Here is a 114,523-nt window from a genome sequence, read left to right on the forward strand (position 1 = left end):
CAAAGGATCGGCCCCTTCACTTTCTTGACACGTTTTTGCACAGCAAGATATTCGAGGATGCGCTCTTTCACCTCTTCTAGGCCATAGTGCTCTTTCTCGAGAATCTCTTCGGCTTTCTTCAGGTCATGTCGTACGCGGCTAGCTTTTTTCCAAGGAAGGCTCAACATCCAATCAATGTAGCTACGCAATACCGATGCTTCTGCCGACATGGGCGACATCATTTTCAGCTTGGCCAGCTCGGCACGGGTTTTCTTTTCCGCCTCTGCAGACATTCCTGAATCTGCAATCTTGTTTTCCAGCTCCTCAATTTCATTGGGCTCTTCGGTAATTTCGCCCAATTCTTTTTGAATCGCCTTCATCTGCTCATTGAGGTAGTACTCGCGCTGGCTCTTTTCCATCTGCTTCTTAACACGGCCGCGAATACGCTTCTCCACCTGTATCAGGTCGATCTCGGAATCCATCAAGCCGAGCAAATGCTCCAGCCGCTCTTTGACATTGGAGGTTTCCAGCAGCTCTTGTTTCTGAGCCAGCTCGAGGGACATGTGCGCGGAGATGGTATCCGCCAAGCGCCCCGGCTCATCAATGCCAGACAGCGAGGTAATAACCTCATTGGGGACCTTCTTACTGATGGAGACATACTGCTCGAACTGAGACATAACCGAGCGCACCAAGGCTTCAGCCTCTCCCTCGGACAGCTCAGTAGTTTCTATAGGCTCGACAGTAGCCTCAAAGTGATTATCGTGCTCGGCAACATCGAGGATATTGACCCTCTCCCCCCCTTCCACAAGCACTTTCACAGTGCCATCTGGAAGCTTGAGAAGCTGCAGAACACTGGCAATAGTACCAACGCGATAGATGTCCTCGGCGCCAGGGTCATCTTCCGATGCTCTCCTCTGGGCTACGAGTAGCACTTGCTTATCCCTGCGCATGGCCTCTTCCAGAGCCTCAATGGATTTTTCCCTGCCGACGAACAGCGGAATCACCATGTGGGGGTAAACAACAACATCGCGCAATGGCAATAACGGATATTCAAGCTTGGTGTCGGATGACTGATCCATAGAACTCCTCTCGGCCCTATCACTGGGTATTTGGCGCGGCATCATGCTGCTGTTGAAATTGACAGCTTAATTTGGGCCACCGCCCGTCAGTTGCTAGAGATGGGGGGGGAGAGCCCGGAATACAAGTCTAATCTCGCGACCAATTTGTGCCGAATTCAACTGAATACTGGCTGGCCGCTGGTAGTTAAGCATGTCAAACAGGTAGAAAAGATAGATTTGAATAACAATTGGCTATAAAAAAAGCCCCACAAGTGGGGCTTTTTAATATGGGGAGTTATTCCTCTGGCGCCGCCTTTTGCGGCTGGCTTTCACTTTCGTAAACCAACAGCGGTGCCGACTCCCCCTTGATCACCGCCTCATCGATAACGACCTTAGCGACATCATCAGAAGATGGAATATCATACATAGTTTCCAGTAACACCGACTCCATGATAGAGCGAAGTCCCCGGGCACCAGTTTTGCGCTCCATAGCCTTAGTAGCCACAGCATCCAAGGCGTCTGGACGGAAGTCCAGCTCTACATCTTCCATTTCGAAGAGTTTTGCATACTGCTTGGTCAGAGCATTGCGCGGCTCAGTGAGAATTTGCACCAGAGCCTCGCGATCGAGCTCCTCCAGGGTCGCGGTAACCGGCAGGCGCCCAACAAACTCTGGTATAAGACCATAGCGAACCAGGTCTTCTGGTTCGAGGTCACGCAGAATTTCACCAAAGTTACTGGTTCCATCCTTAGACTTCACTTCAGCGCTAAACCCAATCCCCCCCTTCTCTGAGCGATCGCGAATCACCTTGTCTAGGCCCGCAAAGGCACCGCCACAGATGAACAGGATGTTAGAGGTATCCACTTGCAGGAATTCCTGCTGCGGGTGCTTACGACCGCCCTGAGGGGGAACGGAAGCCACAGTACCTTCAATCAGTTTTAGCAGTGCCTGCTGCACACCCTCACCAGAGACGTCCCGGGTGATGGATGGGTTATCGGATTTACGTGAAATCTTGTCAATTTCATCGATGTAGACAATTCCCTGCTGGGCCTTCTCAACATCGTAATCACACTTTTGCAGCAGCTTTTGGATGATATTTTCTACATCCTCACCGACATAGCCAGCCTCAGTAAGAGTGGTGGCATCGGCGATGGTAAACGGCACGTTCAGCAGCCGCGCAAGGGTTTCAGCCAGCAGGGTTTTACCGCTACCAGTTGGCCCCACCAGAAGAATGTTGGACTTGCTCAGCTCAACATCATCTTTGCCTTTAACGCCAGTTTTACTACGCAGGCGCTTATAGTGGTTGTAAACCGCAACCGCCAGGACACGCTTGGCCCTCTCCTGGCCAATCACGTACTGGTCCAAAATCTCGGTGATTTCACGCGGCGTGGGTAGGCGCCCCTCCGGGCCCTCCGCAGTCTCCTGGACCTCTTCTCGAATGATATCGGTGCAGAGCTCGACACACTCATCGCAGATAAAGACTGACGGCCCAGCAATCAGCTTCCGCACCTCCTGCTGGCTTTTGCCACAGAAGGAGCAGTACAGCAATTTGCCGCTATCTTCTCCGCTGCTTTTGTCGGTCATCAAAATACTCCGTGGTCACTGGCCTACCAGGGCCTTTAATTCAGCTATTACAGCAAGATGCTGTCTCTTGGCGTTTTTTTCAAGCCCCCTCTGCCTGAGAAATGACTTTGAAAGAACTCAGGTTCTCTCTTCACGCCTTTAGCAAAATATTTTTGCTGATAGTGTTACTTTTCAAGAGCCTGACGGCGAGAAAGTACATCATCCACTAGACCATACTCCTTCGCCTCATCGGCACTCAGGAAGTGGTCACGCTCAGTATCTCTCTCAATATCACTGACCGGACGGCCAGAATGGTGGGCCATCAACTCATTCAGGCGATGACGAATTTTGAGGATTTCCTGAGCGTGAATATGAATATCGCTAGCCTGTCCTTGAGCGCCACCACTGGGCTGATGGATCATCACCCGTGAATTGGGGGTGGCAAACCGCTTACCTGGCGCTCCTGCCGTCAGCAGGAAGGCTCCCATGCTGCAAGCCTGACCAATACACATGGTGCTCACATCCGGCTTGATAAACTGCATGGTGTCATAAATGGACATACCTGCAGTTACAGATCCACCGGGAGAGTTGATATACAGATGAATGTCTTTATCAGGATTTTCTGCTTCGAGAAACAGCAACTGGGCAACCACCAGATTAGCCATGTGGTCTTCCACGGGGCCAACCAAGAAAATAACCCTTTCCTTCAATAGACGTGAGTAGATATCAAAGGAACGCTCACCCCTGGCAGTTTGTTCTACCACCATGGGCACCAAACCAGTCGCTAAGGGGTCAATTGAGGCTTGGGGATAATCGATTCGTGCCATAGGTACCATTGCTTCCTTTTGTGGCGTGTTCGGCAGGCCAGCATGCAAGCGCTAGGCGCCCGTGCTGAAAATTAGGTTTTCAGAGCTTAACCGGTCAGGCAGGATAAAGCCAGCCGGTAAAAAGGAAGGAGATGCAACGACGCCCGACTGAAGCGGGCGCCAATGCATTCGGAGATAAAGGGATAATTAACCCTGCTTCTGCGGCTTGATCACGTCGTCATAAGTACTTTTAACTTCTTCGACTTTTGCAGACTTCAGTACAAAATCCACAACTTGATCTTCCAGAACTACCGATTCAACTCCAGAGAGCAGCTCGCGGTTGTTGTAGTAGTATTCAACCACTTCTTCCGGTTGCTGGTAGGTAGAAGCCAGCTCCTCAACCTTAGCTTTTACCAGGTCAGCATCTACAGACAGTTCGTTTTTCTTAACGATCTCACCAACAACAAGACCTAAAACTACACGACGCTTGGCCTGTTCTTCGAACATAGTGTCCGGCAACATACGCTCAGCATCTTCAGCTTTGATCTGGCCACCAAACTGCTGAACCATTTGTCCACGCAGAGTGCTAACCTCACCTGCGACCAAGGCAGAAGGCAATTCTACCGGGTGCTGTTCAAACAACTGGTCCATCACCTGGGTTTTAACCTTGTTCAGCGCTGCGTTTTTCAGCTCACGCTCCATGTTACCGCGAACTTCTTCGCGGAACTTCTCTTCTCCACCCTCCTGAACACCATATGCCGCGAAGAATTCTTCATTCAGCTCAGGCAGCTCAGGCTTTTCAGAAGAGGTAACTTTAATATTGAAGGTTACCGCAGCACCACGCAGCTCTTCAGCTTGGTAGTCTTCAGGGAAGGTCAGGTCCAGATCTTTCTCTTCACCGGGCTTCATGCCGAGGATACCTTCCTCAAAACCGGGGATCATCTGGCCGGAGCCCAGTACCAACTGGTGACCTTCGGCCTTACCACCTTCAAACTCTTCGCCATCTTTACGACCCAAGAAGTTGATCACAACACGATCACCTTTTTGTGCCTTGCGCTTGGTTTCCTTCCAGGAAGACTGCTGTTTGCGCAGCACATCAACCATATTGTTAACATCCGCATCAGTTACTTCTGCAACTGGACGCTCTACGCTAACCTCAGCCAGGTCGGCCAATTCTACTTCTGGATAAACTTCAAAAGTGGCAACGTATTCCAGATTCTCGCCAGCTGCAGTTTGCTTTGCCTCAATGCTTGGCTGACCGGCAGGCTTAACCTCTTCCTGCTGAACCGCATCGTAGAAAGAACGGCTCATAACCTCGCCGAGCACTTCCTGGCGAACGCCGGCACCAAAGCGCTGACGCACAACTTTCATCGGCACCTTGCCTTTGCGGAAACCGTTTATACGAACAGTCTTAGCCGCCTGCTGAAGGCGCTTGTCCACTTCTTTATCGACGACTTCCGCCGGCAAGTTGACCGTTAAGCGACGCTCCAGACCGGAAGTAGTTTCGATGGAAACCTGCATGTTTATCCTCGTGAGACTATCTCTTTAATCGCGCCGCAGCGCCAACGAATACCGGGTCACCGAGACTTAGTCAGCAACCTCATGGGGAAACATCAAAACAATATTTTGAGCTTCCGCCAAACACACAAGAAGCCCGCACCCACCCCTCCAGGGTAAGTCACACGGACTTCAAGGTTTTTGATTTGGTGGGGACGGGGAGACTCGAACTCCCACACCTTTCGGCACCAGAACCTAAATCTGGCGTGTCTACCAATTTCACCACGTCCCCGAAACTCTCTTACCGCTAACCCATTGATATATATAGGGTTTCGATCTTTTTTAAGACCTCATCGCGACAAGGGGTGCAGATTGTGCCACAGCATTTTAAAGGCATCAACACTTTACTGAAAAAAATAAAAAAGGCGCCAGAAAGGCGCCTTTTGTGGGGTGCGGGAGATTAAACTCGCTCAACAATCGTGGTGATTCCCTGCCCCAAGCCGATACACATGGTGGATACACCAAGGTTTCCACCCTCGTTTTGCATAACACTCAACAAGGTACCGGTAATGCGAACGCCTGAGCAACCGAAGGGGTGGCCAAGAGCGATAGCGCCACCGTACAGGTTGACCTTCTCATCCATCTGCTCGAGCAGATCCAGGTCCTTCAGCACCGGCAGCGCCTGCGCTGCAAATGCCTCATTCAGCTCAAACTTATCGATATCGCCGACAGTTAGACCCGCCCTCTTGAGCGCCTTCTTGGTGGAAGGCACCGGGCCATAACCCATAATGGACGGATCAACACCGGCCAGCGCCATTTCCTTCACGCGAGCAATAGGGGTCATACCCAAAGCCTGAGCACGCTCAGCGGACATTACCAGCATCACAGAAGCACCGTCGGTGATCTGAGAGGAAGTGCCAGCTGTTACCTGGCCGTGCTTCGGGTCGAATGCCGGCTTCAGTTGAGCCAGACCTTCCACGGTGGTGTCAGGACGGATGGTTTGGTCCGTCTCAACCAGGAAAGGTACGCCGTCATCGTCATGGCCTTCAATAGCGATAATTTCGCGATTGAATTTGCCAGCCTTGGTAGCCTCAGCGGCACGATGGTGAGAGCGTGCGCCGAACTCATCCATCTGCTGACGCTGGATACCGTGCATCATCGCCAGGTATTCAGCCGTCATACCCATGGAGCCGGCAGCTTTAGCCATATAGCGACCCAGCATTGGGTTGGGGCTAACATGCTCCATCATGTTCAGATGACCCATGTGCTCAACACCACCCACAACGTACACATCGCCAACGCCAGCCTGGATGTTGGCAGCTGCAGTATGCAGGGAGGACATAGAGGAGCCGCACAGGCGGTTGACGGTTTGCGCCGGGATAGTGTGTGGCAGACCTGCGCGCAGCAGGATAAAGCGAGCTACGTTAAAGCCCTGCTCATCGCGCTGCATAACACAGCCCCAGATCAGGTCATCGATCTCGGCAGGATCGAGCTTGTCATTGCGCTGCATGAACTTTTTCAGCAGTTCAGCGGACATATCATCGGCGCGAACATGGCGATATACACCATTCTTCGAGCGACCCATGGCCGTACGCGCGTAGTCGACGATTACGGCATCTCTAGGATTTAAACTCATCGCTATTCTCCTTACTTGTCGCCGTAGTAGGTTTTGCCACTTGCGGCCATTTCACGCATGCGATCGGTCGGCTTGTACAGCTCACCCAGATCGGCGTACTTATCGGCAATCTTCACGAACTCATCCAGACCAATACTGTCCAGCCACGCGAAGATTCCACCGCGGAATGGAGGGAAGCCAATGCCGTAGATCAGCGCCATATCGGCTTCAGCCGGGGAATCAACGATACCCTCTTCCAAGCAGCGAGCCAGCTCGGTGGCCATAGGCACCATCATGCGCTCGATAATTTCGTCTTTTTCAAACTCGCGACGCTCAGCCACGTGCGGCTTAAGCAGCGCGTAGGACTCTTCGGTAGCCACTTTCTTCGGGCGACCTTTTTTGTCTTGCTCGTAGTTGTAGAAGCCTTTGTTGTTCTTCTGGCCGTAACGACCCGCTTCATACATAACGTCGGAAGCAGCGGTAAAGGTTTTACCCATGCGATCGGGGAAGCCTTCAGCCATTACGCTTTCCGCGTGAACACCGGTATCGATTCCGACAACATCCATCAGGTAAGCGGGCCCCATCGGCCAACCCCAGCGCTCCATCACCTTGTCAACGGCCTGGAAGTCAGCGCCATCGCGCACCAGCATGGAGAAACCGGCAAAGTAAGGGAAGAGAACGCGGTTAACCAGGAATCCCGGACAGTCGCGTACAACAATAGCTTTCTTGCCCATCTTGTTTGCGTAGGCAACAACGCGAGCTACAGCTGTGTCGGAAGTTTTCTCTCCGCGAATCACCTCAACCAGCGGCATTTTGTGCACTGGGTTGAAAAAGTGCATGCCGAGGAAGTTTTCCGGGCGGGAGAGCGGCTCAGCCAGCTGGTTAATAGAAATAGTGGAGGTGTTAGAAGCGATTACAGTGTCTTCGCTTACTTTGGTTTCCACTTCTTTCAATACTGCGTGCTTCACCTTGGGATTTTCAACCACGGCTTCCACAACAACATCGATATCGTTGAAGCCGTCGTAGCTCAAGGTAGGCTCGATACGGTTGAGCACTTCACCCATTTTAACGGGGGTCAGGCGCTTGCGATCAACCAGCTTGGACAGCAGCTTGTTCGCCTCATTCAGACCAAGGTCGATACCCTTCTGGTCGATATCCTTCATCTTGATCGGAGTGCCCTTGTAGGCAGACTGGTAAGCGATACCGCCACCCATAATGCCAGCACCCAATACTGCCGCACGCTCAATCGGCTTATCGGCTTTCTTCTCCCAACCTTTGGCAACCTTGCTGATTGCCTGGTCAGCCAGGAACAGCCCTACCAAAGATTTCGCAGTGCCAGTCTGCGCGCAGAAAATAAACTTCTCTTGCTCGATTTTCAGCGCTTCATCGCGAGTCAGCTTGTAGCCCTGCTCGATTGACTCAACCGCAGCTACAGGAGAAGGGTAGTTTTTGCCCGCCTGCTGACCCACAAATGCCTTGGTGGTAAAGAAGGCCATCAGCGCTTCGGTGTCATTCAAGGGAATCGGAGATTTCTTGAGTTCGCGAATGGCTTTGTAGTCCAGCTCGCCATTGATAGCGCGCTCAAGCAGCTTGACCGCTGCATCTTTGAGTTTGTCAGTGGGGATCACCGCATCAACAGCGTGAGCCTCCAGAGCGGCAGTCGGCTTCTGTTCTTTACCTGCTGCAATCCACTCAGCAGCGACATCAACACCCACTACACGCGGCAGACGAACGGTGCCGCCCCAGCCCGGGATCAAGCCCAGTTTAACTTCCGGAAGGCCAACTTTGGCCTCTTCGCCCATCAGGCGGAAGTCACAGCCAAGACACACTTCAAAACCACCACCGAGCGCGTAGCCATTAATTGCCACCGCAGTCGGTACCGGCAGATCTTCCAGACGGTTGATATTTTCGTTGTTCTGATTCATCAGATCAGCAACGCCCTCTGCGCCTGCAGAAAAAGCACCGCCAAACTCAGTGATATCAGCACCGACAATAAAGACGCTCTTGCCACTGGTCAGCAGCACACCTTTGATGCCATCTGCTGCTTCAATTGCATCCAGAGCCTGAGAGAATTCGGAAACCGTTTGGCGGTTGAACTTGTTGACGGATTCGCCTTGCAGGTCGAATTTAAGCTCGGCGATGCCGTTATCCAGCATCTGAACCGTGAGCGCTTTGCCACTAAATAACATTGATTGACCTCTTTTATTCTGGGCCGCAATCCTGGACCCGGGGTCGGAATTTTTTTGCAACCAAGGGCCGCCCCGCAGGGTGCGGTGACACTTTGGCCCAATATGGTCAGCCGTAGTATAGCCAGATTCAAACGATTGTTTGAATACTATTTCTTACAAAAGAACTGGCACCAAGAGCGCCAAAGTACAGAAAACAACCAGCCATATCTCACAGGCTGGTTACACAGGCGGAGTCAGTCTATCGCGGATCAATCCACCTTTTCAGCACGGTGGCGTAAATCACCCTTTATAGAAAGGCTCGTTTGGACAGGAAGCGCAGGGAATATTCGATGAGGAAGTGGCAGCCACGGCACTGAAAACCACACAGTCAATACTTCCGGGGTTGCGGAAGCGATGTGGGCGCCGTGCATTTAAGTAATAACCATCCCCCTCCTCTAGCAGGGCAAACTCTGATCCTGCTGTAACCTCCAGCTCTCCGGCAATAACAATCCCCCCCACCTCCCCAGTGAGTAGCAATTGGTCTGAACCGGTATCCTGCCCAGCGGGAAACACTTTACGGAGGATTGTCATGGCGCGACCCTGGCGGGAGCCGCCGAGCAAATGACAGAAAACCCGACCATTACCAATATCGGGCATTTCATTGGCTCGAAAAAAAATTTGTTCTGGCTCGGCAAGTTCCAGGGAGAAAAACTCAGCCAGAGACATGGGCACACTATTCAATATCTTCTCAAGCGATCCCACAGATGGGCTGACCCGACCCTGCTCAATAAAAGACACAGTGGCATTGGTAACGCCCGCTTGCCGCGCAAGTTGTCGCTGGGAAATCCCATAAATTTTTCGCACCAGCTTCAGCCGGGCACCAAGATCCCCGGCATCACTAACTTCACTACAAACATCCATGTCTGACATTGAATCTCTCACTCCGCCAACTGCCAAAGGAGGTTTCCCCCTTAATTGGCAGGAAAAATTTTAAGCATCATACATTACCGATGCACGGGCCTTCTAAACCATATCGGTAAAGGGGTTATCAACATCGAGCTCTACAGGAGGAAACCCTGGAAATGAGACCTTATCGACAGAAAGACCTATTTGAGCATCATCTACCAGTCCCTCTCCAAAACGGTAGATAGTTTGTAAATCTCCTCTGCTGGCTTTCTCATCGTACGCTACAGCATGCTCCACGACAGACTCATTTTTTCTATGATGAGTAAGCATCTTTTTTGACCCGTAGCGTTTTTCCAGCATTGAGCGGGTCAAGTGAGGAGAGAGTACAGCCGCAGTCGCATTATTCCCCCCAAAACCTTTAGAATTCAGGAAAGCGAGATCCAGTGAAGCGGGATCCCTCTCCACATGCTCACAAGAGATCTGCAGGTTATTCTGGTGAACATCATCTGCCACTCTGTCAATCGTGACGATACCCGGTAAAATTCCCCTATCAAAAACTCCCAGGGTCGAAATTAACTGGTCACCACTCGCCACCGCTATCGTGTGCCCAAGATAAGCTTTAACAGCACAAACCGGCCATTCCTGCACACCAAAAACGGAAGCCAAACGATCGAGAATCGCAGACTCTGTTACGCGATTTTGCGGTGTGCTAGATCCATGGGCCTGAACAAAACTGCGCTTCTTCAGACTTTCATCCCCGACAATAGCTTTCGACTCCGCCATCGCCCTGGCCATCGTTAGATAATTACCTGGCCCCGGTGCGGAAATCGACTTTTTGAAGCCATCAGCATTGATATACACCCCTGTAACCGCACCGTGGACACTCGCCCCAAGTTCAACAGCCAAAGCGTCATCCATTAAGATGGCCCACTGGGTACCCTCCCCCAAAGTAAAACCGCAATTCTCCCCAAACGGGCGACTAGTGCGGCGGAAGTCCACTTCGCCCGAAGAAATCTTTCGCAGATTTTCAGTGGTAGCAAGCGCGCCCATGGTTGAGTAACCATCAACAATCTCGGGAACTAATGGCGCTTCAGTAGCACCAACAACGGCCACCCTGGCCCGACCACTGCGAATATCCTCTACCCCTGCGCGCAAATTGTATAAATAGCTCGCACAAGCTCCGGTAACCGCACCAGTAGATCCAACATTACCCAGCACATAGGCGTTCACAAAGTCTGCCGGCATACTATTCAGCCCAAGCGCCAACTGCTTGGAGCTAACCCTGGAACCGCGCAAGCGGGACTGCATCAAGCCTCCGTTTCCATAGGGGTCGAGTTGACTCATGGCTGAGGAGGCGTAAACAGAAATATTACCGGGACCAGCTGCAGCAACAACATCCTGCCAATCCACCCCCATAGAGAGAACAGCATCAGATGCACCCAACACTGCCAACTGCAATCCCCTCGGGTGGAATCGGGAATTGTAAAGCTCACCAGGCTCAAAGCCTGTGGGCAGCTGTCCTGCCGCCCCCACTGGGATCTCGCGAAAGCTATCCAGCATGACTGACAAACTTGATGTAGCCACACGAACCCTACCACTACCAATAGTCTCCACTTGCCATCCTTCTGGCAGTGGATGGGGCAATTGGCGCGTAGAAATCTCAAAAGAAATACCAGCGGGATTTGAAAGATTCGCCGCCTGGTGAAAATGACACCTGTGATAATCGTAGATTCGCGCTTCCAATTCTCGCACCAAGGTGCCCTTGAGAACCTTTTCCTCCAGCGCTGACTCGAGGGGGCCTTTGGCCTCGACGCCTGTACGCAACCCCATCAATGCGGCGAGATCAGAAAGCGTATCAGTCCGCTCCCTCTGTCCGAGTTTGTCGAGCACCATGCGGGCATAGCCCCGGTGAAAGGAGCTGCGTCCTGCAGGGTTAAAACCACCGAACGCGGTAATTACGGGAAGGCGCTGCATCCTGACCTCCAGCCAAGCTAAACACTACAAATTTGATATTTGGGAGTGTAGGGGCTGGCGATTCCGTCCAGTTATGGGCATACTGGCCAGCAAAATTGAGTGTTTTGGCCAATGGCGCAACCCCGCCTGAGTATGTAATGCGAACGGTTACCTTTCTTCTGATTGATCAAATGCTGGCCACCGGCACAGTTCTGCCCTTAGAAATGCTGCGCGGTGCCGAAAGCCGCGCCCGAGTGGAAAGGCTGGCAGAGCCCTTGCGCCTAGTAACAGCCAGCATAGATGGACAAGCGGTAAAAACCCGCTGCGGCTTTACCTTTCAACCTGACGTGTCTTTGGAAGAGGCACCAGACAGCGACTTGATCTACATTCCTGCGCTTTGGCGCAATCCCCGCCCAGCCCTGAAGCGCAGTGGAAAGCTTTTAAGATGGCTAAGGAGCCAGGCCGAAGGTGGGGCTGCGATCAACGCCGTGGGTACTGGAGTTTGCTTTCTAGCCGAGGCAGGCCTCCTTGATGGCAAACCCGCCACTACACACTGGCACTATTTCGACCAGTTCAGCGCGGACTACCCAAAAGTTAAATTGAAGCGCCAGTATTTTATCACTCAGGCTGACAAACTTTTTTGTGCCGCCAGCGTAAATGCCTTGGCAGATGTCACGGTTCATATGATTCGCCAGCTCTATGGAGCCGCTGTAGCCAGTCATGTGGAGCGTAACTTCTCCCATGAAATTCGCCGACCATTTGAGGAAATTGCTTACTCAGAAGGTTCGGTGCATCTACATCCAGACGAGGATATTGTACAGGCGCAGGCATGGCTAAAAGAGCACTGTAATACCGAGGTGCGCCTCAGTGAGGTGGCACAAATGTTCGACATGAGTGTGCGCTCCTTCAACCGCCGCTTTAAATTAGCTACAGGACAGACACCGCTGCAATATTTGCAAAATGTTCGCGTAGATATGGCTCGGGAACTGCTGCAATCCAGTAATCTATCCGTGAATGAAATTGCCGAAAAAGTTGGCTACCAGGATATGGGGCACTTCACTGCACTGTTCAAAAAATTCCTTGCTACTACACCAAGCGAATATCGGGCCACCGTCAGAGCCAAGCTATTCCGGGTCAATACCTGATTTCTTCAGGAAGATAACATCACTATCTGCAAAGTGTAGTTCCGCGCCTAATTTTCGCGACAGCCATTGAAAGGCTTCAACACAAAAGAAGGAAATATGTGTTGGGTCGCGAATATAATGCCAGCTGGCAAAGCGCTCTCGAGAAATAACCAGTTTGGTCATCAGTGCCAGCACACCGCCAACTCGTAATCGTTTCCACAAAGCCGACAACTCATCGCCAGGCGCGCTCAAGTGCTCCACCACTTCTGTCGCCACTATGAAGTCGTAGCTTTTTTCCTGCACCCGACGCTCAGGGAAGTAATAACGGTCGTACAACTCAACTTTATGGCCCTGCTCCTCTAAAATTCGCGCCAATAATGGCGCTGGTCCACAGCCAAAATCCAGCCCCACACTAGTAACAGAAAGCTCTTTCAATAAGGGCTTGGCACAACGGCTTAGGAAACGGCGATACCCTTCATCCTCCATAGAATTTTCATGCAGATTGTAATAGACATGCTCTTCAACTGGAGTCAAATGATATTCTGCGGGCACAAATACCAATTCGCAGTTATTACATTGGTAATAACTGCGAAATTTATCTCGATAATAGAGTTGTGCCGCGCGATGGCGGCACAGGGGGCAAGAAAGTGTCAACTTATGCAGCTACCGTGTCAGGCTTTTTTTTCGCCGTGACGTTTTCAGCCTGCTCATGATTCAGTAAAGCGCCTTCACTGATCTGGATTTTTCGAGGCTTCATCGCTTCAGGTATTTCTCTAACCAGCTCTATATGAAGCAGGCCGTTGGCGAGCTTCGCATCAGTCACTTTGACGTGATCTGCTAGCTGGAAGCGTCGCTCAAAATTTCTCGCAGCAATTCCTCGATGGAGAAAGTTTCTTTGCGCAATATCTTCTGGTTTTTTGCCGCTCACACTTAAGCGATTTTGCTCAACCTGAATATCGAGTTCAGATTGCTCAAACCCAGCCACAGCCATAGTAATTCTATAGCTATCTTCACCAGTAAGTTCTATATCATAGGGAGGGTATGAGGGTTGTTTTTGCTCACTGGAGCTCATTGCATCCAGCAGGCTGGCCATACGATCAAAACCAATTGCAGATCGATACAGAGGGGAAAAATCAAAATTACGCATAGTTATATCCTCAATTCAGAGCAATATCCAATTTTGCTCGCCAATAAGCACGAGCATTGCTAACGGGGCACTTTCACACTCAAAGCTACCAGCCGTACTCAATAGGTATGGGCCACAAGTTTTATTTCAAGGCCCCAAAGGGAAAAAATGCAAAGAGAAGAAAATTTGTCAGATCAATCCACTAGCAGATTATTTATTGGCATTAAACCTGATGTGGCATCACAAGCGTTCCTAGACGAGATAACCACTCAGTGCCAAAAGCAGCTAAAAGGCACATCTACTAGCCATATACGCTGGACAACCCCCAATAACTGGCACCTGACCTTAGCTTTTCTTGGAAGCACTCCGAAAGAAAAAATCCCCCAGCTTAAGCAGGGGCTTATTGAGCTTGCACACTGCAAAAGAAGTTTTCAAAGTAGGATTTGTTCTTTAACTCCTTTCCCAAAACAGCACTCCAAAATTCTTGCTGTAGAATTAGCCCTAAATCCTAATTTAACTGAACTCCATGAGGAGTGCCGGCAATTTATTGGCGAGCTTGGAATGGAACCAGAAACCCAGGAATATCGACCCCATATCACCTTAGCGCGCAGTCGCAATAAAGAGGGTTTTCGGCACATTGCACCGCGCTACCTAAACTCATCCGTATTAGTCGAAAATGTCATTCTTTATGAGAGCGTTCCCCAGGCAGGGAAAAGTCACTACCACTCCTTACTCAAAGCTCCCTTACTAAATGACTAAAGCACAGAATAAAAAAAGCCCGCACTGAGCGGGCTTTTTGCATCCTCCTGAGAGGCTGGAGCTTCCTATTTGAGAGCGTCTAAGGCATATTCTGGATACATCACCAAACGGGGACGTGAAAGGCGCCGAGCATCAAAAATAAAAACATAGCGTTCGCCATCATCTTCTGCGGGTATAGTGCGACGGAACTTCCAAGTATTGATTTTGTACGTCTGCCTACCCGCCTCAACTGTTGCCACCAAACGATATTGGTTTTTCCCCAGGAACTCAAAAGGTTGGCGATCCCCACTTGACGGCTTCAGAAGCAAACTGCGGAAAGTCTGTTTGTTTTCCCCATCTTTGTCGGATAGTAATTCACTCAGACGCTTCTGTTCCCGCTCGACATAGGCAAGCAACTCGGGATCAATATCTCTCTTAACAGTCGGAACCGGCTCAGGTTGCACCTGTCGTTTCTGGGGTTTCTCAATTGCCGCTGTCTTCAGCTTAGGAGGCTTTTGCTTTGCTGCTTCAGCTTTAGCACTTCTTGCCAAAGCGGCACGCCTCTCAGAAGCCTCTGCCTTGGCCAGCATAGAATCCACCACCTGGCTAATCTTATCCTGCTGGGCAGAAACCTTGGCCTTGGTCTCGGCAATGCCTTTTTTCTCTTCGTCGAGCCTAGCCAAAAGCTCTTGGTGGTTCACCTTGATAAACTCTAAGCGTCGGCTGCGGCTATCCACCCCTCGCTCGGCCATTGCAAAGCCGTGCTTGGCTTTGGTCAGGCGACGCTCAGAATCTGAGGTGCCATTGGATTCATGGAGCCTACGCGCCTCCTCGAGCTCGACACGGCTCGCCTCATACTCTTTGCGAAGCTCGTTGAGAGATTCCTGCGCACGCTCGAGCTTATACTCATAAGAGAGCAGTTCATTCTCAATATCTTCCAGCTCAACCTGCCTGTTTTCCAGGGACTGCTCCAGGCGCGCCAGTCGGTTTTTTTCCACAGTGAGGTTTGACTGCGCCTGCGCTGTCATTCCGCTAAAAACTACTAAGCCCGCCAAGAAGAGCGAGCAATACCGCTTTACCGCCATTGTCCAGAACCTGTTTCTCGATTTTTCGACACTCGTAAGATAAAAGCGCAGAGGTTAAATTTTGTTCAAAACTTCATCTACTCTGTCGCAGCATTGTCAATTTTACGCAGGCCTGAGCTCGCGAGCAATGACCTCTCGTCCACCCTTTGCCCCCATTTGATAAATAATCCCCTTAAACCTAAGTGCTAAAGTCGTCTTAATGACGCTTCGCCGAATTTTATGTGACATTTTCAAGCGATAGCGCTTGATTTTTTTTTTAGCGGAAGCATTATGGGTAACAGGGAGATGATCGCTGAACACAGCGGAAACCCGACCCGGACGTAAAACACCCAGAGCTGTTCAGACAGCAATTATTCGTTGCGCTACCGGCGACTCGGCGATTCAACTGCGGACTCGACCCCTCCCATTAGGGCGCCCTACCTTCTTTGAATAGCAAACCGCACAAGCGGCCTGCATGGTTTCCTATAACCGGAGGTATTTATCCATGAAATCAGCGCCTAACGATAACATTGTGTTCCGCGATATCGACAAATCTGCTGCCCTGTCAAATACGGTATCTAAAAAGTTACACAAACTGGAACGTTATTGTGGCGACATCATACATAGTCGTGTAGTTCTGGAAGCTCCCCACCAACACAAAAGCAAAGGCAAGCAATACAAAGCCTCCCTTGAACTTGCCATTAGTGGCAATCCCGTAACCATCAGTAATGAAAATGAGTCTATCCACCGAGCGGTGAATGACACATTTGCCTCCGCAGAACGCTGCCTAAAAGAGCGTAGCGAGCGCAAAAAAGCGCAGCGTCATCAGGCGCTTTATGAAGTCGAAGAAGAATCCTAGAAGAGAGCAAAAACGGCGCACCAGCGCCGTTTTTGCATTAAACCCCGCTTTAAAAGCGGGGGGATTTTAAGATTTTTCTTTAGCAGCCCTCAATTTTAGAGCTAAATACTCAAGAGGCGCCTCGAGCATAGTCACCACAAATTATATCCACTACCAGATAAACACCTTACTGCACTGGTGTACGCATAGTGACGAACTCTTCTGCTGCCGTTGGGTGAATTCCGATGGTTTCATCAAAAACTTTTTTGGTCGCCCCCGCTTTCAAAGCAACAGCCAAGCCCTGGATAATCTCACCAGCATCATCACCAACCATATGAACACCAATCACCTTATCAGTATCGGCATCGACCACTAACTTCATAAGGGTGCGCTCGGTATTCCCACTTACTGTATGACGCATTGGTCTGAATTCTGACTTGTAAATGGTAACTCTAACTCCGGAGTCCCTGGCCTCTTCTTCTGACAACCCTACAGTTCCAATATTGGGCTGACAAAATACTGCGGTGGGAATGTTGTTATAATCAATCTCCGCAGTTGTTCCAGTGCGCCAGTGCTTTACTAGAGCCATCGCCTCCGCAAGGGCCACAGGCGTCAACTGTGGCTCACCGGTAACATCCCCAAGGGCATAGATAGAATGGACATTCGTGCGGAAATTGTCATCCACTGAGATTGTGCCATCGCGATGCAACACGACCCCTTGCTCCTGCAAACCGAGTCCTTCAGTATTGGCAACTCTGCCTGTTGCATAGAGGACCATGTCCACATTTAAACTGGAGCCGTCCTCGACATGTACTAAAAAACTACCATCTTGCAACTTTTCAATGGCACTCACTTGATGGTTAAACTTCAAATCAATATTCTTTTTTACCATCTCATCACGGACAAAATGGCGAATATCGCGATCAAAGCCACGTAGGAATAAATCACGCCGGTAAGAGAGGTGTGTCTCAGCACCTAAACCAGCAAATATCCCAGCAAACTCAACGGCAATATACCCCCCACCAACAACCAGTACTCTATTGGGGAAGGCTTCCATGGAAAACACCTCGTTGGAGGTCAGGATGAATTCTTTCCCAGGAATATCTGGGACAAAAGGCCAACCTCCTGTTGCTACCAGAATTCTCTGTGCCGTGTATTCGCGACCATTCACCATCACCTTATTGGCGCCAGTAACTTTGGCACGGCCGTCAATGACCGTCACATCTGAGTTTGCTAATAGGTTTCGATAAATATCGTTGAGGCGGGACACTTCACGTGCATTATTTTCACGCAATGTTGGCCAGTGAAATTCAGCCGGCAAACTGTTCCAACCATAGGCTCTAGCATCGGTGAAGTCCTCTTTAAATCCACTGGCATAGACGAATAATTTTTTGGGAACGCACCCGACGTTTACGCAGGTCCCCCCCATGTAGCGATCTTCAGCCACTGCCACCTTCATTCCCTGGGCGGCAGCCATACGCGAAGCTCGTACACCACCAGAGCCCGCCCCAATCACAAATAGATCAAATTCATATTCAGCCAAAGCAAACCTCTGTCTTTAATTTATTACCTAACTTACAACGCAGGAGATACTTCCCCACAACACACCTTTCGCGCCAGAGCTGTCACTCCGCACTTAATAACCGTTGACACCTATTTGTCGCTTCTATATTCATGTGACAACTATCACAAAAAATACTTCGCTAAACAAAGTGTTAGAACAACTGAGCAGGTTTGGCGGATAGAATAACAGTCACTAGAAAGAGTAACCCATGGGCAAGACAATGAACTCTCCTTCTTTAGCCATCCTTCGAACCTTGGGGCTTTTGTCTTTGCTGATTTCAAGCTCCCTTAGCAATGCCAATACCCATCCTAGTTATCTCACAAAAGAATACTGCAGCAGTGTGGTAGAGCAGTTTGTCGGGGCAGGCATGCGCAGCCTAGACAAATATGTAAACGAGCACTTCAACCCAGAATATAAAGGCGGTATCCGCAATACAATTCGATTTCTAGAGCAGCGGCTTGAGTGGCTAAATGAATGTAACGCCTACTTGGTGGATACCAATAACGCTTACGTTTTCCATAGCCAGGACGATACTCAAAATATTTTTTCGGCGATAAACGAGTTAACTCGAGAACTGCAACATGTCCGCTCAGGCGTTGAATATCGGGACGATGCTGGAAATAACAACCCCGCCCCCTTTATCAAACGACGCTTTGCCACCCTGGCAGAATTGGTGGATCGCCACCACACACGCCTGCTGATGAAAAAGCAGTTCCAGTAGGGCCGTCACTACATCCTGAAAACATTCGGCCCGCAGTATCTTGCGGGCCTTGTCGCAGCGACGAAATCAGCTTTTTCTGGTGAACTTCGTCGCGGGCTTAGCGGGGGAGCTGCCAGCCCGACTGCCAAGCCCGACCATAGAAAAAACATCCGGCATCCGCTCTTTCAACCCGATTCCAATGCGTTTAACCAATGCGCCCAGGCGCGGGCGCTGTTTTTCAGTAAAAGGGATGGGTCTGCAGCTCTGCATCGCAGAAAGTCCAATACGCGCCACAAAAAAACTTGCGCCCACACCTTGCCCCAAACGAGTAGAAACTGTACTAACAACACTGTCGCCGACCAAATCTGGCCATATCTCGCTGATCGCATATTCACTGGCACCGCTATAAGCCACCAGCGCAAGTACTTTCTTGAAAAGGCGCCAACGCACTACAAGCGAAGGTTGAATGCCATAAATTTGTGCAACATCATCAATCATTCGTAACGATTGGCGCAGGGCAACAAGGATGTCAATACTGGCAAAAGGACTGAGACCTACCAATGCCCCAGTTGCTGTCGCGTGACGAACTACGCGGCGTTGTGCCTCCTGGTCGAGTGCATCGAGAAAAGTCACTTCCAAGTGCTGCAGTAACTCACTACTGTCATAATAATCCGGCGCCTCATCCAGTACCCGGTTGAGCAGTACACCCTGAGGTTTTCCTGAAAAATGCAGCTGCAACTGTCGACGGAGAGATTCCGCTTCTTCATGGCTGCGACACTCTCGCATGTCGGCCGCCATTGCCTGTGTTTTTTGCAGCTTGCGCAGTGGCCGACCAGCACGGAAAAATTCCCACAGGGAACTGACTATTGCCGCTGCAAGGCTCGCTATCACCACTCCTGCGAGAATACCAAGGCTCCAGTGCTTATCTGCCGCCCAGGTATACATCTGGCGTAATTCCCAAGCGAGTACAGCCACTATTAATGCTACGCTTGAAAGCAGTGCCGGCTTTAACCATTTCAGGCGAAAAACAGGCAGGCGCAACTCAGAAAAGGCAATCCTATCGGGTAGTGATTCTCCCGTGGTAATAGATCTCGGAATGTCTTCCCCTTCCTCTTGCAGGGTTTCTACACGCGTAGTATCCCGGTGAGGGGCTTCACTTTCTGGTTCCTGCAGGGACTCTATCCGCGTTACCCGGCGAGGAGCCTGTTTATTCTCATCACCCATCAAACTTTATCTCCAAGCAACAAATTCAAAAGCGCATCGACGCGGATATGAGGAATGGAACCTGAGTCCATACCTTGCGGGGGGCGCAACTGGGGTGGAGCAGCCCCGGTATAATGACCCCAGCCACTCTTTTCACTGGGCAGGCGCGAGAATATCTCGGCATTCTCAAAACCCAGATAGCGACCATCCAGGTCATATCCAACCAGCATACGCCGCCCATTACGCTGATCCTCGTGGGAACAACGCACAGCAGCGATGGCTTCACTAAAGATCGGCAAGCCACGGTGGCGCGCTCCGGTAAAAGTTTGCTGCAGTTGCTGGCCCAGCAGCTGACGCAAGGCATCGTGATCAGCCGCAAGCACCTGATCAACCTTAGTCGCGGCAAAGAGCAAGCGATTCACCTTAGGGCGCCATAACTTACTCAAGAACCCAGACTCTCCATAGCGGAAAGTATCGGCAATATGGGTAAAAGCCAGGCGCATATCCTCCAAGGCCTGCTCACCCGCAAACAAGGTGCCGATCATATCCACCAGAACCAGCTGCCGATCGAGGTGTTTAAAATGGCTCTCGAGAAAAGGGGCCACCTTCCCCTCCACATAAGCCTCATAAAGGCGACGCAGAACCTGATAATTACTAGCATCAGGCAACTGTTTCAATTGATCGGCACTAAAGCCTCTGAGATCCAGCAGAGGTAATAGCTGATAATCCTCGTCATCCAACAATGCTCGTCCCGGCTGCAGATAGCTGAGTTTTCGCTTTTCGCGGCAGTCCAATAGAAATTGACGATATTCCCGCCACAATGCCTGCAGCTCTGACTCCTTTGCCTCAGCCTCGGGGGAGAGCGCAGCCAAGCGTGTCAGCAGCCCCGGGGCCAACCCCGCGCGCGTATCGCTCGCAATAATATGGGCTTGATGGCGACACCAGTCGCGAAAATCCATTCTCAGCATCGGCAAGTCCATCAACCATTCACCTGGGTAGTCCCGCAGCTCCAGGATCAAGGTTTTATGATCGCCCCCCCCAAAACGACGATGCCGTCGCAAGTGAATGTGCAATTCCATTGCCGATACATCTCGGGTACTTTGTGGCCATCTCGGTGGATGCGACATCAAAGCACTCAAGCAGCCTTCATAGTCAAAGACTGGCAGGCCAGAATCGAGAGCGGGCTTTAACTCCGCCCCCAAAAGGTCTCCATTTAACGCTGGGGCAAAGCCTGGTAGTTGTGCTTTCTGGGGGTGACTCAACTGGTAGATAAGGCTGGTAAGCAGAGTCGATTTACCAGCCCCACTCAAACCTGTCACTCCAACACAGACACGGCGGTCCATGAGGCGCTCTGCCAACCAATGAGATTTTTCCTGCGCACCCCGTCCCCAGTGATGCAACTTTTCCTTGAGACGCTTACTGCGTTTGTCTACTTGATCTGAAGGGTACTCCAGGCTCACTTTCCCGGACCCTGTCGCCTGCGATTCCATGGGGAGTTCACTTCCAAAATTGAAAACTGGGCCGAAGAAGGTTTGGCCCTAATGAGGAGGGCACTGCGCTGTGGCAGTGCCTACTATGCAGATCAATAGAGCAGTTAGTCTACCAGTGCAACATCACCAGACCCCATAACGGAAAAAGAATCACTTTGCGGGCGTTTTAGAACGATATCCCCTGATCCCATGACCGCGCCACTGGCATTATCTGCGCGCAGGCTGCGGCCGACAAAGTCACCAGACCCCATGATACGAATATTGACATCTGCTACACGGCCACCAACTCGCATATCACCGGAGCCCCTGATTTCCGCTGAGAGCTTCTCTCCTGTGATGCCTCCGAGGAAAATATCGCCGGAACCGCTGATCGCAATCTCGCTGTTGACCGATAGTGCCTTATCGAGAATCAGGTCCCCTGAGCCTGTCACGTAAGCACTGAGATTTTCTGCCGCAGCCTTGGCAACACGCACAGTACCAGAACCCGTGACTCCGAGGTCAATGGTTTCACTTTCTAAGGTTTCTGCCACGGCCTGCCCGGAACCAGCTACCTCTAATGCCTCAACCTTTGGCATGGTGACCGTGAAGTGCACCTTCTGGTCCCTATCACGGGTAATGGTAATCACACCAAACCAGTGTTGAGTGTTGTCATCCACATACAGCTCCAGAGTGTTGCCCTTCACCTCCGCTTTGACATGGGGCATAACTTCAGCCGGACCACTGGCATTCACGGCAAAATGATCCCCCTGAATCACTTCAACGTGAGAACTGCCTCGTAGAGATACCCGGGTAAAGCCATTGACATCGAAGCTTTTAGTTTCTTTTTTATCTCCCTCAGCCTGGGCGCTGCTGAGGACAAAAAAGGCCAAAAGAGCAAACAGCGGGGCTAAAAAAGCTTTTTTCATGGTTGCCATTGCAAAATTCTCGTAATTATCACTGTTACGTATTACTTGACTACCCGAGTATACGAATTGGATGCAGTGCCTCCAGAAAATTTATGAAGGCACAAAGTGGGTGACCAAATAGTCTATAAATTGCGTTCAGAAATTAACCTCTGACACACTCTGCCTCCGAACAGCCCTGCTGAACGAGTGCGCTACGAATTTTCTCAGCCTCAATAGCCAACTGCTCAGATGTTGCACTCTTTTGCAGGGAAAAATCAAAATCTGTCAATTCATCGACAGGAATCAGGTGTATATGGGTGTGCGGTACCTCCAGCCCTGCAATCATCACACCTACACGCTTGGGTGAATACACTGCCTTTAGTCCCTTGGCGACTTTTTGTGCAACCAACATTAAGTGTGCCGCAAGCTCGGCTGGAACATCATCCCAGTGGTTAATTTCTTCAACCGGGATTACCAGGCAATGCCCCGGCTTAATGGGGGAAATGGTCATGATTGCAATCGCTTTTTCATCCCTCCAGATAAAGTGGCCCGGTAAGTCCCCATTCAAAATTTGAGTAAAAATGCTTGCCATAATTTAATCCAATCAGTTGCAAATTTTTTATTTAGTTCAAGCGTGCAGTCTAACATCTACGCTAAAAAACTCAGAATAAAGGGATAAAAAACACTATCTTAAAAGCAATTTTTTATTTGGCGTAGATAAAGGCAAACTGGACTACTACCTGTCGAACAAAATGACAATTTTCTTAAAGCACGTTGGCAGTCCGAGAGAATATGACTTACGCTGCTGAGCAATTAATGTTGTACCGTTAATGAGCCAGTGCATCCTGTGCATTTTTTCTATCACAATATTTTGGGCTCTGCGGAATTTTATATTTCAGTACCAACTGCTCACCGGGGGGAGAGATATGAACAGCCTGTTAGAACAGGTCGGTGGTGCTAAATTTGTCTGTCATACAGTCAATGAATTTTACGAAACCATAGGCCGCCACCTTTCCAGTTACGAAACCTGTGATCATCGCAAACAACAAAGCCGCCAAGCACAATTCCTAAACCACGCCTTTTCTGAACAGCCCGAGCCTGATCGCAGTAGTCGCGCCAGTTTCCTGGCTCGCGGCCTGAATCCAGCTCTGTTTGACGCCCTGCTCGAATATCTGGAAGCGCGCTTGGAAGAGCTGGGGTTTCCATGGCAGCTTAGTACAAGTCTTATACAAACAGCGAGTAGTCTTTACGGTGGCTGCGAGCAAGACCTTTCCATCGCTTGTTAATCCCCCACTTGCGCCGCACAAGTTGCGGCGTATGTAACCTCTCAATACAATTGCATCCTCACAGCCTTTACCTCCCGTTTTCCAGCGCAGCGGTAAGCGCTAATTCACTCACTCTTCAATAAGAGACTATCCATGAAGATTGCCAACCACACAGTTGTGGAAATCAACTACACCCTGAAAGATGCTGACGGAACGGTCATCGACTCCTCCGCAAATGGGGAGCCGCTTAAGTACTTACAGGGCGTGGGCAATATTATTCCTGGCCTTGAGCGGGAAATGCTGGAAAAAGCACCAGGGGACAAGTTCACTGCGGTGATCTCTCCTGAGGAAGGTTACGGCGTGCAAAACCCAGAGCTGATCCAAACTATGCCCCGCAGCGCCTTTTCCGGTGTAGAAGAGCTCGAAGTTGGCATGGCTTTCCACGCCCAGAGCACCGATGGCCACCCCATTGAAGTCGAAATTATCGATATTGATGGCGATGAAGTTACTATTAACGGCAACCACCCTCTGGCCGGAGTGGAGCTGCACTTTGAGATCGAAGTTATCTCAGTGCGCGACGCAACCGCGGAAGAAATCGATCACGGTCACGTTCACTAAAGATATTGGCGGCCTCCGGGCCGCTATTTTCCCCCATGCCCCCCTCTCTTCCTGAAAAAATCGTCCTCTTCGACAGCCAGTGTAACCTTTGTAACGGCTGGAGCCATCTGCTCATAAAGTACGACCCTCATTGTCGCTTCACGCTCTGCCGAGTACAGTCCCAGGCTGGCCAGCACTACTTGAGGAAGCTTGGGCTACCCCTGAAAACCTATGAGAGCGTGATTCTATTAGAGCGACAGGGAGATTGCTTCCAGCAATACCATAAGAGTGAGGCGGCCCTTCGTATCTCAGCCAACCTTGATGGCTACTGGCGTTATCTTGTGGTTTTGCGCTACATTCCGCGCTCAGTGCGGGATTGGCTCTACGATTTGGTAGCGCGCAATCGCTACCGCTGGTTTGGCCGGCGCAGTAGTTGTTTACTGCCCTCTGCGGTAGACAAGCACCGCTTTCTGGAAGAAGTATCGGAAAAGAGCCCCAATGAGTCTGTCTGAACAATACCTACAACGCTTTGGCGGTATCGGCCGCCTGTATGGTAACCATGCCCTGGAGATATTGAATCGGGCCCATATATTAGTTATCGGCATCGGCGGTGTGGGTACCTGGATCGCTGAGGCACTTGCCCGAAGTGGTGTAGGCGCCCTGACACTAATTGATCTCGACGATATATGTATCACCAACACCAATCGCCAGTGCCACGCCCTCTCCTCAACGGTTGGACACATGAAGATCGAGGTCATGGCCGACCGACTCAGGCAGATCAACCCGGAGATTCAGGTCACCGCTATCGATGACTTTATCGCCACAGACAATCTGGCCGAGCTGATCAACCCCGATAGAGATTGTCTGGATATTGTTATTGACGCCATCGATAATGCGCGAGTTAAAGCTTCGCTGGTTGCCTACTGCAAAGCGCGAAAATTGCGTCTGATCACCGTTGGCTCCGCCGGTGGTAAGCGCTCCCCACAGGCCATTGAGTGTGCGGATCTCGGTCGCACCATCAACGACCCTATGCTGGCCAAGGTGCGTCAGCATCTCTATCGTTTTCACAATTTCCAAAAGAGCAGCAAACGGCAGTTCGGTGTGGACGCCATTTTCTCCCGCGAGTCGATGGTTTACCCAAAACCCGATGGTGACGTTTGCCAGCAGAAAAGCGCCATGCAGAATGGGGTTAAATTAGATTGCAGTGGTGGCTTTGGTGCAGCCACCATGGTTACCGGCACTTTTGGCTTTGTGGCAGCTTCCCGAGCTATAGAAAGGCTTCTACAGGCAAAAAGCACAAGCTAAGCCGACCTCAACTGAGTCCTGAGCAGATCCCTGTAGCGACGACTTACAGGGATTTGTTGGCCACCTTGTAAGCAAATACGCGCATCCCCACTTTCAAGGGGAACTATCTCGGCAATGGAATCCAAACGCACAATATAAGAGCGATGCACTCGCACAAAGTCATCTGGGTCTAAACGTTCCAGTAACTTTGCCATGGTATCGCGAAGGGGATAAATTCTGTCTCCCAAGTGTAAGTTTACATAATTCCCTGCGGCTTCCACCCACTCGATATCTCTTACATTCACCAGAAATTCTTTACCCAGCTTCTTTATTAAAAGGCGCTCCGGGCGCTCAATAGAGTCTTTAGGTCGCCCTTCATCCGGGGGTTCTAGTGACTCACCTTGCATGCGGCGTAGGAGAAAACGATATAAATAAACAGCCCCCAGTAGAAAGCCATAAGTACGAAAATCTTTCAGGTACTCATAGAAAAATTCAATTCCCCAGTGTCCAAAATTGTAGGAGCCACCTTCGAGGTAGTAGATCGCCGTACGCAGTGCCACCATAGCAACAACATGTAAAAGCGACCAAGGCAGGGTCAGCAGTAGATGTATAAATAAATGTCGAGCAAGTGTTTCCTTACTTAGGGGAAAGCGACGATCCCAGATCAGAATCAATGGGAACAACAGCCCCACAACCAGAATACTGGTGCCCTCCCAAACCAAAAACTCCCAAGGCTTAAATCTGGACTCCGCTCCGAGATGCTCCAGGTACACTACTGTAAATTGCACCAGCCATAGTACGAATAAGAACAGAATGCAGAGCCCTATTTCAAATTGCCGCCTGCGCGCCAGGTACATTTGTACCGTCATTTATTCCAATCCCCATGCATTTTTGCCGGTAGCATAGCCACAATTCATCCCTGAAAACCACCACTCACACCTGTAACGGTGCATCTCACGTCCTTTGCATGGCAGACAGGGCTTTTTCCCAAGGAACATAGCGAAACTCGTTTCCAATCCAAATGAAGGACGCCATGCAAAAAAACATTCATCGCCGCCATGACATTGATGCCCTGCGCGTGCTCGCTTTTGCCCTACTCATTCTGTATCACCTGGGGATGGCCTATGTGGCCGAATGGGGCTGGCATGTAAAGAGCACTTACCAGAGTGAACCTTTGCAGATCCTGATGCTGGCAGTTAACCAGTGGCGAATGCCATTGCTGTTCCTGATCTCTGGGGCCGCAACATACTTTCTGCTGGCTAAGCTTGGGAGCGCTCGGTTTCTGCTGAGGCGATTGCGACAGCTACTTATCCCACTTCTCTTCGGCATACTGGTTATAGTGCCACCACAAGCTTACTATGAGGCGCTCTCCAACGGCGTCATAGAGCCAGGTTACCTAAGCTTCCTCTGGCAATACTTTACGTTTCAACCCTGGCCGGCCGAGAGCTTTGCAGGAAGCCATGTTGGCTTCACCTGGAATCACCTCTGGTATTTACCCTACCTGCTCTGCTACACGCTAGCCATTATTCCAGTATCTTATTTTCTGTATACCTACAGGCCAGGGCTAGGAAACTGGCTATCTCGCTTTAGAGCCTGGCAGCTTCTATTCATGCCGCTGCTACCCCTCACTTTATACGGCCTCTATCTCTTCCCGCTTTTTGGTGGAATTAACTACGCCGTTGTTGGTGATTGGTATACCCATGCACAATTTTTCACTTTCTTTCTATTCGGCTACCTGCTTGTCAGCAATGAGGCTCCATGGAAACTGCTAGTGCGCCTGCGCTTCTTCCTGCTGATTGCGGCTCCGCTTTGTTTTTGCCTATTCCTGCTGTTCGATCGGGTATTGGAAGAGGATATAATTCCTGGGCAGTCTTTAATTCAACTGATAGTGATTTATGCCAATCGTTGGTTCTGGCTACTTACAGTATTAGCTTGGGGACACTACTGCCTCAACCGACCGTTTACATGGTTGCCCTATGCCACAGAGGCAGTTTACCCTTGGTACATACTGCACCAGACAATTACCGTTGCGGCGCTCTTTAAGTTGAAAGAGTTTTCCATGGGGCCGGTTATCGAGCCCCTACTGGTCTTTTTAATAACGGTGATAGGGTGTCTCGCTATTCATGAATTTATCATTCGGCGGGTGTCCTTGCTGCGATTACTGTTCGGCCTGAAAGCTAAAACGCCCGGTAGAGTCCCAAGCCTCAGCCCTGCCAACCAAGGTGTATAACCCTATCAAGACCGCTCTGCGCCGCTCTCTATCTGATGTAATGCGCGGCGCATCAAAGCATAGAACCCATTACTGCGAGACTGACTCAAGTGCTTACTCAGCCCCAATTCATTAAATAGTTGGGGCAGGTCCAATGCTTGGACCTCGTCCGAAGTGCAACCATCTATCTGAGAAAGCAACAGTGCCCCGAGCCCCTTCACAACCCGGCTATCGCTGTCGAGTCCAAAGAAGTGACGCCCATCTATTTCCCTGTGTACTAACCAGGCCTCAGATTCACAGCCACGAACGAGATTCTCCGGATTGCGGATCTCGGGCTTACGGGTAACCACTTTACTCCACTGCAATAGCTCACGATAACGCCCCTGCCAATTTTGATGAGAGGCCAGACGCTCAAGTTGCAACAGGGAAAAATCATCTCTTGCCCAGCTTTTGGAGTGAACCTCTACCCCAGATGTGACCAGCTGTTGGACCTCGCAATAGTCCTCTAACGCCTGCAGAAATGCCCTGATATCATCGTCGGTGTTATAAGCCGCTATAGAGGCGCGCACCGTAACCTGATTGCCACTGGTTCGCCCCAGTATTTGCGCACAGTGATGCCCCACCCGCACGGCAATATCCCGCTCATCCAGCCAGTGCATTAAATCCGTAGCACTGCCTTCGACCGGCACAAATGAAATTATTCCGAGGTTGTGACTAGCTTGACTGATCAAACGAAAGTTTGGGGATGCATTGAGTTCCCGGTGCAGCCAGTGTGTCAGTCTTTGTTCATGTTCGGCCATAGCGGTACGATCCTGTCGGGAGAGGAAATCCAGTGACGCCCCCAGCCCGGCTATTGCAGCCAGTGGTGATGTGCCCGCCTCAAATTTATGAGGTAATTCGGCGTAGTGGCTCTGCTGGAATTCCACTTCCGCGATCATCTCACCCCCACCGTGCCAAGGGGGCATTGACTCCAAAAGGGTTTCGCGCCCGTAGAGAAAACCGATCCCACTGGGGCCGTAAAACTTATGTGCGGAACAAACAAAGAAATCACAACCAATTTTTTGCACATCAATTTCTTCATGAGCGGCCAACTGAGCGCCATCCACGATCCACATAAGTTGCCAAGATCGTAACAATTTTCGAATTAATGAGAGATCTGGACGCAAACCTATTGAGTTGGAACCACCGGTCAGAGAAACCACTCGTGTACGATCGTTCAACACCTCTCCCAGTCGATCAAACTGGGGAATTCCTGCAGAGTGGGGCACATAGCGCAGAATCAGATTATGGCGCTTGGCCATCATCTGCCAAGGTACGATATTCGCGTGATGTTCAGCGGTGGAAATAACTATCTCATCGCCAGGCTGTAATTCACTACAAAGACAATGGGCGAGCAGATTCAGGGCCTCAGTTGCACCGCGACAAAAAATGATTTCTTTGGTACTAGCGGCATTCACAAACTGCTTGGTTTCATAGCGCACCTGCTCGACTATTTCAGTAGACCTGCGCGCTAATCGATGACTAGATCTATGAGTGTTGGCACTACTGTGAATATAGTAATCCCGCATCGCATTAATAACGGATAGCGGTTTTTGCGTGGTAGCTGCATTATCCAGGTAGACTAAACCTGCATTTTCCCCCTGGGCAAAAAGTGGAAACTGCTTCTTGAATTGCTCTGCAGAAAAACTCATAGGGTAAATAATATCTCAGTATTCTTTCGTGTTGCGCTGGCAATTTCTTGTAAAGAAATACCGCGAAGCGCCGATAACTCGGCGGCTATTAATGGCAGATTTTCTGGGCTATTTCGCTGTCCCTGCCGCCCTGCCAGTGGCATATCGGGTGCATCGGATTCCAGTATCAGACTCTCTAACGGCATACGTGTAACGGTCTTGCGGGTTTTGGCCGCGCGACTGTAAGTGATAGTGCCACCAACGCCCAAATAAAAGCCCATTTTCCAGTAGTCCATAGCCATCTGCTCACTACCACTAAATGCATGTACCACTCCTCCCCTTGGTAGAGGGTATTGCTTCAATAGCTTAAGTACTTCGTTGTGCGCCCGATGCACATGTAAAATCAGTGGTAGCTGTAAGTCACTGGCAACTTCCAGCTGTGTTTTAAATACAGCAATTTGTTTTTCCAACGGAGTTGCTATAGCGGCATCCAGGCCACACTCTCCGACAGCAATACAGCGATACTGCTGCAGATGCTCGGCTAGTGCACTGTTCAGTTGCACCTCATTGATGCACTCTTCATCTTCCTGGCAGTTTTTTGACACCCACCAAGGATGGACTCCAGCAGCCGCATGCCAATGGGGCTGACCGTCAACCAATAGCGCAAGCCTTTGCCACTGGGATTTACAAACACCGGGGATAATCAGTTGACTGATCCCCTTGGCGACACAGCGCTGCCAGACCTGAGCCCGATCGGTCTCGAAAATTTGAAAATCAAAATGACAATGGCTGTCGATCAATTTCACTTGTGCTTCTCTGGTTTTGCCTGCATCTTAGCATGATGCCCACAATGGACCCTGAGGCCCCCTTGATAGAAACGCTGTTGCCCATTGCCCTTTTTGTCTTTTCCACCAGTATCACCCCTGGCCCCAACAACTTAATGATCATGTCCTCTGGATTAAATCACGGCGCCGGCCGCTCCTTACCACACCTGCTGGGTATCTGGCTTGGGTTTCCCGCAATGGTCATTGCTGTAGGGTTGGGCCTCGGCTCGGTCTTCAGCCAATTTCCAGTACTTCACGAGATTATCCGCTGGGTAGGCATTGGCTATCTGCTATATCTGGCCTGGCTGATCGCTTCAACACGCGAGATAGACTCCGCCAGCGATCGCCACCCCTTTTCATTTTTTCAGGCCATCGCCTTTCAGTGGGTCAACCCCAAAGGCTGGATTATGGCCATAGGTGCCCTAGCAGCATTCACAAGCCCAAATGGCGAAGTGTGGAAAGACATATTGCAGATCGCCCTAGCCTTTATAGCCATAGGCGGTCCCTGTGTCGCTGTTTGGCTGTTCTTTGGTATAGGGCTAAAGCGCTTTCTGACCAAACCCAACCACCTGAGACTGTTTAATATCACCATGGGCCTTTTACTGGCAGCCAGCGTGGTTCCTTTGGCGCTAGAAGGTCTGTATTGAACCAGCGCTCATTGAGACGCAGGAAAAAGGGACTACAAGTGCCAACTTGTAGTCCCCATAAATGAAGGAAAGAAAGCGAAAAAACTTAGCGCGATACGGTCTGGGTGGCAGTTGCAGCCCGCAAGGCTGCGGAGTCCTCTAGCCAAACGATATCACTGGCATCGATCTGGCTTTCAGTGACATCAGATAAGGTTTTCCCCAAGCTCTGTAGGGTCTTCTCTTCCGAGGTGAAAGTTTCTATCGGCATCTCAAGCCAGGCCTGCCCCTCTTCGTCGATTACCTGACGCACTTCACCTCCATCCAGGCTACTGACGTGACGGTCGATTACAGAGCTACTCCCCGGCGGTAAATAAATGGTGCCATTGGTGATATCTACCGCAAAAGCCACAATACCGGGGATGATGCCAAACAACAGTGCGGCCCCATCTAGTATCAATACAGCCGGGTCAACCCGTCCACCACTTTGCCCTTTGCGCTCTGGATACAGGAAGTAACCACAAGCACTCATATTGATCACCACGGTCAGCAAACCGCTGAATACAATGCCACGCTTTAGATTTCTATTCATGGCCTACCTCTATTATTAACTTTGATAATATTGTCCAGGCGGGTACTTCCCCTGTAATGGGCTCCGCCAAGCTTTCGAGTTTCTCCCCTACAGCTCTCAATCAACTCATTATCGACGGGGTGAAAGATAAGCAAATTTACGCCTATCTGCACCAACGTACAACAATTGCCCAATCGAACTGCCTAAACTTTAACCAGCACTTGTTGCGGGATGTTAAGGAGATGTAGTCGATTTCTGACAGTGTGGATTGACGCACTTGTGATCAGGCCGGGCAGTGAGCAGTCGCCAGGGGTCCGACACCGGAAATTTCAGGGAGCAGTAGTCGTAGCGGGTGCCGCCATGGAATGGCTAAAGCACGGTATCGAATTCGGTACCGTGCTTTTTTAATTTCAGAAAGCGCAAAATTGCACCCTCAAGTGGCGAAATCCCCCACTCTCCCCCTGAAAAAATCCCTCCAGAGCTGTATCCTGCGCCCAACAACAAGAGTGGAGCTCACTACATGTACATAACCAGTGCCTTTGACAGCGGCAATATCGAAGTGATCAACGCTGAAAGCAGCCCTATTCAGCTGGCTATACGCCAGGATAATAACTCCGATTTCTACCAGTGGTTTCACTTTCGACTAGAAGGTGAGGTGGGCGCAAGCTATCCACTGAGTATTGTCAATGCAGGTAAATCCGCCTACCCGGAAGGCTGGGAAAACTATCGGGTGTGCGCTTCCTATGACCGTCAGAATTGGTTCCGCATCGGCGCCAATTACGATGGCAAGACTCTCGACTTTACCGTAACCCTGGATGAGCCCAGTATTTACCTGGCTTACTTCGCACCTTACTCCTGGGAGCGCCACCTGGATCTGCTGGCCTGGGCTCAGAGCAATGAGCGGGTAAAAATCCAAACCCTTGGCAAAACCCTCGACCAACGCGATATGACCATGCTCACTATCGGAGATGCCGAAACCGCCAAGCATCGGGTATGGATGATTGCACGCCAACACCCCGGAGAAACCATGGCTGAGTGGTTTGTAGAGGGCTTCCTTGAGGCGCTGTTGGATGATGCCAACCCTCAAGCCCAGAAACTGCTGGCAGATACCGTTTTCTACGTAGTCCCCAATATGAACCCCGACGGCAGCGTTCGCGGCCACCTGCGCACCAATGCCGCTGGTGCCAACCTCAATCGCGAGTGGCTCAATCCCACCATGGATCGCAGCCCGGAAGTATTCCTCGTTCGGGAAAAGATGTTGGAAATCGGCGGGGATATCTTCTTAGATATTCATGGAGACGAAGCACTTCCCTATAACTTCGTTGCTGCCTGTGAAGGTATTCCCGGCTATGACGAGCGCCACGCAAAACTGGAAGAAACCTTTAAACAGGCCTACGAGGCTATCAGCCCCGACTTTCAAACCGAGCACGGTTATGAGCTGGACAAACCTGGCGAAGCCAACCTTACCATTGGCACCGCCTGGGCCGGTCATCAGTTCCGCACTCTGGCATTGACCCTGGAAATGCCATTTAAGGATAACGACAACCTGCCTGATCCTGTAGAGGGGTGGTCCCCAGCCCGCAGCCAGCAATTAGCCCGCGATATTTTGTTCCCAATACGCGAGACCCTAAAAATCCTGAAGTAATTTCAAATCAGCTTGAGCCCCGGCCCAATAAGCCGGGGCATTCTCCGAAATAAAGCTGAGCCTATCAGCAATTCACTTTACAGGTCGCTCAACAAACCAGGCCAGCCCCATCTGGCTGCGCCGTTGACGTGAGATCTGCCCGCTGTGTAAATCCTCCCAAATTAAATCAAGCTCACCTGTAGTACTAACTTTAGCCCCCAAAGAACCTTACTATTTGCATATTGGTTAATACTGGAATCCAGGAAATGCTTTGGAAGAAAAGTTTGCGGTAATTGCGCAATGACTTCTCCCTCAGGTGAAATTTGCACTGAGATAGGTACCAATTCCGCTACTTTGTTTGCAGCAATTTCTTTTTCTAATTTTTCCTTTGTCAAATCTAGCCTACCAAGCCGTATCGCCCACCCTCCTTCCACAGCATCCACTAACTGGGACTTTTCACCTTCGATAGTGCTGCCGGCGCGATCATGTTGAAACACCATTTGCCAGGTTTTACGAGGAGGCTCGGTAAAGCACCAGATTGAATGGACGCGATCTTCATCTATTCTTTTGGAGTGTTCAAAACGTCCGTGTAGAATCCCTCGACTATCCAGTAGACCATGCCATCTCCCAAAATCTGTGGAAAGTTCTATTTTTCCATCCTCAAGCCTGGGAATTTGTCGGTGTACAGACTGGACCTTGGTCGCCACCTCTCCCGATACCACACTGGTAAATTGTGCATCTGACCAATGCGTGAGATCTGATTGTTTATCTCCATCGAAATCCAAATCCCAGCCCACCCGCATTGGTTCCCCACTGAGGGCAACATTCACTAGTCTCTGCTTGGAACCAGCAATCACAACTCCATCAAAATCTACTTCCAGAATGGGATCGGCACAATACGCTGACTGATACGCATTAACAGCAACAGAAAAACCAAAGAATAAACTTATCAACAAACACTTTATTTTTATCATTTTTAGCACCAGCAATTATTCCACATTAAATTGGAGAGCAATATACTCTTCCCTCTTGCAACGCATAAATTTTATACCTCATTTACAAGAACACAAAAAAGCATAAAAGCTGAAATCACTTAAAATCAAGTCAAACCGATGTACACTTTGCAGAACACCCCCAAAAGCAACTAATCATATGCAAGCACTGCTATCTTGGAGGACGACCAAAGAGCAATATAAAATTTAAAAAAATATAGATTTTATTGATTCAGAATAGCCCAATATTGGCACCCCATAAATCCACTTAAAATTGGATAAAATAGTATCGCAACTTCAAATCCTGAGTTCCCCCCCTTCCTAAAACAAAAGGAGAAAAATGTTCAGATCAAACATCTATGGCTTATGGCAATAGCCAAAAAGAAAGAAAGACCCACCAACCCATCACACAGCTTCCGAGGCAAGTGGGCTTAAGGGGTTTATCATGCCAACAACTTTGCCCTATGGCATCAATAGCGACCCTTAACTGGAGTATTTTTGTATTAAAAAACCGCGCAAAAATGGAATGCCTGGTCACTACAGAACATTATCAATGGGATATTGGAACTTTCTATCCAAGCAATCCCAACAAAACCAAACCAATATCCCAAAAGCTGCTAAATAACACCACTTTCTCTAGACAGAAAAATCCGCCCATAGTAAAAAAAGAAAACAATAAAAAGGTACCAATAGGGTTCCGCAAAATAATTGAACATAAAAGATTAAAAAATCTCTCTCTTTATCTTAAAACCCCAAACGAACGAAAAGGCTATCCGTCCAGAAAGCCCCCGGAGAATAATAATGAAACTCAATATCATGCAATCAATCCAGATTACAGCCGTTTTGTCGCTGCTTATCTGTTCACCACTATGGGCAGACACAGTTTCCGACTTTCAAAATAGCTGGACAGGCAGAGCCCTGGACCTGCAACGTAAAATCGATAACCACACCCCAATGAGTGAGAATAATATTCTCGGTACCCACAACACTTACAACTCAGAGGTCTATCGAGCCTGTAATTTCTCCGTTGGTTGCCGCTATCTAGACCCCCAGCAGGAATACTCCATTAAGGATCAACTGCGAATGGGAGCAAGATTTATTGAACTGGACGTCCACTGGACGGCAAAAATGGAGAACCTCTTCTCCTACCCCAAACGCTTGCTGCTTTGCCATGGGCTGTGCAGCCTGAACGACAAGTATGCTACCGAGGGCTTTAATGAGGTGAAAGCCTGGCTTGAGGACAGCGCCAACCAGGATGAGGTTATTATCCTATACATCGAAGACCACTCCGACGGACGCCACCAGGATCTTTACGACCAGATTACCAGCCGCTTTGGCAATAGAATCTACTACAGCGGCGGCTGCCAGAGTATTCCAAGCACCTTGACCAAGAATCAGGTACTGGCTGCCGGAAAACAGGTTGTCGTATGGAAAGATGGCGGATGCTCGGGTAATAACAGCATGAAGAATATGGCATTTACCGGCCTCGGTGAGATTGGTCGCGTCTGGGAAGACAGCACCACTATCGGCACCATTGGAGAAATCTTCAATGGCGGTATTGAGAGGATCACCGCTAACGATGTACGTAATGGCTTTGCCCAGGGGCATAACATTATCAACCTGGACAATATGAAGACTAGTGACGGCCGTATCGCCGCCGCAATCTGGTCCTGGGATCAGAACGAACCCAATAACCTCAACAATGAAGACTGTGCAATGCAGTGGGGCAACGGGCGTTGGAATGATGCCAACTGCAGCAATCAATACAGCTTCGCCTGCAAGAATGTAACCGACGGTAGCTGGGTCGCCACTGCCTCTACCGGACCCTGGGCTTACGGTAGCGCCAACTGCCAAGCCCTTGGCAGCCAGTACGTCTTTGAGGTACCCACCAACAGCAAAGACAACCAAGCCCTAAAAGCAGCGAAGGAAGCCACGGGCTACGACAAGGTCTGGATTAACTATCAAGACCAATCCACTGAAGGCCAGTGGCTGCGCAGCGAGTAATCCCAGCCCAACTCTTCACTTACAAACATCCTTTAGAGCTCGCGTTAGTATGCGCGGGCTCTCCCTTTTCTCTTCCAGCGGTACCAGCCTGCTTGACTAGCCGACTACCGAAGAATTGTCGTTAGTTTGCTCTATATCGTGCATAATCCGTGTCTGAGCAAGACTCACAGGACATAATTATGCGAATCCCTACTCTTTGGCGTCGCCTCGGTTTGACCATTGCCGTCGGCAGCGCACTAACCGCTTGTGGCAAAAGCACCACTGAAGCGGCCAAGCCGGAGGCTGATCACAACGCAGCCCATGCCGAACACCACCATGCTGACAGTGCCAAGTTATCTCTCAGTGAAGCCGAACAGGCTCAGGTCGATGCCATAGCTGCAGACCTGCACAAACACATTGCGATCCTTGCTTCCGACAAGTTTGAAGGGCGCGCTCCCGCTACCAAGGGTGAAGAGCTCACCGTGAATTACCTGGCGGAGCAATTCAAGGCGCTGGGCCTGGAGCCTGGGGCTATGGATGCGGCCGGCAAACCCAGCTGGTTCCAGCAAGTCCCTATCGTGGAAATGGAAATTGAAACCACCCCCCTGACATTCAAGGGCGATGGCTTCGAGCAAAACCTGCAACCAATAGACGATATGGTGGCCTTCACCCAAAGACAGACCGCAGGCTCTTCCCTGGAGAACAGCGAGTTGGTATTTGTGGGCTACGGCATTGTCGCTCCAGAAAATAACTGGAACGATTACGCCGGATTGGATATGAAAGGCAAGACTGCGGTTATTTTGGTGAATGACCCCGGTTACGCGACCCAGGACAAGGCCTTGTTCAATGGCAATGCCATGACGTATTACGGCCGCTGGAGCTACAAGTTCGAGGAAGCCGCCCGCCAAGGAGCTGACGGTGCGATTATCATTCATGAGACCGGTGCTGCGGGCTATCCATGGGAAGTGGTCAGTGGCTCCTGGTCCGGTGCGCAAGTCAGCCTCGAAGCCGAAAATAAGAATGCAGACCGGGTTGCTATTGAAGCTTGGATGACCAATCAAGCCGCCAATACGCTATTCCGCTCCGCCGGCCTCGATCTGCAAAAGGAAATGGACGCAGCCAAAACTCAGGGCTTCAAACCCAAGGCTCTGGGGATAACCGCCAGCGTAAAACTGAAAAACAGCCTGCAGAAGTCTAATTCTCGCAACGTGGTTGCCAAGCTTTCGGGCAACAAGCACCCCGACGAGGTGATTGTCTACACCGCGCACTGGGACCACCTGGGCGTTAACAAAAATGCAGATGGTAAAGACCAGATCTTTAACGGGGCCGTCGATAATGCCACCGGTACCGCTGGCTTAATCGCTATGGCCGCTGAGGCGGTGAAGCTGGATCGCCCAGAGCGCTCGCTGCTGTTCGTTGCCGTAACGGCTGAAGAGTCAGGCCTGCTTGGCTCCAAGTACTACGCCGAAAAACCTGTCGCTCCTTTGGAGAAAACCGTTGCTGGCATTAACTTTGATGCCATGAACGTATTGGGCCCAGCCCGCGACATTACTGTAATCGGTTATGGCAGCAGTGAGCTGGAGCAAATGCTGGAGGTATCCGCCAAAGGACAAGGCCGCTATTTAGCCCCGGAAGAGCACCCGGAGCGCGGCTACTTCTATCGTTCAGATCATTTCAGCCTGGCGAAGAAAGGCGTGCCCATGCTGTATTTCGACTCCGGCAGCGACAACTTTGAGCATGGCCGCGAGTGGGCCCAGGCAAAGGGTGCTGAGTATGTTAGCCAGCATTACCACAAGCCTGGCGATGAATACGACCCCTCTTGGAACCTGAAGGGCTCGGCAATGGACCTGCAGCTTGGCCTAAAACTAGGTCTGAAACTGGCCAACAGCCGCGATTGGCCCAACTGGTATGAGGGCAACGAGTTCCGCGCAATTCGCGATGCGAGTGCCGAAGCCCGTAAGTAACCCTCTCTCCAGCCACTCTGCGGCAGTGATAGCATCAGTACTACTGCCGTAGAGTCCATATCCTTCTCATCGACCTTGCCACCACTGTAAACTCCTTGGAAATTGATTCATCCAGTTTTGCAGCACCTGCCGTCACTTTAATCGCGAGGCATGGCAATCGGACAAAAGCTAAACTCCCCCTACACAAGATAAAAATATCCAAGCAAATCCTAGATAATTGTCACGCGTTATAGAGAGCCCCTTCCATTAGACCTGTGTACATCGGGGTGAGGACAGCCCACTAATAAATGGTCACTTTAACATCAATGGGTTATCCCAAAAAAAGATAAGGAAATTAACAATAAAAAAAGTTGGCCACGAAAGTATTAACAACGGAAAGATCCGAGCACTTTTTCAAGGTGCACTTAAGTGTTCTAGTCGCAACTGAAGATATATTGAAACAGTTGAGACCAGCAGAGAATGGCAGATTTAAACAGGCTTATTAGGGGGCGGGATTTAGGAAACGGCTATCGTTGGCGACACATCCTTGTGTCGCAGTTATCCGCCAATTAATTGCCGGATAAAATTATAACTAAGCGCCGATAGCATCCTTTTTCTTCAGTTCTTCATCGCGCAGTTCACGACGCAGGATTTTACCGACATTAGTCTTTGGCAAATCTTCACGGAACTCGACCTTTCTCGGCACCTTGTATGCCGTCATATTCTCTCGACAAAAAGCGATAACTTCTTTCTCAGTCAAAGACGGGTCAGCCTTAATAACAAAAAGCTTCACCTGTTCACCACTTTTCTCATCGGGAATACCAATTGCAGCGGCTTCGGTCACTTTTGGATGGGCACTGACGATATCTTCAATTTCGTTGGGATATACGTTGAAGCCAGACACAATAATCATGTCCTTCTTGCGATCCACAATCTTGATGTATCCATCATCCTGGATCACCGCCATATCACCGGTGTTCAACCAACCTTCACTATCGAGGGTATCGGCAGTGGCTTCTGGGCGCTGCCAGTATCCCTTCATTACCTGGGGACCACGCACACAGAGCTCACCGGGAGAATTATTCGGCAGATCGTTGCCATTTTCATCCACGACTTTAACTTCAGTTCCCGGAACCGGGATACCCACAGTACCCAGCTGTACACCCTCGGTGGGGTTAAAAGAAACAACCGGAGAAGTCTCGGTCATACCGTAGCCTTCCATAACCACACAGCCGGTCATATCTTCCCAGCGCTTGGCAGTGTCTCTGGTCAGAGCCATACCACCAGAAGCCGTGGAGTGCAGTTTGCTGAAATCCAATTCGGCAAAATCTTTATTCAGCATCAAGCCGTTAAACAGGGTGTTCAGGCCAACAAAGCCGGTAAAGCGCTGCCCTTTCAGGGTTTTCACAAAGCCGGGAATATCGCGCGGGTTTGGAATCAGCAGAGAGTGGTTGCCGGTGGAGAACAGGCACATGCAATGGATGGTGAAAGCGTAAATATGGTAGAGCGGCAGCGGCGCAATATAGAACTCCTCCCCCTCTTTCATACCACTACCAAACGCTTCAAGAACCTGCTGCATATTGGCAACCAGGTTGCGGTTGGTCAGCATCGCACCCTTGGCAACACCGGTGGTGCCACCGGTGTATTGCAACACGGCGATATCTTCTGGTGCGCGCTCAACATCCTCACTGCCCTTCTGTGCACCGAGAGCCAGTACCTCACGGAAATTTACCTGCTGGGCAAAAGAGAATTCCGGCACCATTTTTTTGATGTGCTTGGCAACGCCGTTGATCAGAACCCGCTTTAAAGGGCTGTGCAGGTCTGCGATCTCAGTAACGATCACTTTCTCAACACTAGTTTCAGCAACAACAGCCGAAGCGGTATCAGCAATATTCGCCAGTACAACCAATGCTTTGGCACCGGAGTCATTCAACTGGTGCTTTAATTCACGCTGGGTATACAGCGGATTGGTATTGACGACCACAAGTCCAGCTCGCAAAGCACCAAATACAACTACAGGGTACTGCAGTACATTGGGCAGCTGGATAGCGATGCGATCACCGGGCTTCAAATTGGTGTGATTTTGCAAATAAGATGCGAACTTCGCGCTCAAGGTGTCGATATCACCGACAGTCAGAGTTCGCCCCAGGCAGGTGAAAGCCGGTCGGTCACCAAATTTGGCGCAAGCGCCTTTAAATACATCGAGAATGCCGCGATCAATGTCCAACTCTCTTCTCCCATTCCTGATTGTTGTTATCGCTTGCTCACATCTCTCGCCCTTATAGACGAAACCTGCCATTTTTCGGAGCCAGCGAGAATTTATTTATTGTTTGTAGTATGTTGCGAGACAATAAAAAAGAGGCTTATTCATGCCTCTCCAAACCCATCGTCCTCTTTACCCTGCGCAGGAAACAAACCTGCCAACGCAGCGGCCAATTCTCTATCTCCAGAGTATTGGACATCTCCCAACAAAAAAGCATGTCTAGCGTTTAAATGGCCAGCCAAAATCGCATTCAAAGTGTGATTAGCCATTTCCAATATTAGCGCCGGTTCTTCCGTTTGCCCGAACTCAGAAACCACTTCGAGATCATTCGGAGCTCCTTTTACGTAAACATAAAAGTCACAGGCATCCGGCAGGCGGAACTGTACCCGAGCAAGTGGGTGCAAACAAGCTATGCGCCGCAGGCGCTCCTGAACTGAATCCGGCAATTGCATCGGAATGTCTCCGTCATTGGCCACTTCGGCGCCGGTAAAAAAAACCGCCGGTGAAGACCGACGGTTTTTTATTGAGGTTGGATTTAGAACGCGAAATGTTCTGCGTCCAGATCCATCAGGTTGGCCGCACCGCTCAGCATGGTTTCAGCATGGCTGGAGGTACGCGGAAGGATGCGCTCGAAATAGAAACGAGCAGTCTTCAGCTTGGCTTGATAGAAATCTCCTTCAGCAGTGCCTTCAGCTAACTTGTCGTTAGCTACTTTAGCAGCACGCGCCCACAGGTAACCCAGCACTGTGTAGCCGGAGAACATCAGGTAATCCACGGAAGCCGCACCAACTTCATCCGCATTCTCCATGGCCTTACCGCCTACGTGCAGAGTCAGGTCGCCCCACTGCTTGTTCAGCTCTTGCAGCTTGGTAACAAAAGGCGCAAGCGCTTCATTATCAATTTCCGCCTGGCAGAACTTGTGCACTTTCTTGGTGAAGTGGCGCAGCAGCTCACCCTGACTCATCAATACCTTACGGCCCAGCAGGTCGAGTGCTTGAACGCCAGTGGTGCCTTCGTAGATGGTGGAGATACGCGCATCGCGTACATTCTGCTCCATGCCCCACTCGGCGATGTAGCCGTGGCCACCGAAGCACTGCAGGCCCAGGTTGGCAGACTCAAGACCGGCTTCGGTAATGAATGCTTTAGCGATCGGCGTTAGGAATGCCAGCAGATCTTCCGCTTCTTTCTTCGCTTCCTCATCACCTTTATGAGTGATGTCAACCAGTTGCGCACAGGTAATAACCAACATACGGCTGCCTTCAGAGATGGCCTTTTGGGTCATCAGCATGCGACGTACATCAGGGTGCACGATAATTGGGTCAGCGGGACCCTCTGGGTTCTTAACGCCAGACAGGGAGCGCATTTGTAGGCGATCTTTAGCGTAAGCCAAGGACTTCTGGAAGCCGATCTCGGAGTGGGCAAGGCCCTGCAAAGCGGTACCCAGACGCGCAGTATTCATAAAGGTGAACATGTAGTTCAGACCTTTGTTGGGCTCGCCAATCAGGAAGCCTTTAGCACCGTCAAAGTTCAGTACTGCGGTGGCATTACCGTGAATACCCATCTTGTGTTCCAGAGAACCACATACAACACCGTTGCGCTCACCGATAGAGCCATCAGCGTTAGGCATAAACTTGGGCACGATGAACAGGGAGATCCCCTTGGTGCCAGCCGGCGCATCTGGGAGGCGTGCCAGCACGATATGCACGATATTATCGGTCATGTCGTGCTCACCGGCGGAGATAAAGATCTTGGTACCGGTAATCGCGTAAGAACCGTCGTCGTTGGGCTCAGCCTTGGTGCGCAGGATACCCAGGTCGGTACCACAGTGAGGCTCGGTCAGACACATGGTGCCGGTCCAGCTGCCTTCAACCAGCTTGGTCAGATATACCGCCTTCTGTTCGTCGGTACCATGCTCTTCCAGGGTGTTCATGGCACCGTGGGAAAGGCCCGGGTACATACCCCAAGACCAGTTAGCAATACCCACCATTTCGCTCATGATGGTGCCCAGAGAGGGCGGCAGGCCCTGACCGCCGTATTCGGGATCGTGGGGCAGCGCCGGCCAGCCGGCTTCTACAAACTGCTGATAGGCCTCTTTAAAGCCTTCTGGAGTGGTGACTTCACCGTCTTTCCAGGTACAGCCCTGCTGGTCGCCGATCTGATTCAGCGGAGCCAGTACGTTTTCACAGAACTTAGCACCCTCTTCCAGGATGGCATCCACGACATCAGGAGTGGCCTCCTCAAAACCCAGAGACTCGTAATGCTTATCTGAGTCCAGCATCTCGCGCATTACGAAACGCATTTCACGCAGTGGCACTTTGATATCGGTCATCCTGATACCCTCAATTCGGTTATGTTAAGACCAGCCAGAAACTGCCCGGTCATATTTGTGACTAATTAATAAGATTGGTTCATCATAGTAGTAAGGCTACAGCCCTCTCTATGGCGAAATCCGTCCAAAGCGGTGACAAATCGAGGCGGGAATTCGTAAAAATGTGACCAGGCCAGTCAAATATCCAGGCCAGCAGCGGCTCGACCCCCGCGGCGGTATTCACCTGGCGTGATCCCAGTCCACTTCTTAAAGGCGCGGAAAAAAGCACTGGATTCATCAAACCCGAGCATCTCGGCAATCTGTCCATTGGAGAGATCCGGGCAACTCAGGTAGTGGAATGCCGCTTCCATACGGCACTCATCTTTCAGTTTCTGGTAAGAAGTGCCCTCTTGCTGCAGGCGGCGGCGCAAAGTTGTCACCGACATATTGAGCCGCTCTGCCACAGCTTCGGCGGCGGGCATGGACTCGCTGACATCCCTGTTGAGGATGGTTTTAACCTTGGTTTTGATGCTGTTGGCGCTGCCGTCGCTAATCACCAGATGATAAGGCGCGGTGCGGATAAAATCTTCCACCATCTGGGGGCTCTGCACCACCGGGTAATCGAGATAACGTGCATCGTACTCGAGGGCATTGAATGGCTGCTCAAAAGACAGTTCGCCCGCTTCGCTCTGAGCCAAGCTGCGAAACTCTTCCGGACAGGAGAAAGAAAAATGCAAACGTGCCAGCGGGATTTCACGCCCTGCCAACCAGCAGTAGAAACGGTGCCAAACTGCCAAGGTAGTGCGCACCACACTGGGGCTAGTGGCGGCCAACAGCCGGTCAAACTCCCCTTTTTCCAGGGAACTGATGCCGTGGATTTCTACCCGCACGCGGCCATTTTCTCCATCCTGCAGCTCCGGCTTCACCTTAAAGCCGCGACAGATCTCCATAAACTCGGCACACAAAGTGATTGCCTGGCGCAGAGTGGCGCAATTAACCACCGCCATACACAGCAAGCGGAAAGAGCCCGAACGCACTCGCCCGCCACTGAGCATGCCAAACCATTCATTTTGGGCCAGCCACATAACCCGCTGGTAAAGACGGCCGTATTTTATCGCCGAAAATGCCGCCACACCCTCCAGCTCATGCTCATCAATACCGACCGACTCGAGCAGTTCGGCTTTGTCGCAGCCGTGGCGTATCGCCTCCTCTAGCAATCGCTCCAGGTAGGCAATGGGTATACGAATATCCTCTTCTGATGCCGCCATCTGTCTACTTTCGCCTGCGTAACCAGCTCAATACGGCCCCAAAACCCAACGCAGCTGCAATAATGACAAACAGCGCTAACAGCAAAAGGACCAGGTAATAAAGGACATCCTTGACAGGCAGGTCCCAGCTAAAGATCGCCGCCGCAACAAATGCGACACAGGCGAGCACGCTGGTAATAAAGGAGCGGCGACTTTTATTGGCCATGGTGATCTGGATACATTGATTTTTAAAACAGGTGAGATAGCCACTTCTTGTGGCGCTACCATTGTATTGTCGGCACCTAAGAGCCTGTAAAAAGCCCCCATGAAACATTGTGAAATTAATCAAATGTTCCCCAGCTACCGACGCGGCGTCGAATCGTGAGGGATCGGCAGGTATCTGTCAACGCCGCAGGAGGCGCAAATGCCCAGAAGAATGCTGGAACCCGAAGATCAGGCTACCCTGCTGCGTCTCTTCCGCTGGATGATACTTATGACACTGATTGTCACCCTGATAATGCTGGGCATCGCGGTCTTCGCCTAACCCCCCCTATTTAAAGAGTCGCTACTCCCCCACCAATCCTCCCTTCGCCAGATGTGCCGGATCCAGCAGTCCCTCAAGAGTTTTGCGATCCAAATCGGTCATCTCCAGCGCCACATCCATCACCGGACGACCACTTTTATAGGCCGCTTTAGCAATTTCAGCGGCCTTCAGATACCCGATGACCGGATTCAGGGCGGTAACCAAGATAGGATTCCGCCCCAGGGTTTCGTCAATATGGGCGCGATTCACGGTAAAGCTTGCGATAGCCCGATCCGCCAGCAACTGCGCGGCATTGGCGAGCAAGTGAACGCTCTCCAACAATGTGCTGGCCACCAGGGGCAGCATTACATTTAACTGGAAATTGCCACTTTGTCCGGCCACTGTGATGGTTGCGTCGTTACCCATCACCCTTGCCGCCACCATTGCGGCAGACTCAGCAATTACCGGGTTCACCTTGCCGGGCATAATACTACTGCCCGGCTGCAGGGCTTTGAGCTCAATCTCCTTGAGACCTGCCAAGGGACCACTGTTCATCCAACGCAAGTCATTGGCAATCTTCATCATGGATACAGCCAAAACCTTGAGCTGCCCAGACAGCTCCACTGAAGTATCCTGGCTGGAAATCGCCTCAAAAAAATTCTCCGCTGGGCGGAATTGCTGAGAAGTGTGTGCACTCAACTTTTGCGCAAAAAGCTCGGCAAAGTCAGCGTGGGCATTGAGACCAGTACCCACCGCCGTGCCGCCTTGGGCCAACTGTGCCAGGCGCGGCATACAGCCACGGATGCGCTCTCGACCAGCTTCAACCTGTGCCGCCCAACCACTCAGCTCCTGCGCCATAGTGATAGGAACAGCATCCATCAGATGGGTTCGGCCTGTCTTGACCACGCTCTCCAGCTCGACGCTCTTATTGCATATTCCGGTATGAAGATTACGCAACGCCGGCAGCAACTTGTCGCGCACTGCCAGCAGAGCCGATACATGTATCGCCGTGGGAATCACGTCATTACTGCTTTGACTCATATTGACATGATCATTGGGGCTAATAGACAAGCCATTGCCCTCTGCAGCGAGGTGCGCCAACACCTCGTTCACATTCATATTTGAACTGGTGCCGGAACCAGTTTGGTAAATATCCACAGGAAAATGGCGCGCAAACTCCTCATCGCCAAGTCGATCACAGGCGTCGATAATCGCTGTCGCCCTCGCCTTATCCAGCAAGCCCAGATCCCTGTTGGCCTCGGCAGCAGACTTTTTAATCAGCACTATGGCCCGGAGAAATTCAGCGGGTAGGGGCTTGCCACTGACAGGGAAGTTCTCTACGGCACGCTGGGTCTGTGCTCCGTAAAGCGCCTCCTGTGGCACTTGGATCTCGCCGAGACTGTCCTTTTCAATGCGGAATTTATCGCCCATTTGTGTCCCTCAGGGTGCACTCCTGTGCACCGTTCAGAAATGTGGAATTGCCCGGGATCTACTCGACTACAACGGTAATCTTTTTCGATACCACCGGATTCTTGTGGGGCACATGCATATAGTTGCCCAGCACCAGTTGTAGCGTATGTTTACCGGGCGGCAAGGTGACTTGTGTCTCTGTCTGACCACCACCAAAGTGAATGATATTTTCAGTCGCGGGCAGGGGTTTACTCAGGTCCGGCATATCATCCACATCAATCAGCAGGTGGTGGTGGCCGGTATTTTCACGCTCTACACCCGCCGGAGCCACACCCATGCCAGACAGGCCAAATTTTACAGTGAAAGTCTGTGGCACCTTCTCGCCATCTTTCGGGGAGATAATATAGAGCTTGGTTTGCTGCGGGGCTTTTTCCGCAGCTTCGGTCTTGCTGCCGTGTTCCGCAGCTTGTAACAGCGGCGACAACATCAAGGCACTGGCGAAAAGTAGAGAGTTCACTTTGATCATAATCTTTGCTTCCTGATAAGGCGCCTACGGCGCCAATTCTTATCATCTGGCTGAACAGCCCACCAACCCCACATTCTGCGGCGGGGTGGCAAACAGCACTTTACCAGACCAAAGTCCCACTGAAAGGGGGGTCCAGGGAATATAGTTGCCGAACCGAAGGCGAGCGCCAAAATCTGTGACTGACGCCTCGCGAAAAGCCTTAGGCAGAGGAAGTCTCTGAAAGAAGGAAGTATTAAGAGCTAAAAGAAAAGACCCAGGATACCGGGGATTGAGGCGCAGAGTGAGCTTGCCAAGTTAGACACTCACCCGCCCCTCCTGAGTCCATTCACAGCGTACCTGCATGTCACCACTTCCGGGTTCATGATAGAGGCCAGCAGCCTCCCAACTAAAGGAATGCACTCCAGAAAGCTCGGTTTCCAAGTGTACAGTGGCGGACACCCAGTACATGCTTCTCAACAATTCCTCAAACTTCTGAATCCACATATCCCATTCATACTCTACCGCACGATAGGAGGCACCAAAGTGGATCACATCCGTTTGGTATTGGGATTGCTTCATTTTAATGGTGGGAATAGAAAACATATCGCGACAGAGAAAGGGCCACTCGTCGGCACTGGGCAGAGCGAGTACCGCATTGCGGTTAATACGACGGCGTTCGCTACCTCCGGCAAGGCTATTGCTGTCTTTGATACAACCGTAGACTATGGATTCCTGATCGCCCTGAAGCATTAATTCCTTTCCTTACCACAGCGCCACCGGACATCAGGTACCCAGGGCAAAAAAGATCTAGGAGATGCACTTTAACGGCGAAGCGACCAGAAAGCCATAACTCCACGGGTGATCATTGGCATTACCATGACTATCGCCGATTTATTTATAAATAATTTGTGAGATTTAACGAGAAGCGCGAGCACCAATTCACAGTGCCCGCAACGACAGATTAAATTTCAAATCCCCGTTGGCGCAACATATCCATCAGACCCTCTTCATCCATCACCGGAATGTCCAACTCCCGCGCCTTGTTCAATTTTGAACCGGCACCGGGGCCCGCCACTACATGGTGGGTTTTTGCAGAGACACTACCAGCCACCTTGGCACCAAGACGTTGCAGGTAATCCTTGGCCTCGCTGCGTGACAGCGTTTCCAATTTTCCAGTCAGCACCCAGGTCTGGCCCGCTAGGGGTTGCTCCTCGGCTGCGACTTCTTCCACCACCCAGTGCACACCCGCCTGGCGCAAGGCTTCGATCTCTTCCTGGGCGTGAGATTGCTGGAAGAACTCGGCAACAAAATGGGCAACAACAGGTCCCACATCTTCCACCTCCTGTAGTGCCTCTTCACTGGCCGCCATCAATACCTCCAGGGAGCCGAAATGGCGAGCTAGGTTGCGCGCAGTCGCCTCTCCCACCTCGCGAATACCCAGGGCATAAAGGAATTTGGGCAGGGTTGTATCTTTGCTGCGCTCCAAGGCATCGAGTAGATTTTGTGCAGATTTCTGTCCCATGCGCTCGAGCCCGGCAACCTGCTCGAGATCGAGGTGGTAGAGGCCGGAAACCGAGTGCAGCAGCCCCTCATCCACCAACTGTTCTACCAATTTGTCCCCCAGGCCATCGATATCCATCGCCTTGCGCGAAGCGAAGTGCTTGATCGCCTGCTTACGCTGAGCGCTACAAATCAAACCACCACTGCAACGGGCAACGGCTTCCCCGGGAGTGGATTCTACCGGCGAATCACACACCGGGCAGTGCGCTGGAAATTCAATTACACGGGCATCTTTCGGGCGCTTACTCTCCACAACCGAAACCACCTGGGGAATCACATCCCCAGCACGGCGAATCACCACGGTATCGCCGATCATCACACCGAGGCGCTGGATTTCATCGCGATTGTGCAAAGTCGCATTGGAGACGGTTACCCCACCCACAAACACCGGCTTAAGGCGCGCCACTGGGGTAACCGCCCCAGTGCGTCCCACCTGGAACTCCACATCCAGAAGCTCGGTCATTTCTTCTTGAGCGGGAAATTTATAGGCCATGGCCCAGCGCGGCGCCCGGGCAACAAAGCCCAAACGGCGCTGCAGGGGAATACTATTGACCTTAAACACAATACCATCGATATCGTAGGGTAAGCCCTCGCGTTTATCGCCGAGCTCGCGGTGGTATTCGATGCAGGCCTGAATATCCGCCGCCAAACGCATTTCGCTATTCACCCGAAATCCCCACTGCCCCAGTAACTCGAGCGTTGCCAGATGCTCTTCCGGCAGAGAGGCCCCCTCGACCAGCCCAGTACCATAGACACAAAGCTCAAGCGGGCGCTGGGCGGTAATGCGGGAATCGAGCTGTCTAAGACTGCCCGCCGCCGCATTGCGAGGATTGACGAACAGCTTCTCGCCCGCGGCGGCAGCCTTGCGATTTAACTCGGCAAAGCCCGCCTTGGGCATATAGATTTCACCGCGCACCTCCAGCACTGTCGGATACGCAGTGACCCCCTTTTCTCGACGCAGACGCAGTGGCACCGAGCCCACAGTGCGTACATTCTGCGTTATATCTTCGCCAGTGGTGCCATCACCACGGGTCGCCGCACGCTCCAAAATGCCATCGCGGTAGAGCAGACTGATAGCGATACCATCCAACTTGGGCTCACAGGCATATTCGATTGCGCCCTTGCTATTTAGGCGGTCTCTCACCCGACGATCAAATTCCAGCAGCTCCTCATCGCTAAAGGCATTATCTAGAGAAAGCATGGGTACTTCGTGGCGCACTTCAGAAAAGGAGGATAGCGGCTCTGCGCCGACCCGTTGGGTAGGCGAATCCGGGCTCAGCAACTCTGGGTATTGTTGCTCTATATCCTGCAACTCTCTTAGGCGGCGATCGTACTCCACATCCGGTAATTCCGGATTATCCAGCACATAATATTGATAATTAGCTTTTAGGAGCAGCTCGTGCAAAGCCTCTACTCGCTCGCGTATTGACTGGGGTATGGATTGTTTGGTCATCGACAGTTCGAGTGAAAATAAATCAAAAAAATTAAACTCAAATGCAACAACGGCCCCAGCTCGCGGAAAAGCCCTCAGGCTCAACCGCGGCCTGGGGCCGCGTTGTTACAAAGCAAGAATTGTAAAACTATGCGAACAAATAGTGTTGCAGGTTATCAGCCTTGCGCCTTGCTCAGGGCCCGGCGACGCTGATACTCCACGACACGCTGACGATAGTGCTCAGCAGTCTGGGCAGTGAAAACACTGCGATTTTCATCTTTCAACTCGCCCCCGAGCAACTCGGCAATTTTGTAAGCGGTAGAAAGCATTTGATTGAATGCCTGGATCGCCTCGCCCTCAACCGGTAACGCCAGGAACATACTGACCCCCGGGGTGGCAAACTCTTCCATTTGTGCCAGATCAAAAACACCCGGCACCACAATATTGGCCAGGCTAAATATCACCGCACCATCGGCACCGCCTCCCTCGTGGTAATGGAAGATATTCATCTCTCCAAAACGCATACCAGAGGCCACCATTACCCGCAGAAGATCGTTGCCCTCAAAGTAATCGCCTTCGGGTGCCATCACATTAATAACCAGCACTTCATCGCGGACCGAGCTTTTTTCTACAGCGGTTTCTTTGCTTGGCGACACAACCGCATCGGCTTCGCGGGCTTGGGGCTCATCCCGCGGGGATATGGGCTCTGCCCTCTCTTCGGTGAGCGCATTGAAGCTCTCAGACTCATCCAGCGCCGGCTCAAAGCGCTGCTCCTCGCCCACAGAGTCCATCAAGGTGGGTACCTGCTCCTCCAGGTCCAGCAGCCCCTGCTCATGGGCGTTGCGCTGCGGTGCACTGCCCGCGAGGGGCTTACGCGAGGAAATAAAGCTCTCCTGCACTTGGCGGTTCACATGCAGTGCATCTTCCATAGCACGCCTTTGCACAACACGCACCTGACCTGGCAATTCACTGGTTGCCGGTCGCGGCTTTGTCTCTTCCTGGGAATCTCCGGGGGACCCACTTGTTTCGGGTGGGCGAGCCGGTTCCTGCACAAGGGGGTCCGCATCACCCCCCACTTCGGATTGCATCGCTTTGGACAGATTCCGCGATACCTTTACCGCGGCTTTCTGCCGTAAAATTGCGCGGCGTACGCCGTCCAGCACCACTACAAGCAGCACTACCACGAGGATCGTAACCAGCCAGTTATCCATTTAAGCGCTCCTCCTTTTACGCCTTATGCAGAAGCCAGCTCTGCTGCTTCTTCCACATTCACCGATACCAGGCGAGAGACACCCGGTTCATGCATGGTCACACCCAACAGCTGATCCGCCATCTCCATCGCAATCTTGTTGTGGGTAATATAGATGAACTGAACGTGTTCTGACATTTCTTTAACCATTCGTGCGTAGCGACCTACGTTAGCGTCATCGAGAGGAGCATCCACTTCGTCCAGCATACAGAAAGGTGCTGGATTCAAGCGGAAAATAGAGAATACCAGGGCGATTGCCGTCAGCGCTTTTTCCCCACCGGAGAGTAAGTGAATCGTGCTGTTGCGCTTGCCCGGCGGGCGCGCCATGATCGCGATCCCAGTATCGAGCAGGTCCTCGCCAGTCAGCTCCAGATAGGCGTTACCGCCCCCAAAAACTTTCGGGAAGAGTTCCTGCAAGCCCGCATTGACCTGATCGAAGGTCTCCTTAAAGCGGCTTCTCGTCTCTTTGTCGATTTTCTTAATTGCATTTTCCAGAGTCTCCAGCGCCTCCATCAGGTCACCATACTGGCGATCCAAATAATGTTTACGCTCAGACTCCTGTTTGTATTCATCAATAGCGGCGAGGTTGATCGGGCCCAAACGTGAGATACGCGCGGCTACCAACTCCAGATCTTCCTGCACCTGGGGAATCGTCAAGTCCCCGGGTAGCTGTTCGAGCAGCTGATCCAAATCCTGTTCATCTTCGCGCAGCTGTTCTACCAGGCCGTTGCGCTGCACTTCAAGGGTTTGTGCGGAGAGACGTTCCTGCTCCAACTGGGCGCGCACCCCCTGTAAAGCCGCCTCAACTTTGTGCCGCTCCTGTTCCTGTTCGCGCAGCCCTGTCTCCACCTCTTCGAGTTTTTTACGGGCTTCTGCTAGCTCCGTTTCCACCTCAATACGCTCACCTAGTTTCTCCTCCAGCTCCATTTGGAAATCCTGAGAGGGGTCCTGGGTTTCAGCCATCTGCTCCTGCAGCTGGGCCCGGCGGCTACGCAAGCGCTCCAGTTGCTCACCCATCACTTGCAATGTGCGCTCCAGAGAAACCATCTGGGTGCGCACCGACTGTTCGCGCATAGCCAGCTCGTGCGCGCGATCCTTGTCCTCGCGCGCACGCTGTCTGGCGGCATCCAGAGCTTCGCGCAGGGCTTCGCGCCGCTCCATCAGCATTTCGCGACGATCGGTGTCATCGCTCATGGCCTCCACGGCTTCCTGCAGCATCAGGCGCGCCTCGGAAAGCGACTCACCTTCGATTTCCTGCTGCTCACGCACCTCGGCAATTTCCTGCTCGATGCGATTGCGGCGCTCACTCATCTGCTCTGCGCGGGCGCGGCGAGCAGAGAGCTGGCTGCGTAATTCGGCTTCGCGCCGCCCGAGCTGCTCGGAGTCGTTGCGGGCTTGTTCAATCGCCCGCTCAACACCGGTCACTTGTTCGCGCAGAGATTCACACTGCTCACTGCACTGCTCAATCTGCTCTTCGCACAGGGATATCTCTGCGGACAGAGTTTCCAGATCCTGCTTGCGGGCGAGCACCCCAGTCTCGGCATCGCTGGCACGGCTCACTCGCAACCAGTTAGGACCCAGCCAGAGCCCATCCCGTGTCACAATAGACTCATGGGGTTGCAGGCCAGTGCGCTGTGCCAGCGCTTCATTGAGAGTGTCCGCGGTATAGATGCCGGCGAGCAGGCCGGTAAGAGAGGACGGCCCCTGTACAACGCTTGCCAACGTGGGCAGCTGCCCAACGGTCGCTGCTCCCACCACGGTGCTATCGATAAAGACAGCCTGGCCATTTTGCAGCTGCTCCAAGCTCTCAGTCAGACTTTCCAACTGCTCGACGCAGACCGCCTGTAACTGTTGACCGAGAACGGTTTCCACCGCTGTTTCCCAGCCCGCTTGTGCCTGGATTTGGTCAGCCAGGCGTGGGCGATCGCTCAGGGATTGCTGCTGCAGCCAATTTTCCACCGCTTTGCCCTGCCCCAACGCAGCCTGTTGCAGCGCCTCAAGAGAAGCCTGGCGGCCCCGGCTGGTTTGCAACTGCAGGCGCAGCTGGTCCAGCTCTGTCGCCAGCTCCCGCTCGCGATTGCGTATTTCCTGCAGGGATTCTGCTCGCTCGGCAACTTCCTCGCGACGCTCCTGTACCTGCATTTCCAGCTCGGCAAGCTGTTCATTTAACTGCTGGGTTTCCTCATCATCCTCGGAAACCTGAAGGCCGGACTGCTCTGCGGTGAGCTTGTTAATCCGCTCCAGTAGTCGCTGCCCGGAAGTCTCCAGATGTTGGATGCGAGACTGCTGCACCTCTGCTTTCTGGCGAGAGCCAGAAGCCCCCTGATTAAATTGATCCCACTCGTTTTGCCAGTTGCGCATCTGCTCTTCGGCTTCGAGTAGCCCGGTGGCGGAATCCTCCTCTGCGGCGAGTACCATTTCCAGATCTGGAACAATTACTTCTAGCTCTTCCTCAAACTGGGCTGCCTTCTCGCGATCTACTTCCAGGTTGGTCTCCGCTTCGCGGAACTCCTGCTCGGTCTGGGCCAAATCGGAATGCAGGCGAGTGGAGCGCTCGCGGGCATGGGCGATACTCTGCTCCAGGCGGGCAATATCCGCACCCACCGCATAGAAGCGTCCCTGCACTTCATTAAAACCATCGGATAACTCGTGATAGCCAACGCGCTTTTGCTCAATGCCGGTATCACAGTTCACCTGCCGGGTTACCAATTCCTCAACGGTAAGCTCCAGTTCGCCAATCTGTTGCTGCTTGGCGACAGCCTGCTCATTGAGTTCGCGGTATTTTAGGGCTTGCAAATTTGCCTTATGGCTGCGCTCTTCCTCTTTAAAGCGGCTGTATTTTTCTGCCGCGGCGGACTGTCGCTCCAAGCGAGACAATTGCCGATCCAGTTCATCGCGAATGTCGGTGAGACGCTCCAGGTTTTCAGAAGTACGGCGCATACGGTTTTCCGTATCCCGCCGCCGCTCCTTGTATTTGGATATACCTGCAGCCTCTTCGATATAGACCCTGAGTTCCTCGGGCTTGGCCTCAATCAACTTGGAAATCATGCCCTGTTCGATAATCGCATAACTACGCGGACCGAGACCGGTCCCCAGGAACAGATCAGTTACATCGCGGCGACGGCACTTCTCCCCATTTAGATAATAGTTATTCTGGCCTTCGCGCGTGACCTTACGTTTTACCGAAACTTCGGAGAATGCGGCGTAGGCGCCAGTTAATTTACCGGCAGAATTATCAAATACCAGTTCAATAGAGGCCTGACCTACAGGTTTACGACCACTGGAGCCATTAAAGATAACGTCTGTCATAGAGTCGCCGCGCAGATTTTTTGCGGACGACTCACCCATTACCCAGCGCACAGCATCGATCGTATTCGATTTACCACAGCCGTTAGGGCCAACCACCGAGTTGAGGTTTGTCGGGAAATAAACAGTGGTGGGGTCAACAAAGGATTTGAAACCCGCAAGCTTGATGCACTTCAGACGCATGTATTCTTAAACTCGGTATTTTTATCTTTGCCGGCCCGATCACCAAGCACTCAATTGTACATGGCGCCACCGGGGCTTTCAGCGCGGCTTTTCACAGTATCTTTTCACGCGGATTATCGGCCGGAATGGCCAGTGGTCAAGTCAAGATCGCGCAATGGCTTTAACTGGTACCCAATGCCAACATTTCAAGCGGCACAAAATCACCACCAGTGGCAAAACAAAATCTATTTCTACCAGTGCGGCTGTGACCGCCCAGGCGCCAAATAGTTCTCAGGCCGCAGCACTCTCCTGAACACTGCAGCCTGCCAACGCGATACTTGAATAGGGCCTAAAGCTCCCGGTCAATTACGATAGACTGCGACTCACTCCAGCTGGATTTAGGTAGGGTCTTGATAGAGCCCTGCCAATCGCCCGCCGCGGGGCGCGCGTCACCACGCAAAGCCAAGCGTGCGACCAATTGCACCGTATCTACGGTTGAAATGGAGCGCCCTGGCATCATAGCCCGGGATTCATCCAACACCACTTCGGCTGGTAACTGGCCAGCGGTTAGCCGAACAATCGCCAAAGGCATTGGGCTATCAGTGCTGCGGGCATAAATGAACACCGGCGTTGACGGATCTGCTTTAACTTGGTCACCCAAGCTCACTTGCACTCGAATTTCCGCTGCGGCCTCACCCTCAACTCCAGCATTTTCCTCTACAGCGGCTTGAACTATCTCAACCGCACCATCTTTACCATCTTCGCCCAGGGCCTTTTCGGCGCGGGCAACACCCGCCGCCAATGCCTCTGCCGCCGCAGACCCTGGAGCTAGCTGCGCAAGGGCACCCTGCCAATGATCACGCGCCTTGCGGTAATCCTTGTCCTCATAGGCTGCAATTCCCGCCAAGCCTAATGCTGTCCCATTGCTGGGCTGGGCCTCTAGCACCTGATCGACCAGAGTGCGAATTTCATCCGTTATTTTAGAGCCACCCGCAAAAAATAACGCTTGCGCCAGCTCGGCCTTAACCATAACTGCCTCGGGTTCCCGTGCCAGCACATAGCGATAGGCCTCTACCGCTCCGGCGATATCACCAGTGACCAGAAGCCGTTGAGCCAGAACAAAGCGACTACTCAAATCCTCAGGGTGAGTTTCTGCCCGCTGCTTTAACTGCTGAGTGATGCGTTCTTCAGCTGAGGAGTCTGTTTGCCCCTGCTGACTGGCCAACATTTCACGGTACAGAGATACTTCCTGGGGGCGCTCAGAAAAGACATAGGCCCCCACTGCAATCGCAGGCACAAGAACGGCCAGACCAATCAGCAACCCGGAGCCTTTACTCGAGGGGGTTACGGCATTCACCTCTTCTTTGGCACTCAATAATTCGCGTGCCATCTCCGCTTCCAGCTGGGCAAATTGCCGCTCATCCATAGCGCCACTTTGCACCGCTGCGCGAAGCTCTCGCGTGCGCTCTCGATACAGCTGCGCCAGGGCTTCACGCTTATCTCCACCGGAACGCCGGGCACCGGCTCCACGCAATCCCGGTAAAAGGAAGATAAATGCCAACAGCAATAACAGGATCGCTAAACCAAACCAAATATCAGTCATTTGCTCTTCTTCCCAGGGTCAGTCAAATCGTCCAGGTCATCACCTAGCAGTTTTTTCAGACGGCGCCTCTCTTCTGTAGTCAATTCTCCAGAGTCATCGTCCTGACTGGCACCAGTGCCACTGCGAGAACGCACCACAATCACAATCAAAGCCAGTAGACCCACCAAGGCAAAGATGCCGGGAGCCAGCCAAAGCGCCAGAGTATTGCGCTGTACCGGGGGCCTGTAGAGAACAAAGTCCCCATAGCGGGCCACCATGTAGTCGGTAATTTCTTTGTCTGTAAAACCCTCTTCCAGTAGCCGGCGAATTTCCCGCCGCAAATCTGCGGAAATCGACGCATCCGAGTCGGCCAGGTTCTGGTTCTGGCATTTTGGACAACGCATTTCTTCGATCAGCACCCGGTAGCGCGCCTCCAGTTCCGGAGAGGACAACTTCTCCGTCTCCACCACCGCCTGTGCCACTACGGATAGGCACAAGAGGCCAAACGCAAGTAGAAATTGCCCCAACCAGCTCATCTGTTTCACGGCTTACTCCACGCTCACACCCTGGAAATTTACGCGATTATAACAGTGTCGCCACTTGCCGGACACGCCCATCATCTCGTTCTTAAACGCCTTAACTCATTGAAAGACAAAAAAAAATTCAAAAAAGGCGTTGACGCCGCAAAGAATATCATTAAGATACGCAGCTCCTGACACGGGGTGGTTAGCTCAGTTGGGAGAGCGACGGCCTTACAAGCCGTAGGTCACAGGTTCGACCCCTGTACCACCCACCACTTCTCTTACTCTTGCCAGGCAAGAGCCACCAAGAGAAACAGGAATGCGGACCGGTAGTTCAGTTGGTTAGAATGCCGGCCTGTCACGCCGGAGGTCGCGGGTTCGAGTCCCGTCCGGTCCGCCATATACAAAAAAGCCCTGCTCGCAAGAGCGGGGCTTTTTTGTATGCGCAGACATTAACAACCTATAAAACTCCTTCTCCAAGCTCCTGCGCCACACCCAACACCCACCTGTAGCAACTCAAGCAATTAACAACAATACACGGCAGTAAAAAATCCCCCCCCGCACAACCATTATTACCAGCCTCACGTGCACACAATTTTAATCGCCAGTAACAAGGCAACCAGCAATTCCCAACCCGAAACGGGTTTCTTTCACTACCATTTAATTGTCAGCGGGATAAAAAACCAGCAAGTTATTTTTAAGTAAAATAAATTCAGCGGATAAAACTCTGAAAGAAAATCCACCACCTAACTGATGTTTTTTTATCCTAAATCAAGTTTTTAGAATTTTTTTGCCATAGTTGTTGACCGCTAAAAAAATATCATTAAGATACGCAGCTCCTGACACGGGGTGGTTAGCTCAGTTGGGAGAGCGACGGCCTTACAAGCCGTAGGTCACAGGTTCGACCCCTGTACCACCCACCACTTCTCTTACTCTTGCCAGGCAAGAGCCATCAAGAGAAGCAGGAATGCGGACCGGTAGTTCAGTTGGTTAGAATGCCGGCCTGTCACGCCGGAGGTCGCGGGTTCGAGTCCCGTCCGGTCCGCCACATACAAAAAAGCCCTGCTCGCAAGAGCGGGGCTTTTTTGTATATGCTCCGATCCCATAAGCAGCTCAAAGAAATTTTTGTTAAAAAATTAATTAAATTTCGAAACTATAACCGGCAACCCGTTAAAGGGACAGCGCAAGTCTGAGTGATCGCCAACCTGCTACAGAAAACCTCATCGAAGTAAATTCTTACCAAAAGCTTCCTTTGTGGATCACACAAAACAATCGCTTCACCCGATGAAATAATCTGCCAGTCCACACCGAAATATCCTTTAGATTTATTTTTTACTGACGACCAGCAAAGACAGAACAGCTCTTTATCTGCCGGAAAAACATTCAGCAAAAAGGTAAATTAAAAAAAATAATTGAGAATTGATGATTTTTCGATCTAAATAAATTTTTATTTAATTTTTTTTGTTAAAGCTATTTACCACAGAAAAAAAATCATTAAGATACGCAGCTCCTGACACGGGGTGGTTAGCTCAGTTGGGAGAGCGACGGCCTTACAAGCCGTAGGTCACAGGTTCGACCCCTGTACCACCCACCACTTCTTTTACTCTTGCCAGGCAAGAGCCATCAAGAGAAGCAGGAATGCGGACCGGTAGTTCAGTTGGTTAGAATGCCGGCCTGTCACGCCGGAGGTCGCGGGTTCGAGTCCCGTCCGGTCCGCCACATACAAAAAAGCCCTGCTCGCAAGAGCGGGGCTTTTTTGTATGCGCCAATAATCAACAGAGATTGAGGAAAGTAGAATTGCCTAATGGCTTTTTAGAGTTTGCTGCGCCTCAACTTTCCAGTAACTCACCCTCTTCTCTTTCGATCACTTCGTGCAGCAGTCTACTCAGCTCATCCATCTCAGGCATCTCCGCAAAATGCTCGGCCTGACCACCGATCTCATCCCAGTACGCTTTGGAATCAACATGTAAATGGGCCATCACCTTACCGCGAAACTCTCCGTCTAGCAGTCCAGCCGGCACCCAAAAGTGCGTGGTATTACTCATCAGGTGAGGAACAGAGCTGCCGCATTCACTACAGAAGTCGGAACGAAAACCGGTAGGTTTTCGATAAGAGGAAATTTTGTCCAATCCACGCACCCAGCGAAACTGTTCACGACTGATGAATAATGCGGTATCTGATGCGGAACCACTTAACTTGCGGCAGAGTGAGCAGTGGCATTGATAGAGACCGGGCAGCGGCTCTTCCAGCTGAAACTCAACAGCGCCGCAGAGGCACTTTCCGTTCATTATCTACTCCTTTACCTTAAGTTTGTTATTCAAAATTTTGCTTGGAATCCCACGAGTCACAGAACCATTCTCCTTATAGCCCTACAACTCATCCCATCACGGCAAGAAGGGGCAACTTAATAAACCCGAGCCAAGCAACCCTTCAAGCCGGCAGAAACACTATGAAAATTCAAAGGTTCCTTAGGTTAGCAACATTCTCCCCCCTTCACACAAGACTCCTACAGGTCAAAGAAGAAGTAAATGCCAATACTAGGCAAACTCCAGTGAAGCCTCTAGCCAACACGCCCCCCAGCCTTACTGGTATACATGCAGCTGCCACCCTAGTGGTGAGCACCCGCAGCCCTTTACGGGCTATCAGGTCCTATTGGCGGCAACTTATCCCCTGAATTTCTCAGGAAGCTTCGACCCAGCTCACTGCCGACCAGATACCCCTTCTCCAGCAACTCAACCTCCTGAGTAAAACGCTTAACGGGAAAGTCCGCAGGAGGCGCTATCACTGACACCCGGCAATCCGGTGGTGGCGCCTGGATAAAGTCTAAAGCACGGTTGTAGCGCTCTCCGCGCTCCAAGACCGCTTCAAACAGGCGGGCGTGATCGTGGAAAAACTGCTTGATGAACTTAGGAGCTGAACCCACTGGTTTTCTATAACCCAGTGGGCGAGACAGAATCACAGTAATATCCCGCGCCCCCTGCTCGTATGCTCGAATAACCGGGATTGAGTCAGCCAGGCCACCGTCGGTCATTGGTTCCCCAGCAACAGGAGGAAACTCTCGGTAAGCCATGGGGATAGCGCAGGATGCAGGAAACACTTCATGCATATTCTCGGGCGTGACGCATACGTAATGGGGCTGCCCGCTGTTGATGCTAGTTGTCACCGCATAGAGAGGCACGCCATTTTCCGTATAGCGCTCAATATTCAGAGGGACATCATTGTAAGAGGCATGCCATAACCAACTGATATCGCAAAAGTGCCCCCCTCGCAAATAGCGCCGCCAGTCAATAAAGTCCGCGCGCGTGGCATGGTCAAGTAAAATCTGGCGGCTGCGGCCATGGTCTCCCGCCAGGTAGCCAATCAGGTTGGTTGACCCCGCAGAAACGCCAATAGCGAAGTCAAAGGGGCAAAAATCCACCTCGATAAAAGCATCTAAGACTCCGGCTGCAAAAATTCCGCGCATAGCGCCACCCTCTACCACAAGGGCTGACGTGCTATCTCGCTCTTCAATCCGATTCGCCATAGTTAATCCATTGTGAAAATCGATGTTGCTCAAAATCTATTTTTGAAAACCTAAGCCGCGCTAAATCTATTTAGCCTCTCCTTTTATAAAGGGCCAATTACATAGACTGCGACTTTGCCAAGCCGATTCCATCAGCACTATGATTGAGACATTCAAACTGTCCATTACTTATTGAGTAATTTATGCCTCTTGTTGTTTTTCAAGCCCCCTGGAGCCGCCAACTGAAAATAATCAGCGCACTGAGTGCTTTTCTACTTTTGGCAATACCCTTCGTGCTGATAGCAAAATCCCAGCAAAGCCCTTCCTTCCTCTATAGCGTTGCTATTGCCCTGCCACCGGTCATTTTGCTACTAGGTGCCGTGTTTGCCATCCGCGGTTATACCCTCGCCAACGACTGCCTGCAGATACTAAGACCAGGCTGGAGAACCTCCATCTCCCTAGAAGGCTTGCAGGAGGCCAAAGTCGACCCAACAGCCATGCAAGGATCGGTCCGCATCTTTGGCAACTCCGGCCTCTTTGGCTACATCGGGCTCTTCCAAAACCAGCAACTGGGTCGTTATCGGGCCTTCGTCACGGATCAAGAGAAAGCTGTTGTTTTATATTTCCCCGGTAAAACTCTGGTCATCACCCCGGACAAACCCGAACGCATGGCAGAATTACTGCGCCAACGTATTAGATGACCAAGCGGTACCCTTCAATGATGCTCCCCTCCTCACTGAGCGAGCATCTTGGATTTTTACAGGCCCCGCAGCATACTGCAGCCACGAGAGCCACTGCTGAAAGAAAATCAATGAAGAAGTTTTTTCTCACCCTATCGCTATGCATTGGGTCTGTATTCCTGGGCGCAGCGTCAGTAAACGCCCACTCGGCCTGTGTAATCTTGCTTCACGGCCTGGCCAAATCGGATAGTTCCATGACAAAGCTGGAGCAAGCGATCAGTGCCGCCGGCTACAAGACCGTCAATGTGGATTACCCCTCTACCCGCTTCCCCATTGAGGAGCTGGCCGGCAGGGCCATAGCCCCGGCACTGGATCATTGCGCAGGACAGACTGAAATCAATTTTGTTACCCACTCTATGGGGGGCATATTGGTTCGCCAGTATCTGAGCCAGGTTAAGATTGTGAACCTCAACCGAGTGGTTATGCTGGGCCCTCCCAATAAGGGCAGTGAGGTGGTGGATAAGCTCGGTAGTTTCCCAGGGTTTGAATTTGCCTTTGGAGATGCCGGCCTACAACTAGGTACAGGCGAGCTGAGCATTCCCAATAAACTAGGCAGCGCTAATTTTGATGTGGGTATTATTGCGGGTACTCGCAGTATCAACCTGATACTGTCACGACTAATCCCTGAGACTGATGACGGAAAAGTCTCTGTTGCCAGTACCAAGCTGGAAGGCATGAATGATCACTTGGAAATGCCTGTCACCCATGTCTTCATGATGAAGGACAAAAAGGTTATTGCGCAGGTACTCCATTATCTCGAGCACGGCTCCTTTGCAAGGGGTACCCAGGAAGCCCCTCTCAATTAAAATAGCAACCAGCCTCTGGGCCTTTGTGAAAAAAATCAGAGGCCCACTACATACTGACTTTTTTTACCCTACCTGCCGGTTTAATATCCAATCTTCTCCTAATAAAAAATACAAACCCAGTAAACCAAGAGGCAATACAAGTGCAGTGGCAATGGTGTAGCTTTCAACAACTCTCTATCGATCAGCTTTATGAAATCTTACGGGCACGCCAGGAAGTTTTTACGGTAGAGCAGGATTGCCCTTATCAGGATGCAGATGGCAAAGATCAAGAAGCCTGGCACCTAATCTGCTGGGACAAGGAGAGTCAATCCCCACGATTGATGGCTTACCTACGAGTGGTATTTCCAGGCAAAAAATATTCCGAGCCCTCAATAGGCCGTGTGCTTACCGCAGAGTCTAGCCGTGGCACAGGGCTGGGCAAAGAACTGATCAGCCGCGCGGTAGAACAAACCCTGAATGAATATCCAGGTTTGGGGATTCGTATTTCCGCCCAAGAGCACCTACGTAAGTTTTATGGAGATTTTGGCTTTGAGCAGGTCTCCACCCCTTACGAGGAAGACGGTATACCTCATATCGAAATGTTGCGCCCGGCATCGGAGTAGATACCGGACTATACCCAGCTTAGTTACTTCCAACTGCCCCACCAACAGTGGAAGCAAAGGCGCCATCCCGGTGGCGCACCCAGGTATAGAGGCAGGAGGCCGCGATACCTGCAGCAATCAGCAGCCACACAGCATTGGCAACCAGTGAGGCCCTCACAAAGGAATCCGCCCCATACAGGGAAGCGTGAACAACCACAGCCAGAATGCAGGCTGCGGTGGTAGTTCCGCGGAGCAACATAGACCAACCGGCAACAGTCCCCACAAAAGCAGCTATCACACTTAAAACGATTGTGGTCAACCAGAATACCTGAGCGGCAGGAATAGCAAAGGCCAGGTAAGTCACAGCACTGAATGCAATAGCAAAAGGAATTCCCCAGACCTGAGCCATCCAAATACGCTCAAGGCGCACCGCTGGCTGCCCCCGCTGGCGCTTGCGCACCAACCAGATATTAATACCTGAAACCACCAGCACACACATGCCAATGCCCAGTAAGAAATAGGCAATTTTTACTGGGAAACCGGAGAAATGCCCGAAGTGCAGACGGAATGTGGAGAGGTATACTTGCTTGGCCGCATCACCTTCAGACCATCCCTCTTTTTCTATCAGGCTGCCATCCCCATTAAAGTGGTAGCGCTCTCCCCAAACCAGCTTTTCGGGAACCCGCGTCCAAACCTCCACTACCTGCCCCTCGCGGCCAGGGAAGGCAACCTCTAGCTTAGTACGTTCCTCACCCGGTGCGATCTGCTCCATTTGCGCAAGAATCGCAGCAAAATCTGGAAGAGGCACCTGTGCGGCATTCTCTTTCATCACCGGGTGCTCGCGATACAACATATGCTCAACTTTCTCGGTATCCCCAGCAAAGAAAACACCAGCAATTGCAAAAGCCGCAACCTGTGAAAGTCCAATAAAAGCGCCGGTAATAGCAATCGCCAAGTGAAATGGTGCAGCCCAGACGCCCAGTCGATTGTGCAAGTCCACTTGCTGCAAACGCTTTGAACCCGCCAGGCGCAGAGAGAAGGCATCCTTAATGATTTTCGGGTGTGCCAATAATCCAGAGATAATCAGTGCGGTCATCAATACACCGATCAAGCCTACAAGAGGAACCCCCAACCCCAAGGGCAGATTTAGTGCAAAATGCAAATAGGCGAGGAAGTGCGTCCACTCGTGCTGAACCTCACCCAATAAAGAACCATCCTCGTCGACATAACGCTCAATATCACCCACTTCCACAGTCAACCTGGGCATATCTGAGTTGGGGATGGTAAATTTTACTGATTCAAATTCTTCGTTTTGCTCTTTCGCCAGGGCAACCGCCTGTTCGGTAGCAAGCTGATATACAGAGGGACTGACATCGAGATTTTCCAGCTCTGAAGCCTGCTCCCAGCGTTCAAATTCATTGTAAAAAACCGCAAGTGTTCCACTGACACAAACGATATAGAGCAGAGTGGAGATGGCCAGACCGAGAACCGAATGTCCGTCAGTCATATCACGCACAAAAGCAGGGGTTGGCTTTAGGGAAAATTTCACGTTGAATTCCTAGTGAGGTCTCTTTGATCTCAAAATCGTTATTAGCTTACGCCGCTGGCATTACGGCAAAGCCACTCGCCAGTGAAAAAACTACTAGCGCTGCACTGGGGCGCAGCAGTTTCTTATCCGCACTACACCAAACCATCGCCAGGGTCCAAACAATAACCGCAACAAAAGCGCCCCCTACAAGACGGGCACTCTCACCAAACCCGGTGAAGCCAAAATAAAGAAGGCCGGCCAAAAGACCACTGGCTGTTGGTAACAATGCGATAGCCAGGAAACGTAAAACACCTCGTAGCCATAATTGCAGCAAGGCCTCATTGGATGCTGCCCCTCCCGACCTCTGTTTTTCCTGCCGAGGGGGGCCGCTCGGCCAATCACCTTTTAATGCGAGCAAGGTCAGGGCGACCAGCATGGCCAGGAGAGTGGCAATACTCACACCATATTCCACCCCCACCACTGCACTCCAAGCGAATGCCGATAACAACAGCAGGCCCCAGCCACTCCAGCGGCGCAACGGCTGGGAGCCGCTACGCAGCCAGGCTGAATAGAGACTAAAAATACCGGCAATGGCAAAAATAGTGGCCAGTCCGGCAATAAAATAGAAGGAACTCGGCATAAATATCACACTGGGAGATTTCGGCTCCCGCCCGATAGTGAAACGCAAAAAAGGGAGCTTGCCCACAGACTCCCCCTGCGGACAAACTCCCAGTCTACTCTAACTTAGAAAGTGTAACGTGCCTCAGCAGTCACGTAGCGACGCTCGCCGTAGAAGCAATCACCACGGCTCAAACAAGAGGTGGTGTGAACTTCATCGGTCAGGTTTTTCACATTGAGCTGGAATTTCCAGCTTTCCAGGGTGTAGCCGATGGTTGCGTCATATAAGGTGTAGGATGGATTTTCTGTGGGGAAATCTGCTGAGCCAGCAGGAAGGCCACCATAATAAAGTGCATAAAGTGGAAGCACTTTATCAATACCGGTATAACTCTCACCAACATGACGAGCACCTGCCCCAACGCTTAGACCGGGAACCCACTCACTAAAGTCATAGTTGCCCCAGAGAGAGAATTGCTCCTCAGGTACAGTCTCGATCTCTGTGCCAACCTCAAATGGATTGCTGCTTTCTAGCACTTCAGTATCCATCTGGCTGTAATTAGCCACTAGCGTCAGATTGCCCCACTGTCCACTGGCCTCAAGCTCAAATCCATCAATCTGCGCCTCACCGATTTGTCGGAAAGATCCGTCAAGACCGTAAGTTAAGCGATTTTTCTGCTTAATCTCAAAAGCAGAAGCAGTCATCAGGATATTAGTGCCTTCTGGCTGGTATTTAATACCGGCTTCAACTTGCTCCCCTTTAACAGGCTCGTAGGTACCACCCTGGCTATTCGGATCGGCTAAAACAGCTTCAAAAGATTCTGAATAGCTAACATAAGGCGATACACCACTGTCGAAGGCATACATTAAGCCAAATCTTTTAGTGAGTTCCGTCTCTCTCTGTTTGCCACTTACATTTTTAGCAACATTACTTTGTGTTCTCGATGATAATCTATCTTCACGCAAGCCCAAGTTAAAAATAAAGTTACCAAGGCTAACTTGGTCTTGGAAATAAATACCTACCTGCTCAGCATTGACATCGGTATTTTCTCTACCCCGCTCTTCCAGTCCTTCTGGTACAGAACCATAAACCGGGTCAAAAATATCAATGTCGCCACCGAGGCCTCGCACTCTCAGAATGCTGTTATCGATTTCTGCATTCTGGCTATCAATACCTGCAGAAATCTGATGCTCAAAAGCACCAGTAGTCAACTCGCCTGATAAGCGCAGGTCAAAAATCAAAAGATCGCTTTTCGCATCTTTCATATAGACAGTGCGCGACACTTCACGAAGGTCTTTTTGTAAGCGCAGATCATGAGTGTAGTCAGCATACATTGAGTTGTAGTCGACATCCCCTTTTGAATAACGGAGGCCTGCATTGATGCCCCAGCTATCGTTTAAACGATGATCAACCCACAAGCTATAAGCGGTTTGTTCCGTGTCGTACTTATCCCAACCTGGCTCACTAATAAAGGTATCGGTCGGGATTTCACCGTTTACGTTATCAACAATGGTGCCGCCCCAAGGCAAGAAGGCCGCAGTGGTACCTGTGTTTTCTTCTTGATGGTTCACCAGGAAAGTAATTTCGGTATCCGCACTGGGGCGCCAGGAAATGGAAGGCATAAACAGAATGCTGTCGTCATCGACATGATCAACCTGAGCATCGGCATCACGAGCATAACCCACTACGCGGTAGAGCCACTCTCCATCGCTATCCAGGGCTCCGGTGACATCGCCAGCAATTACCTTACGATCATAGTCTCCGCCCTGCACCATCAGTTCACCACCAAACTCCTCTTTGGGGCGTTTGGAAACCAAGTTGACAATACCTCCAGTAGAACCCTGCCCATAAAGGACTGAAGACGGCCCTTTAAGAATTTCCACGCGCTCAAAAGCGTAGAGGTTTGCACGTGAGCCGGTATAGCTACCGAAGGTTGTTTTTAGTCCATCGACAAACATGACTGGGTCAACAGCACGCACGGTAGACCAATCGCCGCGAGCATCAACACCAAACAAGCCGCCATTCACTCCAGCAGAGTACTGCAGGATATCCTGCACAGATTTGGAGCCAGTAACATCGAAGAAGTCTTTATCGCGCAGAGAGATAGAGAACGGTGTTTCATCAACCGGAATATCTTGCTTACCAATAGAAGTTTGGCGGGACAGGTTCAACTCGCCGGTTACGTTAACCTCTTCAAGAATTTCATTTTTATCTTCGGCAGCAAAAGCTGTTGAACTGCCTGCAGCAACAGCCAGCGCCAACAGAGAACGGCTAAGGCCGGAGATAACAGGAGAGGAGTTTTGGCGTAAACCTTGGAAACGAGCGGTGCCCATGGGGATCCCTCAACAATCATTGGAAGATTTTTGTTGCCACAGCTACTGCTGCCGACATTTGATGACGCAGATCTTAATAGGAATCGTTATCACTTACAACATTATTAGAACATTTTTTTACTAGTGCAACTCACCCAAGAGTCAAAGGCCTGTAAACAAACAGGCCCAAACCAAGAGTGCAAACGTAACTGGCGCAGTAAAAGAGATATGCTGAAGGCCTTAGGCCCGGTGGAGCTGATTAATACAGCCAATCAGTAAAGAGCTGAAATTAGCCAATATTTTTACATTTTGGCGGGGGCGTGAAGAGCCGGTTGGAAGGTGTTCGGTTAATTTTCAACCGGCACTTCACGGGAGGTGAGGCGCCCTGAGTCTCGGGCACCTCTGAAGGTAAAATAATTTTATGCTCCAGCGCGGATTAACCCTCACCGGAGCCAACTGCTAAGGCGTCGGATAGGTATAGCTGGCCTGCAGACCCAAAGGCATACCCAGGTTCCAGTAAAGAACGAGGAACAACGTCCAGCAGATCAGGAACACCACCGAGTAAGGCAGCATAATAGATACCAGAGTACCTATACCTGTACTCTTCACATAGCGCTGACAATAAACTACTACTAGCGGGAAGTAAGGCATCAATGGCGTAATGATATTAGTGGAGGAGTCACCAACCCGGTAAGCCGCCTGAGTCAGATCCGGAGAGAATCCAATCTGCATCAGCATGGGCACAAAAATCGGGGAGAGCAACGCCCACTTGGCGGAGGCAGACCCTACAAACAGATTGATGAACGCCACCAGTACAATAATCCCCATCAGGGTGATCGGGCCCGGCAGGTTCATAGCCGCCAGTAGACCACCCCCCTCAATCGACAACAGAGTACCTAGGCCTGAGCGGGCAAATTCGGAAATAAACAACGCACAGAAAAAGGCCATCACGATGTAATAGGCCATGGAACCCATGGTCTTAGACATCGCATCGATTACATCCTTACTCTTGTGGAAAGTCCCAGCGGCAAAGCCAAAAACGACTCCCGGGATAATGAACAACAGGAAGATCAGCGGCACAATAGACTTCATCACCGGCGCAGCAAAGGAGGCGAGCTGCCCCTGGGAATCGCGCAATGCAGAGGTCTCCGGCAACATCCAGGCGATAAGGCCAACAATGCCGGCAACCATTACGGTAACTGCCAGGTACATCGCCTTCTTCTCGCGGGCGCCCAGCTCCTGCATTACCGGCATATCTTCTTTATCGCCATCAATGGCAACATTCTTCAGGCGGGGCTCGATCACCTTATCGGTCAGCCACCAACCCAACATGGTCACCACCAGGCAGGATGCCGAGGTGAAGAACCAGTTGTTAAGCGGGTTGACCTGCATCTCCGGATCAACGATTTGTGCCGCGGTTTGAGTAAAGCCCTGGAGTAAGGGGTCAATGGCCGAGGGCACAAAGTTCGCCGAGAAACCACCTGACACGCCGGCAAAAGCGGCGGCAATTCCCGCCAATGGGTGACGACCGGCCGCATAGAAAATCACACCACCTAAGGGAATCACCAACACATAGCCGGCATCCACTGCGGTATGGCTGACAATCGCCACCAGAATCAACATGGGGGTAAGCAGCATCTGTGGTGTTACCGCCAGCAGCTTTTTCAGCACTGCATTGATAAAGCCACTCTGTTCCGCGACACCCACCCCCAGCATAGCCACCAACACGACGCCGAGAGGTGCAAAGCCGGTAAAGGTTGTCACCATACTGGAGAGAAAGCGGGCCAGCTCACTACTGGAGAGAAGATTGGTTACCTGAATCGCTTCTCCCGTGGCTGGGTGCAAAGTATCGAAACTCACACCAGATAACAGCCAGGACAGCACCCAAATGGCCACCATCAATACCAGGAAGAGCACCGCCGGGTCGGGCAGTTTATTACCCACAACCTCAATAAAATTCAGTGCCCGGTTGATCCAACCATTTTTGTTATTGGCATCATCGCCCCCAGTGGGACCTGCCTGAACATTTTCCATATTGAAACCCTGTACTTTCGTTATTTGTTATTAGAGTGAAAGGCGTGGGAAGAACCTCGTAACAGCAGCTCCCCACGTTGTAAAAATGGCTACTGGCCAATCTTGCGAATACCCACCGCGTGGCGCAACTTCTCGATAAAAGGTGCCGAATAGGCACGGGCCTTGGCTGCACCTTTCTCCAGCTCCTCTTCAATTTGGGAGGGGTTTTCAAGCAGAGCGTTATAGCGTTCACGCGCCTCGCCAATCTGGTCATTGACCAGTTCGAATAGCTGCTTCTTGGCCTCGCCCCAGGCAATGCCCTCTGCAAAAGCCTTGCGCATTTCGGCGGTTTGCTCCTGAGTAGCGAATGCCTGCCAAATTTGAAAAACCGTGGAAGTGTCCGGGTCTTTGGGCTCGCCCGGCTCCAGGAGATTGGTCTTGATCTTGTTGATATGCTTTTTCAGTTTTTTCTCAGGCAGGAATAAAGGGATGGTATTGCCGTAGCTCTTGCTCATCTTGCGGCCATCCAGTCCCTGCAGAACAGCCACGTGGTCATCCACGACCGCCTCGGGTAGGGCAAAATGCTCACCATAGTGATGATTGAAGCGCTGAGCGATATCGCGAGCCATCTCAATATGCTGCACCTGGTCTTTACCCACCGGCACCTTGTTGGCATTGAACATCAAGATGTCTGCGGCCATTAGGATCGGGTAGCTATAGAGCCCCATGGTGACGCCAAAATCGGAGTCTTCGCCATCTGCACGGTTGGCATCCACGGCGGCCTTATAGGCATGGGCGCGATTCATCAAGCCTTTACCAGTCATACAGGTAAGCAGCCAGGTCAACTCGGGGATTTCATGGATATCCGACTGACGATAGAAAACCACATTATCTGTATTCAATCCCAGCGCCAGCCAGGTTGCCGCAATCTCCAAGGTGGACTGATGCACCTGTTCCGGGTCCTGGCACTTAATCAACGCGTGATAATCCGCCAGGAAATAAAAAGACTGGTTGTTCTCGTCCTGGCTTGCGGCGATGGCCGGGCGAATCGCACCAACATAGTTACCCAGATGGGGAGTACCGGTGGTCGTGATACCGGTCAATACGCGCTGTTTGCTCATAAATCCTTCGTTTTCCGTACTGAGTTCAGGCAATAGAGGAGGAATCATAACCTGTTCGCGCCCGAGGTTGTATCAGCCGAAGGCATCCACTTCCAGGCCTTGCTCCAGCCATACCGGAGTACGTATATCGCTGTCCCTAACGCCAAAACACCAGAGAACCCGACTTCAGCAGAAAACTTCCCGCGGTACTGACTGGCTGAAACCCCGAAGGCTCTGCGAAAGTGGTGACGAAGAGTGGTGCAACTTTCAAAACCGACCAGCTGGGCTGATAACTCACCGACTCCAGCGCCTTTCTATGTAGGACACCCCAATTCAACCTGTGCAACCTCACTGTGTGCCAATATGTCTACGTGTAAAGTCTCCCCCTTTCCTGTCATGCTGGTCTCCACTCCTAATAACCAAATTCCTTGCACGTTCCGACTAAACCACAAAGAAAACGTCATTGGCGCAAAGTTAGCGCTAATTGGCCTTCAGGCCAATCGCAGCGGATAGCAATTATGAGGATACTATTCCTCAGGCAGTGATATTGATCAGATATCGTCCGGCGATGATGGAAGTCAAAAACCGCTGTCCAACCATGTCTCCAACACCAAAACTACATATAGAGTAAGCTTATGTATCAATTGTTTATTGGAAATAAAAACTACTCCTCCTGGTCTCTTAGACCTTGGTTGTTGATGCACCATTTGGAGATACCTTTTAATGAAAAGCTGGTTACCTTTGAGGAAGGCGGCAGTTGGGAAAAATTTCACGGCTTCTCTCCAACCGGACAAGTGCCCTGTCTGAAAACAGAAGACGTGACGATTTGGGATTCCCTAGCGATTACTGAGTACATTGCCGAAGACTTCCCGCAGGTCTGGCCGAGTGAGCGAGTAACTCGTGCCTGGTCACGCAGCGCTTCCGCAGAAATGCATTCTGGTTTTTCTGCGCTGAGAAATATCTGCCCAATGAACTGCGGCCTAAGCGTTGAGCTGCATGAAATTTCAGAGCCCCTGCAAAAAGATATCAAGCGGATTGATGAGTTATGGAGTGAAGGTATCCAGAGATTCGGCGGACCATTTTTGGCTGGCGAGGAATTTACCGCTGTCGACGCCTTCTTTGCTCCAGTAACAATAAGGGCCAAAAACTATCATTTACCTGTTAGCAAAACCGCGAAGCAGTATATTGATCTGATTCACAGTCTTCCCTCAATGCAAAAATGGATAGCGGATGCGATTCAAGAACCCTGGAGGGAGACCGCTCATGAGGAGGAAGCCCGGAGTTTTGGAACGATTGTGGCGGATTTACGCCAAAAATAGCCCTTACTCGCTTTTTTAATTAGATGCATCCGGCTCCCAAAAAATTACTGATTTTTAGTTCTGGAGCATAGTTATTCATACAACATGCCCCGGTGCAGCCAAGTACAGCTGCATCGGCAACTCCTCTATGGCAGAATGCCTTACAAAAATTTGCTTTGTAAAACTCACTCTACAAGCAGGTAGAGGCAGCAGCCACAAGTTCCAATAGCCGTAATGTTACACACCAAGCAAGAAGCACCTTTAAACTATAAATTTGGATTTATTACAGATACTTCACCCATTAAGCCCCTGAGTTTTTCAGGCCTAGTACTAGAATGCCAATTCGATCAGGACAATTATCAGGATGATTTGTTTTCAAAGCTGGGTATCAAATTCCCATATGAAATCACCCACGCTTATAAAAAACGCAAAGCCGAATTCCTTGCGGGCAGGTATTGTGCGCACCTTGCACTAAGTTATTTTGGGCTTATTAACACACCTATACCCATTGGCCCCAACCGAAGCCCTCTATGGCCAGCAGATATCTCAGGCTCTATCACCCATGCGGATAACCTTGCCATATGTGCCGTAAATAATAAGCCACAGGCCCTAGGCATTGATTATGAGCCGACAATCGCTATAAATACTGCGAATGAAATAAAAAGCCATATAATCAACCGGGCAGAGGAGGTCCTCCTTAGTGAAAGCGGGTTATCCTTCCGACAGTGGATGACCATTGCCTTTTCTACTAAAGAGAGCTTATTTAAGGCACTCTACCCTACTGTTAAGCAATACTTCGATTTTCTCGATGCCGAAATAGTGCATATTGACTGTAAAAACCACAAATTAGTATTAACTATCAAGCGCGATCTGTGTACCGCTGTCAGTAAAGGGCAGCTGTTTTCAGGAACCTATAGGTCCCACAGGGAGGGCATTATTACACTGGTTGAACATCAGGAATTCTTGTAGGCGCTCTTGAACAAGAATCTGGAGCATCTCGATTGTATCGAAGTTAATATCCAGCCCTTTCATAGGGCCCAAGATTGCGTCGGTAGATCAATAGCTTACGCTCAAAAGAACACACGCAGGCACCATGTTGGTTGAGAGCACGGGAACTAACATGCAGTAAACCTTGATCGGGGCGTGATTTGGATTTTCGCTTACCCAATACTTCCGATTCCAAATATAAAGTATCTCCAGCGTAAACCGCATCCACTTTGCAATTTACCATGCTCAAGTTGGCAACCACTTTACCAAATGTCCGGGTTGTCAAAGCCATTGCACTCAAAACAAAGGTCTCAGGCACTCTAACTCTGTCACCATAAACTCTACGAGCATAGCGTTGGTCAGAATATCCAGGGCTCAAATCAAAAGAGTGGCGCGCATAGCGTAAGCAGCTAGCCTCAGAGAAAGTATGACCTGGCCGATGCTCGAATACCTGCCCTTCTTCGAAATCTTCAAAGTCAACACCACAGGTTTCGATATAGGTATTTGGCTCAACCTCCCTGAGAAAATGCAACGAATCCTTCACAACTTTCTCCCAACCAAAATAGTAATCAATAATTTTTTGCGGAAAATGGCAGATGTTCTCGCTTGTAAACCAGCATGGTACAACGTATCTCACAAGTTTTTTGTTGTTTTTGATTGGAGCCGCTCAGTAAAATCTCAATCAGGCCAGACTCCGAATCTTTCAGATTGGCACCGACAAACAGCACTTCACTCTCGGCATATAAAGTATCACCTCCAAATACCGGAGCCAGCATATCAATACTACCCCACTCAACAATTCTCTTGCGACGGTAGTAAGTTTTCCAAATCATACCCATTAAACGCTGAACGATCAGAGTTGTATTAATGAGAGGACTTTTAAATTCGGTGTGTTCGGCATAGTACTCATCAAAATGAATCATCGCCTGGTTAAAAGTATTCACACACTCTTCGACATTATCTTGCTGACTGATCGTCACCCCCGGTCGGTGACGAAAAACCTGCCCCACCTTAAAATCCTCGAAATCCAAACCATAACGCTCCCGGTAGCGATTATTGCCAAGAAAAATATACGCGGGGAAACGATATCGATCCATAAGAGCCCTCTGCTTTAGGCATTAATACCGGTAGTCCTGCTTGAATTACTGCCTATCTACCAAGGTAACCAATTTTCTCGCCCGTTCTACCACTGGTAGATCCACCATGCGCCCATCAACCACCACTACGCCACTGGGATTCTCTTTAAACGCCTGTACGATTCTTCGCGCTCTTTGCACAGTTTCTTCTGTGGGGGAAAGCCCTTGGTGAACAGGGTCGATTTGCCTTGGGTGCAAAACTATTTTTCCACGAAAACCTAATGCGGCTACATTTTGGGTTTCCTGTAACAAACCCTCAACATCCTCTAGATCCAGATATGGGCCATCCACAGCATCTATTTTTGCGTATGCCGCAGCCTGTAGAATACGCCCCCTAGCATAACGTAAAGATTCCCAGCTTATATCTGCCCCCACTTCTGCGCAAAAGTCTGCAAAACCAAAACCAATGGCCAGTACATTATCGGAACTGGCGATATCCAAACTGTTCTGCAGGCCTTTTGCCGATTCAACCAGCGGCAAAAGCCCGATTGATTGCTCAACTGGCGCCAACAAGTCATTAAACCAGGTGATTTCTTCGGCAGATTCCACTTTGGGGAGAATTACAATATCTGGTTTTGGCCCCTGCCCCAACAGTAACAAAACATCCCTTAACCCCGCCTCTGATGACAATTGATTGATACGCAACGCTCTCAAGGACGATTGAGTGTCTGGCGGTGGAAAAAATTCTGCTACATTCTGTCGCGCCGCATTTTTAAACTTTGGGGCGACGGCGTCCTCTAAATCTACACAGGCTATATCTGCGCCACTCGTGAAGGCTTTTTGATATCTATCCGGTCGACTGGCAGGCACAAATAAAATGCTGCGACAAAGAAAGCTCTTCTTTAAATGCATGGCAGTAGTATTCACTTATTGGACCCATTCCCCGACCGTTCTTGTACCCATGCATAGTAGCAGCCGACCTCCGCCTTAAAATAAAAGGTACATTAGATTTAGCAATAACCTTGCCTATGCAAAGAACCTTCCCGCTATACACTTTTTATCTAACCTAAACTTGCACTCACCAATATAGAAATTACCGGGAATGTCACTCTATGCTCCCCCTGAAAAGCGTACGCGTAGTTGCTGTAGAGCAATATGGTGCCGGTCCTTTTGGCACACTCTATTTGGCCAATTTAGGTGCGGAAATCATCAAGGTGGAAGATGTCTCTCAGGGTGGTGATGTAGGCCGGACAGTTGGCCCTTACTTTGTAAAAGGCGAAGAGGAGGAAAACAAGGATAACACCAGCTTATTTTTCCAAGGGTTTAACCACAATAAAAAAAGCCTGTCACTCAACCTCAAAACCGAGGAGGGACAGCAGATACTGCAAAAACTTATTGCCACTGCCGATGGAGTTAGCTGTAACCTTCGCGGCGATGTCCCAGAAAAGCTAGGCATCACCTACCAAGCCTTAAGAAAAATTAATCCACGAATTGTGTGTGCCCACCTTACGGCCTATGGCAGGAGTGGAAGCAGGGCAACCTGGCCCGGTTATGATTACCCCATGCAAGCAGAGGCGGGATATTTCAAATTAACAGGAGAACCCGACAGCCCCCCTACACGTTGTGGGCTCTCTTTGGTGGACTTATCTACGGGAGTAACTATGGCTCTGGCCCTGGTATCCGGTATCCTCAGTGCCCGGGAAACGGGTCGCGGCCGCGATATAGATGTCAGTTTATTTGATAACGCGCTGTATAACCTCTGTTACGTCGCCATGTGGCAATTAAATGCCAGTCACAATCAACAGAGACCGCCTCGCTCTGCACACTTTTCTCTAACCCCCTGCCAGCTATACACCACCAAAGATGACTGGATTTACTTGATGTGTAACAAGGAAAAATTCTGGGTTGAGCTGTGCAATGCCGTAGGGCACCCAGAACTGTGCCAGGACCCAAGATTTGTTGACTTTAAAGCGCGCTTAAAACACCGCGACAGCCTAACGGCTGAGCTGGACAAAATTTTCTCAAAAAAAACTACAACAGAGTGGCTCAAGATACTAACCGGCCGGGTGCCTGCAGCTCCTATTTATGATGTTGAGCAAGCCCTGAATAATCCTTTCGTTACGGAAACCGGCAGAATTCGCTCCATGACTAGCGATGCGGGCAACGAGATCAAAATCCTGGCGCCATCAATACACTGTGGAGATGAAACGGTAGAATTCCGGCGAGCTCCACATATGGGGGAAGATAACGAGTCTATCTTACAAGAATTGGGTTACTCAGCCGAAGAGATCGGAAAATTCGCCAAACAAGGTATCATCTAGCCCAAATAGCTCAGCTTCTACGAGATTATTTAAACACCTCGAGCAAGCTGGAAAATTAGTCCTGAATCTCAAATGCCTCCGCTAGCAGGAGCTCTCGTAAAGACTGCCATTGATCTTGCGGTAAAGAAATAGACACTGTTACCTTGCTAGCATAATCCGCCTGGCCGCAACTGCCTTGATGACGGGCCACCAGAAAACGCAAGCGAGATTCCTGGGCAAAATCACAGCATACAGAAGCCTGCTGTAACGGCACAAAGCTCTCCAAAGGCATAGCCTGTAAAGCAGCACCCACCGATCCCCGATAGGCACGCATCAGGCCGCCAACCCCTAATTTGGTTCCACCAAAATAGCGGGTCACTATAGCGCCCACATTGCCAACACCCTGCTTGAGGAGCAGCTCCAGCATTGGGCGCCCTGCACTGCCGCCGGGCTCACCATCATCATCGGCTTGCATCATAGTGGGGTTGGCGGGATTGCCGATAATCAACGCCGTGCAGTGATGACTGGCATCTGGGTACTGCTGGCGAATTTGTTTGAGTTGATGCTGAAAGGCCGTTTTATCCGTTACTGGTCCCAACCAACAGATAAAACGGCTTTTCTTCTCTTCAGTCTCACTGACAACGGGAGATGAGGGAATCTGATAGGTCACCGGCAAATGCGTCCCAGTGCTGGCTTTTTAGTTTGTCGTAAAGTGGCTGTAGTTTAGTTTGCCACACCTTATCGTCCACGATGCCAACGTGTTTACAACGGATAGTGCCCTCGGCATCCACCAGGAAGGTTTCTGGAGCACCAAAGACTCCCAGGTCCAGGGCCAGTCGCCCGTCCCTGTCGGCAACGCTAAAGAGATAGGGATTGTGAAATTTATCCAGCCATTTTATGGCCGCTGAATCATCATCCTTGAGGTTAACACCAATAATAGGTACGCCCTGCTCTGCAAGGGCGTTGAGGTAGGGGTGCTCAACACGGCAGGCCACACACCAGGTGGCCCAAACATTGAGAAGGTGCGGCCCCTTGGGCAGGTCGCCTTTTTGCATGACTTGCTTGTTATCAGCAACCTTTTCCAGGGAAAACTCTGGCACTGGCTTATTCAGCAGCGCCGAAGGCATTTCCTGGGGATTCAAAAACAAACCACGCCAAAACAAAAGCGCCAGGGCCACAAAAATTATCAGGGGTAAAAAGAGTTTTAATCTCGACATTTAATTCTTCCCGAAACTTAGGCCGCCGCCAAATTACCGCTGAGAGATGCCTCGCGCGCCGCCTTAGCTTTGCGGTAACGCTTATCCGCCACGGCAATGCCACCACCAATAGCCATTAGCAAGGCACCCAACCAAATCCACACCACAAAGGCCTTGTACTGCAGGCGCACGGCCCAATCCCCACTGGGATTACTGCGGTCCAATGGCTCGCCGAGGGCAACGTAAATATCACGGAATAAGCCAGTATCAATTGCCGCTTCGGTCATCGTGTTGCCGCCAGAGAAATAATTGCGCTTCTGCGGATACAACTCTGCAACCGGTTTGCCATTCTTGCTAACGTGGATCACGCCCTCGAAAGCACGGTAATTTGGGCCTTGTGCCAGGCGTACTCCACCGAAATCAAAGTCGTAGCCAGCCACCTGATGGCTATCGCCAGCACCCATACGCAAATCTTCTTCCACGCTGTATACGGTCGTTAACACTACCCCCAGCACTGCCACCGCCAAGCCTACATGGGCAAGATGCATCCCGTAGTAACTGGCGCGCTGACGCTTAAGGCCGGCGACAAAAGATTTGGCATTGCGGGTTTTGGAAACGATATCTGCAAGACTCGCGCAAAATACCCAGGCACCAATAAAGAGGCCGAGTACCGCACCCCAGTGGTAATGGTCAAAGGCCAGAGGCCAAACCAGAGCCACCACCAGGGCTGCCAGGAATGGCAGGCGCCAGGCGCTGAGAAGCTTGTCCCAGCGGCTGTCTTTCCAGTTCGCACGCACCCCCATCCCCAGCAGCAGGCAAAGCACCACCATCAGGGGCACAAAGAACAGGTTGAAGAAGGGAGGACCAACACTGATTTTGCCCAGGTTCAAGGCATCTGCCACCAGCGGATATAAAGTGCCAGTCAGCACCATCGCCATAATCAAGATCAGCAGGATATTGTTACCGAGCAGGAAGGCCTCCAATGAGCGGAAGGAAAATACACTGCGAGCACTCACTGCTGGCGCGCGCAGCGCAAACAACAGCAGTGAGATCCCCACAACCACCGCCAGGAATCCGAGGATAAAGCTACCGCGCAACGGGTCAGTGGCGAAAGCATGCACAGAAGTAATCACCCCGGAGCGCACCAGGAAGGTACCCAGCAAGCTTAAACTGAATGCAAAAATTGCCAGCAGAATAGTCCAGCTTTTAAACAAGCCGCGCTTTTCCGTGACTGCCAATGAGTGCATTAGTGCGGTGCCCACCAACCAGGGCATCAGCGAGGCATTCTCCACAGGGTCCCAGAACCACCAACCGCCCCAGCCCAATTCGTAATAGGCCCACCAGCTACCCAGAGCGATTCCAAGAGTGAGGAAAGCCCAGGCGACTACCGTCCAGGGTCTGGCCCAACGAGCCCAAACCGCATCCAAATGCCCGCCCAAGAGCGCAGCAATCGCGAAAGCGAAGGCGACAGAGAATCCCACGTAGCCCATATACAATAGAGGCGGATGGAAAATCATCCCTGGATCCTGCAGCAGCGGATTCAGGTCGGAACCCTCCATCGGCGGGAAGGGCAAAGTGCGATCGAAGGGATTAGACGTCAATATAATAAAGAGGAAAAAGCCGATCAGTACCATACCCAGCACTGAAAGCACTCGCGCTAACAGCTCCGGCGGCAACTGGCGGCCAAATAGCGCCACAGCCGCAGCCCAGCCTGCCTGGATCAACAGCCACAGCAGAATAGAGCCCTCGTGACCACCCCACACCGCGGTGACCTTATAGTAAATCGGGAGAATACTGTTGGAGTTCTGCGCTACATAGTTAACGGTGAAGTCGCTCTGGATAAAAGCGACCGTCAGGCAGACATAAGCGATAAAAACAAACGCAAAGACGCCCAAGGCTAGTGGCCTGGCGGCCTCCATCCACAGGGGACGTGCACTATAACTGCCAGCTATTGGCAATATCGAAAGCGCAAGAGACAGCAGCAAGCCGACTACTAGCGCAAAATGGCCCAGTTCAGGGATCATATCTTCGCTCCATCGGTGCAGCCTTCGTGGGAAACCATACTTTCCGCAACTTCAGGAGGCGTGTAGTTTTCATCGTGCTTGGCTAGTACCTGATCGGCACGCAAGACGCCACTGGGCATCAGCTGCCCGCTAATCACTGCAGCTTCACCTTCTGCAAATAGGTCCGGCAGAATCTTATCGAACACGACCGCCAATTCCGCCTCACCATCGGTAATAACAAACTGAACATCCAGGCTGTCTTCCGCGCGCTGAACACTGCCCGGTACGACACAACCACCGGCGCGGATGCGCTTCTCAAAAGGCACCTCACCTGCGGCGAATGCGCTGGGAGCATAGAAATAATCCATATTTTCTCGCATCGCATAGGTGACAAAACCTACGGCGGCACTGGAAAGGGCGACCAGAACAAGTACCAGGATCAGACGTTGCTTGCGTACGGGATGCATTGTTTAGGTGAACTCCATAAGTTTTTGATCTTATCTGCCCGGCCGCAGTAGCCACCGGGCGAAAAACCCTATCGATTACCAGCTAAGCTGGCTCTTCCATATCTGCCTGCTGCGCCTTAGCCTTGCGCCGGCGCTGTGCAATGCGCTGCTGCTTAAGCAACTCTCGCTGTAGACGCCGCCGCGCCAACTGTGGGTAGAGAACTAAGGCTGCGAGGGCCGCAAAAGTAACAGCAAAGGAAATCCACACATAAATGCCGTGGCCATCCATCGCCAGAAAGTCTGCAAAATTGGCAAATTGAAACTGCACTTTACTTCTCCCCAGCTAATTCCTGCTGTACCCATTGGGTTTTCATCTCGCGACGTAGTATCAACGCGCGAGTATGCATAAGCAGGGTCCAGGCATAGGTACAATAGAAACCGATAATCATTACCAGCAGCGGGTAAAACATACTGGGATCGATACTGCTGGATTCTGTCAGGCGGATAGTTGCCGGCTGATGGAGGGTGAACCACCAGTCTACCGACTTGTAAATAATTGGGATATTCACCGTCCCGACCAGGGCTAATAGCGCACTGGCCTTGTCGGCCAACTGCTCGCGACTAACCGCTTGGGACAGTGCCATCACACCGATATAAAGAAACAGCAGGATCAACATCGAGGTAATCCTGGCATCCCAAACCCAGTAGGTGCCCCAGGTGGGCTTTCCCCAGACCGCGCCAGTAAAAAGAGATATAAAGGTGAGTACCGCGCCGATTGGAGCCGCTGCGCGCATCACCGCAAAGGAGAGTTTCATCTTCCAGATAAGGCCTATGGCGCCGCTGATCGCCATAATGTAATAGCCCGCCAGGGCCAGGAAGGCCGCCGGCACATGGATAAAGATAATACGGTAGCTATTGCCCTGCTTGGCATCCTCAGGGGCAAACCCCAGGCCCCATACCGAACCCGTCACCAACAAAACAACGCTGGCCAATGCCAGCCAGGGCAACCAGCCACTGGTTTTTTGATAGAACCAACGCGGTGAACCCAAACGGTGAAACCATTGCCAAGCCAAGAAGACCTCCGAATCAATTATCCAGGCTGATACGTATTGCCCCCGCTGCCGCCAGTGGTGCCAGGGCTGCGGCAGCAGCCAACAGTGCGGCCAGAATCGCCAGCTGCGCGCTGTAGGCATAGCCATCTATTGCCGCCTGCACCGCGCCGGTGCCGAAGATTAGCACGGGCACATAGAGTGGCATAACAATTAACGCCAGCAACAACCCGGGGCGGCGCAGAGCCACAGTGAGCGCCGCACCTATGGCGCCGATCAGACTGAGGCTCGCGGTCCCCAGAAACAGCGACACAAACAAACACAAATACCCTTCAGAGGGCAAATTCAACATCAACGCCAGGAGCGGAGATAAAAGTGCCAGTGGCAGGCCCGTTGCGACCCAGTGCACCAGGGATTTAGCCAATACGGCAAAATACAGGGGCTGGGGCAACAGTGCTAACTGCTCCAAAGTGCCATCTTCAAAGTCCCCACGGAACAAACTCTCTTGAGAGAGCATGGTGGCAAGCAGCGCCATCACCCAAATCATTCCCGGCGCCATTTTCGCCAACAGTTCGGGCTCTGGTCCCACTCCCAATGGTAAGAGGGCGAGAACCGTTACAAAAAATAATAGTGGGTTGGCAATATCTGCTCGCTTGCGCAATGCCAGGAGCATTTCAATTTTAAAGAGCGCCGCAAAACCTGGAGTAGCGCGTGCTCCAACAGACTGTAATTGGACATCAGTTAAAGACATGCTCTCCCCCCATTTCGTTAAAAGATTCCTCAACTGCATAGTCAGACAAATCGACAAAGTCCAAGCCAGGCAGGTTGAGAGGCTGGTGGGAGGTCAGAAGGAGAGAGCCGCCACATGCAAGATGGTCAGCCATTTGTTTTTCCAGTGCCGCAACACCGGTGACATCCAGAGCGGTCAGGGGCTCATCGAGAATCCACAAACAGGGCGACAGGGGAAGAAAGAGTCGCGCCAGCGCCACTCGGCGGTTCTGGCCCGCCGATAAGCTGCTGCAAAGAGCACCCTCAAAGCCGAATAGATCAACCCTGTCCAGAGCCTCCATCGCCGAGGTCTCTGTAGCCCCATACCAAGTAAGGTTTTCTAGAGGCGTAAGACCTCCCCGAACCCCACCGCGGTGGCCGATATACAAAAGGGACTCGCGCATAGCGCGCAGCCCCTTGGGAAAGGGGCTATTGCGCCAGAGAATCTCCCCATTGAAATCACTGGTGCTGCCGATCAAGGTACGTAACAGTGTGGTCTTACCGGCACCATTGCTTCCCTTGATCTGGATTGCCCCGCCGGCATCCAGCGAGAAATCAAGACCCTCAAACAAGCGCCGGCCATCTCGCTCACAGGCGAGATGGCGCACTTGCAATACAGCTGGGGACTTGGGAGTCACAGACATTGCTTGGATTAAACCACTCTGATGAAAATCTGAACGGCATTATACCGGCACTTGTGCTAATTGCATGATATTCAACGCTCCTGACCTCACTAACTTGATCTCAAGCAAGAATCTTAAGGAATTCAGCGGGTTTTTTTACGCCAGTATTGGCCCCATGCCCAAGCTCTGATATTTTCCTGAGGGTTGTGAGTTGGTACCCAGTACCACCCCTCATAGGAATTCGAGGGAGACTCAGTAGTCAACATCAACAGAAACTTTTGATGTAACCCGGTGCTGAATAAAAACACCGGACCAGCCTGTAAGGACACACAATAATGACTAGCCTAGCTGTGGATGCCAAACGCTGGCTTGATACCAGCGCCATTAAAAGCGACGATACCTTAGTCAATCAACAACCCTTCCCATTCTTTGTGGCCAGCGACGTTCTAACCAAAGAGATGATGCCTTCATTTCTAAAGGACTTTCCCCAATTAAAAGGAGCCGGCTACCTCCCTTACGAGAAACATGAATGTGGAGACTCCATCAATACCCTGATTGAGGAATTTACCCATCCGGAATTCGCCGATGCGATTGGGGAAAATCTAGGAATAGAAAAACTCTCCCAGTATCCGACCTATGTATCTATCAGCCGTACCCTGAAAAAGCGTCACGGCAGAATTCACACCGATGGCAAATCGAAAATTGCCACGGCCTTACTCTACCTCAATCCTGAATGGACGCTGGATGGCAACGGCTGCTTGCGCTTTCTAAAGCGCATTGACGACTTCGAAGATACCGTCGCCCCAGAAGTTCCCCCTTCTTACGGAACACTTGCTGCTTTTAAGCGCGCCGAGAATTCCTTCCATGGCCACCTCCCCTTTGAGGGACAGCGCCTGGTTATTCAAGTTGCCTGGCTGGTAAGCGCTGCCGATAAAGAACGCAAAGCCAAGCGAGGAAAGTTTTCTTACAAACTCAAGCAGTTGATGGGTTGGTTTGGCGGCAAGAAAAAAGAAGACAAGGAAGATACGGTTACACAAATGTAAATTGTTCTGGCCATTCATGTTTCACAGAGGGTTCTGGCCTATGGTCGGCACCCCCTTCCTACTCAATTCCAAAATTAATTCCCATTTTAGAAACCAGCACCAGAGATGGTTTAAAAATACTAATAACCCTCAGCATGAAGCTCAATGACCGGCTATTGGCCGCTTGATTTTTATCAATTGAAATAGACGAAAGAAGGTAGGCGAGATACTTATAACGTAGATCCAGCTAGCTTCGATTAGCTGGTACTAATGCAAACCAAGCATTAACAAGAAAGAGTGCAAAGGCGAAAAATTTAATTGTGCGGCGAACCCTGTTAACGCTCTTATATCACCTACATCAACCTGGCAGACACCGCACTATCCTAAGACTATTGGTTAATTGTTTTTTTAACTAGGCATCAAAGTCGTAATCCAATAATTCTCGACTTAAGCGTCTTTCCTCCAGTTTATCCTCAACCATGCGACGAGCATCCCGTGGCGGCTGAGATGTAGCTTGCCTTAGTACTTCATTTGCAATTTGTGGAATATCCACATCATCAAAAACCATGTGCTTTTCGTTTACGTTAACACCCATACGAAACTCCATAATCTTGATCCGTGAAAGCAGAAACATCCTTATCGCACTTTACGGTGCATTGGCAGATTAGCGATGCCAAACAATCCTGGTCAAGCAGAAATTTACAAGACAACTATGACAGGTTTACTGCAGAATATTTTAAAATTCCGTCATGCAAAATCATCCGCGAATTAACCCATTAAATGTTACAAAGCTAACAAGATAAGTTGAGAAAATTACCAAGAATTGCCGAAAGTGAAAGAGAAGAGAAACTGCGGGAAGTGCAGTAACCCTGTCGCCGTCATGTTACTTCAAGTGACAAGGTTCAAATTTTTAGCGGTTTCGGGGGAAAGTAAGGGGACACTCTCAGATAGACAGAGAAGATAAACACGACATGACATGACATTTGTCCTCGTAACAGATAGAATGGCCGCCCTTCGCAACCAACTGCGATCTGCCCCCGTCGGTTAACAGGATAAACCACGGACCTCCTAAGTCCGGACTGGTGGTTCGAGTCCACCCGGGGGCGCCATTAATCACTCCCCCGCAACGCATCAACTTTACTTCGGCACCTCTGTCAGCTTATGAAACCAGTGCTTTAGCTGAATGCATAAAAAGCGCCAGAAAAAGCCCCGCCAGAAGAAGACCACCCCAAAACATCCTAGCAGAGCGGTTTATATTCCTGCCTCGCTTCGCCTCTTCCCTCGCCGCCTTCGTCATAACTCAACTCCCTTTGTTGCGCACTATCGGGCAACAATAGCAGCTCCTCCTCAAAACAGCACGCTTAGAGGCCTCCCCAAGCCCCTCTCCCAAACAAGCAAAGCCCGGGCTGAGCCGGGCTTGTATCACCTTAGTTAGCTGATAGGCGCTACTGTTTCTGCTTTTGCTTCTGCATATTATTGTTACCGCTGCCATCATTAGTGCCATTGGGGGTTGTGCCTGGATTCGTAGTTCCATTCGGGCTGGTACCTGTATTATTAGTACCGCTACCACCCTGCATATTCATCATCTTATTATCAGACTTGTCCTTGCCGTGATGACGCCCCATTTTATGCCATTCATCCTTAAACTTGGCCCAAAAAGACTCCTTCGGCGCTTTGGTACAAGCCGTAATAATCATCGGTGTCACCTTTTCAGTGCCATCGATATCCAACATGTCACCCTCTTCCTTACCGCGCTTTGAGTAAGCTGAAGCCCAGTACACCGCCTTTGGCTTAAATTCATCGTCAATAGCCAGGAAGTCGGCACAGGTCCAGTCCTTTGCTGGCTTCTTGGGGTGTTTGTCTGCCAGGGCAGCAGAAGCAGCAAGACTGGCAATTACCAAGGGAAGGATGAAATGCGTGCTTTTCACAATAAAATCTCCAAGGTTTTCAGGGGCATTACCCCGTGAATTGACAGCAGGTAATATGCAATCCGCTCGCTTCCCAGGAGCAGACCAAGCCGACACCGACTGGTCACTTTGGGCTGTGCGCAATATAGCGAGTTACTACCTTACAGGCCTCACTCCAGCTCCATAACAGCGGAAACACTAGCCAAGGCACCTCGTGAAAGACTACCTGACCCAATGAAAGGATAGACGCTTTTTTCATTTTTTGGCGTGCCATTCAAAAAACCGTCGGAAAATTCTCTTGATCCCTCAGCTACCTATTAACTATCTCTGCTCCCACCCAATCATTTCCCTCTTGCTCTTTCCCAAGCAGGGAAATTCCAATCCAGATAAACCAGACGATCTGGCTTACGCCAAATATTTCCTTAAAAATTTCCTCTGGGTAAATAGTGGCGACACCTGCAGTACCAACGATCAGGCCAACTAGATTCAGGTATCTTGAAAACACTCTCGCTCGCAAAGCGACTGAACTTATTATGAGTACCCAGAGGCCACCCACCAACTCATTGCCACCCCCCAGGCTTTCAACCATCAGGTAAATCACACCCCAAGCTTCAAAGGCCTTATCCGAGCTGAGCTCCATCAATCCAATGGCATAGGCAAGCCCAATATTGGCAATCATACCGCTAGCAATCACCAATCCCACCCAGATTGCCCCAAACAGCGACGCCAAAATGGTGAGTCCAGCATTTTCATTTTTTAGCTCTTCATATAAACCTACTACCAAACACCCCAACAAGACAGCAAAGACTAAATACATCAATGTGTATACAATATTAAAAAGTAATTGACTTTCCTCCAAAAACTTCATTTTTTCAGCAGGGCTTCCGGCGGACGGGAAAGCCCAAAATAAACCAAAAAATATAAAAGCAGCGATATAGATTAGCCCCATACCTATGGCCGAAACTCCTGCAATTCTATTCATGCCCCCTCCTCTAACTGGAAACTGATTTAAGGAATTACTTTACCAATTTATGATGCCTAACGGACCAAGAGTATCTTCAATTATGCAGCCTTCAATAATCACTACCACAATCCCCAACGCACTAGAAGTTCAAGTGATCGCAGAACCTAGCCTTTAAGCCAAAGGTAGAAGGTGTCCCTTATCACTAAGCTAACATTAATGTCAGAATTCTTTAAGAACCCCAAAGAGATTTCTATTGATGTCCGCAATTCAGATACAACAACCAGCTACCAGCAAATAAATTAGCCAGCCAAGAAAGTAAAATGGGATATTGGAAATTCAAAAAAGAAGAGGAGGGATCGATAACAGAATTAGCAGCCTTGAAACAATATAATTTGATTGCAAATGATTACACGCAATGTAAGAGATCACTTTATAGCAAGCCAGTAATAAGTGGCTTGCTATGGGGTGTACTTCTCAATTTTTTACTGAGCGAGCCTGTACTTTCTGGCAATAGCTCTAAACTGCTGCATATAAATAGTACGAGCGGGCTGATAAGGAGGTAACCACTTATCAGGCCCTCGGCCATTCCGGCTCAGGCCATGCCCCTTGCCAATCAACCACGTATTGGCCGGGTCTTCAGCAAAGACCCTACGTTGCTTGCTACTCCAGCCCCTCCCGCCATGACGAAGAGCCCACGACTCAGGAACAACTGGCTCAACATCCAGATCGGAAGCCTGTTGAATAAACTTGCCGCTATAGGGGTCCATCCACAAACCTGAGACTACCTTGCAGCCATCTTCTCCGCCCAGTGTGACTGGAGCCAGGGAAAGGCGGACTAACAACTTATACCGATTGCTTTCACAACCCTCTGAAGCCTCTCCTTCTATAGGCCCCGCCAAACCGGATGGCGATTGCAATGTACCCTCATTGCAACCAACAATTACAAATATCAATACCATGCATATAATACGTAGGAACATCAAAAAACAACCCGAAAAAGTAACAACACTTCTAAACGCTTATCCTGATAAGTATACAATTTTCTGATAAGCCAACCTACCAACAAAACCTACAATTGTAATTAAAATATTCCACCATCTTCTATTAATCCACCAGAAACACCCTTGATGTAGTTAATCCTTCCACCAAACTTAATTACCTCAACTTCCCTATCAGATAAGTCATTCCTTAACCATATCGTTTTATTACGGCTAAGATTCTTAAGCTCCAAATACGTATTGTCACCAGTGAGACTCGCAAGATCAAAAAACTGAAGCCTATCTCCCTCACCAAAAAACTGATAATCACTCTCATTCCCCATGGTCAATATCAATACTCCGTGATCAATAAGGTTTTTCCTATAGGGCAAAGTAACACTTTTAGCGATGACGCAACGAACACCTAAATAGCGCAAAGTAATTGCCGCATGTTCTCGTCCAGATCCATACCCCAAATTGTGCCCCGCTACAAGAAATAGATCCTCTTCAATTTCTATCGCTCGCTCATAAAAGGAGTTATCAATTCTGGAAAAGGTGTGGCGACTCAATTCTGGGATATTTGACCACATTGGCAATACCTCAGCACCAGCGGGAATAATGTCATCCGTAGTGACATTATCTTCTACTTTCAAAATAACCGGCCCATCAATCACGCTAAGCATCTTCTCCATAACTGGCAGCTTTTTAATATTGGGCCCTTTTTTTAACTCCACTTTTACAGGAATTTCTTGCGGGGCCCCCATCAGCGGTCGCATATCCAACAAGGTTTCCGGCTCTTCATAAACGGGATAATCCATCTCCATTTCTCTGGGGTCTGTAATTTTCCCAGTGAGCGCACTCACAGTAGCGGTTTCTGGGCTGCATAAATAAACCTGATCCTCTTTGGTTCCTGAGCGGCCAGGGAAGTTGCGCGGTACCGTTCTGAGGCTATTATGACCACTCGCTGGGGCCTGCCCCATCCCAATACAACCGCCGCAACCGGTATCATGTAAGCTAGCACCCGCCCCTATTAACCTCTCGAGATCACCGCTCTGGATCAGACCATGTAGCACTTGGCGTGAGGAGGGGTTTATATCGAAAGACATATTATCTGGCACATGAAGACCATTCACTATTAATGCCGGTATAGCGAAGTCACGTAATCCGGGGTTTGCCGAAGACCCAATATAGCTCTGGGAGACCGATCTGCCGCTAACTTCTTTAACTTTCACCACCTTATCTGGTCGCGAAGGGCAAGCAATCATTGGCTCAAGCTCGGACAGATCAATAAAGGCCTCTTCATCATAAGTAGCACCTTCATCAGCACTCAGCTCCGTAAAATCTTCCTCTCTAGACTGCTGGCGAAGAAAAAACCTAACCTGATCATCAGCTGGGAAAACACTGGATATAGCCCCCATCTCATGCCCCATATTGGCAATAACATGCCGATCCATGGCAGTTAGGTTTTTTAAGCCAGGTCCGTGATATTCAACAATCTTATTCCAACAGCCACTAGCGGTGTATCTACGTAAAAGCTCCAAGATAATATCTTTTGCACTTACCCATGGCTGCAGATTACCCTCCAAATGCACCCCTAAAACTTTCGGCATGACCAAAGTGAGTGGACACCCAATCATTGCCAAGGCGACCTCAATCCCCCCTGCGCCCATTGCCAGCATGGAAAGTGAACCTGCAGCACAGGTATGACTATCAGCTCCAAGCATTGTTTTGCCAGGAATTCCAAAACAAGACATATGTACAGGGTGACTAATTCCGTTTCCAGGGCGTGAATACCAAAGTCCAAATTTTCGACAGGCGCTCTCCAGAAAAACATGATCATCCCCATTTCTGTGGTCTGCCTTTAGAAGGTTATGATCTACATACTGTGCACAAAGCTCAGCTTTTACAGATCTAGCCCCCAGAGCCTCAAGCTCTAGCATGACCAATGTACCCGTGGCATCCTCACTGAGAACCTGATCAATTTTGAGCTGCAAAACCTCCCCTGGAACCATTTTTCCACTAATCAAATGACTCTCAATCAACTTTTCAGCAAGATTTAACCTGCTCAAACCACCACCCGCTTTCGAGAAGACTAATTGGAAATAACAAAAATGCTCTAATTAGATACTAATCTGCTTGAATAGAAATTAGCAGTTTTGCAGAAAATTAAGTAAAAGGCGAACCTCTAATGATATTTAAAAGATAAGCCCTGTGAAATTTTTTAAATTCAAATTACAAATATATCAACCCATTCAGCAGCTATTATCTAGAACCAGAATCCAATAAATGGGCATTACAAGCACAAACTAATTTACAGCTTCACCCAATCAAAATAATCAGTATTCATCAACGAAATCAGAAATAGAAAACCATTGCAATACCGTCCTTAAATATTTATAACCATAAACTTATAAAAAAAGCCTCAACAAACCTCCACTTCCTAACTTAAGAAAAAAGATCATTATGCTATTTAACCTTAAGAAGAAGGCTTATAAAGAACCAAACTCCAAGAAGAACAAGCGTTCAACTACTGGCCAACAATCAGTTTGAAAGAGCCTGAAAATCAATGTTATAAAAAATCTTTAGATAGGCTGACCAGCCAACTAGCAAAGGGCAAAAAGAAAGAATCCAACACAATCTCGGCATCCAAATCAAGAGCCAAGTGCAACCCCTACATCCTCATCGAACATACAACCACTATTTCATACTTAGTCATACACAAGACATTCCTCTAACAGAAGTAGATTGCCGTTTATCCAGCCATAATGGTATCTGGATACACTTCTGCTACTATTGGCTGGAATAGTACAAAACTATCATTTGATGATCATAAGAAATTTCTTTACCCTAGATTTCCATACACATTTAACCAGTGTCTCAATTTTTAACTTAACGAGGATTTTTATATTGAAATATTTGCAGCTTACCAGTTTTACTCTGATGCTACTTTTAATGGGATGTTCTTCAGAAAATTCTGGAGATCCTAGCCCTGGTGTAGGCTCAGATAAGGATAAACATGGATGTATAGCTTCAGCTGGCTACCTTTGGTGCGCAAAAACAAACGCGTGTGAACGCCCATGGGAGCTGGCAGAGAAGGCTGGTTTTCCAAACACCTCAGATGATTTTGAAGAGTATTGTGGTAAGTAAGAGTGACAGTAAAATATTCGCTGACCCTCAATGCCACGCCAAGACTTATTTCTTTAACCCCTCAAGCTACCAGCCAAGAAAAATACCTCTGCTGATGTAAGCTAACAAACCTACTGTAGCCTCTACATCTATTGCGAGCTTCACACTCACAGGGAATCGGCTTGTACTATTTGCCAGCCTGCTCATTCTGGAACTGAGCCACCCAATGATTGACTGTGAGGCCAGACTAAACAAGCTGTAGCGTCTGGAGGGTAGCACTCTGTATATTCCTGAATGATAGAATTGCCGTTGTACTGCATGCTCTTTACGGCCTCATACCTATAGTTCGAAAGAGGCTCTCCGCTAAGTTGGCATCAGCTAAATTTTTACCCTTTTTTTTGACTCAAAAAGTTCGGGATGCTTATTCTTCCAATTGTTGATTATTTGCTGTGTTGCCTCAAAGAATTCGCCTATCTCTTTGTCAGCCAGAACCAACTCACTGAGCTTTGTGGTCTGCTCAATCAACCGCTCCAGCTTGCTATCAATGCGCTGGAGCCTGGTTTGAATATCGCCCTTAAACTCAACTATGTGTTTTTGCCCCAGAACGTACATAGCTGATTCATGCTGAATTGCCTGGGTGTTGGCGGTTATCCCTTTCTCAACATAAGAACCCTATATGAAAAAACCAGCCACCAATAAGATAATGCTGGCAATTTGGGTAATAATTATGCTTTTGCTAAGATGCCAACATTCTGCTTGGATCATAGGCTTTACCAAGCAGAATTAATTTTCTACGAAATTTGATTGATAGAAGGTTTGCTTTGAGGGCAGAAGGGGCTTCAATTACAGGTCTTCAGTGCCCATATTTCGACAGCCCTCGCTTTAAAAAAGGTCCAAAACTTAAAACCAGCCAAGCGATATCCAAGTAGATTGTTCATGTTAGAGCAAGGTTATTTAGTTAGTATAAAAGTCTACTCATGCCACCTAGTGGTGCTTTTACAAGGAGAGTCACTATGCCATTCGCTGAACCATGGAGAAGATACTGTTCTGGAGACTTTTTTTATGGGTTTTCGGGAAGTAGAGCGAGGCTAATTCAACAGCTAACGCAAAGAACCATGCAGGATTTTGCCAGCAAAAACACGGTCGCATGGCTTGATCAATTACTAACCGGCACTGCTGTACACGATTGTCATTACTTAAATGAAGACTTTAATAATTTCTGTCGTAGTAAAGAGAAATATAAATGTGTTGTCTCAGATGATTCCAGTATAGAGCCACCCCAAACAGGGGAGGAATCTGAAGACAACAAAAGGTTCAGGAGAAAGAGTAAAGCTGGAATCGAGTTCTTAGTAAAACACCATCACTTCATACATTTTGCAATAGACTATGATATGGATTGGAATGCCGTAATTACCAAATCAGGACAAGGTGAAGGTTTGGTAGAAGCAAAATTTCCATTTGAAAGAAAAACAATGTATCAGTATGACTTCGGTAATGGTTTAAAAAACCGTGTAATTACATATGCAGAAATTAGATTTATCTATAGAAACAGGAATGACGCAGATTTCATGAAACGAATACAGTTTTGGTATCAAGATGCCGCTAACTCTGATAGCGCGTTCAGTCCTGAAGCCCCTCCTTGGGAAAGATACCCTGAAATCTGGGAAAACTATAAACCAAAAAGTGAAGCTTGATTAACTGACAACCCTTAAAAATCACTATTTATAATTTGTCCGTCTGAGTACCATGCGTTTTATCATATGAACGCATTGCACCCATTCCGAGCATGGCCGCTATCATCGAGAACAGCTCACCAGTTTCTAGTACTAGCGGTGGAGTCACCCCTGTAAGTATTGAACCCTTAGCGCTGTAGAGGGCCCAGACCCAACACGGCAATGGATATATAAGCGAAGGCCAAGCCCCCACCCCATCCAACCCAGGGAAGCCAGCCAGCGACAAATATGCTTTTATGTCGGGCTTCGGCTTTGTTGACCTCCAGCTGTCCGAGAAGCAATTGAATTTGAATATTTAGCTCTACCAAGCTGTCCCTTTGCTTGAGTTCCTCCAGCTTCTGTACTTCCCAAGCACATTTAACCGGGTCAGGCCAACTGCGCTCAATAGCCATTGTGCCTGCATCAAAAATTGCTGTTAGTGGGTCGTAACTCCACTCTGTGAGGCAGGTGCGCTCGCCTGGCATAGATTCAAGGTCATCCAGGTGAAGGAATCGTCCTTTAAATGCTCCCTTCTGTTTTACCCCTATACCGGTGAAGTCTTCCTCCTGGGCTATTTGGATTAACCGATAGGCTCCCCCTAAAGCTACCTGCACATCGACAGCCTGCCTGGCAGTATGAGTCATGGTGGCATTAACATGGGCGTTGTGTACGGGGCAGCAGCAACCGGAATTAATGACTATTGGCTTGCCATGGCACTCCCTGACTTTAATCAGGCGATTGAGCGTTTCATCTTTGAAATGGTTTTTGTCACAACAACAGGTGAACTCCGGCTCTGTGAAGTAGTCTTTTTGGGACATTGGCAGTCTCAAATTTTAGGCATAAAAAAACCGGCTGGGGGCCGGCTTAAGAAAGGATGAACGGTCGCTGCATGAAAACCAAAGCAGCTATGGGTATAGTAACCCCCGCCCACACACACTGTCAATATATACAACTGTATTTTTATACAGCTGAATACGCTGGCTTAAGTTTCAACTCGCCAAACTGGCACAAAAAACCCCGCATTCAGGGAATTTCGGGACATTTAGCTAAGGAATTTCGTACTTATCCCAGTATGGGGCTTCTATATAGTTCTGACAAAGAGAAAGTCAAAGGTTTTCTACTTGCCAATATGGCACCACATTAACTTTTATCGCTTATTAAACTGCCAGCATAGGTTTACCGCTTGACATAATAACTTCGCCTAACATTAAATTTTACATCGCCGCCTAATCAAAAATGGAGAGGACCAATGAGGGCCTACCCGATAATTTTTGCATTAATAATTAACTTATTTTCTTCAAGTAATACATTCGCCAATAAAAGCATGGATAACGTATTAGAGGATTCGAATTATAATTCGCTAAAATCCGTTTCCGAGCACTCAATAGCCAATGAAGATATTTCTCGCTCAGACTTAGTTCAACTCACAAATAGAGCGCAGTTTCAAGTAGAAGAATCTGACGCATCCATACTGGCAGATTTATCTGTTGATGGTCAATCAGTAAGATTTATTACGGAAAAATCTCAGAGTAACCCAGACTTTCTTAACATAACCATCAGGGTTGCTAGCGCGAACTACAACATAGAGTTAGATCTGGAAAACTCCGAGTATGTAGTGTCTGGTTATGGCTCAAAACTTGGTATTGAAGGAAAACTACTTATTGCCGCCATAGCTTGGAAAATGGAAGAGAATAACTGGCATATATCCGAAAACTTATACAAATCCAAATCATACAGAATCGCCAACTGGTTCTCTGAAATGCCAGCAGGAATGATAATGCATACTATTGATTCAAGAACCAAGCCAGAGAAGGGCGAACCAGATTCTTATAATAGACAATCCGTTGTACCCCAAATATAAGTTTTAGCCCTTTGGCCTTACCTCCCAACTTCAGGGAAAGCAGCTGAATCCCCACAACTGCCATCTTTAAGTCCGACAATACCTCTATACGAACTTGGTGATTCCCCGGCGGCTATTCTTTAATCGCCAGGGTGATAACAAAAAACTGCTGCTTCTGGATTATCACTGCAGTGCGGGTGTAGAGTTTGAACGCTATATCAGTTGCATATCACAGGCCTTTCAGCGTGGATGTATTCAGGATGGGCACCGACTTCTTGCTCCCGGTCTGCCACTAAGAGAACTCGCTTAAGCACTTAGGCAGACTGTATAAGCGGGATCTTCTTTGATTTTTGGATCTCTACCAGATAAACCCTTTCAGTCTCTATATGAATGTTCAGTGCTATCTTCCGGCGTAACTCGTAGAGCGGTTTCTATTGCTTTTCCATGTACTCTACCTTTATTGCTTGCCAACCTGTATTGCCTAGCATGTCAGCGATTGGTATGCCACGAGAACAATAGTTGCCCAAATACTTGGCACCTTCGCTTGCTGCCCCAAGGTGCAATATGTAGAGGGAATTACATTTATTTGTGGTGTGATCAATAAAAATTACTATGGTGAGGGATATGTAATGGCATCAACCTTAATATCTAGAAAATCTCACAGCATACCTCGCAGACATAAAGTCGAAGGACCTACAGGTTATAAGCGCAACAGCATTTACCGAATGATTAAAGAGGGCAGCTATCCTCATCAGCGACAAATAGACCCAGAAGCCGTGGGCGGGGGAAAGCCAGAATATCGAGGTTTGGATAGATGTAAGGTTTGATAGCAGAACATAATGCTAGGTCGAAGCCGAGCTGCTCTCCACCTACAGCCATCATTGAATAATTGCCTGTTAAAGATCAAAGCGGGGGCCAAACAGGGGGACTGAAGATTCTTGAAACGAAAAAGCCCGGCATCAGCCGGGCTTTAAAATATGGCGGTGAGGGAGGGATTCGAACCCTCGATGCCTTTCGACATACACACTTTCCAGGCGTGCTCCTTCGGCCACTCGGACACCTCACCAAATTGTCACCCTCCGCGAGGGTAATCCTCTTTTCAGAGGAGCTCTCTCTTTAGCAAAATCTTCAAGGAAATCAGGAAGATAGCTGCTGTCTCATCGAGAGAGCGCGCACTTTACCCAAATGTTTCCGGTTGTGCAAGTACTAATTTGCTTTCCACTGTGAAAAAAAATCATCCACTTGTAAATCCGGTGCCTGGCGTGCCGCTTTATCGGGGGTTCCACAGTAGATAAACCCATCAATACGTTCATTTTCAGCCAAACCCAAACCTTGGGCAACCTGGGGATTATTGGCTAATGGTCCGGTGCGCCAGTAAACACCCACCCCCTCGGCATAAGCGGCTGTGAGCATTGCCTGCACCGCCCCTGCTGTGGACATATGTTGCTCCAGATGGGGAACCTTGGGGTGTTCCTGTAACCGTGTAATTGCCACAATAATCAAGGGGGCGCGCAGGGGCATCGCCAAGGTGCGTTGACGCTGAGCTTCAGTTAGAGGAACACCTTCAGACTGCTCAGCCGCTTTTAGAAATATTTCCCCAAGGCGCTCGCGCTCTTGGCCCTCTACCATTAGAAACCGCCAGGGGCGTAGGCAGGCGTGATCCGCTGCACGCAGTGCTGCGCGAAAGATATTTTGCCGCTGCTGCTCATTGGGTGCAGGCTCGACCAGCTTGCCCGTTGAAACTCTATTATGCAGGGCGGTCAGGGCATCCATCGTTCTCTCCATTTACTGACTGAGCGCTGAGTGTACCCTAACCCATCTGCGCAGCGCATACGTACGCCCCACATAAAAACCCTGTACAGGCATCGGTTTTTTAGCAATCTGGCTTTTGTAGGAGTACACTTCGCCCAGTAAATCACTGCGCAACCACTTGCTCCCAGAACTTTCCGGGACCAATCTGTGGCCTGCCTGCGGTTTGTTTATTACTGCTTAACGGACAAAAAGATAACCACAAATGCAGGACCAGCTTGAGGGGAACAAAGGGCGAAATATCAGCCCGCATTACTCGACTTATTTTCGCTGCCTAATTCTTTTTGCGGGTGCGGGAACCCTGGTAACTGCAATCGAGTGGTCATCTTCTTGGCAACCGGACAAACTGCTCAATGTTGGTGCAGCGGCTTTTATGCTGGTTTATTGCACTTTTGCTCAATTCATACTCTACAGATCCCGCGATAAGAAGGCTTATAAAACCCGTCGCATCCTAAGATTTTCCGATACCGTATTGGTAGGCATTACCGTTGCCCTGGCTAATTTCAGCATGCTGCCATCTCTGTTATTCATTACGATGGTTCAACTCAATGCGCTTTCCCTGGGAGGGGGGCGCCAGTGGTTTGAGCACAACACCGGCCTTTTAGTCGGCGTGGTACTGGGTTACCTGATGCACAGGCCGGCATTATTGATTAACGCCGACCTCACCATAAGCACCATGAGCCTGATTGGTATCCTGGTCTACCTCTGTGCCTATGCCTTTTTTACTCACCGCCAGATTGGCAAGCTCAAGGAAGCCAACCACACCCTGGCAACAGAGCAGCGCGTAAGCAAGGTGCGCTCTTACAAACTCTCCAAGTATTTGCCACAACGCCTGTGGCGCTCCGTAACCACCGGCGATGAAGAAGCACTGACTACCCAGCGCAAGCTGCTTACGGTGTTCTTTTCCGATATCAAAGATTTCAGCCAGTTGACCGAAGAGCTCGAAGCGGAAACCTTTACCCTCCTACTCAACAACTACCTCTCGGAGATGGCCCGAATCGCAGGCCAGTATGGGGGCACCATCGACAAATTTATCGGCGATGCGGTGATGGTGGTCTTTGGGGATGATGAAAGTAAGGGCCCCAAATCCGACGCCCTGCGCTGTGTGGCTATGGCTTTGGCGATGCGCAAGCGGGTGCGGGAAATGAAGCAGGAGTGGTACAACAAAGGGATCTCACGCCCTTTGCAGGTGCGCATGGGCATTAACACTGGCTATTGCACTGTGGGTATCTTCGGCACAGCCAACTACCAGTCTTACACCGTAATGGGCACCCACGTGAACCTGGCTTCCCGCCTGGAAGGCGCGGCACAGCCGGGGGAAATCCTGATTAGCCATGAGACCTGGGCAATGATCAAGCACACTGTTATGTGCCGAGACAAAGGGCATATTACGGTGAAGGGCATCAGCACCCCGGTTAAAGTCTACCAAGTCACCGACTTGCGCAAGAATCTCGGCGGACAGCAGAGTTACCTGGAGGAGCACGCCCCAGGCTTTTCTATGCACCTAGACCTGGATAAGATTCGCAACTACGACAAGGTCAAGGTACTGCAATCCCTGGAAAAAGCCACAACCAGCCTTAAAAGCAAAGTGATTATCTGAGCTTAGGGACCCGTCACATTGTGGTATGCATTCTCATTGCCAAGTTCCCCATAATCCAGGCAGTCCCCAAGACAATAATCAGTAAAATCAGCGTTGAAAAAAGGATCAGAGCCAGATTATCCCGCCCTTCCTTTTGCGTTGTCACATTCAAGAAGCATTTGAGTTGTACCGCCAATTGGGCCACCCCAAGCAAACCTACCAATATAAGTACACTCTTGTATTCCTTACCCAGAGCCAGTACCGCCCAGAATGCAGCCAACGTAAACACAACCGACAGCACATACCCGGTAAGATAGGTGCGCAAATGTGTGGAAAAACCGGATTTTTCAGCCATAGACCCAGCCACCAAAATAAACTACTGAGAAAATCCCAATCCAAATCAAATCCAGGAAATGCCAGAACAGCGCCAATCGTAAAAAGCGCAACTTCACCAGATCAGTCATGCCCACTGTAAGTACCTGTGCGATCATGACCAGCATCCACAGGCAGCCAAAGCTGACATGTAAACCATGTAGGGGCACCAAACCAAAGAAGGCTGATAGATAGCCGCTGCGCTGGGGCGTCCCTCCCTTGGCTGCCATTTCAGAGAAATCGAGCAACTCAAGAGTTAAGAAGCCCAGCCCCAACAGTAAAGTCACCACCACCCAAAACAGGAAACTGCCCTGGCTGCGCTGGTGCTTCATGGTGATAGTGGCTATCCCCACGGTGAGACTGCTTGTGAGTAGCAACATGGTCTGCGCAAAAAGACTGCCGAAATCAAATAGCTCCCTGGGACCAGGGCCGCCTGCGGTCGCACCAATCATGGTGATATAGATAGCGAAAACGACCCCGAAAAAAATCAGGTCGCTCATCATAAAAACCCAGAATCCAAAGATCACCATATCCGGGTCTTTATGAATGGCTCCAGGGCTCTCTCTCATCCCCTTATTTAGCGCTGATGAATTCCCGTTCATCGGTTACTAATGCTCCAACTTAGCGTAGCCATGGTTTTGCGGAGTATTTTCCAGATCCCTGCCCACCGGTTCGGTATTTTTCACTAGTGTCAGCCACTTCTCCGTATCCTGCTGTACCTGACTCGCCGGAATAATTTGCTCACTGTCCCAGCGGAAGGTAGAGGCGATTACCACAATGATAATGGCCAGAACGGAAATCAGGGCCAACCACCACATGTACCAGACCAATGCAAACATCAGGATGCCGCTCAGAGCGCATAGAATAAATCCCAAAGGGTTATTCTTGGGCATCTCTATATCCCGATAGACTTTTGGCGGTAAATAAGCACGCCCCTGCTCCTTAGCCTCATTAAATTCATCCCGGTCCGTTACCCTCGGCAGTTCCGCAAAATTGTAGGAAGGCGCAGGGGCTGGGATCGACCATTCCAGAGAGCGCCCATCCCAAGGGTCCCCCACAGGAACGCGATTTTTCTTGCGATCCCGTAAACTGACCAGCAACTGCAATACCAGGCTGATCAATGCGCATAACACCACCATGGCCCCAATAAAAGCCACCACCATGTAGGGTTTGAAAGTCAGATCCATATAGCTGAATGAGCGCCTTGGCATCCCCAGTAATCCTGCACCATAAAGGGGAAAGAAAGTGAGCATAAACCCGGCTACCCAAAGATATGCCGACCACTTACCCAAGCGCTCATCCAGGCGAAAACCAAACGCCTTGGGGAACCAGTAGTTATATCCGGCCAGCAAACCAAATAGCACTCCTGGAATTAGCACATTATGGAAGTGCGCCACCAAAAACAGGGTATTGTGTACTTGGAAATCTACCGTGGGGTTCGCCAGAATCACTCCAGACAATCCACCGATCACGAATAAAATCAAAAATCCGATGGCGTAAATCATTGGAGTGGTAAAGCGAATTCGCCCGCGATACATCGTCGCCATCCAATCGTAGACTTTGACCCCGGTTGGCACCGCGATCAGCATGGTGGCGATACCAAATACAATATTGATGGTGGGACTCTGCCCCATGGTAAAGAAGTGATGAAGCCACACGGTAAAGCTCAATACGGCAATAGACATGGTGGCAATTACCAATGACTTGTAGCCATATAGGCGCTTGGCGGAGTAAGTCGAGAACACCTCAGAAAAAATACCGTAGGCCGGCAGCACCAACAAATAGACCTCCGGGTGTCCGAACAGCCAAAATAAATTGGCATAGTTCATCATATTGCCACCGAGATCATTGGTGAAAAAGTGAAAATCCAAATAGCGGTCGAAACCGAGCATTAACGCCGCAACACTGAGTGGCGGCATAGCAAAAATCATCAGGATGGAGGAACACAATACCGTCCAGCAAAACATGGGCATACGGAAAAATTTCATGCCCGCAGCACGGCATTTTAAAATGGTGACGGTAAAGTTAATCCCCGTAAGAGTGGTGCCGGCCCCGGAAAATACAATCGCCCACACCCAGTAGTCTGGTCCCACGCCGGGATTAAAGTCCGCCCCCGTATAAGGCGGGTAGGCAGACCAGCCTCCAGTAGAGAATTCTCCCACCACCAGTGAGACCATCAACAGAATCCCAGAAGACACGGTGACCGCCAGACTAATCTGGTTAAGTACTGGGAAGGCAACATCGCGGGCACCAATCTGTAATGGCATTACAAAGTTGACCAGACCCACAACAAAAGGCACGGCAACAAAGAAAATCATAATAGTGCCGTGGGTGCTAAATAGCTGAGCGAAGTGATCTGCGTAGAGAAAACCATCTGGGGCAGCAGCCTGCTGTGCCCGCATCACCATGCCTTCCAGCAATCCTCTGGTCATCATCACCAGTGCAAAGACTATGTACATGATGCCAATTCTTTTATGGTCTGTGCTGGTCAGCCATTCAGACCATAAAGTGCCCCATACGCGAAACCAGGTCAGCAGGGCGAGGATGGCGATGGTGGCAAAAACAACAATGGCACCAGCGGTACTGGCCACCACTTCACTTACCGAAAAATCGGTAAACAGCTTACTGAAAACGATAGAATCCCAGCCCAGCTTTCCCAGCCAGCCATAGTCGGTAATATTCATGGCTGCGCACCCTCTGTTTTATCCTCACCCTGACCAAACTTCACCGTGCCGGGCTGCTCTTCCATACTAAGGGGCTTGCCCGAGTGATATCGCATAACAATGCTTTGAAACAGCTCGGGATCGGCAATGGTAAAATAGAGGGCATTGCTGGGCATTTGAGGCGTGGCCAACTGCTTTTGCATCTCTTTGCGGGTACTTCTTTCAGCCAGGCGATTATAGGTCTGAGCATCCAGCTCAATCCCCCTGGCGCGGACCTGCGCTACCCAGGCCTGAAAATCCTCTTCACTTTTAATCAATACATCAAATTTCTGCTCAGTAAATCCCTTGCCGGTATATTGGGTGTTTTCACCCTGGGTTTTACCATTCTTAGTGGCAATAAAATTGAGTCGTGTGGTCATGCCCGGCATCACATAGATCTGCCCCGCTAACGCCGCAATCCAAAAAGACTGCATCACGGTATCGCTGGTTAAAATCATGGAGACCGGAGTGTGTACAGGAACAACCAGTTCACCTACTGTGGCAATTTTTAAGTCTGGGTAGATAAACAACCACTTCCAGTCCAGTCCCACCACTTGCACTTGGACAGGAGGAAATACGCCTTCTATTTCCTCATAGGGGTCCAGAGCAATGGTTGCGCGCCAAAGCATAAAAGAGAGAACAAAAATCACCATAAAGGGAACACCCCACATGACGACTTCCAAAGGGCCGTAAGACTCCCACTTGGGCGCATAAATACCTTTTCCCTTCTTACGGCGATACTTAAATAGAATAACTGGCACCAGAATAAACACGGGCAGCACCGCTACCATGGTAAGTGCTGTCGCCCAGAAAAAATGGGTTTTCTGTTCATGGGCAACGGGCCCCAAAGGCATCAGAAAACTTTCAGTGGCAGAGCTTGAAGAGGGAATCAAAAAAAGAAAAAGAAATGCGAAAAGAAGGCATACTAACCAGAAGGATCGGTACTCAATACAACCCCAGTAGCGAACCCAGTATTGCACAAACCTGACAGGGGCCACGGTATTCCAATCCATTGCAATGCCTACCGACCTTAGGATTCAGCAGGCATTCCTATCAGATTACCCGCCACAAAAAATTCACCGTACACATAAACCACATCAGGTGCTCAGCACACTCTTCCGTACGGCTCTTCTCACCAGAATAGCTGAACAAATTATGTTTTAACTTCACCTACCCCGCAGGAGGAAATGGTTTGTGGTGGCCAACTCCATGAAACGATGGCATCAGCGCCTAGAAAACACCATCCTTCATCATTTGTTGAATAACGGTTTCCACATATTCCAGGGCATCTCCCTCCCTGGGGCGGCGAATTTCCCCCATCATATAGTTCGCCAGGAAACTTTCAGATTCCAGAGACCAATACACCTCTTCCGATGGCGCAAAATATAAACGAGTTTCGACAATGGCCACTTGAGAGTTGGAAACATTCCTATTCAGTTGTTTAAAGCTGATCAACTGTGTCACCAATAGCGTGTCAAATTGATATTCAGTCAGGACGTCAGCCAGCTCCCCCATCGTGGGAACCTTGCCATCGGCCGCAACATCACTCCATGAGAGGGCATTCACGCCGTAGCTACCCAACTGCTCCACCCAAATACTCTCCACATAGATGCCAACTATTGGGCGAGGAACCAGGGTAAAGGCCAGGACCAAAGTTTTTCCCAGCGAGCGCTCTGCAATCAGCGGCGAATGCCAAGTGTCAGTCACCACTGTTCTCGGTGAATTACAGGAGGTTAAAAAACCGCATAGCAAAATAAAGCGCAACATTATTGATATCGCACATTTGAAACCACTAGAACGAGATACGGCTGGTGAACTGAGTCCGCCAGACTGAACCATAGGCTCCATCTTTGTCCTCCCTGGTTCCATAAAGGGCCTCAACGCCAAACAGCCAATGCGGCGTCGGGGTCCAGGTCAGATTAATACTGCTGTATTGGGTTTGATAAAATGAGGAGCCCGGCTGGAAATCCAGGTTGTCCTGATGCACCAGCCCATAGGTTGCCACGGTATAGAGGCACGGGCTCCACCAGTGTTGATAAGCCAGATACCAACCCAGAGTTGGAATTGCCTCCAGCCGATTATTGACGAAGTCATAGCTCGCGTCGGGGGGCTCATCATCCAGAAGGCTTCCATAGCCATAGCCATAGCTAAAGGAGTAGGAGGCAAAATCCGGCGCAAGCCTACCGGGCATATCAATCACGCCACTTAAATTGATACCCCATCCGGTATCCGAAACGGCAGACTGTGGTTCCCCACTGCCACGCAGGTCCCGCAGGATAAAACTGCCCTGAAAGTTAATGCGGTCTGTTTGGGAAATAACCGCTACCACAAAGTCCGGCCAGCGAGACACTTCCAGTGCATTCTGAAAAACCCGATCAGTTGGCGCATCCAGGGAGACTTGCAGGGTGAGAGTTGGATCATATTTACGGCTCCAACGTGCAACCGGGCGCATGAGCGCTAACAGTGAGTTGGGGCCTTCGTAATCCAGGGTGTTTGGTGAGGCGGTTAAATTACTGAACGTGGACCAGTCGAGGCCCAACCGTAAATCTCCGCCCAGCAAAATATCACTGACCTGGCCGTATGCTTTGCGCAGACGCAGCAGAGGCTCACTGACTGTCGGATCCCGCAGGAAATCCATAGAAAATTCATTTTCGATTAAACGGCCGCCCCAGGGCGTTCTTGACTTGAGCACCAATCTCGATACCTGAACGGAAACATTGGTCTGACCATCCTCACCCTCCGCTGCAGTTCTATTGCTGGTGACAATAGCACTGGTCGTGAACTCAGCCGGGCTGACAATGGCGCCGGTGTCATAGTTAGCATCCAGCTCGGCGAAGCCATTAATTTTTATTCGAGTGCGACTGCCGAGCACAGGGATAGACCCCGGCCAGTCGGTCGGTACACTGGAAATGATTTCTTCGATATCCGTCTGCTCCGGATGCTTTGGGTCTCCCCTGGCCCGAGGGGGCGGTAGGGAGCCAGGCGGGATATCTTTGCGTATGAGCTCTAATTGATCGCGCAAATCATCGAGCGCAACGCCATTCACAGGCTCACTGTATTCTCTCGATGGAGGAACTGACGGCATTGGTACTGCCGGAACTGGCGCAGCCGGGGAATTTTCTGGGGGCCTCGTCCTGCGCAGCTCCTCCACCTGTTGCCGCAAAGCCTCTAGATCAGCCTTTTGCTGTCGGATTTGCGCTTCCTGTGCCTCGAGTTGGCGCTGCTGCGCCTCGATCACCTTCATCAATTGATCGGCTTCAACATAAACCTGGGCATTGGCGGGAGTGGAGGAAATAATTTGGATGAAAACCACAAGCACAGCGGGTAGCGCTGGAGACTGTGTTTGGATTTCCATATCTAGGGGGCCTATGGATCTGTGTAAATCATTGGCGATACACCAATTGCAGCTTATTTACTTTTTATCGAGCCAAGAAAAGTGAATAGCCACTAATGTAACTGTACAGGCCCATTGATAGGCTACATCCAATACACCTGCACCCAAAAAGCTATCCAGGAAAGCTTAGCCCAAGAGGGAACAACGCCACGTGTGACACAAGATTTAAGGCCGGAGTGTTTTAATGCTGTGGGATTTGACGATATTGGCCACAGAAATACCTGAGACCAATATCACCTGTATTAGCAATAATTTACTGACGGGCGAAGCGCGGCGGTAGAGGCTTCTCAATACGGGTGGAGCGCAGCGGGTTGATATCCAGCCCTCCCCTGCGGGTATAGCGGGCACAAACTGTTAACTCGGAAAAGTCCGCAAGGTTTTGCAGATCGCAAAAAATCCGCTCCACGCAGTGTTCATGAAAATCCTGATGCTCACGGAAGGAAATAATATAGGCCAATAGCGCTTCGCGCTGCAGCATCGGCCCCTTGTATTCCACCATTACCGTCGCCCAATCCGGCTGGCCGGTAACCGGGCAATTACTGCGCAGCAAGTGGCTGTAGAGAGTTTCAGTAACCTCCACACCACTCTCTTCCAGCGCCAGCAGTGTCGAGTCCGGCTGGTATTGCTCTACGGCAATATCCAGCTGGTCGAGACAGAACCCTTGCGGCCTCTGCACATCCAGGGAGATATCTTCCACCTCCAGCAGGGTCACTTCCACAGCCATACCCACCGCAGCGCTTAGATCTCGCACCAGGGTATCCTGAACCAGCTGCCAGGAATCAAAGCGGCTTTGGTTAAAGGAGTTTAAGTACAATTTGAAGGACTTGGACTCCACCATACAGGGGCTTTCCGCGGGAAAGCTGAAGCGCGCCACCGCCACTTGGGGTTTGCCCCTGGTATTGAGCCAGGAGAGCTCAAATCCCCACCACTCATCTTCCCCAAAAAATGGCAGGGCGCCAACGGACAGCCCCAGTTGGGCTCGGGAAATGGATCGCTGAATCGGGTGCAGTAGCTCTGGGTTATAGCTGGATTCGTAAACGGTTTCCCGACCCAGCGGGAGGTTCTGCCAATCTTCTCTGCTCATACTCAACCTCAGTGCCTCAATCGCTTGCCGTGACTCATCAGGTAAAGTCCCCAGCTGGCGAGAAGCGCAATAAAAACCAAGACCCCAACAAATGCCCAGGCCACATTAATGTCGGAAACGCCCAGGATTCCATAGCGAAAGGAGTTCACCATATAGAGAATCGGGTTCAATTTCGACAATCCTTGCCAAAAGGGTGACAACAGATCGATGGAGTAGAAAACACCACCCAGATAGGTAAGCGGGGTCAAAACAAAAGTGGGAATAATCGATATGGCGTCAAAGCTGTTGGCATAAATCGCATTGATAAAACCCGCCAGGGAGAATAGCGCCGATGCGAGAAACACAATAGCGATGGTGACTCCCAGGTGTTCGACTCTGAGAGAAGTAAAAAACATCGCTACTAGAGTGACAATCAGGCCTACAACCAAGCCACGCGCAACACCGCCCAGTACATAGCCAGCCATCACCGCCCAATTTGGCGTGGGCGATACCAGCAGCTCCTCAACACTGCGCTGAAACTTAGCACTGTAAAAAGAGGACACGACATTGCCATAGGAGTTGGTGATCACTGACATCATAATCAGCCCAGGTACCACAAACTCCATATAAGGGTATCCACCCATTTCCCCGATACGGCTGCCAATAAGAGAGCCGAAGATCACAAAGTACAACGTCATGGTGATCACCGGCGGCACCAGGGTCTGTGGCCAGATGCGCATAAAGCGGCGCACCTCCCGGCGGAAAATGGTGCTGAAGGATATCCAGGTCAACTTACCGCTCACGAATCCAACCCCTCTTCTTTTTCCTCGGACAACATGGAAATAAACAATTCTTCCAGGCGGTTGGCACGGTTGCGCATACTGGTCACGGTAACGCCCTGGGCCTTGAGCTCGACAAAGACCTCTGTCAGTGACTGCCCTTTTTCTACAGTGATTTCCAGGGAATGATTATCCAACAGGCAGCATTTAAACCCCGTAAGCTCCGGAGCCTTACTTAGGTATTCGCTGCAGTCGAGAATAAATGTCTCGCGGTTGAGAGTCTTCAGCAGGGACTTGATAGAGGTATTCTCAACGATAACGCCCTTATCGATAATGGCGATATTGCGGCACAGGCTCTCCGCCTCCTCCAGGTAATGGGTAGTGAGGATAATGGTGGTACCCCGAGCGTTAATTTCCTCCAGGAAGCTCCACATGGAGCGACGCAGCTCGATATCCACCCCAGCAGTAGGCTCATCCAGAATCAGTAGTTTTGGCTCGTGAATCAGTGCCCGTGCAATCATCAGGCGGCGCTTCATCCCCCCAGACAGCATACGCGCCTGGGTGTGTCGCTTATCCCAAAGTCCCAACTGCTTCAGATATTGCTCTGTGCGCTCCTCTGCCAACTTGCGCGGCATTCCATAGAATCCCCCCTGAGTAGCCACAATATCGAAGACTTTTTCAAACTGACTGAAATTGAACTCCTGCGGCACCACGCCTAAAAGACGCTTGGCAGCGGCAAAATCACTGTCGATATCGACACCAAAAATCGACACGCTACCGGCAGTCTTGCGCACCAATGAGCAGATAATGCCAATAGTAGTGGACTTACCTGCACCATTGGGGCCCAGCAGAGCAAAGAAGTCCCCCGGCTGCACTTCGAAGCTGATCCCTTTCAGGGCCTGGAAGCCGCCTTCGTAGGTTTTTTGCAGGTTATGGATAGATAACGCGGCGGTCATTGTGAATTCCTATGCTGAAGGCGCCATTCAACGTGCTTGCCCGAATAATTTCAACCGGCGGAAACACAGGGAAGCCCAAAGCCGCGGAGGCGGAATTCCAGGCGCACAGTCGCACTCCGGCAATACCAGTGCAAGTAATAAACTTAGAAGCAATATATCGGAAAATAAAAAAGCCGCTCGATTGAGCGGCTTTTTTATTTTGGAGCGGGAAACCGGGTTCGAACCGGCGACCTCAACCTTGGCAAGGTTGCGCTCTACCAACTGAGCTATTCCCGCGTTTTGTGTTGGCCCGGCAGCATTGCTGCCGGGCCGTATTGGCATCCCCAAGGGGAGTCGAACCCCTGTTACCGCCGTGAAAGGGCGGTGTCCTAGGCCTCTAGACGATGGGGACAGAAACTTTGCACTACAACCTCTTCGGTCCCGTGCTGCCACGCTGTCCATGGCTTTGCCACCTCGCGGTGACTTTACTTTTGAATGGGGCCAAAGATCCATCCAAAAATAAAATTGGAGCGGGAAACCGGGTTCGAACCGGCGACCTCAACCTTGGCAAGGTTGCGCTCTACCAACTGAGCTATTCCCGCAATTTGACCCGGTAGCATTGCTACCGGGTCGTATTGGCATCCCCAAGGGGAGTCGAACCCCTGTTACCGCCGTGAAAGGGCGGTGTCCTAGGCCTCTAGACGATGGGGACAGAAACTTGCACTTCGACCTTATGGTCCGGTGCTGCCATGCTGCCCATGGCAATGCCACTGATTTCTCGGTGGCGTGCTTTGTGAGCTGACTAGAGATCATCTCGCAAAGCGGAAACTTGGAGCGGGAAACCGGGTTCGAACCGGCGACCTCAACCTTGGCAAGGTTGCGCTCTACCAACTGAGCTATTCCCGCGTGGCATCCCCAAGGGGAGTCGAACCCCTGTTACCGCCGTGAAAGGGCGGTGTCCTAGGCCTCTAGACGATGGGGACCCAGAAACCTTCTGTCGTTTCGCTGCGTTTTAAAGTGTAGCTCTGCGTCAGAAGTGGGGCGCATTCTATGTACCGTTCGGGATACTGTCAACACCCGAATTGAATTTTTTTTCTTTTATTGTCAGATACTTACCTAACACTGCCGGTTGCGGGAAGATAATTTAGGCGTCAGAGGGCTCTCCGTACTGCTCGCTGAGTACACGCAGGTGCAGCTCCTCAATAAACTCACGGATACGCTTTGCGTTGGCCCCTAGGTCACTGACTCCCACACGGGAACTGGAACGCACGTCCACCCGCGAGCCACCATCATCTTCCGGCCGTACTCGCACCACTATGTCGTCGGTAAAGCCTAACAACAGGGTTCGGTCGGTTGCCTCGAAATGCCCCTTCTCCGGTTCGTAAGACACAATCTTCCAGCCCAGCTTCTTGGCAACCTCCGCCGCCAGCTCAGTGGTGCGGGCTACAGACATATGGACATGCAGTGGATAGATGTCGGAATAGATATCGGTTTCACGCTGCTGGCTCGCCACAGGCTCGCCGCCGTATGCGGCACTATTGTCCCAAGGCTTACGCAAGTCGAGGACTGCTTGGTATGCCGGGGGGTTGCGGGTATCGGTAGTGATATCGTGGATTTTTGGCGCATTGAAATTATCTTTGCCCACCGTAATGAGGGGCACAGCTACTGGCAGCAGTCCCAGCAACGCAGCCCAGAGGGCATTGCTGCGCGCCTGGGGCCTGTGATTGCGCGACCCCCAGACAAACACCAATAAACTCACCAGTGCGACAGTCAGTGCCGCCCCACCCGCGTAGGTAAATATCATGAAGACCAATTCGAAGCGCAGCAATCCGAACCGCAGTGCCAAGCCTGCGAGCACAATAATCCCGAGTAGCCCCCACTGCACCCTGAGTAGCCAGCGACTCCAGTGTACTCTCCTCACTTGCCCTCCTCTTCGCCGTCTTCTTCGTTGAACTCCTGATCCAGCCTCACCGACAAGGAATTAACGCAATAGCGCAGGCCGGTTTCAGTAGGCCCATCATCGAACACATGCCCTAGATGACTGTCGCATTGACTGCAGCGAATCTCGATACGTTCCATACCAAAACTATTATCGGCTAGCTCTCGAATAATCCCCACGCTAAATTCCTCATCGAAGCTGGGCCAGCCACAGTAGCTCTGGAATTTTGCTCCCGCATCAAACAAAACCTCGCCACAACAGCGGCAGCGGTAGAGACCTTTGTCAAAAACATCCCAATATTCCCCGCTAAATGGCGCTTCTGTCCCCCCTTTGCGACAGACCTCAAACTCCTCATCTGTCAGCTGATCTCGCCAGTAGTTATCGTCTTTTGCTTTTGCCATACTGTCTCGTTCCGTTTTAATCGTTCTCGCAGGAGCGGTAACCGCCGCCAGTGGACATCCCGCCTATCGCGCAGCTCGCTCGCGGCTGAGGCTGCTCCTGCCAAGCTACAGGGCTGCCGCACCAACATGAAGGACATCCATAAATCTGAAAAACTGCACGGCGTCTGCTATGAGATTCGCGGCCCGGTGATGGAGCAAGCCCATCGCATGGAGGAGGAAGGCCACCGTATCCTCAAGCTGAATATCGGCAACCCCGCCCCCTTCGGCTTTAACGCCCCCGATGAAATCATCCAGGACGTCATCCACAATCTCTCCCAGGCCCAGGGCTATGTGGAGTCCAAGGGACTATTCGCCGCGCGCAAAGCTATTATGCAGGAGTGCCAGACCCTGGGTATCCAGGGAGTTGAAATTGATGACATCTATCTGGGCAACGGTGTCTCCGAGTTAATCTCCATGGCCACCCAGGCACTGCTCAACAATGGCGATGAGCTGCTGCTGCCCATGCCCAACTACCCCCTGTGGATGGCCGCTACCAATCTCGCTGGTGCCAACCCGGTACTCTACCGCTGTGACGAGGAATCCGGCTGGCTGCCCGATATTGAGGACATAAAAGAAAAAATCACGCCTCGCACCCGCGGCATTGTCGTGATCAACCCCAACAACCCCACCGGGGCTATTTATCCCAAGGCTTTGCTGGAAGAGATTGTAGAGGTGGCGCGCAGCCACAATCTGGTGATTTTTGCCGATGAAATCTATAGCAAGATCCTCTATGACGACGCCGAGTTCACCCCCATGGCCAAACTGGCCCCGGATGTGCTCTGCCTGAGCTTCAATGGCTTGTCCAAATCGTACCGCTTGGCCGGCTTCCGCTCCGGGTGGATGATCATCAGTGGAATCAAGCATCGCGCCAGAGGCTTTATTGAAGGGATGGAAATACTCGCCTCTATGCGCCTGTGCGGCAATGTACCGGCCATGTATGCCGTGCAAACCGCACTGGGGGGCTATCAGAGTATTAACGACTTGATACTGCCCGGCGGCCGCTTGCGCCAGCAACGCGATCTGGCCTACCGCATGCTCAACGACATTCCCGGTGTCAGCTGTGTCAAACCTAGTGGTGCCATCTACCTGTTCCCCAAGCTGCACCTGGACCACCACAAAATCGATAGTGATGAACAGCTGGTATTGGAATTCCTGCGCCAGGAGAAAATCCTGCTGGTACAGGGCAGCGCTTTCCATTGGGACGCGCCCGATCACCTGCGCATTGTCTTTCTGCCCCGCGCCGACGACCTTTCCCACGCAATTGAGCGGTTGGGTTACTTTTTGGAGCGATATACCCGCTGATGTTGGACGATTTACATATCCACGACTTTTATCGTGATGCCGGCAGAATTCTGCTGGCACTGTTTGGCCAGTTCCCCCTGCCCTCCACCATTTACATAGAGGACATTGCCGGGCCAGACACCCCCGACGAATTCGGCCTGCACTCACCACGGCACCTGGCCTGTCTGGGTGCCCTCAGCTGGTTAAAACAGAGCGGTTACATTCACTTCTCCCAGCTGGTGCGCCAGGAAGCTGCGGAGGAAGTGGTACTGAGCCACCGGGGATTTCTGCTGTTGATCAACAAGGAAGAAAATTCTGGCCAGAGTAACGCACAGCTGCTCAACAGCGCCGTGCGCGATGGTTCCTCTGCAAAGTTACAGGCGCTGGTGGAGTGCCTGATGCGGGAGTTTGCCGCACTGTAAATAGAGTGGTTTGGGCATCACCGCTATTTAGTATCGCTAACTCTGACGACGATATTTAACGTGCAGCATTTTTAGGGCGGCATCCGGGTCCCGATCGGGGAAATCCGGGTTTTGCGCCAGCCGCTCTACCACTTCATAGCCGCTATCGGCACCGAGTATCAACTCGCGAAAGTGCGCTTCGCTGTGGCGCGGGGAGTTGATCACCATCAGCAGGTCTGCCTCATCCGCGAGGCAGGCAGGCAGTTGTTGCAGCAGTTTTTTGTAGTTGTGACTCACATCGAAGCGGCCTTTCTGGCGTGTGGGTGGGTCTACGATAGCGAGATCAAAGGGCCCCCGGCGATCGAAGCGCTTGAACTGGCGCAGCGCATCGAATTGTAAAAATTGAATGCCCCGCAGGGACAGGCCATTCACCTCGTGGTTTTCTCGGCCGCGATTCAAAACGCCCCGGTTCACATCCACATTGACGATCTCAATATCCCCAGCGGCTCGAGCCACAGCAGAAAAAGCACAGGTAAACGCGAACAAATTCAGCATCTTCACCGATTTGCGCTCCGAGCGCTCCCGCACCTGCGCTTCAAGCCAGGTACGACCGGGTTCGATATCCAGAAAGAAGCCAACATTCTGACGATCAAAGGTCAGTGGAAACTGCAGACCGTTGCGCTGCGCCACTGGTGCGGCAACCGATTCGCCACACAACCACTCCAATGGTGCACCGGGGAGATAGCGACGCTGCGCGGCCACCCCCTGATAACCGTATGATTCGGCCATCTGCCAGAGCTTCTCGCACAACTCCCCTTCCCCCTCGTACTCCTCAAAAAAAGTAACCAGTAATGCAGGGAAAAAACTATCGACACAAACCTGCTCCAGGCCTGTAAAACAGCGACCACGCCCATGAAACAAACGCCGGCTGTCACCGCCGCCCTGAACTAACTTGGGCTCTACTTGCTGCAGCAACACTTGCCAATCGGTAGACACTCAGACTTCTCCATTGCTTAGGGGGTAGAGGATCGCATCGCGGTAGCCGGTTACCACACGGATAAAGCCGCTCCACTGCCGATCCAGTTCGGGGTCACCACTATCCACTAACAGGGGGCGCCCGCCGAGTTCGGTTATTTTGGTTTTGGTGGCGACAACCACCAGGTTTTCACGACCCACTTGGCTTAGGACTCTGGGGGAGAATTGCTGGTTACCGCGGCCGATCAGATGGCCCTGGCCTCCGATGGCAGTGAGAATAATTTTTACCTGACCATTTTTTTTCACACTCTTGTGTGCGGCAATCGCTGCCTCAATCTGCGGCGCGCTCACATCTTTTTGCAAGAGGGCGCCATCACAGAGCAGATCCACCCCCAGCAGGGTGCCGTCACACCCCAATTCACTCAAGACAGCTAAGGTAGTTGAACCGGGACCGACGATATACAAGGTATCCGGCTCTAGTTCCTCGACAATCTCCGCGGCGATATCCGCCACAGCCAGCTCTTCCACCTCGCGCCCGGCGTTCTTTACTGCCTGCAGGAAGTGGCCCTCCTGGGGCACCAGCAGCTCGCCGTAGTGGCGAGTGCTCACCCGCCCCTGGCGGAAGCTATTTTCATCGATATCACGCACCTCGCGCTCACACAAATCCACCAGCTCACCGGCCAGTAATTTACGCAAAACTTCTCCACCGGCCTTGGGGGAAATCGCGAAACAAGCGGAGTGCATTTTGACACCGGCGGGAATACCCAGTACTGGAAAGTGATCACCCAGGACGTTGGTCATATTGCGCGCAGTGCCGTCACCGCCAATAAAGACGATCAGGTCGGCACCGGCGTCGCGGATCGCCATTGCCGCTCTCTCGGTGTCCTCGGGGGTTGACGGGGTGGACTCGGCTGCACCCACCTCACGCACGGCAAAGCCCAGTGCACTAGCCGTATCCGCCCCCATATCACCGGCAAAACACAAAAACTCCAGCTGCTGCCGAAACGGTAGCAAGGCCTCCAGGGCAATCGCGGCACGCTTGTGGGATTGCGGCTCAATACCAGCCGTCAGGGCCTGCGCCACTGTCTCAGCTCCATCGCTGCCCTTAAGCCCCGCTGGGCCGCCAACACCGGCCCAAGGATTGATAATCAAACCCAGTTTCTTAACTTGTTTTTCTAATCGCACATGAGCCCCAGTACTGCCAACTCTTCTCTCTCTTTTTTACCCAGGGCCTGCGCTGCGGCGCGGTAATGGGAAAACTCCAAACGCTCGGGATATTCACGGCGCAGGCGGTCGAAAGCCTTGGCCATAGGTTCTATCCCTCGAGCAGCTTCGCGCAGGCGCGCATCATCTTCGCGTGGGTCATACATTTGCAATAACAAATTCGCTATTGGCGCCGCCCCACTAATCACCGGCTCAAGTTGCCTTCTAGAGACTTCAGCTTGCGTATCGCAGGTGACGCCAGTGTTTTCTGGCTGGGCCAGATCCAGCGCATTGGAGAGCGCCTCACGAATTATGCGGGTGCCTGTGAGCTTGCCATCCAGGCTATAGCCGGCAATATGCGGGCTACCCAGATCCACCAACTCCAACAGCTCAGTGTTGATTCCCGGCTCCCCCTCCCAGACATCCAGTACCGTCTTAAAACGCTTTGCCCGCTGTAACACCTGTAATAACGCGCGATTGTCCACCACCGCACCGCGACCGGCACTAATCAAAACAGCGCCGTCGCGAATCTGTGCCAAATGCTCAGCACCGATCATATGCAAACTGGGGAAGGGCCCATCTTTAACCAGGGGGGCGTGCAGGCACACAATGTCCTGACTCAGTACTTGCTCAAGGGGGGCAAAGTCGGGGTTATCTGGCAGCCAGGGGTCGTAGACAGCACAGCTCGCACCCAGGGCATGCAAGCGCTTCTGCAGCAGCCCTCCCACATTGCCACAACCGACAATGCCAAAGCTGCGCCCGCGCCAGTCCACGTCTAGGGCGGCCAAAGTACAAAATACATATTCAACCACGGAGTTGGCATTGCAGCCCGGCGCGGCGCTCCAGTAAATACCATTGCGCTCCATCCAATCGGTATCCAGATGATCGGTGCCGATGGTACAGCTACCCACGAAACGTACCGGCGTGCCTTCCAGCAGGCTCTGATTCACTCGTGTGACGGAGCGCACCAGTAGGATATCGGCATCAATCAATTGCTCGCGCGTCAGTGTGCGGCCCGGATAGCGTACCAGCTTACCCAGATCGCCAAAATATTGCTCCAGTGCCGGTATATTCTCATCGGCAACAATCTTGAGGCCAACGCCCTGTGCGTGGCTTTCACTCATGTAGGTTCTCCTTCAGCGCTCACCAGTGTGCGCTCTATTTTTCCTGCCAGCCCGCCGATCCCGAACTCCTTGGCCAGAGCCGTGGCCAATTCAACATCCACAGGTTGCGGACGCAAATCACTCACCTTAATGCCAAGGGGGATATCCTCCACCAGGCTTGCCAGGCGTTTTGCCAAGCGCAGCTGGTCGGAGTATTCCTCCAGCCGCTGGGCGAGCCCTTTCGCACCCCGAATGGGCAGTGTTGTCACTCTCTCTTGCTGTGCCAACAGCGCTTCGACATCATCAAACTCGCCCAGTAATCGCGCCGCAGTCTTGGCACCAATGCCGGGTACTCCGGGAATATCGTCACTGCTATCCCCCACCAGCGCCAGGTAGTCGGCAATCTGCGCGGGTTTTACCCCAAACTTCTGCTCAATGGCCACGCTGTCCATATGCTGGTTTGCGGCAAAATCCCAAAGACTGGAGGCTCCACGAGCCAGTAACTGCCCCAAATCTTTATCCCGACTCACAATGATTGGGGCATGATTGCGCAGTTTTCGCGTCAAGCTGGCGAGAATATCGTCCGCCTCATAACGCTCACTGGAGAAACTGGCGATACCCAGGGCTTCCGCCATCTCCCGGCAGGCCGCCAACTGAAAGGCCAGGGCTTCATCTGGCAATGCGCGACTGCATTTATAGTCCGGGTAAAGCGTGTTGCGGAAGCAACTGCCGAGAGATTCATCGAAAGCGCAGGCGATATGACGTGGATTTCTCGCCAAAAGATCCAGCAGGAAGTTGGTGAAGCCGTAGACCGCTTCTGTGTCGTAACCACTGCGACTCTGCCAGTTGGGTGGCAAAGCGAAGTAATAGCGAAAGATATAGACAGAAGAGTCGACCAGAAAACTGCTCACGACAGCTCCCGCAGCTGATAGTCATCGCCGCTCAATGGATCTGGCTGAGTAAACGCCCCTGCGAGCGCAAGAGCGAAAGTGCGCGCCCGCTCATTGGGCCCCTCCGCACAATAGCGCTGAACCTGGCGCCAAATAGCCTCTTTGAAACTGGTGCTGGGACCAAGGCCACTCTCCAAGTTGTCCGCACTGACACGGAAACGGAGGCCACAGGCACGGGCGAAAATCCATTCCAGCGCCTGGGGTTTGACCTCCACCAACTCGAATTCTGCTTGTTGCTCGGCACTACGCCCATCTGGAGCATACCAATAGCCATAGTCGGGCAACTGCCGGCGGGCCTCACTGGCCACACACCAATGGGCCACCTCGTGCAGTGCGCTGGCCGCATAGTCGAGAGTGAACTCGACCTGATGATGGCCCTGCTGGCCCCCGGCGGGCCGATAGTAAGGTTCGGAAAAACCGCCGCAAAGTCGGGTATTTAGTCCTTCTGGACTGGAAAAACAGCGATTGAAGACCGCCACAATACGCTCGGCAGTGGATCTGGCTGCTAGGGGAGTATTAGAAACTGGAGCCATTTCTAAGTGAGTGACGGGCAAGATATTCTCCGGGATACCGCAAAGGCGGGGACTATATCAACGGGAGCGCCTCGATCAAAGCCGCGCCGCTTCTGCAGGCGTTAGCGGGCCGGTTGTATTTCCGGAAATCAACATATACCTTTACTCACAGGGAGGCCGCTGAACACCTGCCTTTTCAGCGTATTCCCCGAGGAGGGGTCTAATGCAGTCAAATACCCTCCTGCCCCGGTCTTCTTTCAGAGATAGGGCCTTGGCAGTCGCACCTTGATCTGATCGGAGACGGTATATAACCGGCCCTGCCAGGAGGTGTTCCATGACAGACCACAGCATCAACAATGTGGTTGACCTCTTCACCGGCGAGCCGATCGAAACTTCTGCGGACAGGCGCTTTATTCGCCTTTCGCCGGAGCTAGACGGCTTGGAAATGCTCTACTCCAACAACTCCAGCGGTACAGACCTATACAGCTTAAAAATACTCTGCTGGGGGCTTAAAGCGAATGGCGAGGTCGTTGGCCTCGTTCCCTGGTTAAACACCATAGTGGCCTGTCCAGATATCAAGGACCCTTTGGATGGACGCTTCGAAGGCTACTACGACCCCGGTATTGAAGACATCTTCCACCATCCCCCAATCCACAAAGTCGTCGAG

The 114,523-nt window shown here is 50.8% G+C and carries 106 protein-coding genes and 15 tRNA genes (2 of these 121 running past the window's edge); 37 read left to right on the plus strand and 84 right to left on the minus strand.

The annotated features are described in order from the left end of the window. The 9 genes from lon to ACJJIT_RS12285 form a co-directional block, all read right to left on the minus strand. Nucleotides 1–1,058, minus strand: the 5' end (the start) of a protein-coding gene (lon, locus tag ACJJIT_RS12245) for an endopeptidase La (protein ID WP_444888609.1). Its footprint begins 1,348 nt before the window's first position; only the first 1,058 of its 2,406 coding nucleotides appear in the window; the start codon lies at nucleotides 1,056–1,058; its stop codon lies beyond the left edge, outside the window. Between the two features lie 274 nt (nucleotides 1,059–1,332). Continuing rightward, the gene (gene clpX, locus ACJJIT_RS12250; RefSeq protein WP_252085380.1) at nucleotides 1,333–2,619 is read right to left on the minus strand and encodes an ATP-dependent Clp protease ATP-binding subunit ClpX; all 1,287 of its coding nucleotides are present in this window, start codon (nucleotides 2,617–2,619) and stop codon (nucleotides 1,333–1,335) included. A 164-nt stretch (nucleotides 2,620–2,783) separates the two neighbouring features. Then, nucleotides 2,784–3,425 (minus strand): ATP-dependent Clp endopeptidase proteolytic subunit ClpP, encoded by a 642-nt coding sequence (gene clpP, locus ACJJIT_RS12255; protein ID WP_252085379.1) that lies wholly within the window; start codon nucleotides 3,423–3,425, stop codon nucleotides 2,784–2,786. 186 nt (nucleotides 3,426–3,611) lie between these two features. Further along, complete coding sequence (gene tig, locus ACJJIT_RS12260; protein WP_444898565.1) at nucleotides 3,612–4,925, minus strand: trigger factor; 1,314 nt, start codon at nucleotides 4,923–4,925, stop codon at nucleotides 3,612–3,614. 183 nt (nucleotides 4,926–5,108) lie between these two features. Next, nucleotides 5,109–5,193 (minus strand) — tRNA-Leu (locus ACJJIT_RS12265). A 168-nt stretch (nucleotides 5,194–5,361) separates the two neighbouring features. Beyond that, nucleotides 5,362–6,537: an acetyl-CoA C-acyltransferase FadA gene (gene fadA, locus ACJJIT_RS12270; RefSeq protein WP_444890727.1), complete on the minus strand. Its 1,176-nt coding sequence runs from the start codon at nucleotides 6,535–6,537 to the stop codon at nucleotides 5,362–5,364. An 11-nt stretch (nucleotides 6,538–6,548) separates the two neighbouring features. Next, nucleotides 6,549–8,705 carry a fatty acid oxidation complex subunit alpha FadB gene (gene fadB / locus ACJJIT_RS12275; RefSeq protein ID WP_444898566.1) on the minus strand — a complete coding sequence of 719 codons (2,157 nt, stop codon included), beginning with the start codon at nucleotides 8,703–8,705 and terminating at the stop codon, nucleotides 6,549–6,551. Between the two features lie 279 nt (nucleotides 8,706–8,984). Then, a complete protein-coding gene (locus tag ACJJIT_RS12280; protein ID WP_444898567.1) occupies nucleotides 8,985–9,614 on the minus strand; it encodes a helix-turn-helix domain-containing protein in 630 nt (209 codons plus the stop codon). 93 nt (nucleotides 9,615–9,707) lie between these two features. Further along, nucleotides 9,708–11,564, minus strand: coding sequence for a beta-ketoacyl synthase (locus ACJJIT_RS12285; RefSeq protein WP_444898568.1), 1,857 nt, complete (start codon nucleotides 11,562–11,564; stop codon nucleotides 9,708–9,710). A gap of 137 nt (nucleotides 11,565–11,701) precedes the next feature. Between ACJJIT_RS12285 and ACJJIT_RS12290 the strand changes: the two genes are divergently transcribed. Next, on the plus strand, nucleotides 11,702–12,688 hold the full coding sequence (locus tag ACJJIT_RS12290; RefSeq protein WP_444885423.1) for a GlxA family transcriptional regulator: 987 nt from the start codon (nucleotides 11,702–11,704) through the stop codon (nucleotides 12,686–12,688). On the opposite strand, the gene ACJJIT_RS12295 is transcribed toward ACJJIT_RS12290, so the two are convergent. Together ACJJIT_RS12295 and ACJJIT_RS12300 are read right to left on the minus strand one after the other, a co-directional pair. Beyond that, a complete protein-coding gene (locus ACJJIT_RS12295) occupies nucleotides 12,668–13,321 on the minus strand; it encodes a class I SAM-dependent methyltransferase (protein WP_444898569.1) in 654 nt (217 codons plus the stop codon). The genes ACJJIT_RS12290 and ACJJIT_RS12295 overlap by 21 nt on opposite strands. Before the next feature lies 1 nt (nucleotide 13,322). Further along, the gene (locus ACJJIT_RS12300; RefSeq protein WP_444885425.1) at nucleotides 13,323–13,814 is read right to left on the minus strand and encodes an Hsp20 family protein; all 492 of its coding nucleotides are present in this window, start codon (nucleotides 13,812–13,814) and stop codon (nucleotides 13,323–13,325) included. 147 nt (nucleotides 13,815–13,961) lie between these two features. Here ACJJIT_RS12300 and thpR point away from each other — a divergent pair, with 147 nt between their 5' ends. Continuing rightward, the gene (thpR, locus tag ACJJIT_RS12305) at nucleotides 13,962–14,552 is read left to right on the plus strand and encodes an RNA 2',3'-cyclic phosphodiesterase (protein ID WP_444898570.1); all 591 of its coding nucleotides are present in this window, start codon (nucleotides 13,962–13,964) and stop codon (nucleotides 14,550–14,552) included. A gap of 65 nt (nucleotides 14,553–14,617) precedes the next feature. Here thpR and ACJJIT_RS12310 read toward each other — a convergent pair whose 3' ends face one another. Next, a complete protein-coding gene (locus tag ACJJIT_RS12310) occupies nucleotides 14,618–15,616 on the minus strand; it encodes a hypothetical protein (protein WP_444898571.1) in 999 nt (332 codons plus the stop codon). 484 nt (nucleotides 15,617–16,100) lie between these two features. Here ACJJIT_RS12310 and ACJJIT_RS12315 point away from each other — a divergent pair, with 484 nt between their 5' ends. Beyond that, a complete protein-coding gene (locus tag ACJJIT_RS12315) occupies nucleotides 16,101–16,454 on the plus strand; it encodes an HPF/RaiA family ribosome-associated protein (RefSeq protein WP_252085368.1) in 354 nt (117 codons plus the stop codon). 166 nt (nucleotides 16,455–16,620) lie between these two features. Here the strand turns inward: ACJJIT_RS12315 and gorA are convergent, their stop codons facing one another. Then, nucleotides 16,621–17,976, minus strand: a complete 1,356-nt coding sequence (gene gorA, locus ACJJIT_RS12320) for a glutathione-disulfide reductase (protein WP_252085367.1) — start codon at nucleotides 17,974–17,976, stop codon at nucleotides 16,621–16,623. 229 nt (nucleotides 17,977–18,205) lie between these two features. On the opposite strand from gorA, the gene ACJJIT_RS12325 reads away from it, so the two are divergent. Then, on the plus strand, nucleotides 18,206–18,718 hold the full coding sequence (locus tag ACJJIT_RS12325) for a hypothetical protein (RefSeq protein WP_252085366.1): 513 nt from the start codon (nucleotides 18,206–18,208) through the stop codon (nucleotides 18,716–18,718). Nucleotides 18,719–18,784: 66 nt separating this feature from the next. On the opposite strand, the gene ACJJIT_RS12330 is transcribed toward ACJJIT_RS12325, so the two are convergent. From ACJJIT_RS12330 to ACJJIT_RS12345, 4 genes are all read right to left on the minus strand, one after another. Beyond that, entirely contained in the window at nucleotides 18,785–19,921 is a 1,137-nt protein-coding gene (locus ACJJIT_RS12330; RefSeq protein ID WP_252085365.1) for a TIGR01620 family protein, read from the minus strand. Next, nucleotides 19,921–21,390, minus strand: a complete 1,470-nt coding sequence (locus tag ACJJIT_RS12335) for a YcjX family protein (RefSeq protein WP_444898572.1) — start codon at nucleotides 21,388–21,390, stop codon at nucleotides 19,921–19,923. Before ACJJIT_RS12335 ends, ACJJIT_RS12330 begins: the two co-directional genes overlap by 1 nt. Nucleotides 21,391–21,494: 104 nt before the next feature. Then, entirely contained in the window at nucleotides 21,495–22,304 is an 810-nt protein-coding gene (locus ACJJIT_RS12340; protein WP_252085363.1) for a GIN domain-containing protein, read from the minus strand. Nucleotides 22,305–22,437: 133 nt separating this feature from the next. Beyond that, nucleotides 22,438–22,866, minus strand: coding sequence for an HIT family protein (locus tag ACJJIT_RS12345; RefSeq protein WP_252085362.1), 429 nt, complete (start codon nucleotides 22,864–22,866; stop codon nucleotides 22,438–22,440). 334 nt (nucleotides 22,867–23,200) lie between these two features. Here ACJJIT_RS12345 and ACJJIT_RS12350 point away from each other — a divergent pair, with 334 nt between their 5' ends. From ACJJIT_RS12350 to tcdA, 4 genes are all read left to right on the plus strand, one after another. Continuing rightward, a complete protein-coding gene (locus tag ACJJIT_RS12350) occupies nucleotides 23,201–23,560 on the plus strand; it encodes a hypothetical protein (protein WP_252085361.1) in 360 nt (119 codons plus the stop codon). A gap of 132 nt (nucleotides 23,561–23,692) precedes the next feature. Continuing rightward, nucleotides 23,693–24,157, plus strand: a complete 465-nt coding sequence (locus ACJJIT_RS12355; RefSeq protein ID WP_252085360.1) for an FKBP-type peptidyl-prolyl cis-trans isomerase — start codon at nucleotides 23,693–23,695, stop codon at nucleotides 24,155–24,157. Nucleotides 24,158–24,192: 35 nt separating this feature from the next. Next, on the plus strand, nucleotides 24,193–24,648 hold the full coding sequence (locus ACJJIT_RS12360) for a thiol-disulfide oxidoreductase DCC family protein (RefSeq protein ID WP_252085359.1): 456 nt from the start codon (nucleotides 24,193–24,195) through the stop codon (nucleotides 24,646–24,648). Then, entirely contained in the window at nucleotides 24,635–25,441 is an 807-nt protein-coding gene (tcdA, locus tag ACJJIT_RS12365) for a tRNA cyclic N6-threonylcarbamoyladenosine(37) synthase TcdA (protein WP_444898573.1), read from the plus strand. The genes ACJJIT_RS12360 and tcdA overlap by 14 nt, the downstream gene beginning before the upstream one ends. Here tcdA and ACJJIT_RS12370 read toward each other — a convergent pair. Further along, a complete protein-coding gene (locus tag ACJJIT_RS12370) occupies nucleotides 25,438–26,289 on the minus strand; it encodes a LytR/AlgR family response regulator transcription factor (protein ID WP_444898574.1) in 852 nt (283 codons plus the stop codon). The two genes, tcdA and ACJJIT_RS12370, sit on opposite strands and share 4 nt — an antisense overlap. A gap of 164 nt (nucleotides 26,290–26,453) precedes the next feature. Here ACJJIT_RS12370 and ACJJIT_RS12375 point away from each other — a divergent pair, with 164 nt between their 5' ends. Next, entirely contained in the window at nucleotides 26,454–27,650 is a 1,197-nt protein-coding gene (locus ACJJIT_RS12375; protein WP_444898575.1) for an acyltransferase family protein, read from the plus strand. Between the two features lie 5 nt (nucleotides 27,651–27,655). On the opposite strand, the gene ACJJIT_RS12380 is transcribed toward ACJJIT_RS12375, so the two are convergent. Next, the gene (locus ACJJIT_RS12380; RefSeq protein ID WP_444898576.1) at nucleotides 27,656–29,320 is read right to left on the minus strand and encodes an aminotransferase class V-fold PLP-dependent enzyme; all 1,665 of its coding nucleotides are present in this window, start codon (nucleotides 29,318–29,320) and stop codon (nucleotides 27,656–27,658) included. After that, on the minus strand, nucleotides 29,317–30,105 hold the full coding sequence (locus tag ACJJIT_RS12385) for a TatD family hydrolase (RefSeq protein WP_444898577.1): 789 nt from the start codon (nucleotides 30,103–30,105) through the stop codon (nucleotides 29,317–29,319). Before ACJJIT_RS12385 ends, ACJJIT_RS12380 begins: the two co-directional genes overlap by 4 nt. Before the next feature lie 32 nt (nucleotides 30,106–30,137). Here ACJJIT_RS12385 and ACJJIT_RS12390 point away from each other — a divergent pair, with 32 nt between their 5' ends. Further along, nucleotides 30,138–30,770: a LysE family translocator gene (locus ACJJIT_RS12390; protein WP_444898578.1), complete on the plus strand. Its 633-nt coding sequence runs from the start codon at nucleotides 30,138–30,140 to the stop codon at nucleotides 30,768–30,770. 85 nt (nucleotides 30,771–30,855) lie between these two features. Here ACJJIT_RS12390 and ACJJIT_RS12395 read toward each other — a convergent pair whose 3' ends face one another. After that, nucleotides 30,856–31,338 (minus strand): hypothetical protein, encoded by a 483-nt coding sequence (locus tag ACJJIT_RS12395; protein WP_444898579.1) that lies wholly within the window; start codon nucleotides 31,336–31,338, stop codon nucleotides 30,856–30,858. Between the two features lie 499 nt (nucleotides 31,339–31,837). Here ACJJIT_RS12395 and ACJJIT_RS12400 point away from each other — a divergent pair, with 499 nt between their 5' ends. Then, nucleotides 31,838–32,962, plus strand: a complete 1,125-nt coding sequence (locus tag ACJJIT_RS12400; RefSeq protein ID WP_444898580.1) for a M14 family metallopeptidase — start codon at nucleotides 31,838–31,840, stop codon at nucleotides 32,960–32,962. 161 nt (nucleotides 32,963–33,123) lie between these two features. On the opposite strand, the gene ACJJIT_RS12405 is transcribed toward ACJJIT_RS12400, so the two are convergent. After that, nucleotides 33,124–33,915 (minus strand): hypothetical protein, encoded by a 792-nt coding sequence (locus tag ACJJIT_RS12405; protein WP_444898581.1) that lies wholly within the window; start codon nucleotides 33,913–33,915, stop codon nucleotides 33,124–33,126. Between the two features lie 377 nt (nucleotides 33,916–34,292). Here ACJJIT_RS12405 and ACJJIT_RS12410 point away from each other — a divergent pair, with 377 nt between their 5' ends. The 3 genes from ACJJIT_RS12410 (at nucleotide 34,293) to ACJJIT_RS12420 (ending at nucleotide 37,880) form a co-directional block, all read left to right on the plus strand. Continuing rightward, nucleotides 34,293–34,835 carry a hypothetical protein gene (locus ACJJIT_RS12410; protein ID WP_444898582.1) on the plus strand — a complete coding sequence of 181 codons (543 nt, stop codon included), beginning with the start codon at nucleotides 34,293–34,295 and terminating at the stop codon, nucleotides 34,833–34,835. Next, nucleotides 34,735–35,937 carry a phosphatidylinositol-specific phospholipase C domain-containing protein gene (locus tag ACJJIT_RS12415; protein WP_444898583.1) on the plus strand — a complete coding sequence of 401 codons (1,203 nt, stop codon included), beginning with the start codon at nucleotides 34,735–34,737 and terminating at the stop codon, nucleotides 35,935–35,937. The genes ACJJIT_RS12410 and ACJJIT_RS12415 overlap by 101 nt, the downstream gene beginning before the upstream one ends. A gap of 179 nt (nucleotides 35,938–36,116) precedes the next feature. Beyond that, on the plus strand, nucleotides 36,117–37,880 hold the full coding sequence (locus ACJJIT_RS12420; protein ID WP_444898584.1) for a M28 family metallopeptidase: 1,764 nt from the start codon (nucleotides 36,117–36,119) through the stop codon (nucleotides 37,878–37,880). Between the two features lie 571 nt (nucleotides 37,881–38,451). Here ACJJIT_RS12420 and ACJJIT_RS12425 read toward each other — a convergent pair. From ACJJIT_RS12425 to ACJJIT_RS12485, 13 genes are all read right to left on the minus strand, one after another. Further along, on the minus strand, nucleotides 38,452–40,086 hold the full coding sequence (locus tag ACJJIT_RS12425) for an AMP-binding protein (protein WP_444898585.1): 1,635 nt from the start codon (nucleotides 40,084–40,086) through the stop codon (nucleotides 38,452–38,454). A 140-nt stretch (nucleotides 40,087–40,226) separates the two neighbouring features. Further along, on the minus strand, nucleotides 40,227–40,574 hold the full coding sequence (locus tag ACJJIT_RS12430; RefSeq protein WP_252085347.1) for an SCP2 sterol-binding domain-containing protein: 348 nt from the start codon (nucleotides 40,572–40,574) through the stop codon (nucleotides 40,227–40,229). 83 nt (nucleotides 40,575–40,657) lie between these two features. Continuing rightward, the gene (locus ACJJIT_RS12435; RefSeq protein ID WP_444898586.1) at nucleotides 40,658–42,451 is read right to left on the minus strand and encodes an acyl-CoA dehydrogenase C-terminal domain-containing protein; all 1,794 of its coding nucleotides are present in this window, start codon (nucleotides 42,449–42,451) and stop codon (nucleotides 40,658–40,660) included. A gap of 176 nt (nucleotides 42,452–42,627) precedes the next feature. Further along, complete coding sequence (locus tag ACJJIT_RS12440; protein WP_252085345.1) at nucleotides 42,628–43,698, minus strand: AraC family transcriptional regulator; 1,071 nt, start codon at nucleotides 43,696–43,698, stop codon at nucleotides 42,628–42,630. Nucleotides 43,699–43,702: 4 nt separating this feature from the next. Beyond that, the gene (locus ACJJIT_RS12445) at nucleotides 43,703–43,903 is read right to left on the minus strand and encodes a hypothetical protein (protein WP_252085344.1); all 201 of its coding nucleotides are present in this window, start codon (nucleotides 43,901–43,903) and stop codon (nucleotides 43,703–43,705) included. A 339-nt stretch (nucleotides 43,904–44,242) separates the two neighbouring features. Then, nucleotides 44,243–45,631, minus strand: coding sequence for a class II fumarate hydratase (locus tag ACJJIT_RS12450; RefSeq protein WP_444888589.1), 1,389 nt, complete (start codon nucleotides 45,629–45,631; stop codon nucleotides 44,243–44,245). Nucleotides 45,632–45,689: 58 nt separating this feature from the next. Then, a complete protein-coding gene (locus ACJJIT_RS12455) occupies nucleotides 45,690–46,136 on the minus strand; it encodes a DUF4399 domain-containing protein (protein ID WP_444885444.1) in 447 nt (148 codons plus the stop codon). A 294-nt stretch (nucleotides 46,137–46,430) separates the two neighbouring features. Continuing rightward, nucleotides 46,431–46,865, minus strand: a complete 435-nt coding sequence (locus ACJJIT_RS12460) for a hypothetical protein (RefSeq protein WP_152456343.1) — start codon at nucleotides 46,863–46,865, stop codon at nucleotides 46,431–46,433. A 211-nt stretch (nucleotides 46,866–47,076) separates the two neighbouring features. Further along, nucleotides 47,077–49,128, minus strand: a complete 2,052-nt coding sequence (ligA, locus tag ACJJIT_RS12465; protein WP_444898587.1) for an NAD-dependent DNA ligase LigA — start codon at nucleotides 49,126–49,128, stop codon at nucleotides 47,077–47,079. Nucleotides 49,129–49,283: 155 nt separating this feature from the next. Continuing rightward, the gene (gene zipA, locus ACJJIT_RS12470; RefSeq protein WP_444898588.1) at nucleotides 49,284–50,318 is read right to left on the minus strand and encodes a cell division protein ZipA; all 1,035 of its coding nucleotides are present in this window, start codon (nucleotides 50,316–50,318) and stop codon (nucleotides 49,284–49,286) included. 23 nt (nucleotides 50,319–50,341) lie between these two features. Further along, nucleotides 50,342–53,845 carry a chromosome segregation protein SMC gene (gene smc, locus ACJJIT_RS12475; RefSeq protein WP_444898589.1) on the minus strand — a complete coding sequence of 1,168 codons (3,504 nt, stop codon included), beginning with the start codon at nucleotides 53,843–53,845 and terminating at the stop codon, nucleotides 50,342–50,344. 328 nt (nucleotides 53,846–54,173) lie between these two features. Next, nucleotides 54,174–55,427, minus strand: a complete 1,254-nt coding sequence (gene ccmI, locus ACJJIT_RS12480; RefSeq protein WP_444888585.1) for a c-type cytochrome biogenesis protein CcmI — start codon at nucleotides 55,425–55,427, stop codon at nucleotides 54,174–54,176. Then, nucleotides 55,424–55,942: a cytochrome c-type biogenesis protein gene (locus ACJJIT_RS12485; RefSeq protein ID WP_444900916.1), complete on the minus strand. Its 519-nt coding sequence runs from the start codon at nucleotides 55,940–55,942 to the stop codon at nucleotides 55,424–55,426. The genes ccmI and ACJJIT_RS12485 overlap by 4 nt, the downstream gene beginning before the upstream one ends. 184 nt (nucleotides 55,943–56,126) lie before the next feature. Here ACJJIT_RS12485 and ACJJIT_RS12490 point away from each other — a divergent pair. From ACJJIT_RS12490 to ACJJIT_RS12515, 6 genes are all read left to right on the plus strand, one after another. Next, nucleotides 56,127–56,202, plus strand: a tRNA-Val gene (locus tag ACJJIT_RS12490). A gap of 48 nt (nucleotides 56,203–56,250) precedes the next feature. Beyond that, a tRNA-Asp gene (locus ACJJIT_RS12495) sits at nucleotides 56,251–56,327 on the plus strand. A 447-nt stretch (nucleotides 56,328–56,774) separates the two neighbouring features. Then, a tRNA-Val gene (locus ACJJIT_RS12500) sits at nucleotides 56,775–56,850 on the plus strand. A 48-nt stretch (nucleotides 56,851–56,898) separates the two neighbouring features. Next, nucleotides 56,899–56,975: transfer RNA gene (locus ACJJIT_RS12505), tRNA-Asp, on the plus strand. Between the two features lie 470 nt (nucleotides 56,976–57,445). Further along, nucleotides 57,446–57,521 (plus strand) — tRNA-Val (locus ACJJIT_RS12510). A gap of 48 nt (nucleotides 57,522–57,569) precedes the next feature. After that, nucleotides 57,570–57,646: transfer RNA gene (locus ACJJIT_RS12515), tRNA-Asp, on the plus strand. A gap of 110 nt (nucleotides 57,647–57,756) precedes the next feature. On the opposite strand, the gene ACJJIT_RS12520 is transcribed toward ACJJIT_RS12515, so the two are convergent. Beyond that, a complete protein-coding gene (locus ACJJIT_RS12520) occupies nucleotides 57,757–58,215 on the minus strand; it encodes a GFA family protein (RefSeq protein ID WP_252085337.1) in 459 nt (152 codons plus the stop codon). Nucleotides 58,216–58,559: 344 nt separating this feature from the next. Further along, nucleotides 58,560–59,450 carry a patatin-like phospholipase family protein gene (locus ACJJIT_RS12525; RefSeq protein ID WP_444898590.1) on the minus strand — a complete coding sequence of 297 codons (891 nt, stop codon included), beginning with the start codon at nucleotides 59,448–59,450 and terminating at the stop codon, nucleotides 58,560–58,562. Between the two features lie 182 nt (nucleotides 59,451–59,632). Here ACJJIT_RS12525 and ACJJIT_RS12530 point away from each other — a divergent pair, with 182 nt between their 5' ends. The 3 genes from ACJJIT_RS12530 (at nucleotide 59,633) to ACJJIT_RS12540 (ending at nucleotide 61,577) form a co-directional block, all read left to right on the plus strand. Beyond that, nucleotides 59,633–60,130, plus strand: a complete 498-nt coding sequence (locus ACJJIT_RS12530) for a PH domain-containing protein (protein ID WP_444898591.1) — start codon at nucleotides 59,633–59,635, stop codon at nucleotides 60,128–60,130. 110 nt (nucleotides 60,131–60,240) lie between these two features. Further along, on the plus strand, nucleotides 60,241–60,975 hold the full coding sequence (locus ACJJIT_RS12535; protein WP_444898592.1) for an esterase/lipase family protein: 735 nt from the start codon (nucleotides 60,241–60,243) through the stop codon (nucleotides 60,973–60,975). A 140-nt stretch (nucleotides 60,976–61,115) separates the two neighbouring features. Next, nucleotides 61,116–61,577 carry a GNAT family N-acetyltransferase gene (locus ACJJIT_RS12540; protein WP_444888581.1) on the plus strand — a complete coding sequence of 154 codons (462 nt, stop codon included), beginning with the start codon at nucleotides 61,116–61,118 and terminating at the stop codon, nucleotides 61,575–61,577. A 19-nt stretch (nucleotides 61,578–61,596) separates the two neighbouring features. On the opposite strand, the gene ACJJIT_RS12545 is transcribed toward ACJJIT_RS12540, so the two are convergent. The 5 genes from ACJJIT_RS12545 to ACJJIT_RS12565 all read right to left on the minus strand — a co-directional run bounded on the left by ACJJIT_RS12545 (nucleotide 61,597) and on the right by ACJJIT_RS12565 (nucleotide 69,146). Continuing rightward, nucleotides 61,597–63,105 carry a PepSY-associated TM helix domain-containing protein gene (locus ACJJIT_RS12545; RefSeq protein ID WP_444898593.1) on the minus strand — a complete coding sequence of 503 codons (1,509 nt, stop codon included), beginning with the start codon at nucleotides 63,103–63,105 and terminating at the stop codon, nucleotides 61,597–61,599. A 46-nt stretch (nucleotides 63,106–63,151) separates the two neighbouring features. Then, on the minus strand, nucleotides 63,152–63,790 hold the full coding sequence (locus ACJJIT_RS12550; RefSeq protein ID WP_444898594.1) for a hypothetical protein: 639 nt from the start codon (nucleotides 63,788–63,790) through the stop codon (nucleotides 63,152–63,154). A 38-nt stretch (nucleotides 63,791–63,828) separates the two neighbouring features. Further along, entirely contained in the window at nucleotides 63,829–66,033 is a 2,205-nt protein-coding gene (locus ACJJIT_RS12555) for a TonB-dependent siderophore receptor (RefSeq protein WP_444898595.1), read from the minus strand. A 438-nt stretch (nucleotides 66,034–66,471) separates the two neighbouring features. After that, nucleotides 66,472–68,046 (minus strand): AbgT family transporter, encoded by a 1,575-nt coding sequence (locus ACJJIT_RS12560; RefSeq protein ID WP_444890760.1) that lies wholly within the window; start codon nucleotides 68,044–68,046, stop codon nucleotides 66,472–66,474. 89 nt (nucleotides 68,047–68,135) lie between these two features. Next, nucleotides 68,136–69,146, minus strand: a complete 1,011-nt coding sequence (locus ACJJIT_RS12565) for a tryptophan--tRNA ligase (protein ID WP_444890761.1) — start codon at nucleotides 69,144–69,146, stop codon at nucleotides 68,136–68,138. A gap of 614 nt (nucleotides 69,147–69,760) precedes the next feature. Here ACJJIT_RS12565 and ACJJIT_RS12570 point away from each other — a divergent pair. Both ACJJIT_RS12570 and ACJJIT_RS12575 read left to right on the plus strand, forming a co-directional pair. Beyond that, entirely contained in the window at nucleotides 69,761–70,444 is a 684-nt protein-coding gene (locus ACJJIT_RS12570) for a glutathione S-transferase family protein (RefSeq protein WP_444898596.1), read from the plus strand. Between the two features lie 213 nt (nucleotides 70,445–70,657). Then, the gene (locus ACJJIT_RS12575; protein WP_444898597.1) at nucleotides 70,658–71,392 is read left to right on the plus strand and encodes a 4'-phosphopantetheinyl transferase family protein; all 735 of its coding nucleotides are present in this window, start codon (nucleotides 70,658–70,660) and stop codon (nucleotides 71,390–71,392) included. Between the two features lie 43 nt (nucleotides 71,393–71,435). On the opposite strand, the gene ACJJIT_RS12580 is transcribed toward ACJJIT_RS12575, so the two are convergent. From ACJJIT_RS12580 to ACJJIT_RS12590, 3 genes are read right to left on the minus strand one after another with little or no spacing between them, the layout of a single operon-like run. Further along, nucleotides 71,436–71,954 carry a MaoC family dehydratase gene (locus tag ACJJIT_RS12580; RefSeq protein WP_444885459.1) on the minus strand — a complete coding sequence of 173 codons (519 nt, stop codon included), beginning with the start codon at nucleotides 71,952–71,954 and terminating at the stop codon, nucleotides 71,436–71,438. Between the two features lie 25 nt (nucleotides 71,955–71,979). Then, the gene (locus ACJJIT_RS12585; RefSeq protein WP_444898598.1) at nucleotides 71,980–72,507 is read right to left on the minus strand and encodes a MaoC family dehydratase; all 528 of its coding nucleotides are present in this window, start codon (nucleotides 72,505–72,507) and stop codon (nucleotides 71,980–71,982) included. Between the two features lie 45 nt (nucleotides 72,508–72,552). Next, entirely contained in the window at nucleotides 72,553–73,413 is an 861-nt protein-coding gene (locus ACJJIT_RS12590) for an HpcH/HpaI aldolase/citrate lyase family protein (protein ID WP_444898599.1), read from the minus strand. Between the two features lie 185 nt (nucleotides 73,414–73,598). On the opposite strand from ACJJIT_RS12590, the gene ACJJIT_RS12595 reads away from it, so the two are divergent. Further along, nucleotides 73,599–74,807, plus strand: a complete 1,209-nt coding sequence (locus tag ACJJIT_RS12595; protein ID WP_444898600.1) for a CaiB/BaiF CoA transferase family protein — start codon at nucleotides 73,599–73,601, stop codon at nucleotides 74,805–74,807. Nucleotides 74,808–74,862: 55 nt separating this feature from the next. Here the strand turns inward: ACJJIT_RS12595 and ACJJIT_RS12600 are convergent, their stop codons facing one another. The 8 genes from ACJJIT_RS12600 to ccmA form a co-directional block, all read right to left on the minus strand. Further along, entirely contained in the window at nucleotides 74,863–75,456 is a 594-nt protein-coding gene (locus ACJJIT_RS12600; protein WP_444898601.1) for an IMPACT family protein, read from the minus strand. After that, nucleotides 75,419–76,003, minus strand: a complete 585-nt coding sequence (locus ACJJIT_RS12605) for a DsbE family thiol:disulfide interchange protein (RefSeq protein ID WP_444898602.1) — start codon at nucleotides 76,001–76,003, stop codon at nucleotides 75,419–75,421. Before ACJJIT_RS12605 ends, ACJJIT_RS12600 begins: the two co-directional genes overlap by 38 nt. Nucleotides 76,004–76,020: 17 nt before the next feature. Further along, complete coding sequence (locus ACJJIT_RS12610) at nucleotides 76,021–78,006, minus strand: heme lyase CcmF/NrfE family subunit (RefSeq protein WP_444898603.1); 1,986 nt, start codon at nucleotides 78,004–78,006, stop codon at nucleotides 76,021–76,023. Next, nucleotides 78,003–78,452 (minus strand): cytochrome c maturation protein CcmE, encoded by a 450-nt coding sequence (gene ccmE, locus ACJJIT_RS12615; protein WP_252085318.1) that lies wholly within the window; start codon nucleotides 78,450–78,452, stop codon nucleotides 78,003–78,005. Before ccmE ends, ACJJIT_RS12610 begins: the two co-directional genes overlap by 4 nt. An 82-nt stretch (nucleotides 78,453–78,534) precedes the next feature. After that, entirely contained in the window at nucleotides 78,535–78,759 is a 225-nt protein-coding gene (gene ccmD, locus ACJJIT_RS12620; RefSeq protein ID WP_252085317.1) for a heme exporter protein CcmD, read from the minus strand. 1 nt (nucleotide 78,760) lies between these two features. Then, nucleotides 78,761–79,504: a heme ABC transporter permease gene (locus tag ACJJIT_RS12625; protein ID WP_444898604.1), complete on the minus strand. Its 744-nt coding sequence runs from the start codon at nucleotides 79,502–79,504 to the stop codon at nucleotides 78,761–78,763. Nucleotides 79,505–79,517: 13 nt separating this feature from the next. Then, a complete protein-coding gene (gene ccmB, locus ACJJIT_RS12630) occupies nucleotides 79,518–80,231 on the minus strand; it encodes a heme exporter protein CcmB (protein ID WP_444898605.1) in 714 nt (237 codons plus the stop codon). Beyond that, the gene (gene ccmA / locus ACJJIT_RS12635) at nucleotides 80,218–80,886 is read right to left on the minus strand and encodes a cytochrome c biogenesis heme-transporting ATPase CcmA (protein ID WP_444898606.1); all 669 of its coding nucleotides are present in this window, start codon (nucleotides 80,884–80,886) and stop codon (nucleotides 80,218–80,220) included. Before ccmA ends, ccmB begins: the two co-directional genes overlap by 14 nt. A gap of 320 nt (nucleotides 80,887–81,206) precedes the next feature. Here ccmA and ACJJIT_RS12640 point away from each other — a divergent pair, with 320 nt between their 5' ends. After that, complete coding sequence (locus ACJJIT_RS12640) at nucleotides 81,207–81,914, plus strand: 2OG-Fe(II) oxygenase (RefSeq protein ID WP_444898607.1); 708 nt, start codon at nucleotides 81,207–81,209, stop codon at nucleotides 81,912–81,914. Nucleotides 81,915–82,305: 391 nt separating this feature from the next. Here ACJJIT_RS12640 and ACJJIT_RS12645 read toward each other — a convergent pair whose 3' ends face one another. After that, nucleotides 82,306–82,488, minus strand: a complete 183-nt coding sequence (locus ACJJIT_RS12645; protein ID WP_444898608.1) for a PA3496 family putative envelope integrity protein — start codon at nucleotides 82,486–82,488, stop codon at nucleotides 82,306–82,308. Nucleotides 82,489–82,926: 438 nt separating this feature from the next. Here ACJJIT_RS12645 and ACJJIT_RS12650 point away from each other — a divergent pair. Further along, nucleotides 82,927–83,002, plus strand: a tRNA-Arg gene (locus ACJJIT_RS12650). 336 nt (nucleotides 83,003–83,338) lie between these two features. Here ACJJIT_RS12650 and hdeA read toward each other — a convergent pair. The 4 genes from hdeA to ACJJIT_RS12670 all read right to left on the minus strand — a co-directional run bounded on the left by hdeA (nucleotide 83,339) and on the right by ACJJIT_RS12670 (nucleotide 87,810). Beyond that, nucleotides 83,339–83,821, minus strand: coding sequence for an acid-activated periplasmic chaperone HdeA (gene hdeA, locus ACJJIT_RS12655; protein WP_252085311.1), 483 nt, complete (start codon nucleotides 83,819–83,821; stop codon nucleotides 83,339–83,341). A gap of 289 nt (nucleotides 83,822–84,110) precedes the next feature. After that, the gene (locus tag ACJJIT_RS12660; RefSeq protein ID WP_444898609.1) at nucleotides 84,111–84,782 is read right to left on the minus strand and encodes a hypothetical protein; all 672 of its coding nucleotides are present in this window, start codon (nucleotides 84,780–84,782) and stop codon (nucleotides 84,111–84,113) included. Between the two features lie 464 nt (nucleotides 84,783–85,246). Beyond that, nucleotides 85,247–85,681 (minus strand): HNH endonuclease, encoded by a 435-nt coding sequence (locus ACJJIT_RS12665; RefSeq protein ID WP_444898610.1) that lies wholly within the window; start codon nucleotides 85,679–85,681, stop codon nucleotides 85,247–85,249. Between the two features lie 164 nt (nucleotides 85,682–85,845). Further along, entirely contained in the window at nucleotides 85,846–87,810 is a 1,965-nt protein-coding gene (locus ACJJIT_RS12670) for an aconitate hydratase (RefSeq protein WP_444898611.1), read from the minus strand. Nucleotides 87,811–88,648: 838 nt separating this feature from the next. On the opposite strand from ACJJIT_RS12670, the gene ACJJIT_RS12675 reads away from it, so the two are divergent. Then, nucleotides 88,649–88,888, plus strand: coding sequence for a hypothetical protein (locus tag ACJJIT_RS12675; RefSeq protein WP_444888564.1), 240 nt, complete (start codon nucleotides 88,649–88,651; stop codon nucleotides 88,886–88,888). 357 nt (nucleotides 88,889–89,245) lie between these two features. On the opposite strand, the gene ACJJIT_RS12680 is transcribed toward ACJJIT_RS12675, so the two are convergent. Beyond that, on the minus strand, nucleotides 89,246–89,479 hold the full coding sequence (locus tag ACJJIT_RS12680) for a hypothetical protein (RefSeq protein ID WP_444898612.1): 234 nt from the start codon (nucleotides 89,477–89,479) through the stop codon (nucleotides 89,246–89,248). 401 nt (nucleotides 89,480–89,880) lie between these two features. Here ACJJIT_RS12680 and ACJJIT_RS12685 point away from each other — a divergent pair, with 401 nt between their 5' ends. After that, entirely contained in the window at nucleotides 89,881–90,561 is a 681-nt protein-coding gene (locus tag ACJJIT_RS12685) for a hypothetical protein (RefSeq protein ID WP_444898613.1), read from the plus strand. A 167-nt stretch (nucleotides 90,562–90,728) separates the two neighbouring features. On the opposite strand, the gene ACJJIT_RS12690 is transcribed toward ACJJIT_RS12685, so the two are convergent. Then, nucleotides 90,729–91,397 carry a 3TM-type holin gene (locus ACJJIT_RS12690; RefSeq protein WP_444898614.1) on the minus strand — a complete coding sequence of 223 codons (669 nt, stop codon included), beginning with the start codon at nucleotides 91,395–91,397 and terminating at the stop codon, nucleotides 90,729–90,731. Nucleotides 91,398–91,468: 71 nt separating this feature from the next. On the opposite strand from ACJJIT_RS12690, the gene ACJJIT_RS12695 reads away from it, so the two are divergent. From ACJJIT_RS12695 to ACJJIT_RS12705, 3 genes are all read left to right on the plus strand, one after another. Further along, nucleotides 91,469–91,723: a hypothetical protein gene (locus tag ACJJIT_RS12695; protein WP_444898615.1), complete on the plus strand. Its 255-nt coding sequence runs from the start codon at nucleotides 91,469–91,471 to the stop codon at nucleotides 91,721–91,723. 105 nt (nucleotides 91,724–91,828) lie between these two features. Continuing rightward, nucleotides 91,829–92,440, plus strand: coding sequence for a hypothetical protein (locus ACJJIT_RS12700; RefSeq protein WP_444898616.1), 612 nt, complete (start codon nucleotides 91,829–91,831; stop codon nucleotides 92,438–92,440). 608 nt (nucleotides 92,441–93,048) lie between these two features. Further along, nucleotides 93,049–93,246, plus strand: coding sequence for an AlpA family phage regulatory protein (locus ACJJIT_RS12705; protein WP_444900917.1), 198 nt, complete (start codon nucleotides 93,049–93,051; stop codon nucleotides 93,244–93,246). Between the two features lie 151 nt (nucleotides 93,247–93,397). Here ACJJIT_RS12705 and ACJJIT_RS12710 read toward each other — a convergent pair. After that, nucleotides 93,398–93,485: transfer RNA gene (locus tag ACJJIT_RS12710), tRNA-Ser, on the minus strand. Nucleotides 93,486–93,625: 140 nt separating this feature from the next. Next, nucleotides 93,626–94,192, minus strand: coding sequence for a nitroreductase family protein (locus tag ACJJIT_RS12715; protein ID WP_252085300.1), 567 nt, complete (start codon nucleotides 94,190–94,192; stop codon nucleotides 93,626–93,628). Between the two features lie 241 nt (nucleotides 94,193–94,433). On the opposite strand from ACJJIT_RS12715, the gene ACJJIT_RS12720 reads away from it, so the two are divergent. Further along, nucleotides 94,434–95,828 carry an adenylate/guanylate cyclase domain-containing protein gene (locus ACJJIT_RS12720; RefSeq protein ID WP_444898617.1) on the plus strand — a complete coding sequence of 465 codons (1,395 nt, stop codon included), beginning with the start codon at nucleotides 94,434–94,436 and terminating at the stop codon, nucleotides 95,826–95,828. Between the two features lie 13 nt (nucleotides 95,829–95,841). On the opposite strand, the gene cyoD is transcribed toward ACJJIT_RS12720, so the two are convergent. The 17 genes from cyoD to msrB all read right to left on the minus strand — a co-directional run bounded on the left by cyoD (nucleotide 95,842) and on the right by msrB (nucleotide 107,392). Then, on the minus strand, nucleotides 95,842–96,162 hold the full coding sequence (gene cyoD, locus ACJJIT_RS12725) for a cytochrome o ubiquinol oxidase subunit IV (protein WP_444898618.1): 321 nt from the start codon (nucleotides 96,160–96,162) through the stop codon (nucleotides 95,842–95,844). After that, nucleotides 96,155–96,781, minus strand: coding sequence for a cytochrome c oxidase subunit 3 (locus tag ACJJIT_RS12730; protein WP_252085297.1), 627 nt, complete (start codon nucleotides 96,779–96,781; stop codon nucleotides 96,155–96,157). The genes cyoD and ACJJIT_RS12730 overlap by 8 nt, the downstream gene beginning before the upstream one ends. Before the next feature lie 6 nt (nucleotides 96,782–96,787). Further along, nucleotides 96,788–98,863: a cbb3-type cytochrome c oxidase subunit I gene (locus ACJJIT_RS12735; protein WP_444888549.1), complete on the minus strand. Its 2,076-nt coding sequence runs from the start codon at nucleotides 98,861–98,863 to the stop codon at nucleotides 96,788–96,790. Next, entirely contained in the window at nucleotides 98,860–99,735 is an 876-nt protein-coding gene (locus ACJJIT_RS12740; RefSeq protein WP_444890781.1) for a ubiquinol oxidase subunit II, read from the minus strand. The genes ACJJIT_RS12735 and ACJJIT_RS12740 overlap by 4 nt, the downstream gene beginning before the upstream one ends. A gap of 376 nt (nucleotides 99,736–100,111) precedes the next feature. Further along, on the minus strand, nucleotides 100,112–100,588 hold the full coding sequence (locus ACJJIT_RS12745) for a hypothetical protein (RefSeq protein ID WP_444898619.1): 477 nt from the start codon (nucleotides 100,586–100,588) through the stop codon (nucleotides 100,112–100,114). Nucleotides 100,589–100,673: 85 nt separating this feature from the next. Continuing rightward, nucleotides 100,674–102,236 carry a SlyX family protein gene (locus ACJJIT_RS12750; protein WP_252085293.1) on the minus strand — a complete coding sequence of 521 codons (1,563 nt, stop codon included), beginning with the start codon at nucleotides 102,234–102,236 and terminating at the stop codon, nucleotides 100,674–100,676. A gap of 292 nt (nucleotides 102,237–102,528) precedes the next feature. Further along, complete coding sequence (queF, locus tag ACJJIT_RS12755; RefSeq protein WP_444898620.1) at nucleotides 102,529–103,359, minus strand: NADPH-dependent 7-cyano-7-deazaguanine reductase QueF; 831 nt, start codon at nucleotides 103,357–103,359, stop codon at nucleotides 102,529–102,531. An 8-nt stretch (nucleotides 103,360–103,367) separates the two neighbouring features. Further along, complete coding sequence (locus tag ACJJIT_RS12760; protein WP_444898621.1) at nucleotides 103,368–104,141, minus strand: ABC transporter permease; 774 nt, start codon at nucleotides 104,139–104,141, stop codon at nucleotides 103,368–103,370. Beyond that, on the minus strand, nucleotides 104,138–105,073 hold the full coding sequence (locus ACJJIT_RS12765; RefSeq protein ID WP_252085290.1) for an ABC transporter ATP-binding protein: 936 nt from the start codon (nucleotides 105,071–105,073) through the stop codon (nucleotides 104,138–104,140). The genes ACJJIT_RS12760 and ACJJIT_RS12765 overlap by 4 nt, the downstream gene beginning before the upstream one ends. A gap of 200 nt (nucleotides 105,074–105,273) precedes the next feature. Then, nucleotides 105,274–105,349: transfer RNA gene (locus ACJJIT_RS12770), tRNA-Gly, on the minus strand. A 39-nt stretch (nucleotides 105,350–105,388) separates the two neighbouring features. Beyond that, a tRNA-Glu gene (locus ACJJIT_RS12775) sits at nucleotides 105,389–105,464 on the minus strand. Between the two features lie 114 nt (nucleotides 105,465–105,578). Further along, nucleotides 105,579–105,654 (minus strand) — tRNA-Gly (locus ACJJIT_RS12780). Between the two features lie 34 nt (nucleotides 105,655–105,688). After that, nucleotides 105,689–105,764: transfer RNA gene (locus ACJJIT_RS12785), tRNA-Glu, on the minus strand. A gap of 118 nt (nucleotides 105,765–105,882) precedes the next feature. Then, nucleotides 105,883–105,958 (minus strand) — tRNA-Gly (locus ACJJIT_RS12790). Nucleotide 105,959: 1 nt separating this feature from the next. Next, a tRNA-Glu gene (locus ACJJIT_RS12795) sits at nucleotides 105,960–106,035 on the minus strand. 161 nt (nucleotides 106,036–106,196) lie between these two features. Further along, nucleotides 106,197–106,973, minus strand: coding sequence for a DUF1499 domain-containing protein (locus ACJJIT_RS12800; RefSeq protein WP_444898622.1), 777 nt, complete (start codon nucleotides 106,971–106,973; stop codon nucleotides 106,197–106,199). Then, entirely contained in the window at nucleotides 106,970–107,392 is a 423-nt protein-coding gene (msrB, locus tag ACJJIT_RS12805; protein ID WP_444885496.1) for a peptide-methionine (R)-S-oxide reductase MsrB, read from the minus strand. The genes ACJJIT_RS12800 and msrB overlap by 4 nt, the downstream gene beginning before the upstream one ends. 126 nt (nucleotides 107,393–107,518) lie before the next feature. Between msrB and ACJJIT_RS12810 the strand changes: the two genes are divergently transcribed. Together ACJJIT_RS12810 and ACJJIT_RS12815 are read left to right on the plus strand one after the other, a co-directional pair. After that, nucleotides 107,519–108,733 (plus strand): pyridoxal phosphate-dependent aminotransferase, encoded by a 1,215-nt coding sequence (locus tag ACJJIT_RS12810; RefSeq protein WP_444898623.1) that lies wholly within the window; start codon nucleotides 107,519–107,521, stop codon nucleotides 108,731–108,733. Next, on the plus strand, nucleotides 108,733–109,134 hold the full coding sequence (locus ACJJIT_RS12815) for a hypothetical protein (protein WP_444898624.1): 402 nt from the start codon (nucleotides 108,733–108,735) through the stop codon (nucleotides 109,132–109,134). Before ACJJIT_RS12810 ends, ACJJIT_RS12815 begins: the two co-directional genes overlap by 1 nt. Nucleotides 109,135–109,170: 36 nt before the next feature. Here ACJJIT_RS12815 and ACJJIT_RS12820 read toward each other — a convergent pair whose 3' ends face one another. From ACJJIT_RS12820 to ACJJIT_RS12840, 5 genes are read right to left on the minus strand one after another with little or no spacing between them, the layout of a single operon-like run. Beyond that, nucleotides 109,171–110,109 carry a class I SAM-dependent methyltransferase gene (locus ACJJIT_RS12820; RefSeq protein ID WP_444898625.1) on the minus strand — a complete coding sequence of 313 codons (939 nt, stop codon included), beginning with the start codon at nucleotides 110,107–110,109 and terminating at the stop codon, nucleotides 109,171–109,173. Further along, on the minus strand, nucleotides 110,110–111,273 hold the full coding sequence (locus ACJJIT_RS12825; RefSeq protein ID WP_444898626.1) for an ATP-NAD kinase family protein: 1,164 nt from the start codon (nucleotides 111,271–111,273) through the stop codon (nucleotides 110,110–110,112). Further along, complete coding sequence (locus ACJJIT_RS12830; protein ID WP_444898627.1) at nucleotides 111,264–112,415, minus strand: 4-phosphoerythronate dehydrogenase; 1,152 nt, start codon at nucleotides 112,413–112,415, stop codon at nucleotides 111,264–111,266. Before ACJJIT_RS12830 ends, ACJJIT_RS12825 begins: the two co-directional genes overlap by 10 nt. Further along, the gene (locus ACJJIT_RS12835) at nucleotides 112,412–113,305 is read right to left on the minus strand and encodes a 5'-3' exonuclease (RefSeq protein ID WP_444898628.1); all 894 of its coding nucleotides are present in this window, start codon (nucleotides 113,303–113,305) and stop codon (nucleotides 112,412–112,414) included. Before ACJJIT_RS12835 ends, ACJJIT_RS12830 begins: the two co-directional genes overlap by 4 nt. Beyond that, complete coding sequence (locus tag ACJJIT_RS12840; RefSeq protein ID WP_444898629.1) at nucleotides 113,302–113,898, minus strand: elongation factor P hydroxylase; 597 nt, start codon at nucleotides 113,896–113,898, stop codon at nucleotides 113,302–113,304. The genes ACJJIT_RS12835 and ACJJIT_RS12840 overlap by 4 nt, the downstream gene beginning before the upstream one ends. A gap of 292 nt (nucleotides 113,899–114,190) precedes the next feature. Between ACJJIT_RS12840 and ACJJIT_RS12845 the strand changes: the two genes are divergently transcribed. Beyond that, a protein-coding gene (locus tag ACJJIT_RS12845) for a hypothetical protein (protein WP_252085280.1) crosses the window boundary here: on the plus strand, nucleotides 114,191–114,523 show its beginning. Its footprint extends 354 nt past the window's final position; the window shows 333 of its 687 coding nt (coding positions 1–333); the start codon lies at nucleotides 114,191–114,193; its stop codon lies beyond the right edge, outside the window.

The organism is Microbulbifer mixtoriginis (SeqCode) (genome assembly GCF_052467515.1).

Excerpts from the sequence above, each read along its gene's own strand:
- ACJJIT_RS12290 (WP_444885423.1), top strand. The coding sequence starts at position 11,702 with ATGCGAACGGTTACCTTTCTTCTGATTGATCAAATGCTGGCCACCGGC.
- ACJJIT_RS12525 (WP_444898590.1), bottom strand. The coding sequence starts at position 59,450 with ATGGCGAATCGGATTGAAGAGCGAGATAGCACGTCAGCCCTTGTGGTA.
- ACJJIT_RS12830 (WP_444898627.1), bottom strand. The coding sequence starts at position 112,415 with ATGAGTGAAAGCCACGCACAGGGCGTTGGCCTCAAGATTGTTGCCGAT.
- ACJJIT_RS12340 (WP_252085363.1), bottom strand. The coding sequence starts at position 22,304 with ATGGCAACCATGAAAAAAGCTTTTTTAGCCCCGCTGTTTGCTCTTTTG.
- ACJJIT_RS12355 (WP_252085360.1), top strand. The coding sequence starts at position 23,693 with ATGAAGATTGCCAACCACACAGTTGTGGAAATCAACTACACCCTGAAA.
- ACJJIT_RS12700 (WP_444898616.1), top strand. The coding sequence starts at position 91,829 with ATGAGGGCCTACCCGATAATTTTTGCATTAATAATTAACTTATTTTCT.
- ACJJIT_RS12435 (WP_444898586.1), bottom strand. The coding sequence starts at position 42,451 with ATGACCGATATCAAAGTGCCACTGCGTGAAATGCGTTTCGTAATGCGC.
- ccmI (WP_444888585.1), bottom strand. The coding sequence starts at position 55,427 with ATGACTGATATTTGGTTTGGTTTAGCGATCCTGTTATTGCTGTTGGCA.
- ACJJIT_RS12685 (WP_444898613.1), top strand. The coding sequence starts at position 89,881 with ATGCCATTCGCTGAACCATGGAGAAGATACTGTTCTGGAGACTTTTTT.
- ACJJIT_RS12280 (WP_444898567.1), bottom strand. The coding sequence starts at position 9,614 with ATGTCAGACATGGATGTTTGTAGTGAAGTTAGTGATGCCGGGGATCTT.
- fadA (WP_444890727.1), bottom strand. The coding sequence starts at position 6,537 with ATGAGTTTAAATCCTAGAGATGCCGTAATCGTCGACTACGCGCGTACG.
- ACJJIT_RS12405 (WP_444898581.1), bottom strand. The coding sequence starts at position 33,915 with ATGATAAAAATAAAGTGTTTGTTGATAAGTTTATTCTTTGGTTTTTCT.
- ACJJIT_RS12695 (WP_444898615.1), top strand. The coding sequence starts at position 91,469 with ATGAAAACCAAAGCAGCTATGGGTATAGTAACCCCCGCCCACACACAC.
- ACJJIT_RS12325 (WP_252085366.1), top strand. The coding sequence starts at position 18,206 with ATGGGCAAGACAATGAACTCTCCTTCTTTAGCCATCCTTCGAACCTTG.
- thpR (WP_444898570.1), top strand. The coding sequence starts at position 13,962 with ATGCAAAGAGAAGAAAATTTGTCAGATCAATCCACTAGCAGATTATTT.
- ACJJIT_RS12345 (WP_252085362.1), bottom strand. The coding sequence starts at position 22,866 with ATGGCAAGCATTTTTACTCAAATTTTGAATGGGGACTTACCGGGCCAC.
- ACJJIT_RS12380 (WP_444898576.1), bottom strand. The coding sequence starts at position 29,320 with ATGAGTTTTTCTGCAGAGCAATTCAAGAAGCAGTTTCCACTTTTTGCC.
- ACJJIT_RS12765 (WP_252085290.1), bottom strand. The coding sequence starts at position 105,073 with ATGACCGCCGCGTTATCTATCCATAACCTGCAAAAAACCTACGAAGGC.
- ACJJIT_RS12310 (WP_444898571.1), bottom strand. The coding sequence starts at position 15,616 with ATGGCGGTAAAGCGGTATTGCTCGCTCTTCTTGGCGGGCTTAGTAGTT.
- ACJJIT_RS12370 (WP_444898574.1), bottom strand. The coding sequence starts at position 26,289 with ATGACGGTACAAATGTACCTGGCGCGCAGGCGGCAATTTGAAATAGGG.
- ACJJIT_RS12410 (WP_444898582.1), top strand. The coding sequence starts at position 34,293 with ATGGCTTATGGCAATAGCCAAAAAGAAAGAAAGACCCACCAACCCATC.
- ACJJIT_RS12450 (WP_444888589.1), bottom strand. The coding sequence starts at position 45,631 with ATGGGCGATAAATTCCGCATTGAAAAGGACAGTCTCGGCGAGATCCAA.
- ACJJIT_RS12485 (WP_444900916.1), bottom strand. The coding sequence starts at position 55,942 with ATGAGCTGGTTGGGGCAATTTCTACTTGCGTTTGGCCTCTTGTGCCTA.
- ACJJIT_RS12575 (WP_444898597.1), top strand. The coding sequence starts at position 70,658 with ATGTTACACACCAAGCAAGAAGCACCTTTAAACTATAAATTTGGATTT.
- ACJJIT_RS12750 (WP_252085293.1), bottom strand. The coding sequence starts at position 102,236 with ATGGAAATCCAAACACAGTCTCCAGCGCTACCCGCTGTGCTTGTGGTT.
- ACJJIT_RS12350 (WP_252085361.1), top strand. The coding sequence starts at position 23,201 with ATGAACAGCCTGTTAGAACAGGTCGGTGGTGCTAAATTTGTCTGTCAT.
- ACJJIT_RS12660 (WP_444898609.1), bottom strand. The coding sequence starts at position 84,782 with ATGAATAGAATTGCAGGAGTTTCGGCCATAGGTATGGGGCTAATCTAT.
- ACJJIT_RS12735 (WP_444888549.1), bottom strand. The coding sequence starts at position 98,863 with ATGAATATTACCGACTATGGCTGGCTGGGAAAGCTGGGCTGGGATTCT.
- queF (WP_444898620.1), bottom strand. The coding sequence starts at position 103,359 with ATGAGCAGAGAAGATTGGCAGAACCTCCCGCTGGGTCGGGAAACCGTT.
- ACJJIT_RS12565 (WP_444890761.1), bottom strand. The coding sequence starts at position 69,146 with ATGAGCAAACAGCGCGTATTGACCGGTATCACGACCACCGGTACTCCC.
- ACJJIT_RS12390 (WP_444898578.1), top strand. The coding sequence starts at position 30,138 with ATGATGCCCACAATGGACCCTGAGGCCCCCTTGATAGAAACGCTGTTG.
- ACJJIT_RS12595 (WP_444898600.1), top strand. The coding sequence starts at position 73,599 with ATGCTCCCCCTGAAAAGCGTACGCGTAGTTGCTGTAGAGCAATATGGT.
- fadB (WP_444898566.1), bottom strand. The coding sequence starts at position 8,705 with ATGTTATTTAGTGGCAAAGCGCTCACGGTTCAGATGCTGGATAACGGC.
- ccmE (WP_252085318.1), bottom strand. The coding sequence starts at position 78,452 with ATGCATCCCGTACGCAAGCAACGTCTGATCCTGGTACTTGTTCTGGTC.
- smc (WP_444898589.1), bottom strand. The coding sequence starts at position 53,845 with ATGCGTCTGAAGTGCATCAAGCTTGCGGGTTTCAAATCCTTTGTTGAC.
- ACJJIT_RS12335 (WP_444898572.1), bottom strand. The coding sequence starts at position 21,390 with ATGGAATCGCAGGCGACAGGGTCCGGGAAAGTGAGCCTGGAGTACCCT.
- ACJJIT_RS12605 (WP_444898602.1), bottom strand. The coding sequence starts at position 76,003 with ATGTCGAGATTAAAACTCTTTTTACCCCTGATAATTTTTGTGGCCCTG.
- ACJJIT_RS12395 (WP_444898579.1), bottom strand. The coding sequence starts at position 31,338 with ATGAATAGAAATCTAAAGCGTGGCATTGTATTCAGCGGTTTGCTGACC.
- ACJJIT_RS12535 (WP_444898592.1), top strand. The coding sequence starts at position 60,241 with ATGAAGAAGTTTTTTCTCACCCTATCGCTATGCATTGGGTCTGTATTC.
- ACJJIT_RS12560 (WP_444890760.1), bottom strand. The coding sequence starts at position 68,046 with ATGGAAAATGTTCAGGCAGGTCCCACTGGGGGCGATGATGCCAATAAC.
- ligA (WP_444898587.1), bottom strand. The coding sequence starts at position 49,128 with ATGACCAAACAATCCATACCCCAGTCAATACGCGAGCGAGTAGAGGCT.
- ACJJIT_RS12455 (WP_444885444.1), bottom strand. The coding sequence starts at position 46,136 with ATGATCAAAGTGAACTCTCTACTTTTCGCCAGTGCCTTGATGTTGTCG.
- ACJJIT_RS12680 (WP_444898612.1), bottom strand. The coding sequence starts at position 89,479 with ATGTACGTTCTGGGGCAAAAACACATAGTTGAGTTTAAGGGCGATATT.
- ACJJIT_RS12445 (WP_252085344.1), bottom strand. The coding sequence starts at position 43,903 with ATGGCCAATAAAAGTCGCCGCTCCTTTATTACCAGCGTGCTCGCCTGT.
- ACJJIT_RS12640 (WP_444898607.1), top strand. The coding sequence starts at position 81,207 with ATGACTAGCCTAGCTGTGGATGCCAAACGCTGGCTTGATACCAGCGCC.
- ACJJIT_RS12730 (WP_252085297.1), bottom strand. The coding sequence starts at position 96,781 with ATGAACGGGAATTCATCAGCGCTAAATAAGGGGATGAGAGAGAGCCCT.
- tig (WP_444898565.1), bottom strand. The coding sequence starts at position 4,925 with ATGCAGGTTTCCATCGAAACTACTTCCGGTCTGGAGCGTCGCTTAACG.
- ACJJIT_RS12720 (WP_444898617.1), top strand. The coding sequence starts at position 94,434 with ATGCAGGACCAGCTTGAGGGGAACAAAGGGCGAAATATCAGCCCGCAT.
- ACJJIT_RS12285 (WP_444898568.1), bottom strand. The coding sequence starts at position 11,564 with ATGCAGCGCCTTCCCGTAATTACCGCGTTCGGTGGTTTTAACCCTGCA.
- ACJJIT_RS12645 (WP_444898608.1), bottom strand. The coding sequence starts at position 82,488 with ATGGGTGTTAACGTAAACGAAAAGCACATGGTTTTTGATGATGTGGAT.
- ACJJIT_RS12815 (WP_444898624.1), top strand. The coding sequence starts at position 108,733 with ATGTTGGACGATTTACATATCCACGACTTTTATCGTGATGCCGGCAGA.
- ACJJIT_RS12530 (WP_444898591.1), top strand. The coding sequence starts at position 59,633 with ATGCCTCTTGTTGTTTTTCAAGCCCCCTGGAGCCGCCAACTGAAAATA.
- ACJJIT_RS12440 (WP_252085345.1), bottom strand. The coding sequence starts at position 43,698 with ATGGCGGCATCAGAAGAGGATATTCGTATACCCATTGCCTACCTGGAG.
- ACJJIT_RS12400 (WP_444898580.1), top strand. The coding sequence starts at position 31,838 with ATGTACATAACCAGTGCCTTTGACAGCGGCAATATCGAAGTGATCAAC.
- ACJJIT_RS12375 (WP_444898575.1), top strand. The coding sequence starts at position 26,454 with ATGCAAAAAAACATTCATCGCCGCCATGACATTGATGCCCTGCGCGTG.
- ACJJIT_RS12420 (WP_444898584.1), top strand. The coding sequence starts at position 36,117 with ATGCGAATCCCTACTCTTTGGCGTCGCCTCGGTTTGACCATTGCCGTC.
- ACJJIT_RS12430 (WP_252085347.1), bottom strand. The coding sequence starts at position 40,574 with ATGCAATTGCCGGATTCAGTTCAGGAGCGCCTGCGGCGCATAGCTTGT.
- ACJJIT_RS12315 (WP_252085368.1), top strand. The coding sequence starts at position 16,101 with ATGAAATCAGCGCCTAACGATAACATTGTGTTCCGCGATATCGACAAA.
- ACJJIT_RS12300 (WP_444885425.1), bottom strand. The coding sequence starts at position 13,814 with ATGCGTAATTTTGATTTTTCCCCTCTGTATCGATCTGCAATTGGTTTT.
- ACJJIT_RS12585 (WP_444898598.1), bottom strand. The coding sequence starts at position 72,507 with ATGGATCGATATCGTTTCCCCGCGTATATTTTTCTTGGCAATAATCGC.
- ACJJIT_RS12460 (WP_152456343.1), bottom strand. The coding sequence starts at position 46,865 with ATGCTTCAGGGCGATCAGGAATCCATAGTCTACGGTTGTATCAAAGAC.
- ACJJIT_RS12415 (WP_444898583.1), top strand. The coding sequence starts at position 34,735 with ATGAAACTCAATATCATGCAATCAATCCAGATTACAGCCGTTTTGTCG.
- ACJJIT_RS12810 (WP_444898623.1), top strand. The coding sequence starts at position 107,519 with ATGAAGGACATCCATAAATCTGAAAAACTGCACGGCGTCTGCTATGAG.
- clpX (WP_252085380.1), bottom strand. The coding sequence starts at position 2,619 with ATGACCGACAAAAGCAGCGGAGAAGATAGCGGCAAATTGCTGTACTGC.
- cyoD (WP_444898618.1), bottom strand. The coding sequence starts at position 96,162 with ATGGCTGAAAAATCCGGTTTTTCCACACATTTGCGCACCTATCTTACC.
- ACJJIT_RS12715 (WP_252085300.1), bottom strand. The coding sequence starts at position 94,192 with ATGGATGCCCTGACCGCCCTGCATAATAGAGTTTCAACGGGCAAGCTG.
- ACJJIT_RS12520 (WP_252085337.1), bottom strand. The coding sequence starts at position 58,215 with ATGAACGGAAAGTGCCTCTGCGGCGCTGTTGAGTTTCAGCTGGAAGAG.
- ACJJIT_RS12690 (WP_444898614.1), bottom strand. The coding sequence starts at position 91,397 with ATGTCCCAAAAAGACTACTTCACAGAGCCGGAGTTCACCTGTTGTTGT.
- ACJJIT_RS12610 (WP_444898603.1), bottom strand. The coding sequence starts at position 78,006 with ATGATCCCTGAACTGGGCCATTTTGCGCTAGTAGTCGGCTTGCTGCTG.
- tcdA (WP_444898573.1), top strand. The coding sequence starts at position 24,635 with ATGAGTCTGTCTGAACAATACCTACAACGCTTTGGCGGTATCGGCCGC.
- ACJJIT_RS12740 (WP_444890781.1), bottom strand. The coding sequence starts at position 99,735 with ATGCCTTTGGGGCCCGTTGCCCATGAACAGAAAACCCATTTTTTCTGG.
- ACJJIT_RS12360 (WP_252085359.1), top strand. The coding sequence starts at position 24,193 with ATGCCCCCCTCTCTTCCTGAAAAAATCGTCCTCTTCGACAGCCAGTGT.
- msrB (WP_444885496.1), bottom strand. The coding sequence starts at position 107,392 with ATGGCAAAAGCAAAAGACGATAACTACTGGCGAGATCAGCTGACAGAT.
- zipA (WP_444898588.1), bottom strand. The coding sequence starts at position 50,318 with ATGGATAACTGGCTGGTTACGATCCTCGTGGTAGTGCTGCTTGTAGTG.
- ACJJIT_RS12705 (WP_444900917.1), top strand. The coding sequence starts at position 93,049 with ATGGCATCAACCTTAATATCTAGAAAATCTCACAGCATACCTCGCAGA.
- ACJJIT_RS12330 (WP_252085365.1), bottom strand. The coding sequence starts at position 19,921 with ATGGGTGATGAGAATAAACAGGCTCCTCGCCGGGTAACGCGGATAGAG.
- ACJJIT_RS12555 (WP_444898595.1), bottom strand. The coding sequence starts at position 66,033 with ATGGGCACCGCTCGTTTCCAAGGTTTACGCCAAAACTCCTCTCCTGTT.
- clpP (WP_252085379.1), bottom strand. The coding sequence starts at position 3,425 with ATGGCACGAATCGATTATCCCCAAGCCTCAATTGACCCCTTAGCGACT.
- ccmB (WP_444898605.1), bottom strand. The coding sequence starts at position 80,231 with ATGTCTTTAACTGATGTCCAATTACAGTCTGTTGGAGCACGCGCTACT.
- ACJJIT_RS12570 (WP_444898596.1), top strand. The coding sequence starts at position 69,761 with ATGTATCAATTGTTTATTGGAAATAAAAACTACTCCTCCTGGTCTCTT.